Below are 115,343 nucleotides of genomic sequence, written 5' to 3' on the forward strand. Positions count from 1 at the left end.
AGTTCGCCTTCGCCTTTCAGTGTTTTTTCATCGACCCGATACCCCGACAAGCGAGTGGCTCCGGGTTGTTTCTTATCGAGTTGAAGTTGCAGCGAAATCAGGTCGTTCGTCAGGGCCACTTTCGGCGTTATTTTCACCGTGTCGGCCATCACGGCATACTCCGGTTTTCCCGGTTTTCCGGTAATGGTCAGCTTCAGGTTGCTGCGGTCGCCGATGGTCAGGTTGTAGGTGCCACGCAGATCAGCCGCATTTTTATCGCTATAGACGTACTGCTTTCCCCGAATCCAGTTTTCCAGCACCACATTGTCGGCGCTGAACAGGTTGTCGGACGTGATGATGAAGTTGGCCAGCAAACCCGGTTTCAGGCTCCCGACTTCGTTGTCGATTTTCAGGAGTTGGGCGGGGGTCGTCGTCAGGGCCGCCAAGGCCTGCTGCTCGGTCAGGCCGTAGTCGATGGCTTTGCGGAGGTTCGCCCAGAAGTCGGTTTTGTTCCGCAGGTTGGCCGTCGTCAACGCAAACGGCACCCCGGCTTTCGCCAGCATCGCCGGATTGGCCGGGGCCATTTCCCAGTGTTTCAGTTCGGCCAGCGTCACGTTGTCGGCATCCCAGACGTCCTCCACGTCATAGGCTTGCGGAAAGTTCAGCGGAACAATCAGCGAGGCCCCCGTGGCTTTCACCTCGTCGATCCGCTGGTATTCGTCCCCGGCACTTTTGATAATGTACTGAACGCCAAATTCTTCACCAATTTTATCAGCCCGCAACACACCCAGTTTGTCGGGTACTTCAAAAACCGAGGGGATCGTTTGCAACTGGTTGAAGGCGTCGAGCGACAGGTTGGACTCGGTCGTTTTCCCGGCTTTCTTGTACCAGTCGGCGTCGTAATACGTCTGCCGCAACAGCGCCACCGCGCCCATTGGCGAGTTCGGATAGGTTTGGGTCGAAGTGCCTTTGCTGAACGAATAATGGCCCGACACCCGGTCGCGGATCACGACGTTGTTTTCGCGGTCATCGGCGAGGGTTACCAGCACCGAATTGCCCCGGGCAATCCCGTCGTGCGGGTGCGTCACCACCGCCCCGAAGCCCAGCTTCCGGAGTTCGTTGGCCTGGGCGACATTGGCTTTGAAAATCGTACCGGCGTCGGTTTCGGGCTGAATGGCCTGGTTCCAGTTGAAGGCTCCTTTTTTGTTGGAGTCATACTGCGGCACGCCCCGGCCACCGGCTGGCGGAGTTCGCCGGAGTTCGGGCATCCCGTAGTCCGAGTCGATGTCGACCAGGGCCGGATAAATGCGTTTCCCCTTCAAATCGGCTACCACGGTTCCCGCCGGAATGCTGACGGTTTTTCCGACGGCTTCGATGCGCCCGTTGCGGATGAGTAAGGTGGCCCCTTCGAGGGTCGTTTGCGGATCGACAATCAGTGTCGCGTTGGTGAAGGCATACAATCCCGGTCGTTCGTCATAGACGCCATTCCGGGGAAAGGTAACCTGCGACCAGCCGATCTGGGCAAGACCCCAGGTCAGCATACCGGTTAGGAAAATTTTCCTCATGTAGGGAATTAGTTAGGTGATGAGAAAGGAAGTCAATGTTACAAATCTACGAAAGGAGTAACGTCATCGACCTATCAAAATGAACTAAATCCCGGCAATTTCCTGCCAGAATCAACTTTTTTACGCAGAAAATAAACGACTTATGATGAAAACGGGAAGTTTTAGGGACAAAACCGGATTCAGAAAACCGCCATTGAACAAAACGAAGAAAAGCAGTAGCTTGATAATCATTCTAATGTGTTTACAAATCGCCCCTAATTGATTGAAACATAACAACCGCCGAAATGAATGTTTATTAGCCCACTGCTTTAGCTGTGGGTAAATTGAAACGAAACCGAATCATTCCGAAACCGTTTTAACGGTTTACCGGACGATGAAACCGTTAAAACGGTTCTAGTAGTGGGGGGGTACTTGTCGCTTTACCCACAGCTAAAGCAGTGGGCTATAAGCCGAAATAGCAATTCGGTGGTTTTTATGTTTCAATCAATTAGGGGATTTAGGGGCGATTTGCGAAGGTGACTTATCCCTCAGCTTTTTTCTTTTTTCCTACCTATCACCGGGCACCGTTTAAACGGTTTGGTTCGGTCGAACAGGTAGCGATACGTCACATGGGTTTTGACAATGGTCGAGCCTAACTGGCTGACAAATCGCACCATGATGGGGTTGAAATCGCCTACCCAGTTCATTTCCAGCTCGGTATATTGAAAGGCCGGATTGTGATCGGCTTCGTGGGGCATTCGGAGAGCAATGGCCGCTTCGAGGCCTTTGCCCTGGTGGGCGGGCGCTACGCCAAACACGACCCCGAACGCTTTCCGGTTGGTTTTGCGGATCATGTGCCACAAAAACTTCAGCTTGCCGATCAGATCGAGCTTGCCGTTGACGTGCTTGAACACCTGGTTGAGTTCGGGCAGGCAAACGAAAAAGGCAACGGGTTCATCGCCGAAGTAAGCAAAGTAAATGATCTTCTCGTCGATGACCGGTTTCAGTTTCTGCATCAGCACCTGCGCCTGCGCAGCCGTCATTTCTTTCACGCCACTATGCCCCCCCCAGGCCGCGTTGTAGATGTGCCGGAACTGCTCGGCCGCTGCGGGCAGTTGCCGCTTGTCGATCGTTCGAAAGCTGTAGTCGGGGTTTTCGTAAATACGCCGGGCGCGGTCTTTCACGGCCTGCGACATCCCGGTCAGTTTGGACCAGGTAGTGGGAATCCCGAACGTAAACTGTTTGAAGTAATCCTGAAAACCGTACTCCTCGAAGAAAGCAATGTAATACGGTTTGGTATAGGGCATGCAGTAATTCGGCTCCCGGTCGAAGCCATCGACCAGCAAACCCCACCAGCGGTCGCGGTCGCCGAAGTTGATGGGGCCGTCCATCGCTTCCATGCCCCGGTTTTGGAGCCAGCTTCGGGCCGTGTCGAAGAGCAAAAACGCAGCCGCGCGGTCGTCGATGCACTCGAAGAAACCCAGTCCGCCCGTCGGCTGATCGTTACCAAGATTCGCAATGTCCCGGTCTACGAATGCCGCGACCCGCCCGATGGTCTCCTGCTGGTCGTTCAGCAATACATACCGGACACATTCACCGTTTTCGAACCGCTTGTTGCGGGCCGGATCAAAAACTTCCTCGACATCCGTGTCCAGCGGCCGGATCCAATTGGGGTCGTTGCGGTACAGGCGCACCGGAAACCGGATAAATTCTTTCTGGTATGTTGCGTTTTGGCCAACCTCAATTACCTGCATTCAGACGTCGCATAATGGGCTGCAAAGGTAGGTATAAAACGGAGAAATGCCACCAGCCCTGTGTTTCCGGCAAACGGTTTTTGATTGCCGTCAAGCCATTGCGGTTTTTGAATAAAAGCCCCGTTAGGAGTTTTGATGCAATTTACAACTGAACGAACAATGCGATTGGCATCACTCTTCAATACCGTTCTTTCAACAAATTCATCATAAAGACATTGACTTCCCACTGGTTCACGACCGGCATTTGGGTATACGGCAGCGTGGGCAAATACGGCGCGGGGCCAAACTCGGTAGTCACGGTCAGGACGGTTTGGTTTTCGCGGTGTATGGCCACGACCTGATCCCACCAGTTTAGGTGCACCTGAAGCGCGTCGGCCCATTCCGGGGCGCGGGGATCGTTGACCTGTGGCCCTTCGGGATGCCCCACCCGGCTGTGAATGTGGTCGGTATGCCGAATGGCGAGTTTAACGGCGTCCTCCTGATTTTCGAGCAGCGATTCGTGGACGTTGCACCAGTGGGAAATGTCGAGGGCCAGCCGGATGTCCGGCAGTTTTTGCAGGTAATCCCGGGTAATGTGAGCCGCAAACAGGGCTTTTCCCCGGTGCGTTTCGTGCGTGATCCGAACACCGGTTTCCTCCGTAATCCGGTCGGCCAGTTCAAAAAGCCTGCTGTTCTGTTCGAAGGCAAAAAAGTCTTTTCCGGTCTGGCAATTGATGAACAACGGCCGGGCGTCGATCAGGTGACGCAGGTATTTTTCGTAGCTGGTCGCGTGCTCGTCCAGATCGGATTCCAACGATTGCCAGTATTGCCCGATCAAGGCCAAACCGTGTTTCGCCAGACTATCCAAAATGGCGTTTTTCTCGCCGGTTTCGAACGGCAGCGCCATTTCGACGCCGTCGTACCCCGCGGCTTTCACATTCCGGCAAAACTGGTCGAAGGGCAGTGTATTTCCCCAGGCGGGGGCAAAAAACTGGAGGGTCATTTTTTTAGACAAGAGACGTTAGAATTGAGAATAAAGACCGAAGTGGTGAGAATGTGAGGTAAGCGAACCTGAATTGGCTATGCTTTTGTAACCATTGCCATAAAAATAGCCAGTTTAGTCTCTTGTCTCACCGCTCTCCTCTTTTATCTTTTTATCAAAAAATCCGCCGTTTCCGAAATACCGGCTTCGGTTTCGGCCAGCAGATCGCCGTCGAAAGACGCAATGGGTGTGTAGCTGCTTTCGTGAACATCCTTATACGGTTTGTTACTCGCGAGGTTATACGCCGTGATGATCGACCAGCGGGGCTTGTCGGACAAGTTGGCCGCCGACGCGTGCAGCGTGTTGCAGTGAAAAAACGCCGTGTCGCCGGGCTCCATTTCCAGGTATTCCAGCGGCATGATTTTCAATGCTTCGTTCACTTTTTCCATGTCTGCGCCCACTTGTTCCCCCGAAAAACCGTGCTCGACGCGGCCCATTTTGTGTGAGCCTTTGATCATCTGCAAACAGCCGTTTTCCTTCGTCGCAGGCGTCAGCGCCGTCAGCACCGAGAGCATGTCGGGAAACAGAAAACCGTTGTTTTTATACCAGTAGCCATAGTCCTGATGCCACTCCCAGGCCCCGCCGGTTCGCGGTTCTTTCTGCATCAGTTTGGAGTGGTAATGGGCCGCCCGCCCGCCCAGAATTTGCTCCACGCCCTCCACAATCCGCGCCGACCGGGCAAACTTGCTGTATAAACTCTCATCGAGCGCGTACCACAACGCCAGTTTGGTTTTCATGCCCGAGGCATCGACGCGGTCGTAGGTTTTGGTACTCAACACCGTATCGCCCACGGCCAGGCTGTAAAGCCGTTCTACTTCGGCTTTGGAAAACAGGTTTCTGACGACCACGTAGCCGTCGCGCTGGTAGGTCTGGAGGTGTTCGCTGGTAAAGGGCATGGCTGTATGGGTGATGATAGAGATGAGATAAAAGAGGTTAGACTTGAGAACGGAGACGGTTTTAGCGTTTGACCAGACGGGACTGAAACTGATGCCAGGCCGCCATCGTATTCCGCAGGTTGGTGGGTTTATCACCTTTCATGGCGTAACACTGCACCCCGATCGGTCCGCTAAAACCGAGGTCCTGAACCGCATATCGAACCAGTTCGTAGGTATCGAAACTACCCGTTCCGAGCGGCAGAATATACTGATTCCAGATGCCCGTTGGCCCGTTGTCCATCTTGGCGGCATCAACATTATTGGCTCCGCTGATCGTGATCATTTTCAGGTGCGGCTTCAGGGTCGTCAGCAAGCCTTTCCAGTCGCCCCGGTTGGCTTTCGGCGTGGTGGCCAGCCAATGACAGAGGTTGAACGTCAGCCCGACATTCGGCCGGTCGATCTGCTGAACCAGCCGCAGCGCGTGGTCGATTTTTTCGACGTAAAAGCTGACGTGCGGATAAACCGCCACCTGCAAATTGGATGCTTTGGCCCACTCACCCATCTGCCGCAGTTGACTGACCACAATGGAATCTGCTTTGTCGGATGGTGACGTAAACCGCTTGCTGTCACTGACAATAAACGGGGCCAGAATGGTTTTGGAGCCTTTCAGGGCCCGGATATACGGTTCGATGCGCGGGTCCAGCGTCGGCGAATCGAGGTTGATTTTGATGTAGAAATACGAGCCGGTAAACTGGTGTTTGTCCAGAGCGGCTTTCATGCCTTCGAACGAATCCAGGAGATTGATTTCAACCCCATCGTAGCCCAGACTTTTGATGAAAGCCACCTGCTGATCGAAGGTTTTGTAGGTCGAATCGCCCCGGATGGCGTTGTGCAGCACAAAGAAATGGTTCTGAATTTTCGAACCCTTCTGCGCCAGCACAAAACCGCTCAGCAATAACGCAGCGAAAAAGAACGCCAGTTTTTTCATAAGTTCCTTCTGATGAGTTTACATCACCCACTCTTTCCGCGCCAGCGGAGCCGCCAGCAGCGCATTGGCGGCATTGTTTCCGACAAACAGTTCCTTCTCCGGATTCCAGGTCAGTTTTTCGCTGATCTGACAGGCAATCAGGCCAATTTGCGAAATCGAAATCGTGCGGTGGCCCACTTCAATCGGTTCCAGGGTTTTGCGACCGGTTTTAACGGCATCCACAAAATCCACCTTGTCCCAGAGCGTTTTCGACAAATCCAGTTCGCTCCCGGTCGGCTTCGATGTTAGTAAAGCGGGATTGCTGCTGCTGATGATACCCGGATAATTATCGACCAGAATCCAGCCTTCTGACCCGATGTATTTGATGGACGGTTTGCTCGTCGGGCTTTGCACACAGGTCATTTCAACGCCGTTGGCATAGCGGTACGTGACCGTAAAATTGATCATCGAATTCCAGAGGCTTTTCGGAAATTCGCCTTTCCCCTCCACTTCCACCGGCCCCGAATATTCGCTGTTGTTGGCCCATTGCGCCACGTCGAAATAATGCGCACCCCAGTTGGCAATCATGCCCTGTGCGTAGGTATCGACGCGCATCCAGTTCGGTCGTTTCTGAAGATCGGAGGGCGAGTGAACCCGCATTTCGGTATACGGCACAAAGGGCATCGGTCCCAGCCACAATTCATAATCCAGTTCTTTCGGGACGGGCATATCGGCCTGCGCCGGGACGGGGTCGGGGTCCGACGGAAACGAAATCTCGATTTTCAGGAGCTTGCCGATGCGCCCGTTCCGAACCAGTTCGACCGCCTGATTCTGGGGACGAACCGACCGAAATTCGCTATCAGTTCGGTTCACGACACCGTATTTTTTCAACGCATCGACCAGCGAGCGGCCCTGGTGCACACTCATGCTGAGCGGTTTTTCGCAGCTGATGTGTTTTTTGGCCTGGGCGGCCAGAATCCCCATCGGAACGTGCCAGTAGTCGGGCGTCGAAATCATCACCGCGTCGATGTCTTTGCGGGCAATAATCTCCCGAAAATCGCGGTGGGTCGAACAGCCTTTGTAGGTTCCGCTAGCGGTTTTTTGGGCGTAGTGGCTTTCAACGGCCGTTTTGGCTTTGCCCATCCGCCAGCTATCCACGTCGCAAACCGCCACCACCTGCGCGTCAGACACATCGAGCAGGCCCGGAATCCGCGTCCCGATGGTTTTGAGGTCGGAACCCTGAAGATTCTGCCCGTAGCCCTGGCGACCGGTTCCGATCAGGCCGACGGCAATGCGGTTGGAAGGGGCGTTTTTGCCGAACACCGAAGCCGGTACGATCGTTGGAATCCCTACCGCTGACACGGCACTGGCCGCAACGGCACTATTTTTCAGAAAATGACGTCGGTTCATGGCAAGGGTTTGATTTTGATAGTCCGAAACGCGACACTGTGGCCGTGATCCTGGAGCAGAATGTGGCCTTCCGGAATGTCGGCGAAACCCGCATAACTGTTAAATTTGCTGTCGGCCACGCCCTGCCGGAACGCATCGGTGGTTCGGTTGGTGGTCAGGACTTTCACGCCATCGAGCCAGTGTTCGATCTGGTTGTTGCTGACGACAATGCGCGACCGGTGCCAGACATCCATTTTCACGTCCGGTTTGGTCGCGGCCACCACATCGTAGATGGATGCGGTTTTCAGATCCTGAGGCAGCTTTTTTCCGTTATAAATATAATCGGCATCGTCGATAAGCTGGTATTCGTACCCCGCCTGCGAGCCAATGGCGGGTTTGGGCAGTCGTTCCTCGATGAAATACTTCACCCCGCTGTTGCCGCCTTTGCCCAGCTTCCACTCGAACACCAACTCGAAATGGCGGTATTTTTTCAGGGTGACAATGTCCCCGGCGTCGCCGGATTCGGCCCCATCCTGGAGTTCCCCGCGCAACTCACCATCTTTCACGACCCAGCCTTTGGCGGGAAACCGGTCGGCATAGGCTCCCCGCCAGCCGGTGGTGGTTTTGCCGTCGAAGAGCAGTTGCCAACCGGCTTTTTTCTCGGCCGGGCTGAGGGTATTGGCCGGTTGAGCGAGGGCCAGCGACGACAGGCTGATACCAACCGTAATGAGTTTCAGGGTGATTCCATTCATAGCAGCAAAATTCTGCTAATTTATTTCATTTTTTTGACAGCCCATTTGCAAATACTATCACAAAATTTGCATCTTATCCCTTGTTCTGAAAAAAGTTGCAAATCTTACCTCATTCATCACCCGATGCGCCCCGATCGTCTCCTGGTTCCGCAACAACCCCACCGCTCATTCGACTTACGGCACGAGCGGCTGCCGTTTTTTACCAATCCGTGGCATTTTCACCCGGAAATCGAATTAAATTTCGTCGTAAACAGTACCGGCATGCGGTTTATCGGACACACCATCGAGCGGTTTTCCGGCGGTGAAATTGTGTTGCTGGGTTCTAACCTGCCGCACTACTGGAAGAATGATGTAGTGCATCCGGAAGCAGAAAATCCGGCTCCGGCCGAAGCCATTGTGGCCCGGTTTGCGCCCCAGTTTGCGGGCGAACCGTTTTGGGAACTCCCCGAAACCAAACCGATTCAACGGCTCCTCAATCGGGCTGGCATCGGCCTGAAACTGCTGGAACCGCTTCGGACGGACGTTGCCCGCCAGCTCGTGGCCTTGCTGGAGAACGAAGGGCTGACGCAACTGACCGCCCTGCTGCATATCCTTGATCAGATTGCCCACTCCGAAGCCGTGCTGCCCATCGCTCCGGGCTACGTTCCCAATCAGCAGGTTACGCGGCAAAGCGAGCGGCTCAGCCGGGTGATCGGCCACCTGATGCAGCAGGTCGAAGCGCCCGTTTCGCTGGCGGAAATTGCCGAATTAGCCAACATGAATCCGGCCGCGTTCTGCCGGTATTTCAAATCGCAAATGGGGCAAACGCTCACACAGTTTGTCACCGATCTGCGCATCCGCTACGCCTGTGACCTCCTGACCCGAACCGACGAAAGCATTACGTTCATCAGCGAACAGTCGGGTTTTGAGAACATTTCCTATTTTGTCCAGGCGTTTCGAAAAAAACAGGGCGTTACGCCCGCCCGGTTTCGGCAACGGTTACGCGGGGTGTAACCGCTGCTGATCGAACCGACACTGCCGAAGCAGCCTTACAGACTTTTCAGGTAGGCGATACTCTGCGGCACCTGGGTGGCAATGCTGGGGCTCTCATCTTCAATATAATAGTGTTCGACCCCCGCTTTTTTGGCGGCTTTCAAAACCGTCGGCAGGTCAATTTGCCCCGTTCCCAGCGCCACGTCGTTTTCCACCGGCGTGCCGCCCGACAGGTTGCCGACAATCCCTTTGCGCAGGTCTTTCAGGTGCATCAGCTTGAACCGTTTGCCGTATTTATTCAACAGGGCCACTGGGTCATGGCCCGGAAAAACCGTCCACAGAATGTCCATCTCGAAGCCCACATACTTCGGGTCGGTTTGCTGCACGATGTAATCGAAAAGGGTTCCGTTCTCGTGTTTCTGAAACTCAAATCCGTGGTTGTGGTAACAGAACATGATCCCGAAGTCGTCTTTCAGCTTCTTGCCAATCTGGTTGAAATCGGCGACGGTTTTCTTCGCCATGTCGAGCGTAAACGGGCCTTCGTGCGGAATCCAGGCCACGCGGACAAACTTGGCGCCGAGGGTTTTGGCATTCTGGCCCACTTCCTGCGTTTTGTTGAGCGCATCGGGATACCCCACACCAAACGACGAACACTTCATGCCGCGCTCATCGAGGAGTTTGCGCAGTTCGGCGGCTGTTTTCCCAAACAGATTCGAGAACTCCATATCGGTGATTCCCAACGCTTTGATCGTATCGAGCGTGGCGGCCACGTTTTTCTGAAAACTGTGTCGATAGGTATATGACACCATACCGGGGGCCTGCGGAAATAACTTCTTCTGGGCGAAAACCGGCCCCAGGCTAACCAGAAATAACAAAGCGACTACGGTATTTTTCATTCGGTGATTGATTGAGAATGTACGTTTCGATAAAAAGTCTTGATAGGCCCCGATTTACTGTTCATATTGCGACCCTAACCACATCGGCAAGACTTTTATGAATCCTGTGTTTTCCCTGAAACGCGCCCTCCTTATGCCGGCGTTTCTGGTAATGGGCATCTTTTCTAGCGCTCTGGCCCAGATTCCCAACGTGACCCGCGACCTGCTGAATCAGGGGGCTTATTTCAGAGCGTCCAATTATGACATCACGCCTATATATACCATGGCGGGGCCGGAAGGCAAAATCCTGGGTTACCCCTACCTGGACACCGCCTTTGCCAAAACGACGGTTTTGTTTTACCAGAACATCGCCAAACCGGGCGTTCAACCGATTCAGGAACTGGTTAACGTCCCCGTCCGCTACAACATTACGGCCAACGACCTCGAATTTCTAATGGACAACCGAACCGTAAAAGCCGTCAGTGGCGAACGCGTGAAACAGTTTACCATGGAGCAAAAAGGGCAGACAACGACCTTCATCAATGCCACCGAAGCCGGTGCCCCGGCAGCCGTTCGCGGTTTTTTCGAACAGGTGAGCGACGGAAAGCTCAAACTCCTGATTCGCCACCAGATTTACGTCAAGAAACCTACGTATAACGTCGCCTTAAGCACCGGATCGAAGGATACCGAATTGATCAAAGAAGCCATCTGGTATACCAGCGACGGAAAAACGCTCACCAAATTCTCACCCGGCCGCAAAGGGCTGTTGAGCATCATGAAAGACAAGGAAGACCCCATCAATGCTTATTTGAAGGAGAAAAAACCGGATTTGAAAAACCGTACGGCCCTGATGGACGTATTCGCGTACTACAATTCACTGTAAAGGACGGGCCGCCGGTTTTTTGAAACTACTTTGCTGTTAACTTGCAGCCCAGTTTCACCTTCATTGACATTTCTTCATTTCATTATGAAAAGCCGGCGTTCGTTTCTCCGTTTGGGAGCTTTATTTCCACTGTCTCACTTTAGCTTGAAGAACCTGCCAGGTCTAACGGGTAGTCGAATCGCGGGTCAACCCCTGGTGGTTTCTACCTGGGACAGTGGCACCATTGCCAATGGCGGAGCCTGGCCGGTGCTGCAACGTGGCGGCAAAGCCATCGACGCCGTGGAGCAGGCTGGTATTGCCATCGAAAACGACATCAATTGCTGCGTCGGTCTGGGTGGTAATCCCGACCGCGACGGGCGCGTTACCCTCGATTCCTGCATCATGGACGATCAGTTCAACTGTGGCTCCGTGGCCTTTTTGGAACGAATCAAACACCCGGTTTCGGTTGCCCGGAAAGTGATGGACACCACGCCCCACGTGATGCTGGTCGGCGAAGGCGCACAGCAATTTGCGGTGGCCAACGGTTTTGCGCTCGAATCCGGCACCTTATCCGCCGATGCTGATAAGACCTACCGGAAATGGCTCGAAAAATCCGAGTACAAACCCATTATCAACGTCGAAAACCAAAAACCGTCTCCTTCCAAAAGCAAAAAGGCCTTTGCGCCCAACAAACTGGAGGACGGAACGCCCAACCACGACACGATGGGAACCGTGGCCCTCGATGCCGCCGGAAACCTGTCGGGCATGTGTACAACCAGCGGCATGGGCTTCAAAATGCGGGGGCGCGTCGGCGATTCGCCCATCATCGGCGCGGGCTTGTACGTCGACAATGAAGTGGGTGCCGTTACCTGCTCGGGTCAGGGCGAAGAAGTGATCCGGATGTGTGGTTCGCATCTGGTCGTCGAGTTCATGCGCCAGGGAATGACGCCCACGGAAGCCTGTCGGCGGGCCGTCGAACGAATCATCAAACGCGACCCTGTGAAGGCCAAAGACTTTCAGGTTGGTTTCATCGCCCTGAACCGCCAGGGCGAGGTGGGAGCATTTTCGGTACAGAAGGGATTCAGCTATACGGTCACTTCGGCCACCCTTCAGAACAAAGTGTACAAAGCCGAAAGCTATTTTAGCTGATTCCGGTCCAACGTCCGCTCCGGGAAACCGCTTTCGGCAAATCCGCCGATCTTGTGGTAATGGCGGCTATGCGGTGCGTTTTTTTCGTACCTTTGCGCTTTCAAATCCAGACCCGATTCAAAGTGTCTTCTATCCTTCGTATTGCATTACAAAAGTCCGGGCGGCTGAGCGAGGATTCGTACCAGTTGTTCAAAGAGTGTGGCATCCGCTTCGACTACGGCACCGGCAAGCTGAAATCCGTTTCATCGAATTTCCCCGCCGAGTTTCTTTTCCTGCGCGACGATGATATTCCGGGTTACGTCGAAGACGGCGTGGCTGATCTGGGCATCGTTGGTGAAAACGTGGCCGTCGAATCGGCCCGTGCCATCGACACCGTCCATCGACTCGGTTTTTCCAAGTGCCGCCTGTCGCTCGCCATTCCCCGCGGAAACGAGTGGAATGGCATTCAGGACCTGAGTGGTAAAAACATCGCGACGTCGTACCCGCTCATTCTGGGGAATTACCTGCGCGAGCAAAACATTTCGGCAGATATTCACGTCATCAGCGGTTCGGTTGAAATTGCACCGGGCATCGGTCTGGCCGAAGCCATCTGCGACATTGTCAGTTCCGGCAGCACGCTGTTGAGCAACGGATTAAAAGAAGTGGAAGTCATTTTCCGCTCCGAAGCCATTCTGATTGCCCGTTCAACGCTGGAGACCGAAAAACAGAGTCTGCTGGACAAACTGCTGTTCCGCATCAAAGCCGTTCAGGCCGCCAAGAACAACAAATACATTGTGTTGAACGCGCCAAATGCGGCCCTGGATCAGATCAAATCGCTGTTGCCGGGCATGAAAAGCCCTACCGTGACGCCCCTGGCGACCGAAGGCTGGAGTTCGGTGCATTCGGTCATCAACGAAAACGATTTCTGGGAAAACATCGAAGCCATCCGTTCCGCCGGGGCGCAGGGCATTCTGGTCATTCCCATCGAAAAAATGATTTATTGATTGGTAGACAAGAGAGGATAGACAAGAGAGAAAAGACGTTTCTGCGTTTGCTTTTTGTCTTTATTCTCTCTCGTCTATCCTCCCCTGTCTCCTCATGAAAATCCTTTCTTTCCCTCCGCGAACCGACTGGCCCGCGCTGCTGGCCCGGCCCGTGCAGTCTACCGAAACGATTGAAAAAGCGGTTGCCCCTATTCTGGAACAGGTTCGGACACAGGGTGATCAGGCGCTGGCGGAACTGTCGCTAAAATTTGACAAAATCGCCTACACCGGTTTGCCCTTCCAGCCCGGCGACCTCGCAGCCGCCGAAAGCCAGCTTTCCGATGAACTGAAAACCGCCATCCAACAGGCGTACCAGAACATTCGAAAATTCCACGAAGCGCAGCGGCAACCGGTCGAGAAGATCGAAACCATGCCGGGCGTCATCTGCTGGCGTCGGAGCGTGGGCATCGAGAAAGTCGGGCTGTACATTCCGGGCGGAACGGCTCCGCTCTTCAGCACGGTTTTAATGCTGGGCATTCCGGCAAAATTGGCGGGCTGTAAGGAGGTTATCCTCTGTACGCCCAGCGATCACCCGGCGATTCTATATGCCGCTCAACTGGTGGGCGTGACCCAGCTCTTCCGGATTGGCGGGGCGCAGGCCATTGCCGCAATGGCCTATGGAACGGCCTCGATTCCGAAGGTATACAAGATTTTTGGACCGGGGAACCAATACGTGACGGCAGCGAAAATGCTGGTCGCGAAGGAAGGCATGGCCATCGACATGCCCGCCGGGCCGTCGGAAGTGGCGGTTTATGCCGACGACACCGCCTTTCCGGCTTTCGTGGCTGCCGATCTGCTGTCGCAGGCCGAACACGGTGCCGACAGCCAGGTATTGCTGGTTTCTACGAGTAAAAAAATGGTGACGACGGTCAATTTGGCCCTGACGACACAACTGGAACGCCTGCCCCGGCGCGACCTGGCTGCCAGAGCCATCGAAAACAGCAAGGCCATTCTGGTTGAAAACCAGCAAGATGCTATTGATCTGCTGAACGATTATGCCGCTGAACACCTGATTCTGAGCGTTGAAAATGCCGAAGCCGTGGCCGAACGGATTACCAATGCCGGATCGATTTTCCTGGGCAACTACACCCCCGAATCCGCGGGTGATTACGCGTCCGGCACAAATCACACCCTGCCCACCAACGGTTTTGCCCGCGCTTACAGTGGGGTTTCGCTCGATAGTTTCGTCAAGAAAATCACCGTACAGCACATTTCATCGGAAGGCATTCGCAACCTCGGACCCACGATTGAGGCTATGGCGGAAGCCGAATCATTGCTGGCCCACAAGCACGCCGTGAGTCTGCGGCTGGCGAGTCTGGAATGAGGTTGGCAATAGATTTGTTATATTGCTTAAAATACAAAAAGCATGAGCCAGCTACTGATTGAAATCGATTCTCCAGAAGATGAAGCCATTTTACTGTCACTACTTTCTAAACTAAACGGCAGGGTGCTGGAAAAAAAGGAAGACGTAAAGCCCTCACTGAGAGATGTATTAGCAGAACTTTCCAAAAGTGGAATTGCCGAAAACTATGGTGATCCATCAGAATGGCAACGCCAAATCCGTAGTTGAATAACAAAGTATTTTTGATTTTATGTTTGACCTCAATACCATTCTCCGCCCCCACATCATCACGCTGACGCCCTACTCCTCCGCCCGCGACGAATACACCGGAAAAGAGGGAATTTTCCTGGACGCCAACGAAAACGCATTCGGATCGACGATCGACGGGTCGGCTTCGGAGGATCACTATAACCGCTATCCCGACCCGCACCAACAGGCGATCAAGGCCAAACTGGCCCCCATCAAGGGCGTCCGGCCCACGCAGATTTTCATCGGCAACGGCTCCGACGAACCGATCGACCTGCTCGTTCGGGCTACCTGCACACCGGGTTCCGATTCCATCCTGATTCTGCCGCCCACCTACGGGATGTACGAAGTCAGTGCGGCCATCAACGACGTCCAACTGATCAAAGTGCCGCTGACGACAGATTTTCAGATCGATGTCCCGGTGGTTCTGGCAGCCATCCAGCCCCGTACAAAATTGCTGTTCGTCTGTTCGCCCAACAACCCGACCGGTAACCTCATCGACCGGGAAGCAATCATTACACTGCTCACCCATTTCAACGGATTGGTGGTGGTCGATGAAGCCTACATCGACTTTGCGGATACCGAATCGTTTACGGCTTTGCTGGACCAGTACCCCAATCTGGTGGTGCTGCAAACTTTCTCGAAAGCCTGGGGGCTGGCGGCTCTGCGGTCGGGCATGTGCTTCGCGTCCGAAGCCCTGATCGAGGTGCTGAATAAAATAAAACCGCCGTATAACGTCAGCGGCCCGACGCAACAGTTGTTACTGAAAGCCCTCAATCAGGTACCCGCTAAAGACGCGATGGTGTCCCAAATTCTGGCCCAGCGGGAAGAATTAATTGCGAAACTGCTCAATTTACCGTTGGTTCGTCACGTTTATCCTTCAGACGCCAACTTCATTTTAGTGAAATTTGACGATCCCAAAGCGGTTTTCGACTACCTCATCGACCAGCAAATTATTGTTCGCGACCGGCATCGCGTTAAACTGTGCGAAGGCTGTTTGCGCATCACCGTCGGGACACCTTCGGAAAACGAACAGGTGCTGGCCATGCTGAAAACGTACGCAAACCACCTAACGACAACCGTTTAAGTATCCTTTGTATCGTATGAAAAGAAATTTTTCTCTGCTGATCGTATTGTTGGTTGGCTTGGCAATCAGCCAGCGGGCCACGGCACAAACCAACAACTGGGCCCTCGGTTTCCGCATTGGCGAACCGGCGGGGGTCAACATCCGGAAGTATTTCGGTGAAAACCACGCCTTCGACCTGAATGTGGGCACCTACGGCGGTATTTATGGCAACCGGCGCAGTTACCGCAAAGGGATGTACAAGAATGTCGGTTTTACGGTTCAGGGGCATTACCTCTGGCACGGCGGCATTGGCAAGTCGGAAACGCTGCATTATTACTTCGGCTTTGGCGGGCAATTGAACAGCCGACGGTATTATCCGGATCAGTTTAGCCTCGTCAATGCCTACGACAACACGATTTCGATTGGCGGCTCGGGCGTGGCGGGTCTGGAGTATTTCCTGCCCAACAAACCCTTCTCCGTTTTTCTGGAAACCGGGGCTTATGTTGAGGTGATTCCCGCTCCGTTTTTCCTTGGTCTGCAATCCGGGTTGGGGATACGGCTGAATTTATGACGTTTCGGATAGGAACACGGATTGAACAGATATAACGGATTTTAATTTTAATCAGTAAAAATTCGTTCCATCCGTTTAATCCGCGTTCCCATCAATTATCTTTCCTGTATGTTCAAAATTTTCAGTTCATCGGCTGGATCGGGGAAGACCTATACACTGACCAAAGAATACCTCAAACTGGCGCTGGGTGACCGTCCCCAATCCGGCAAAGGCTTTGAATCACACCAGTTTAAGAACATTCTGGCGGTGACCTTCACCAACGCGGCAGCGCGGGATATGAAGGACCGGATTCTGGAGCAGCTCCGCAAAATTACTTCCGGTGACCTGAACTCCCAGCTTTCGGAATTAGCCAAAGAGTTACAGCTTGAACCTGCTGAACTGCAAAGCCGGGCGCGACTGACGTTCCATTCCATCCTCCACGACTACTCTTCCTTCTCCGTTCTGACCATCGACAGCTTCGTGCAGCGCGTGGTGACGGCTTTCACCGACGACCTGGAATTGCCGTACAGTTTCGAGGTCGAAATGGATACCGATGCAGTTTTGCAAACGGCCATCGACCGGCTGCTGGAGAAAGTGGGCCAGGAAGATCACCCGTATTTGTCGGAAGCCCTGGAAGAATTTTACCTCGATAATGCCTCCGACGGAAAAAGCTGGTATGGCCTCGCCGGTACGCTCGCCGATTTCTCCAAAGGCCAATTGGGCGACCGGAACTACGAGTTCGTACAGAAACTCAAGGAACTGAATCCCGAAAACTTCCGGACCATTCGGCGCAACCTGCGGGAGAAAAACCGGGAAATCGAGACGATGATCGAGCAATTGGCTCAGCAAGGATACCAATTGATTCAGGAGGCCGGTATTCCCGAAAAAGCCTTTTATTACGGTGACAAAGGCGTTGGAGCGTATTTCAAAAAGCGAATTTCGCTCTTTTCCTTCCCCGAGAATCCCAACTCGTATGTCCGGAAAGCGATTGACGACGACATCTGGCATTCAGGCAAAAAGAACCTGACACCGGAACAACTTCAGATTGAGGCTATCAAAGACCAACTTCGGGAATACGTTTTGCAAATTGAACAACTTCGGCAGGACAGCCTTCTGCGCTACCGGACATTCGGAGCCATCGAGCAACACTTGCAGAAAGTGGCCTTACTGAAGCAAATCAAACAGGAGTGTGACGATTTGTTACGCGAGCAAAACCGGATTCACATCTCGGAGTTCAACCGCCTGATTGTGAAAGTGGTGACCGAAGAACCAGTTCCCTTCATCTACGAACGGCTCGGCGAAAAATTTCACCACATCCTCATCGACGAGTTTCAGGATACATCAAAACTTCAGTTTGTCAACCTTTTACCGCTAATAGACAACAACTTAGCCTATCAACGGTTTAACCTCGCCGTGGGTGATGCGAAGCAGGCCATCTACCGGTTTCGCGGGGGCGACATGGACCAGATCGTCGCCCTGCACAGCGGAAAGCTGGATTCACTACTGTCGGCGCACGAAACCAGTGACATGACGGTCGAGCGGTTGTCGGGGCTGCAATACCACCTGCAACCCGACCGGCTGGCCACCAACTGGCGCAGTGCGGAATCCATCGTGGAATTCAACAACAGCTTTTTTCGGTTCATGGCGGATTTTTACGCCGATACGGATTTTCAGAAAGTGACGGAGGTATTCGATGAGCAGTTCCGGCAGGCATCGGCCAAGGCCGGGGTGTTGGGGCACGTTCAGCTTGACTTTATTGAAAAACCGGATCGGTTTGCGGCTAAAAACGCGGACGTTGACGAGCCGGATTTCAATGCGCAGATGGTGGAGCGAACCCTGCACCTGATTCGGAAAGCCGTGGACGATGGCTACCAGTATGGCGATGTAGCGGTTTTGTGCCGGTTTAAGAAAAACGCCCGGCGCATTGCCGACTTTCTGGAAGCCAACGACATTCCGCTCACCTCAGAAGATTCGCTGACGCTGCAGTCGTCGGAGCGGGTGCGGTTTCTGGTTTCGCTGCTGCAACTGCTGCACCAGCCCGAAAACCGGATGGTGCGTTACGACATGCTCTTTCTATACCACCGGCTCATCAACCCCAACCTCCCCGATGCCGCCTGGATGGAATACATGGACAGGATGGCCAAAGCGGAAGATGAGGAAGATATTTTCGGGCTGGTTTCAAAAATCGACAAGGCCAAGCTCGACCCAACGGCTTTGCAGCAGCTCAGCATCTATGAATTGTGCGAAAAACTGGCCGACTACTTCGATCTGTACGAAAATGAGCGGGATAGTGCCTATCTGTTCCGGTTTATGGATGAGGTGCTAACCTACAGCAGCCGGTACAGCAGTCACCTGACGGATTTTTTGAAATACTGGGAAACGGCTCAGGAGAAGGTTTCGGTCAGCACCCCGGCCGACCAGAATGCCGTCACGATTCAGACAATCCACAAATCGAAAGGGCTGGAATACCCCGTCGTCATCATTCCGTATGCCGACTGGTCGTATAAACCGCGCAACAACGAGACGATGTGGGCTGACCTGTGGCCACTGGGTGAGGTGGACGAACTGGCGATTCCGGGTTTGGGTCACCAGGAAATCCGGCGGCTGCAAACCGCATCGATCACCATCAAAAAAGACCTGGACGAAACACCCCTGGCAGATCAGTACCAGGACGAACTGTACCGGACGTTTGTCGAGTGCATGAATCTGGTCTATGTGGCCTTCACCCGCCCCACCGACCGGCTGTACATCATTGCGGCCAAGCAGGATTTTTCGCCAACGGCCAAAGACGGGGGCTTTAAAAATGCCAATGGCATCGATTTCTGGCTGTATACCTATCTCACTGATCTTCGGGGCAATGCCTGTTGGGAAGAGGGAAAAATGAGCTACCCGCTGTCTGATTTTGTAACCCAACCGACCAAACATTCGTTAACCCTAAGTGACGCTTTCGCCGTGTCGGTAGGAAACCGGGAAGGGACGCAACCACTCCGGCTCCGGCGGATCGAGCGAACGATCGACACCTCAGCCTTTGAAAAAAGCCGGGCGTGGTGGCAGAAAGTCTGTACGGCCCTGTCCCTGATTCAGAAACCGGAGGATTCGGAACGCGCCATTCGGCGGATGGTGGCCGAGGGAATTTTGCGGGCGTCGGAGCAGGATACGATGTGGTCGGCTTTGCAAACCGTGCTGAACCATCCCGACATCAGTCCGCTATTCGCTCCGGCAAACCGGGCTGATAACAACCGCCGGATTCTGGTCAACACCGGTTTGAACGGAAAAATGCAACGAAACGGCCCCAATCGGGTGGTTCAGTTTCCGGGCAAAGTGGTGTTAGTCAATTATTTGACCGAAGAGTCCGACGAAAACGATCAGGCCAAAATGCGGTCTTTTATGAAACTCTACCATCAAATGGGCCATGCCTCGGTGGAAGGCTGGCTGGTGTCCATTCAGGATGGCACGGTTCTTAAATTGAATTAATCAGCTCAACCTATGAAAAATTCGTTTTGGTTTTTAGCGGTTCTTTTAGCCACGCAGGTTGCTCTTGCGCAGGAGTATCCGATTACCGCCGTTCCGCTTTCGAAGGTCAAAATTCAGCCCGGTTTCTGGTACAACCGCCTGGAAGCGGCCCGCAACGTCACCATTCCGCACGCGTTCCATAAGATTGAAGAAACCGGCAAACTCGACAATTTCGCCGTGGCCGGTGGTCTGAAAAAAGGGACATTCAACGGCATTCGATTCGACGAATCCGACGTGTATAAAGTCGTAGAGGGGGCCGCGTATACGCTCCAGAATAAGTATGATCCCAAACTCGATCGCTACCTCGACAGCCTGATTACGCTCTTCGCGGCTGCTCAGGAACCGGACGGGTATATTTACACGATCCGGACGATTTTCAAAGACAGCACGGGTTTAAAAGACTGGATTGCCGGACCAAGCCGGTATTCGTTCGAAAATGGCAGTCACGAACTCTATAACGTGGGTCACCTTTATGAAGCCGCCATCGCCCATTTTCAGGCCACCGGCAAACGCACCCTGCTGGATGTGGCCATCAAAAATGCCAACCACCTCGTTAAAACCATCGGACCAAAACCGGGGCAGATGATCGTGGTGCCGGGCCATGAAGAGACGGAAATTGCCCTCGTTAAATTGTACCGCTTAACCGGTGAAAAAAGTTACCTCGATCTGGCCCGTTTTTTTGTCGATATGCGCGGCAGGGGCGATAAACGGTCGTTGTACCAGGATGCCCACAACCTGGGGCCAACGTATTTTCAGGACCTGAAACCGGTTGTCCAGCAAACCGAAGCGGCTGGTCACGCTGTCCGGGCGCAATACTTATATGCCGCCATGACCGATCTGGCAGCCATTCAGCACGATCAGCCGATTCTGGATGCGGTCATGAAGATTTGGGAAGATGCCACAACCCGCAAGCAGTACATCACGGGGGGCGTGGGCGCGCGTGAAAACGGCGAAGCTTTTGACGAACCGTATGTGCTACCCAACGACGCGGCTTATGCCGAAACCTGCGCGGCCACGGCCAATCTGCTCTGGAACCACCGCCTGTTTCTGTTGACCGGCGAATCCAAATACATGGACGTTTTCGAGCGGGTGTTGTACAACGGTTTTCTGGGGGGCGTCTCGATTGAAGGCAACTCGTTTTTTTACGTCAATCCGATGTCATCGAACGGTAAAAAAGACTTCAGCAACGGCGAACCGGCCCGGCGCTCGCCCTGGTTCGGCATCAACTGCTGCCCAAGCAATGTCGCCCGGTTTTTGCCGTCGCTGCCGGGTTACATCTATGCGATTCGCAACAACGAGCTGTTTATCAACCTCTTTGCCGATAGCCGGACGGAGATTCCCATGCATGATGTGCCGGTTACCATTCAGCAGCAATCGAATTACCCGTGGGATGGCGCCATCAAGATGACGGTTTCGCCCAAAAAGGCCGTGGCCTTTCCGCTTCTGATCCGTGTTCCGGGCTGGGCTACCAACCAACCCATGCCGGGAGATCTGTACCGGTATGTGACGCAAAACGCGCCTTCGATGAAGCTGACAATTAATGGAAAAGTGACGCCAGTCACAGTTGAAAAAGGCTATCTGAAATTGTACAGAACCTGGAAAACCGGTGATGTACTGACGCTGACGTTTGATATGCCGGTTCGGGAAGTAGTGGCGAATGAGAAAGTGAAAGCCACCAAAGGGAAAGTGGCCATCGAGCGTGGTCCGATTGTGTATTGTGCCGAAGGAGTAGACAACAACGGGCAGGCACTTGGCATTACTACTGCTGTCAATCAGTCTTTTACACCAGAATTTCGAAAAGAGTTGCTGGGTGGCGTAACGGTTTTGAAATCGGCAGGAGCCAAACCGGTTACGCTGATTCCGTATTATGCCTGGAACAACCGGGGCGCTACCGAAATGGCAGTTTGGTTTGGTTCAATAGGAAAATAACGGGATTTGAAAAACTGCCGCGCTATTTTCCATCCGTTAAAATTCGGCCAACTTAGACGTAGCGAATCACGAAAAGTAACGCAGGGAGCGTTACTTTTTTTATTTTATTTTTTTTCGGCATCAAACACGCACCATTTCTTTCCAAAGAAACTTACCGAAAACGGCTGGTGTTGACCGGAGAAGAACCGCCAAAAATTTGCATGAACGTCATTGTCCAGGAACCGCCCGAATCCCTTCGCTTGTTCGTTCACAAGCTCTGGCACATTTCGGCGGATCACATCGATCAACAGGACATTTGCCTGCCGGTTATGCAGTACGAGTTGATGTTCAATTTTTCGGAACACTTTTCGGTCAGCGATCCGAACGACGCTTTGATTATTCAAGACGAAGAAAACTGGGTCAGCGGGTTGTATACGCGTCCGCAACGCACCGTAACGTCGGGTAAGCACGAAACCTTCGGCGTTTTTCTGAAACCCTGGGCCTTGCAATCGCTGACGGGAATTCCAGCCTCGGAACTAACCAATCAAATCGTTTCGGGAAATACCGTTTTTCGCCAGTCGATGGATGAACTCAACGAACGGATGCAGGAAGCACCAACCGCCGGTGAGAAACTGGCCCTGCTCGAACGGTTTTTGACCAAACGCCTGACCGACAAAGACATTCCGGCTTATGTGGTTTATGCGGTCGACTTTTTGCAGCGAAGCCGCTGGCACGATGGAATTATCAAAGCGCTGGCCCAAGACCTGCGAATCAGCCCGAAATCGCTCACCCTGGCGTTTAAAAAGCACATCGGCATCTCTCCGGGGCGGTTTTTGCATCTGCGACTGCTCAACGATCTCACGACCGATTTAGCTCAAAAACCGTATCAGTCGCTCACGGAACTCGCCCATCAGCACGGTTTTTTCGACCAGGCCCACCTGAATCATCTCTTTAAATCCCTGACGAATCTGACTCCGGGCGACTACCGTGACTATGTTCTGTCGGGTGCCATCGACTCTACATCACCCTGTTACATTCGGGCCTCACCAGATCGCGGGTAATTTTTATACAATTCTTCGAAGTGGCTGCTGCGTACTTTTGCCTCAAAAACAAATACAATGAGAAATGTAAAACTGTACATCGCGACGAGTTTAGACAGTTACATTGCCGGACCGAACGGCGAAATCGATTGGTTGTATACCGAAGGAGAGTTTGGATACAACGCGTTTATGGAAACCGTCGATACGACGCTAATGGGGTATGAAACGTACAAACTGATCGAAACCTTTGGTGATTTTCCGTATAAATCCCAGACGAATTACGTCTTTACCCGAAACCCAAACCGACCCGAAGCCGCTTACGTCCAATTTATCGCAAGGGATGTGGTGGCGTTTGTTCAGGATTTGAAACAACAGGCAGGGAAAGACATTTTCCTGGTGGGCGGTGGGCAAATCAACGCCCTTTTACTCGAAGCCGGGCTCATCGATGAGCTTCAGGTGTTTGTCCACCCGATTATTCTGGGAAAAGGCATTCCGATGTTCCAGCCGACGGAAAAACCGCATCCCTGGCAGTTGGTGGAAACCAAAACCTATGAGCGGGGACTCGTGGAGTTGCATTACGTAAAAGGCTAAGACCCGGCTGGATTAGCATTTCAATTCCCCTGAAAACAAATGAATCATAAATGAAAAATGATGAATGCAGAATGTTAAAGTGCTGGGTCAGATAGTACTTTAACATTCTGCATTCATCATTTTTCATTTATGATTTCTAGTAAACCTTATTGTACTGTCCGCTCTGCCTTTTTCTCCAGCACCTTTTCTTCCCGGGCGGCTTCCAGGCGCAATTTGCCGTTCTGGCGTTCAAAAACCTTGAAGAGCACCATGAAATAGGCCAGCAAAAGCGGTCCAATGACCAGACCCAGAATGCCGAAGATGGGTACGCCCAGCACGATACCGGTTAAGGTGACGAACGGGTGAACATCGCCCATGCGCTTGGCCAGCATGACCCGGAGCAGGTTATCGACGTTGATGATCACCACCGCTCCGACCACCAAAATACCGATTCCGTCACCGGTATTGCCCTGTGAAATCATCAGAATACCGGCGGGTCCCCAGACAATGGGCGTTCCGAGAATCGGAATAAAGGCAAAAAAGAAAGCGACCGTACCCCAGAAAACCGCATCGGGTACCCCAAAAATCCAGAGGGTCAACCCGGTCAGAATCGACTGAACCAGCGAAACCAGTGCCTGCCCCAAAATGTTGGCATTCACCATATTTTTCAGATCCTCCCCCAACTCATCGAGCGTGTCATCTTCAAAGGGCAGGTATTTACGCAGGCCCTTCAGAAATTTTTCTTCCTCCATAAAAATGAAGTACAAGCCGACGTAGAGCAACCCCAGCGAAATAATGACATCCAGGGTACCACTCAGAATGGAAGGAAACTGCTGGCTGGCAAAACCGGCGCTCTGCTTCACCAGGTTCTTGATGTTGGCCTGATCGGTCAGTTGAATCCCGGTGGCTTTTTCCAGTTTTTCGATCAATTGCAGAATTTGATCGGTGTGCTGGCTGTAATACTGAATCCGATTGATTAGTAACAGGCTCAGTGCCAGAAACGGCATGATAATCACCACAACCGAAAAAAGGATGAGTAAAATGGTGACCAACAGTCGGTTCCATTTCCGCTTGTGAACCAGATTGGTGAACCAGGGGCGGAAAATGACGTAAATAATCCCGGACCCCAGAAGGGCAATGGTGTATTGACGCAGTCCTATCAAGATAAACCCGGCAATAATAATCAGGCTGACAATTAAAAGAACGCGCTGCTGCTTGGGGGTATAAATGGTGGCCATCGGCGGTTGAAAAATGAAATATACCGTATAAACTCGGTTTGTTACGCCTTTTGTTTAAACGGTCTGATACATGATGCAACTTTTACAACGGCTGATCCCCTCTTCCGCAACGTCCGCTACTTAGCGGGCGGGTAAAAAAACGGCAGATCGGAGCAATCCGATCTGCCGACAATAGGCCCTTCCAAACGAACGTTAGTTTACATCACCTTTCACATCGTCGTTGTTCACGGACTTGCTTTTCTTCCTTTTCTCTTCAAACGTCATTTTTCCAATGCGGTAGGAGAACGTTACCTTCACATTCTGGTTGTACAGATTCATGACACTCGTCTGGGAAAGCAGGGGCGAATCGAGCGTCGTACGCATCGCTACGCCATTCCCCAGGAAGTTTTCAGCCGCCAGCCCAATGCTGCCGCGCTTGTTGGCGAAATCCTTTTTCACACCCAGCGAATACAGATACATCCCGCCCATCGTTCCCTGCAACTGCGGCTGTGGACTGCGGTAAAATCCGAATCCCTGAATCCCCCAGCCTTTGTTGAGCGTCCACTGCGACATCAGCCGTCCACCAATGCTTAGTCCCTGATTACTAATCTGCTGCGAGCGCCCGTCGACTCCGGCCGTCATACCCTGCATGTATACATAATAACCGTCCAAACCGCCGTTGATGCTCCATTTGGAGGTCAGATTGGTGTTAAAAAACAGGTTGGCCCCAAACGTCCGCTGCACACCGATGTTCTGAAACGTCGTGATGATGCTCCCCGCCAGCGTATCCGATGGCAGCCGGATTTGCGTCAGGGCGTTGTTGGTCAGGCGACCAAACAGGGCGGCATTCAGGTACGTTTTCCTGATGGTCGAGCTGATGCTCAGTTCCACGTTGTCCGTCAATTCCGGCCGCAGGGTTGGATTTCCGACGCTGATGTTTTGCGGATTGGCCGCGTTGGGGTTCGGGTTCAACTGCTGCAAACCGGGCCGCTGAATCCGGCGGTTGTAGGCAGCTTTTACCGTTGCTCCCCCCTTCAAACTTTTCGATACGTTGATGCTCGGCACCAGGTTGCTGTAACTCGGAATGGCCAGGGATGTCGTTTCGTTGCTGGTGGCCGTGATGCCGGTGTGTTCGTAGCGCGTCCCGACTTTGAAGGTATATTTTGTGGGCGTCACGTAGGTGTACGACACGTAACCCGCTCCAATGTTTTGCGAATAATTGAGCGAACCGGATGGATTGGTTGGGTCAAAAACCAGGTCGCCGGTGGTACCGCCCACTTGATACTGATAGCGGCTATCCACCTGACGCATAATCGCTTTCGCACCAAATTCCAGCAACTGGTTCTTCCGAATCGGCGTTTGGTAGTCGGTTTGGAGGGTGATTTCCTGGTTGGTGTTGTTATTCAGGTTCCGTTGACGGGCGGTCAATTCTCCGCCGTTGTTCAGCAGGTCAGCGTAAAAATTATTCACCAGACCGGTGCGGCTGTATTGCGTCGAAATGCTCCACTCTTGCTGCGGTTTGAACGTGCGGATGTAATCCAGGTTAATATCCACCGAGTTCGATAAATCTTTCCGGTCGACATCGCGGTTGGTTTTGCCCTGCAACGAATCCCCGAAATAGGTGCTGGTCAACTGGTTTTGCTCCTGAACAAAATTCCGGGTGCCGTACCGAATATTGGCCGTCAAAGACTGGTTTTTAGCCAGATCGTAGTCCAGACCCAGCGTATATTGACCGAAAAGTGGTTTATCGAAAGCCGTAGCCTGCTGGCTGGTTCGCATCGTAACGCCACCGATCAGCGTCGTCTGGTCGAGGCTCGACGACGCCCGGTTGTAGAAAGCCCGGCCAAAACCGCCCAGACTGATGCCCAGTTTCCCCTGCCGAAACGACCCGTTCAGTCCCAGATTTGACCCGCGAATCCCGGCTCCGGCGTCGACGTTCAGCGTCAAACCGTGCAGCGTATTCTTTTTGGTCACAATGTTGATGATCCCGGCGGCTCCCTCGGCATCGTACTTGGCCGACGGGCTGGTGATCACCTCCACGGATTTGATCATGTCGGCGGGTAATTGCTTCAGCGCATCGGCAACGCTGCTGGCAACAATGGTCGACGGTTTGTTGTTGATCAGCACCCGAATATTCTGGCTACCCCGCAGACTCACATTGCCGTCCAGATCTACCGACAGCATCGGAACCCGTTTCAGCACGTCAGTGGCATCACCGCCTTTGGTTGTAACGTCTTTGTCGGCATTGTATACCAGCCGGTCCACTTTCTCTTCAATCATGGGCGCCTGTCCGGTAATGACGACTTCGTTCAACTGGCGGACATCGGGCTGAAGTTGCACCTTTCCAACATTTAACTCCGTGCCTTTGGCGATGGTGATCGTTTTGGAATCTGTGTTTTTGTAGCCGATGAACGAATACTGAAGGCGGTATTGACCGGGGGCCAGTTTGGTCAGCGAGAATTTCCCTTTTTCGTCTGAAGTCGTTCCGTCGATGGGCTTGTTGGTGGCGGGATTGATCAGCGCAATGGTGGCGAACTCAACCGGTTTGCCGGAGGTCGAATCGATCAGCATACCGGATATCTTACCATTTCCTTTGGGTGCCTCCTCGGCTACACCGGTAAATTCTTTCTTCTTCTTTTCATCCTGACCGCCGAAGCCACCACCCGGAGGACCGCCCCCGGGAGGGCCAAACTGGGCCATGGCAGCCGTGAGACCGGCGAAGAGAAATACGGCGAGGAGGGCCGGGCGAATGGTTGAAGGAAATCCTTTGGTTTTCATGATAGACCTGCGTTGTCTTGGCAGGTTACAAAGGTTGCCGCCGGAAATTCCTTGGGAAAAAGAATGTTGCAAAACCGGGATTTTCGGTCGCTGAATCGGCGGTTTTCGGTGCAGAATGCCGACCGATGTCGCTCCGAAAAATCGCCTATTTTCCCAGCCATTCTTTCAAATCCGCAATCCGGTCTCCGCTGACGAACGCTTCCAGCCGGGATTTGGGTTGCAGATCGAGCCGCCACTTTCCGGCCGAATAGGTATGAATCGTCTGAATCGCGGGTAAAGACACCAGAAACTGCCGGCTGATCCGAAAGAATTGTTTGGGGTTGAGCAGCGTCGTTAGCTTGTCCAGGCTGTAATCGACGGGCAGGGTGGCGCCGTCTTTGGTTACCAGAAATGCCATGCGTTCGTCGAGGAAAAAATACGCAATTTCACTCGTTTCTACGCTCCGGATTTTCGACCCGACAGTAATCATAAAGCGGTCTTTGTAGGTTGTTTCCTTGAAAGCCCCCAGCATCCGAACCAAGGCGTCCATGTCCGGTGCTACCATCGGAACTGCCGGTGGTGCCGACGAAGGTTGAGCGAACTGCTCCTTCAGTTTTTTATACTTGGTAATGGCGGCAACCAGTTCGTCGTAACTAATGGGTTTCAGCAAGTAGTCGATGCTATTGACCTTAAAAGCCTGAATCACATACTCATCGAAAGCCGTCGTAAAAATAATCGGCGTCGTCAGCTTCACCTGCTCGATGACCCGAAACGCCAGACCGTCCTGCAGATGGATGTCCATAAACACCAGATCCGGTTTTTCCGGCTGGGGTTGGCTGAACCAGGCCACGGCTTTTTCGACCGATGGCAACGTAGCCAGCACCCGGATTTCGGGATCGTAGCGATGCAGCAGGCTTTCCAGTCGCTGGGCCGTCAGTCTTTCGTCTTCCAGAATAACTACCTTCATGCGATAAGCGGTATTTTAACCACAAAAGCGCCGTCCTGCTCGCCCACCCACACGGGTTGTTCGGTCAGGAGCGCGTAGCGGTTGATGATGTTCTGTAAACCCACCCCCGTCGAGTGTTCCAGTTGCTCGCGCGGCTGAATCCGGTTCGAAACCACGAGGTACTCGCCCTCGGTTTTGATCCAAACGTGCTGCGGCATTTCGGGCGTCATCCGGTTGTGTTTCACCGCATTTTCGACCAGCAGTTGCAAGGTCAACGGCGCGATGCAATACTGATCAACGGTTTTTTCAGGAATGTCGATCAGGACGTCGAAACTGTCTTCAAAGCGGATTTTGAGCAAAAAAGTGTAGGATCGAATGAAATCCAGTTCGGTTTTCAGCCGGACTTTGTCGTTGTCTTTTTGCTCCAGAATATACCGGTAGGCCCGCGAAAGCTGGTCGATAAACTGTTCCGACAAATCGGCATCGACATGGACCAGCGATGAAAGAATGCTCAGGCTGTTGAACAGAAAGTGCGGGCTGATCTGGTTTTTCAAAGCCGCCAACTGGGTCAAAACCGCTTCCTTTTCCAGCCGCTCCGCGCGAATCTGAATGTCTTTTAGTCGTCGGTTGGCCCGGCGATTGGCCGACAAATAGAAGATCGACAGCATGATCACGATGGACAAACCGTTGTTGGATCGCTCGAAAAACTCCCAGCGGTGTGGCCGATTGGGCCGTTCCTCCGTCGGTGGCTGGTCTGAAGCCGGCCGGTGGGTACCCACTTCCGGTCGCGGAATGAACCGGACCAATTGATGCCGGGCCTGATCCCCCGCCAGATTCAGCCCCATGCCGGCGGTAATCGCCAGCAACAACGCCAGCACCTGCATCGGCAATTTGAAATCGACCAGAAACTCCTCGCCAAAGCGGATGGACGTCCGATCCAGAATGATTTCCGTGATGTAAATCCAGACGTAGTAAATCGCAAACGTCACCACACCCTGCCCCAATAGAAACGGCAGGGATTGCACCAGAAACGCCCAGTTTCGTTCCGGCAGGTTGACGTACAACAAAATGGGGTAATAGATCACCAGCACGCTCAAAGCGAGTTGCGCAATCTGGCGGGAGGTTAACCGGTAGGCCGTTTTCGGATTCATGCACCACGAAGGTCCATCATGAGGCTGGTAATGTAAAAAGAAAATTGCAGAGTACGGCTTCTGGCTGTCCGAACCGGCGGTTTAGGGACCGGAATCCAAATTCATCTCCAACCATCCCCGAAGCCTGAAAGGCTTTCATCACTAGCCCCGGCGGTAGGCCGGGGGGACATGGGGCGATATGCCGGGGGATCAGGGCGGTAGGCCGGGGAAAACCGGGGCGGTAGGCCGGGGAAAATCGGGGAAATATGCCAGGGAATTGCGGAGAAACGGAATACCTCATCACACACAACAACCCCTCCCCGAATTCCGATCCTACCCATGACCATGCCCCCCCGGCCTACCGCCGGGGCTAGTGATGGAAGCCTTTCAGGCTTCGGGGACGGTTGGTTTAGCATTCGGTAGCGCTGAGTGCCAGACCGGCTTCCGAGGTTTCCTTGTATTTGGTAGACATGTCGCGTCCGGTGGCTTTCATGACCTTGATGACGGCATCCAGCGAGATTTTCTGGTTGGCGGGCGTTCCGGCGGTGGCCAGCAAAAAGGCATTGTAGGCTTTGACCGCGCCCATCGCGTTGCGCTCGATGCACGGAATCTGGACGTAGCCGCCAATCGGGTCGCAGGTCATGCCGAGGTGGTGCTCGATGCCGATTTCGGCGGCCGCTTCGATGGCTTCGATGGAATGCCCGGCGCATTGGGTCAGAAAAGCCGCTCCCATCGCCGACGCGGTGCCAATTTCGCCCATGCAACCCATTTCCGCCCCCGAAATACTCGCGTTGTGTTTCACCAGAAAACCGACAGCGGCTGCGGCCCACATCCCCGCCCGAAGGGTTTCCTTGCTGTAATGAAAATGGTGTTTGGCCAGATAGGTCAATCCCGGAATCACGCCCGATGCACCGGACGTCGGGGCGGTCACGACAATACCGCCAGCCGCGTTTTCTTCCGAAGCCGCCAGGCAATACGAGTTCAAAAAGATCAGAAAACTATCCGACGACTGTGCCAAACCCCGCGCCTGCTGAAACAAAACCGGCGCTTTCCGTCGCAGTTTGATCGAACCCGGCAAGGTACCGGTATGCCGCAGGCCCCGCCGAACGGCCTTGTGCATGAAGTCCAGAAGCTGATCGATCCGGAGGTTGATCTCTTTGGCCGGACGGCCCGTTACGGCGGTTTCGTTCGCCAGCATCAATTGCTCCAGTGTGAGTTGGTGATCCGCCAGGCGGGTTTTCAATTCCTTCATCGTCTGATACTTATACGGCAACTGGATGGCGGATTGATCGACGGCCTCCTCCCCTTTCCGCAGAATAAAACCGCCCCCAATCGAGTAATATTCCTCCTCATAAAGCCCGTTCCCATTCGCTACCAGTTGAAATACGACGGTATTGGCATACGGCGACTCGTACTTTTTTCGCTCAAAATGGATGTGTTCCGCACCCAGGCCAAACGTCCGGTTTCCCACCACCACCGGATATGTCACCGCTGGCTCTTTCAACATTGCCAGCAAAGCCACCGGGTCGGTCGATTCGGGTTGCCAGCCCAGCAAACCGGCCACAATGGCGCGGTCGGTGCCGTGGCCTTTGCCGGTTGCACTCAGTGAACCATACAAATAAATATGAATCGAATCCGCGGATTCTACCGTGGCCTCGGGAAGGTGCCGCAATCGCTCCAGAAAATCAAAAGCCGCCTTCATCGGACCAATCGTGTGTGAACTCGACGGGCCGGGGCCGACTTTAAACAAATCGAAGATGGAAGTGGTAATGGGCGAATTATTCATGAAATAGCGTCAGGAATGTCGATGAAGTTGTATATTTCCGAACCTTTTTACGGGTAACCGGTGGCTTTTTTGTCATCATATAGAAATCAATAGCACGATTCGTGCTTTCCTAAACCGAATGAAACGTTTTTTATTCCCTGCGGCTGTTCTGCTGGCGGCTTCGTTGACCGCGGCCCGGTTCTTCTCCGACGCCCTCCAACCACCCGCTTCCTCCCGCGAATGGCCCGAATACCTCGGCGGCCCCGACCGGAACCATTACTCGCCACTCGACCAGATTAACGCTTCCAACGTCGGTAAGTTACAAATTGCGTGGGAATATCATTCCAAAGATTCCGGGCAGGTGCAGTGCAATGCCATTATTGTTGACGGAACGTTATACGGCATCACGGCTTCCTGTCAGGTGTTTGCGCTCGATGCGGCAACGGGGCAGGAAAAGTGGCGGTACAAAGAAGCCAACCGGGGCGGAGTCAACACCACCCGGGGTGTCACCTATTGGAGTAACAACGACGACAAGCGCATTCTCTTCGCTTCCGGCTCCAACCTCTGCGCCGTCGATGCCCGAACGGGCGTTCTGATTCCCAGCTTTGGGACGGATGGGAAAGCCAGCCTGAAAGCCGGTTTAGGTCCTACCGCTGCCGATAAGTTTGTCATCTCCAATACGCCCGGAACGATCTTTGGCGATGTGATCATCATGCCGTTGCGGCTCTCCGAAGGCTCGGATGCGGCCCTGGGCTACATTCAGGCTTTCAATGTCAAAACCGGAAAAATCGCCTGGGTTTTCCGGACGATTCCAAACCCCGGCGAATTCGGTTATGAAACCTGGCCGAAGGACGCCTATAAAAATACCAACATCGGTGGAGCCAACAACTGGTCGGGCATGTCGATCGATCGCCAGCGCGGCATCGTGTATGTTCCGACCGGCTCGGCGGCTTTCGACTTTTACGGCGGCAACCGCAAAGGCCAGAACCTGTTCGCCAATTGCCTCCTGGCCCTGGACGCCAAAACCGGGAAACGCATCTGGCATTACCAGTTTGTTCACCACGACATCTGGGACCGCGACCTGCCCGCCCCGCCCAATCTAATCACCATCAAAAGTCAGGGCAAAACCGTCGATGCCGTCGCGCAGATCACCAAAACCGGACACGTTTTTGTTTTTGACCGCGTAACCGGAAAACCGCTTTTCCCAATCAAGGAAACGCCGTATCCGAAATCACCCCTGCCTGATGAGTACACCTGGCCGACGCAGCCCGTTCCGACCAAACCGGCACCTTTTTCCCGGCAGACCATTTCCGAAGCGGATTTAAGCCCACTCGCCGAAAACCGGGATTCGTTGCTGGCGACCTACCGACGTTCTAAAGTCGGCCCGTACCAACCGCTCGGCAAAACCCCGACGCTCGTGTATCCCGGTCTGGACGGCGGGGGTGAATGGGGCGGTGCCGCCGTCGATCCCGATGGCATTATGTACGTGAATGCCAATGAAATGGCGTGGCTGCTGAGTCTGCGCGATACGCCGAAAGACGAAGAACTGGCCCACCTGAGTCCGGGCGAAAAACTGTATACACTCAACTGTGCGGTTTGCCACCGGCCAGACCGCAAAGGCAATCCGACCAGTGGTTATCCCTCGCTGGTCAACATCGGGCAACGCCGGGATCGGGAGTTTGTCAGTAAACTCATCACGACAGGCAAAGGCATGATGCCCGGTTTTACGCGGTTTTCCGAATCCGAGAAACAGGCGCTGACGTTCTTCCTGTTCGGTGATGAAAAGGTAGAAGCGACCTCCGCCAAACCCGGCAAAAAGGAACCGTATGTCCCCTATAAATTCAACGGTTATACCAAATTCCTGGACAGCAAAGGCTACCCCGCTATCCGCCCGCCCTGGGGAACGCTGACCGCCATCGACCTCAATACGGGTGAACACCTCTGGCAAAAACCGTTCGGCGAACTGAAAGAACTGACCGCCAAAGGCATTCCACAAACCGGGGCCGAGAGTTACGGCGGCCCGGTCGTCACGGCCAGCGGTTTGCTGTTCATTGCCGCCAGCAAAGACGGCATGTTCCGGGTCATCGACAAAAAAAACGGGGCGGTTTTGTGGCAAACCGAACTCCCGGCGGCCGGGTATGCGACGCCCAGTACGTACGAAGTGAACGGCAAACAATACATTGTCATCGCCTGTGGCGGCACCAAGTTGGGGACGAAAAAAGGCGACAGTTACGTGGCCTTTGCGTTGCCGTAGGTTCGCGGATCAGGAAAAAACCGTGGCGTAATCCCGCACAAAACTTTTGAAATCGCGGGCCGGTTTACCCGTCACCTCCTGAATGGCCGAAGAAACCGCCGAGGCTTCCCCGCGGGCATAATGGGCGTAGTCTTCCAGTAAACCATCGGCCTGCCATTCGGGAAAACCTACCGACAGCAGAGCCTGCTGCAAATGGGCGGGCGGCACATCAAGGTAGGCAACCGGTCGGCCCAGGACGTCGGAAAAATGAGCCGCCATCTGCTGATGCGTCAAGGCTTCGGGACCGGTCAGGTCATAAATTTTGTTTTCGTGGCCCGGCCTGGTCAAAGCTTCGACGGCCACGGCAGCAATGTCCCGGATGTCAACGATGCTGATTGGGGCCTTACCCGCCGTGGCAAAGAATTTCCCCTGATGCACGATGGAATCGCGAAAACCCAGCAAAGCCTGCATGAACAGGTTCGGTCGCAGAAAGGTAAACGCCAGCCCGGATTCACGGATTTTTTGCTCGACGACGGCATGATACCGCAAAAACCGGACGGGCGAATGAAGGTCGGCAGCAAATTGGGAAAGTTTTACAATATGCTTTACTCCAGTCTGTTGCGCTACTGCCACAAAGTTCATTTGCAGCGTTTCCGCCTGTTCCGACGAGTTGGTGAGCAGAAAAGCCCGTTCGATACCGTCCAATGCGCGCACCAGGCTTTCGGCATCGTTCAAGTCGCCGACCACCAGTTCGGCACCGTCGAGTTGCGCCAGCTTTTTGGCATTTTCCAGAGAACGCACCAGTGCGCGGAACGGGGTGCCTCTGGCGGAAAGGTGGGTGGCAAGTTCGGACCCAATCGTGCCAGTGGCACCCGTAATAAGAATCGAAGGGGAGGTTGACTGTGTCATGGTTGTGTTAATTTGATCGGACAAATTTCACCCTTCTTCCCCGCCCAAAATTGTAAGAAAACGAAAGAGCGAGCCTCCGTCACCCGGACGAACACCCGCTCCTTTTAGCACGGTTCCTTACTGGGTTACCAGCCTGGCCCGGATTTCGCGCAAGGTCTGTTCTTTCAGCAACTGGCCGTCTTTGAAGATGGTTTCCAGCAATCCCGTTCCTTCTTTTTCCCAACTCACCTGGTCTTCCATCACGGTCGTACCGGTTTCGTCGCTCACCAGACGAATCAGCCCTTTCGCGCTTTTCTTCGTTCCGTCATCGGTTTTAGGGTCTTTGAAAATCGCGCGTCCTTCGCCGTTTACTTCACCATACGTAGCTTTCACGGCAAACCCGAAGGTGTCGCGCGTCACGTACTGGTAGGTGTAACTTCCGATGCCCAGCACCACATTCGTGGAGGCAAACCCTTTCTGGTACAAGCCTTCACAAATGGCCTGACAGCGTTCGAGGTTGATGCTGTCGCCGTAAATCAACCCGATGTGGGAGTCCAGCACCTTGAAGCCTTGGGCCGTAACGGTTCCGCCAAAAACCTCCCACAGGCATTCGATGGCCCCTTTGTGTTCCGGGGTTCCCTCCCCGGCTTCCGGATCACCGCAGATGATTTTGATCGGGTCGCCACTGTCGGGGCGAATGACCACCTTGCCGTCGCGGGCCAGAATGAGCGGTTTTAGCTGGGGCAAATACCCGGTAATGACCTGCCAGAAATCCCAGGTATCGGACACGATACTGACCACCCCTTTCGGATACACATCCTGAATGAGCCGCCGGAAAGTTTCAATTTCGCCATCCTGCATCCCCATACACATCACCGAGTGTTCCGTCGCCGGAACGCTCCCGCCGATCAGTTCGGTGTCGGAGTTGGCACCGTAATACTGTTCCAGAAAATCAAGGGCGGGGATGGTGTCCGTTCCCGTAAAGCTCAGTAAATGAGCCGCTCCACTCAACAAAGCCGCTTCGAGACCACCCATACCGCGAAAACTGAAGTCGTGGCCCTGCCAGGGAACAAACGCCGGATCACCACCGGTTTTTTCGGCATAGCTGTTCAGGATTTTCCGGTATTCGAAGGCCGTTGTCGCACTGGTGCAGGGCAGCCACAGGATGCACGACAGGATGGTTTCCAGAAAATTCGTCAGCCAGAATTCCTCGGGGCGGGTGTTTTTGAAGGTAAACATCGGCATCCGCATCGGCACCCGCGTTCCTTCCGGTATGGCTTTGATTTCGAGCGGCAAATAGCCCAGATCATGTAACTTTTCAATGTGATCGTAGGTAATGGCGCCCGGCCCCAGGTAGCTTTCAATCCGGCGTTTGTATTCGGCCACGACGGTTTCTTTCGGGCGGGCGAAGAAATTCCGGTTGTAATCCTCGATCAGGTATTTTTTGATAAAGTACTGTAAGCCAAAGAAAACCACGCGATCGACCTGCTCAAGGCGGCTTTTGCGGGGAGTCCAGTTCGAATAGACCAGTTCAGTTCCGGTGGGGTATTGACGACGGTGGTCTACTTTGTAACCGTCGGAAAGATTGAGGGTTGTCATTGGTTGGAAAGGTGTGGTAAAAAGCTGGAAAAAGGGTGTTGATTCAGAAGAGGGTGGGTGATTTCACGAATGGAATCCGTCGTAAAAACCCGTTTGAAAGAAGTCGCCAGTGGCTCAAGGCCCCGGCTGAATATCCCGTGGCTGACCATCAGGTACAGGTCACCGGCCCCGTGTTTTTTCAGCTCGTCGGCCAGGCCAACGAACGTGCCCCCGCCGTCGCAGATGTCGTCCACGATGACGTAGGACGCGCCTTGCAAATCCGGCCCCGATACGAAAAAGCCCGATAACTCGCCGGTTTTGACATCCCGCCGTTTGCTGCATTCCACCACCTCGATACCGCCCAGGGCTTCGGAGAGTTTATAGATTTTTTTTAACGCCCCCCCATCCGGGGCAATCAGTTTACAGTCACCGATCTGCGTAAGACACTTTTCCACAAACCGATGGTTATCAACCACTTGAACCCTATTCAGTAAAGCGGGCGTTACGTCAGAATGGGGATCAAAAACCGTAATCCGGTGATACTGCTGGGCGTTCAGAAGGTCGGCGTAGACTTTGACCGTCAGCGGTTCGCCCGGCACCATAACCCGGTCCTGGCGGGCTCCGGGGAAATACGGAACGAAGAGGCTGATGCGTTCGGCACCGGCCCGGCGCAGGGCATCCGTTGCCACCAGAAGCAGACCCACATCCTGAAACGTGTTCAGGCGGGTCGTGATCAGTACGCTGGTTTCGGGCAAAGGCCCGGTTAATTTCAGGTGTGGTTCTCCCCCATTGAAGGTGAACGCCTTGAACGGCACGGACGGACCGTAGGGTTCAAAACCGGGAGAAAGGTGTAGATAAATCATTTTGCGTATTTTTTACGCAAATCAACAAAACAAACTACATAGTAACTACATTTTGCGGTTTTTATTTACCAACTGTTGAGCAAACGGTAAACCGTTCGTTCAAAGCTCGAAGTAAAAACCGCGCTCTTTCATCTTAAAGTACTGATTTTCATTGAATTGAAACAGATTCGCCGGACGACCTTTCCCATCGGATCGTTTTTCGTCCAGTTCTGTCAACAGCCCGAAGCTCAGCACCTTTTTTCGGAAATTGCGCCGGTCGATGGGTTTGTCGAGAATCGTTGCGTAGAGTTTTTCGAAGTCCGAGAACAGAAATTTCTCGCTGAGCAACCCAAATCCCACGGGTTCATACCTCAATTTGCTGCGCAGACGCTGCAAGGCGTGTTGAATGATTTCGCCGTGGTCGAACGCCAGATCGGGCAAATCCCGAACGTCGAACCAGCGGACATCATCGGCATCCGTTGAAGCAGCAATGGCAAAGGCTTCCGGTTTCACGAGGGCATAATAGGCAACGGCAACCGTCCGAAAACGGGGATCGCGATTGGGCTGGCCGAAGGTATAAAGTTGTTCTAAGTAATTAATGGTCACATTGGTTTCTTCGCTCAACTCGCGGTGAACGGCGGCTTCCAGGCTCTCGTCATCCAAAACAAAACCGCCCGGCAACGCCCACCCCCCCCGATACGGTTCCAGCTTTCGCTGGATCAACAGAAGGTGCAGGGCCTGGTTTCGATACCCGAAAACCACGGCATCGACGGCTACTTTTATCGTTTGGTGAATGGTCATACCGGGGCAAGTATACGACAAAAATTACGCATCCGGCCCGGCGTCTTAGCGAGTGGTCATCCGGAAAGGCCCGTTCTACTTACAATTTCAGGCTTTTGCGATACAGTCCCGGCGTTTGCCCCGTTCGCTGTTTGAACACCTTGTTAAAGTGCGACAGGTTGTTAAAACCGCTTTCGTAACAGACATCGCCAATGCTGCGGTCGCCGGTCAGGAGCTTGCGGGCCTGGGTGATGCGGAACTCGTTGACAAAATCCGTGAAGGTCATCTGGGTCATTTTTCTGAAATACCGGCAAAAAGCCGGCACCGTCATGTTGACCAACGATGCGATATCCTGAATGTCAATCGGTTGAACATAGTTGGTTTCCACAAATCCATAAATGCGGTTGATCCGCTCCTGCTCCCGGCCGTTCAGATCGAGGCTGATGCTTTCGGCGTTCAGGATCTGGTACTCGGTCGAAACCGCCAGTTGCTGAAAAATGGTCAGCAACGCCAGCATCCGTTCAAAGGGTGGCAGCGTCACCAGCGACGCGACCTGCTGCCCTACCTGCTGCTTGGTTTCCCCGAAAAACGACATGCCCTGGTGCGCCCGTTCAAACAACCGCCGAATGGCTTCCATTTCCGGTTTTTGCAGAAAATCCTTTCCCAGAAAATCTTCGCGCATCTGCACCACAATTTCTTCAAACTCCCCGACGATTCCGTGGCTGAAATTCAGGTGCGGCAGATTCGGTCCCAGAAACACCAGTTCACCATCCGAATAGGTAGAGACGTGGTGACCAATGTGGCGTTTGCCATTGCCGCGCGGAATACACACAATCTCGTATTCGGGGTGATAATGCCAGTAGACCCAGCAACTGTCCGGCTGGGTGTGGTGCATCAGCCGGAACGAACTCCCGAATCCCGGTTCTATTTTTTCAAACTGCGGTTTCATTGTTTAGGACCGAATAGATGCACTGTTAACATTTTGGAAACATGATATCGGTCAAATACATCAATGCAGCACCAAAATAAGGTAATTAAACGAAAATAGAAGTAAAAAAACCGCCTTACTTTTGTAACCGGAATGAATCAGAATACAATGAACATCACAATCGACGAAAAACCGTCCACCACACCAAGCCTCCTCCGCAGTCTTCAAACGTTTTTTACCAATCCGCAGGCGCGGGCCGTCGGACTCGTTTTCACCACCGAAAGCCTGTCACTGGGCGGCTGGGTGGCGCATATCCCTTACGTCAAAGAAAAACTGCACCTGACCGACGCTGGTTTAGGCATGGTTCTCTTTGCCATGCCGGTCGGGCTGCTGCTAATGAACCCACTGACGGGCTGGATCATTGCCCGGCTGGGGGCCGCCCGAACCTGTTTCCTGAGTGCGCTCGTGCTGTGTTTCAGCACGTTGATTCCCATCAATGCCCCCAATGTAGCCCTGATGGCCTTTGGTTTGTTTCTGGTGGGGCTAAGCGCGGCCTTGCTGAATGTGGCGATGAACACCTGCGCAGCCGATGTCGAACGGGAGCATAAGATTCTGATCATGTCCTCCTGCCACGGCATGTGGAGTCTGGGCGGCATGGTCGGTTCGCTGCTGGCCGGTATGTTAATTGCCCTTCACGTTTCGCCGTCCATCCACATGCTTGCCGTCACCATCGCGCTGCTCCTGCTGACCTTTGCATTACGGCCCATTTTGGCGACGATCCCGGCGCAACCACCCACCGAATCGTCGGCGGCTTTCGTGAAACCCAATATGCTGCTGTTGCTCATGATTTTCATTGGTCTGGCCGTTGCCATGGGCGAAGGGGCGGCCCTCGACTGGAGCGCTGTTTACCTCCACGAATCAACCGGTGCCTCCAGCCAGATTGCCGCGCTGGGTTTTGGTTGCTTTTCGCTGGCGATGACGATTGGCCGGTTCATGGGTGACGCCATCATTCCGCGTTTCGGAGCCAAACGCATCCTGAGTGTGGGCAGTCTGGTGGCGGCTTCGGGGCTGTTGCTGGCCATTCTGGTTCCGGTTCCGTTGGTGGTGCTGGCGGGATTTGCCCTGCTGGGCGCGGGTTGCTCGCTGATTGCTCCCATTCTCTATACGGCTTCGATGCGCGTTCCGGGCATTCCGGCAGCCACCGGTCTGGCCACTTTTGCGACCTTCAGCTTTGTCGGTTTTCTGGCGGGTCCGCCGGTCATCGGTTTTGTGGCCGAAGCCTACGGACTGGCCTACGGATTGGGGCTGGTCGTCGTCGTGCTGGTGCTTTCTGCCTTTATTTCACGACAAGTAAACGTTTGATCAATCACTCTTTACGCGGTTTCACGCAACTGCTCCATTCTATATTCACTATGAAAGCTGCCATTTTTGACATGGATGGTGTCATTGTCGACACCAATCCCCACCACCGCCTGGCCTGGCGCCAGTATTTTGAACGCTACGGAAAACCACTGTCCGACGCTGATTTTGTCCAGTACGTTTCGGGTAAACACAACAGCCAGATTCTGACGCACCTCTTTACCGATCGTACACTTTCGGATGCTGAATCCCGTCAGCTGGCCGCCGAAAAAGAAGCCTTGTTTCGGGAATTGTATCAGCCCGACATCAGGCCGGTGGCCGGTTTGACCGACTTTCTTCAATCGCTACAACGTGCCGGTATCCTGACCGCAGTCGGCACCTCGGCACCGCTCGAAAACCTTGATTTTGTGATGGATGCGCTCGATCTGCGTTCGTGGTTTACGGTTTTACTCGACGAAAGCAAGGTCAGCCGACCGAAACCGGACCCGGAAATTTACCAAAAAGCGATGGAACTGCTGGGCGTCGAACCCCACGAGAGCGTTATTTTTGAAGATTCAACCACGGGCATCCGGGCAGCCAAAGCTGCGGGCGCCTACGTGATCGGACTGGCTACCACAGACTCGGCCGAAGAACTGCTGCGGGTGGGAGCCGACGAGGTAATCCGTGACTTCACGGAACTGACGCCCGGCCGGTTTCAGGAATTGCTCAACCGCTCGGTCCCCGTTTGATCGGTTTTTAATACCGTAACCGCATCATTCAAATGAATACTGCCGCCCCGGACGACCCGCGCCGTAAGCCCGCCGTGGCCGCGCATGGCGTTGTAACCGCCCGGCCCCAGGTTGGTTTCCATGCGTGAACAGGGGTGGCATTGTCCGGTAATTTCCAGAATAACCGCATCGCCGATCTGAATCTGATGGTCTTTCAACGCCAGCAGGTTCAGCCCGGCGATCACCAGATTTCTCCGTAACAAAGCCGGATCGAGCGATTCACGCCCGGTCAGGGAGGCCACCACCGGCAGGTGTTCGGCCTGAATCAGCGTCACATGCCGGTTGCCGCTCCGCCCGCTGTAGTGATCGCCCAGCAGTCCCTTCTTCTCCGAAACTTCGACTTCACGAACCACTTCGATAGCGCCGTGTTTCTGCGGCCGAATTCCAATCCACTCTACCTGCCCCGAACGGGGAAAGGTTTCCAGTAAAATCTTCAACTGATTTTCCACAAATTCTGCGCTTAATGGACTGTGAAGATATGGACTTTCCGCGTAGTGACGAAAATTACGTATAGAGGTTCCCCGAGGTCAATACAAACCGCATTCCTACACGCCCGGTTAAATTCTTGTACAAATCAAATATAACAGAACACCTAAGAACCAAATTAATTTTCAATAAATCTCCTAAAACAGGTTTAAATATTTAGTGATTTTATAGTAAAAAACAGAATTATTAAAAAATATTGTCTCATTTGAGACCCAATATTCCAAATATTGTGCTTATTTTGGAATAATCAGTCTAGAACTGTACCTAACCTATTTTTCACTTACTCTATTAAATTCTATGACAAAATGTGTACAACTCACATTTTTCCTACTACTGTATGCTTTCCTGAGCCACGCTCAGCAGAAAGCCATTCGTGGTAAGGTCATTACCGCCGAAGAACGTACGGTTTTGCCGGGCGTGACGGTGTCGGTCAAAGGAAACCAGCAAATTGGAACGGTGACCGGCGCACAGGGCGAGTACCAGATTAACGTCCCGGCGGGTGCCACCACACTCGTTTTCTCCTCCATCGGCTTCCAGACCCAGGAAGTGACCATCGGTTCCCAAACGACCATCGACGTTTCGCTGCCAACAGACACCAAACAGTTGACCGAAGTCGTCGTTACCGCCGTTGGGATTACCCGGGAAAAGAAAGCCCTGGGCTACTCGGTGAGCACCATCAACAGCAGCAAAATTGCCCAGATTTCGGAACCGGACCCGCTTCGTTCGCTGTCGGGAAAAGTGGCCGGGGTCAACGTACAGGGATCGGGCGGGGCCGCCGGTGGTTCGACCAACATCACGATTCGCGGAAACTCGTCGCTTTCCAACAACAACCAGCCGCTGTTCGTCGTCGATGGGGTGCCGTTCGACAACTCCTCCTTCCTGACCGACGGCGGTCAGCAGGGCGGGGCGAGTTTTACCAACCGCGCCTTTGACCTCGACCCCAACAACATCGAGTCGATGACGGTTTTGAAAGGGGCGGCTGCGGCAGCACTCTACGGTTCGCGGGCGGCCAATGGTGCCATCATCGTGACGACTAAAAACAACCGCAAGAAGTCGAAAAAGGGCCTGGAGATCACGTACAACACCTCCTATTCGTACGAGAAACTCGCCAAAGCACCGGAATACCAAACGACCTACGGCCAGGGAACCGAGTGGGATACGCGCTACGGCGTGTTTGGAACCTGGGGAGCGCCGTATTCCCAGATCGACTCCATCCTCCACCCCATCGGCGTTCGTCTGCCAACGGTTTTCCCGGAGCTGGCGAACAAAAAGGTCAAATATGAACCGTTTGGTCAGCAGAACTTTGAAAATTTCTACGAAAACGGCTTTGTCTACGAAAACGCTTTCAGTGTTTCGGGGGGTAACGAAAAAGCCAGCCTGACCGCCGGTTTTTCACGGACGGCGAACAAAGGGATTGTTCCCGAAAATAAAATCAACCGGACCAGTTTCAACATCGGCGGCAATGCGCAGTTGGACAACGGTTTCTACCTCAACGGGTCGCTGACGTACGTGAACATCGACCAGCGCTCTCCGCAGCTTACGTCGAGCATCGGGAACGGCCCCTCGGCCATCGAAATTCTGCCGTGGACGCCCAACAGCTACGACCTGACCAACTACCCCAACACCAACCCGCTGACCGGCGGCAGTGTGTATGACCGGGTCGGCATCGACAACCCGTACTGGTCGGTGAAAAACAGCCCGTTTACGAGCAAAGTAGACCGGTATTATGGCAAATTCACCCTTGGATTCGATCCGTTTTCGTGGCTGAATGTCCAGTATACGGCGGGTTTCAATGCCTACACCGACCGTCGCCGGAGCGTGAACGGGAAGAATGGCGAGATTTATCCAAATGGCAACGTCACCGACGACAACATCTATCGCCAGGAACTCGACGGTAACCTGCTTATTACGGCAACCCGGGATTTCGGGCCGGATTTCAGCTTGCGGGCCATCATCGGCAACAACGTCAACCAACGGCTGACCGACCGCCAGCTCGTGTTTGGCGACGGGATTATCGTGCCGGGCATCAACGACCTCGACAACACCCGGATTCAGCAAACGTTCGGCGGAAACCTGATCAAACAGCGGTTCATGGCGTTTTTCGGGGATTTCCAGTTGTCGTACCGCAACTTTGCCTTCCTGAACGTGGTCGCCCGAAACGACATTTCCTCGACCCTCCCGAAAGGAAACCGGAGTTACTTTTATCCGGGTGTCAACGGTTCCTTTGTTTTCACGGAACTCTTCAAAACCAACCCGGCGATTTTGTCATTCGGTAAAATCCGCCTGGGGTACGCCGTGGTCGGCAACGAAGCCAGCCCGTATCAGACCCAGACGGTTTACAACATCAACCCGTCGTTCACGCATCCCGGCCCGGTCGATATTCTGGCCCCGTTCAACGGCGTCAACGCGATGACCTACAGCAACCGGCTGGGCAGTGCGACGCTGAAACCGGAGTTCATCCGCGAATTTGAAGCCGGTACAGAACTGCGTTTTCTGAAAGACCGCATCGGAATCGACCTGACCTATTACCGGAAGATCAGTACCTCCCAGATTTTCACGGTCGATGTCGCTCCCTCGTCCGGGTATCTGACGCGGGTGGTGAACCTCGGAAAAGTGCGCAACGAAGGCATTGAACTTGGTCTGGACATCACGCCGATCCAGTTGTCCAACGGGTTCAAATGGAACATTTACACGGCATTCACCCGCAACCGAAACCTGGTGCTGGATCTGGGTGGCGCAACCGAACTCTATTACAGTCAGGCGAATGCGACCAACACGATTGGCAGTATGCACATCGTGGGCCAGCCCTACGGTTTGATTCGGGGCAGCTATTACCTGCGCGACGACGAAGGCAACCTGCTGATCAACCCGGCCACCGGCAAGGCGATTCTGGCGGATCGCCAGGGACCGGTCGGCAATCCGAACCCGAAGTTCACCATGGGTATCACCAACACCTTCACGTTCAAAGGCATCACGCTCGGTGCGCTGTTCGACTGGAAACAGGGTGGGGATCTGCTGTCGATTTCGGTAGCCGAAATGCTGAGCCGGGGCATCACGCGCGACAACGAAGACCGCAACAAGGTGCTGGTGCCGGTGGGCGTATTGGGCGATCCGAACACCAAATTGCCCATTTTGACGGCCGACGGCCAGAAACAACCCAACAACATTCCGATTTCGGTCAACGAATATTACTTCGGTACGGGTGCTTTCAGTGGCAGTCAGGGAACCGCCGACGAGTTCCGGGTTTTCGATGCGACGGTTTTCCGCCTGCGCGAAGTGTCGCTGGCCTACCAGATTCCGACGCTCTGGCTGGCGAAAACGCCCTTTGGATCGGCAACGATTTCGCTCAGCGGTCGCAACCTGTGGTACAAAGCCCCCAACTTCCCCAAATACATGAACTTCGATCCGGAAGTAAATTCACTGGGTGCGGGCAATGCCCAGGGCTTCGAACTGGTAGCGGTTCCAACCACCAAACGGTACGGCGTCAACCTGCGGTTTACGTTCTAAGGCTGTGACCATGCTGCGGATTACAACGGGGTCGCCCGGCGATCCTGTACAGAGTGGTTCGCGATTGCAAATCGCAAAGCAAATCATCCAACATTTACCGAAACTTATTTATGAAAACGATATTTAAACTGTTTCTCGGGGCCTTTTTTGCGCTCACGTTCAGCAGTTGCAATGATTTTCTGGACATTAACGTCGATCCGAATACCCCGGCGCAACCGGTGCTGGATCTGCTGCTTCCGGCCACCCAGGTTTCCATTGGCGTCCACATCGGCGGGGGAGCCACCAACCGCGTGGCGACGGTCATCATGCAACATGCCACCCAAAACGGCCCCAGCCGCTTCGACATGAGCGGTTCGACTTTCCAGACGCCCTGGAACGGCATTTACTCGGAAGCCCTGAACGACCTGGAAATCATCATCCGGGAAGGAACCGCCAAAAGCCAGTGGAGCTACGTCGGAATCGCCAAACTCGAAAAAGCGTACGTCTACAGTGTGCTGGTCGATCTCTGGGGCGATGTACCGTTCTCGGAAGCGTCGCAGGGTGACGGCAACCTCAGCCCGAAATTCGACAAAGGGGCCGATATCTACGCAGCCGTTTTCAAGCTGATCGACGAAGCGGTGGCGGATCTGAACAAAACCCCGTACGTGTCGCCGGGTAATGCGGATCTGTTCTACCGGGGTGATCGGCTGGGCTGGATTCGGGCGGCCAACAGCCTGAAACTGAAACTCCTGAATCAGATTCGGCTCGTTCCGAGCGAACAGGCACGGGTGAAGCAGGAAATCAACGCCCTGATTGCCGGTGGGCAGTTGATTCTGACGAATGCGCAGGATTTTACGTTCAAATTTGGCGCGACCGAGACCCCCCAAAACCGCCACCCGATTCACATCAGCGACTACCGCGCCACGAAGGATTTCTGGATGGATCAGGGTTTTATGGAGCGCCTGTATAATACTGATGATCCGCGGCTACGCTATTACGTGTATCGCCAGACGAGCAATGCCGGGGTTAATTTCACCCGCACCAGCAACGGTTACGGGGGCCGCTTTACGGGTGATCCCACCGGTGCTCCCGCCGACAACGCCGTTCGGGCCACGTTCGGCCTGTATCCCTACGGCGGTTTATACGACAACAATCCCATCAGCAATTTGCCGGCCACCAACGTATTTCTGACCAATGCGGGCGTCAATACCCCGGCCAATTTCCGGGTGGTGACCACGGCTGACGGTACCGGTGCCGGTATTTTCCCGATCGTTACCGCTTCAATGGTCAACTTTATTCTGGCCGAAGCCGCGCTGACCCTCGGCACAACGGGAGATGCCAAAGAGTATTTCAGAAACGGCATCACACTGAACCTCAACAGCATCAACAGCTTTGTACAGGCTCCGGGAAATTCCGGCACGCAGCTATCGGCTACGACCATTACCAATTTCGTGAATGACCGACTGGCGAAATTCGACGCGGCTCAGGCGGCTGGAAAACTATCGGTGGTGATGACGGAGAAGTACATTTCGCTGTTTGGCAACGGCATCGAATCATACAATGATTACCGCCGAACCGGCATCCCGACACTGATGGCCCCGATTTCGCCCCTGAATCCGTTCCCGCTGCGGTTTACGTATTCACAGCGTGAATTGAACACCAACACGTCGGCCCCGGCCCAGAACAATTTTGTAACCCCGGTTTTCTGGGATTTGTAAACGGTTTACGGTTTTCAGTATACTGTTTACGGTGGCTGACGCATACTTGCTGACGCGTTTTATTGAGCAGGCATCAGCCACCGTAAACGGTAAACCGTAAACCGAATACTGTGAACGATAAACTAACTTAAAACACGGTTTCCAAAACCGTCCTGACGATATGAAGACCATTGCTTATCTAGTTTTAGTGATGACCGCGCTGGTCATTTCGGACGCCTGCCAGACCAAAGATCCCATTCCGCTGGCTCCCGCCGGAGCGGTGGCGGTGGCGAAGGTCAATGCCGCCAAAGCCTATTTTGACGTCACGAATCTGGCGACCACGGATTTTGAGTTTCAGTTGAGTGGCGAGGATTTTGGTCAGGGCGTTGGCGTCAAAGCCATCGAAGTATGGATTGGCCTGAATAGCCCCAAAATTACGCTGGCGGCTTCCATGACCTCCTGCGGCAACGGTGTCGGCTGTCTGTATCCGAGTGGTTCGCTGGCGCCTTTGCCCAGCCGTCTGGTGGCCAATGACAAGTTATGGAAAACCTTCTCGACCTTCCCGGCAACGGTTTCCATCAAAGCCAGCGAAGCCGCTGCGGCCGTTGGGGTGTCGCCAACGAGTCTGGTGCTGAACGATACGTTTCAGTTGAAATTTGTGGTCCAGACCAATGATGGCCGTCGTTTCGACGCATTCCACGACGGGATTTGTGACGAAACCCGGGGGCAGGTGGGCGATTGCCGCCTGGTGATTCGGGTCGATAACAAGAAAGCGTTGTACCAACCTTTAAAATAAAACAATATCTTCATCAGCGAAACGGTAGCGTCGTGCCGGTTACGACCGGCATGACGCCTACAAAACCATCTTAACCGACTTGTCATGCAAAAAAAACCGCTTTTCCGGCTGCTGGTCTTCGGACTGGGTTGGCTTCCTACGGCCCTGCTCGCCCAATCGACCCTGACCAAAGAGCAACAGGAAGTTCTGGCGGGGCTGGACAGCAAATCGGCCCACTACGGCACACTTTCCAAACAGATTTGGGACTGGGCCGAGGTAGGATATCAGGAACAGAAAAGCTCGGCCTTGTTGCAGGAAGAACTGACCAAAGCAGGTTTTTCGGTGAAAGCGGGCGTTGCCGGTATTCCAACGGCTTTTGTGGCCACCTTCGGAAGCGGCAAACCAGTCATCGGCATTCTGGCGGAATACGACGCCCTGCCGGGGATTACGCAGGATGCCACGCCTGACCGAAAACCGCTCGACACCAAAAAAGCCGGACACGCCTGCGGACACAATCTGTTCGGACCCGGTTCGGTAGCGTCGGCCATCGCGGTGAAAAACTGGTTGCAGAAATCCGGCAAAGGCGGCACCATCCGGCTCTACGGAACCCCGGCGGAAGAAGGCGGTTCGGGAAAAGTATACATGGTGCGGGAAGGCCTCTTCAGTGATGTAGATGTGGTGTTGCACTGGCACCCCGCCGACCGCAACGGTGCCGATCCCTCAACGTCACTCGCCAACATCACCGCCAAATTCCGTTTCCGGGGCATTGCGGCCCACGCAGCCGCGTCTCCCGATCGCGGACGGTCAGCCCTCGACGGCGTGGAATCGATGAATTACATGATCAACATGATGCGGGAACACATTCCGTCGGATACGCGGGTGCATTACGTCATTACCAAAGGTGGTGAAGCTCCGAATGTCGTGCCGGACTTCGCGGAGGTTTATTACTACGTCCGGCACAAAAACCGGACGGTCTTACAGGATGTCTGGAAGCGCATGGTGAAAGCCGCCGAAGGAGCCGGTATGGGTACGGAAACCAAAATGGAATACGAAATTATCGGTGGCGTCTACAACCTGCTGCCTGTGGAGACCCTGGCGAAACAAATGCACAAAAACCTGAGCCTGGTGGGTGGCGTCACCTATACGCCGGAGGAAACCAAATTTGCCGAGAAACTGGGCGAATCGTTCGGAGCATCATTCGGTTCGATTCGGAAACCGGGGGAAGCCGCAGCCGTTTCGCCCTTCTCGAATAACGACCTTCTCAGCAGTGCGTCGACGGACGTGGGCGATGTGAGCTGGGTGGTTCCAACGGTTGGGTTATCAGCTGCCACCTGGGTTCCGGGAACGGCCGCCCATAGCTGGCAGGCGGTGGCATCGAGCGGCACGAGCATTGGCGTTAAAGGCATGATGGTGGCGGCTAAATCCCTGTCGCTCACTGCCATCGACCTCTTCAACGACCCGGCACTGATTCAAAAAGCCCGCACCGACTGGGAAAAAGCCCGCGGTGGTGCTGCTTTCAAATACGAAGCCTTGCTAGGCGACCGGAAACCGGCGCTGGATTACCGGAAGTGATAAAAGAGTTGTATCGCGGAGTTAAGCAGAGAAAATAAATAACTCCGCTTAACTCCGCGAAATAGCTCATTACTTCAAATACCGCTTCGCCGGGCTCAAAACCGCTCGTTTTGGATAAGCGACGCCCCGGTAACTCGTTGGAACATTCGGGTCGCCCCGCTTGTAGGTCGGTAATTTGGGGTACGGGTAAATTGGTCGTTGAAACCGGACGCCGTTGCTGGCTACGCCACCGGTATAAGCCGCAGCGATCAATTGGTCGGGAGCTTTGCCCTGCTCCACCCAGTTCATCAGCGCCGTTAAAATATCATGATCCCGATCCTGCGGAACCGTCAGCGCCAGACTTTGCCCGCAGTCGTTTAGGCCCGGCCCTCCCCCGCAATGCGCCATGCCGGGTATCAGAAAAAACCGAAAAAAGTCCGCCGTTTGCTCTGCGCCCCCCTGCGCTTCCACCACCCGCTCGTAGTAGGTGACGGCATCCTGGTACGGAACGAGCGGATCGGCGGTTCCGGCATACATCAAAATTCTGCCTCCGCGTTTTTTCAGGGACGACAAATCGGGATTGTTCGCGTTCAGGATCGGCGCCAGCACGGAATCCATCCGGTCCTGATCACGGTCGAAATCAAATACTTTGTAATCGAAATTCGGGCCAAATACCCATTTGTATTGATAAAAAAGCGAACCCGGTGCCTGTTTCGGATTCTGCTGGTATTCCAGTCCGGCCGATGAGTTTTCACTCCCGAGCGGCAAAGGCGTATAAATTCGCTCACCCGTTCGCGGATTCGTTGGTCCGGCGTATAGTTGTTTCAGCGCGGTCAGTTGCGTGCTGGTCAGGCAAGTGCCGTCGTCGGTCCCCTCCGGGCATTTGGGAAGTGTTTCGGGATCAAACCGGCACGCCCGGGGGTCGGTCAGAAAATTGTCGCCGGGCGCTCCGCCGTCCTTCCCGGCACAGGCTTTCACCACCGCCTGGGTGATGAGCACAATTTTCTCTTTCGGCAGAAACGCACTTCCTGCCAACTGATTCGTCACCTTGTAGTTCCAGACGAAACCGGTGTGCAAGTGGGTGCGGTTGTTGGCGGGTGCACCGGCTAGAATACCGTCATAATCGTCCGGATACCGTTGCGCTTCCATGAGTGCCTGCTGCCCTCCGGTCGAGCAACCCGCGAAGTAGGCGCGCTGGATCGGCTTTTGGTAGTGGGCCTGGGTGATGGCTTTGGCGGTTTTAGTCATCTCGTGCGTGGCCCGGTGCCCAAAATCCTCCCAGCGTTCGGGGTGATCCACGGCTTCATTCGCATTCGGGGAGGTCCCCATGTCGGTATTGGTGGTCGCAAAACCGCGCTTCAGGCCATTCACCAGGGCTCCGTAGGCAATGTTGCCAGCTCCCCCGCCCGTACCGGTTCCCAGAAACCGGCCATTCCACCCGGTTTGGGGAAGCCACACTTCGATGCGGATATTCGACTCTGGCGTAGGTTTCAGCGTGGCCGCCACCCGGCAGAAAGCGGGCAGATCGGGAACCGCCACACCACTGCCCGGCATTCGGAACGCCCCGGCGGCTACACACTCGGCTGTCGTGATGGTCGCTCCCGGAAACGTCTGTCTGGCAAGCTGTTGGCAGGAACAGGAAGTGCTGTCGGTTTGGGCGTACAGGGTAGGATTGCTGCTGAGAGCAAGAAGGAGTACGGTTATTTTAGAGGGCTTCATGAGTTAGGCAAAGGGCATTTCAAAGGTAAAGAAGATCAGGTTATTACACAGAGTTGATCAGAGAAAATCAGACGGGGCCTCCCGAGCGGTTAATCAAAGTTTTCTCTGTGCTCCTCTGATTCTGTCTGATCAACTCTGTGTAATAACCTTAAAGACGGTTTAGAAAATAAATCGTACTTTGCAGCCTGAATTCGTTGCGGGTTAACCATCTCGAAATCAGCCTATTTTTTCTTTACGCAATCTATTTTATTCCTATTGACTATGAGCGAAGTAGCCAGCCGATTTAAGCCCGGTGTGATAACGGGCGAAGGCGTCACCGAAATTTTCCGTCATGCCAACGAAAATGACTATGCGCTTCCGGCGGTCAATGTTGTCGGGACCAACTCCGTCAATGCTGTGCTGGAAACCGCAAAAGCCGTCAACTCGCCGGTTATCATCCAGTTCTCGAACGGTGGTGGTATTTTCTACGCGGGAAAGACCCTGTCGAACACCAATCAGCAGGCGGCCATTGCCGGTTCGATTTCCGGTGCCCTGCACATTCATAACATCGCGGAATTATACGGTGTCCCCGTGATTCTGCATACCGACCACTGCGCCAAGAAACTGCTGCCCTGGATCGACGGACTGCTGGACGCGGGTGAGAAGCATTTCGACCAGACCGGAAAACCGTTGTACAGCTCACATATGCTCGATTTGTCGGAAGAACCGATCGAAGAGAACATCGAAATCTGCGCCAAATATTTCGAACGGATGGCCAAAATCGGCATGACGCTGGAAATTGAACTGGGCGTAACGGGTGGTGAAGAAGACGGCGTCGATAACTCGGACGTCGATGATTCCAAACTGTATACGCAGCCTTCGGAAGTGGCATATGCCTACGAAGAACTGTCGAAGATTTCTCCGAATTTCACCATTGCCGCAGCTTTCGGCAACGTCCACGGTGTTTATAAACCGGGTAATGTGAAGCTGTCGCCGATCATTCTGAAAAATTCGCAGGATTATATTCAGGAGAAATTCAGTACCGGACCGTTGCCCGTCAACTTCGTTTTCCACGGCGGATCGGGTTCAAGCCGGGAAGAAATCCGGGAAGCCATCCGCTACGGTGCCATTAAGATGAACATCGATACCGATATTCAGTGGGCTACCTGGGAAGGGGTTAAAAACTACTACGAAGCCAACAAGGATTATTTGCAGGGTCAGCTTGGCAACCCGGCGGGTGCCGATTCTCCGAACAAAAAATACTACGATCCGCGCGTCTGGTTGCGCAAGGGCGAAGAAAGTCTGGTGAGCCGTTTGAAAGTGGCTTTCGAAGACCTGAACTGCATCAACCGACTGGCGTAAGAAAGTAAAAGTTAAACGTGAAGAGTTATGAGTCGGAAGACTTGTAACTCTTTTTTTGTGCCTTTGCCGGACGAAACCGACCGTTCGCTCATTCATCTGGTCAGACTTTCTTTTCGGCCGATCATTCCCCCATTTCGTCCTGTCCGGTGCAGAAGGTTGACAAAACACCTCTTTTCGGGTGCAATTTTGACTCGTTAACCACACCGGGGACCGCCGAAAACCGCTTAGAGTAGGCACTCACAACCACACAATAGTATGAAAAAGCAACCATCAAAACTCACGCTGAAAACCGACCAAATTGTCGCTTTGTCAAAATCGAAGGCTGAAAACATCGCCGGTGGCCGCCCGCAACTGATTTCCAAAGATATCTGCGGCAGCAATACCCCAGGCTGTCCGGTACGGGTCTAATCTGCGATTCTGGAACGATCGCCCGAATTATTATTCTGGTATCAATAAGGTCGGCGTGTTCACCCATTTATGGGTAAACACGCCGACTGTTTTGTTTCATAACGCACGGCCCCGTCTTGATGTCCATTGGAAAGCTTTTGAAAACACCCCGATCTTCAGAATAAACAAGTCTGATAGTTGCGCTAAATCACGAAGAGAACGCAATACAGGATTGGCAATTAACATGCTTAAATCCCGGTTTTTCTACGTTTGTATCACTACACAACATATCCCTATGAACCTATTGGTTAGTTACTTACCAATACCTTTTCTACATTAAAGCAGGGACGATTCAATTGGCTCCAACAATTACTTTTCAACCCCATTGAACGGAATAAGGAATTTCTAAAAACTAATCAAGAATTTACTATTTATCTCCGGATAAAGGTAATCGCAATACCTCCGTATTCTGTATCTTGAGGGAACATTACGAAACGTGCCATGAAAACCTTATCTTTTTTATCCATGACGCTGAACGTCATGTCCATCTCCCGTAGGTTTACGACAACGAAAGAATGCCCGCACTGCGGTCGGGATCAGTCGGCAGCCGAACGCATTCCCCGCTCCCTGCTCGTCAAGAGCCTTTTATTTTATGTTCCCACCCGTACTTACCGTTGCCAGGGCTGTCGTAAAAAATTCATTAAAATTGGCACCGATTAAACACCCTGAAAGCTACTTTTAATCTTATTAGGATACGAAAACGCTCCTGCTTCATCAGTCATACCTATGTGGTTTTAAGGAATGATTGCGAGTGAAATTAAAAACTTAACATACTGATCATACTACCGAACATTGCGTTTGATCTTTAATTCCTGTTATTCCGAAAACCATCAGTCTAATGCCAATATCCTGCGCTGCCAATTGTCTTATTTCACATACGATAATTTGCGGGGAATGGTAAAAATCTCGGTCTGGCGACCGTCGATATACCGAAAATTCTGTCCATCGAAAAAACCGTCTTCCTCGAGCATGATCCGAACGGTTTTCTTCCACTCCGGCACATCGACTGCCGCATTGAGTTCAATGGAATAGGCTGTATTGGCATACAACGGATAATCGCCCGAACCGGGAACCCCCTTCTGCTGGTCCCACATTCCGATGGTTGGGCCAGCCGCGTGGCCATGAACGCCAATGGGATGCGTATAAATCGTCCCCCGAATGCCCTCCTTCTTCGCCTGTTCCAGGGCTTCGAGTAGCAATTGATTCCCGGTTTTTCCGGCCTTATACCGTTCCGTCAGGATGTCCTGCAACCGGTTTCCCTGCTGAAAGGCTTTGCGCAGTACTTCCGGCACTTCGGTCTCGCCGGGGCGCAGAATGTAGGCGTGTTGCTGCTGATCCGTATTGAGTCGCAGATAAGTAATGCCAAAATCGACGTGTAGCAGATCGCCCGGCATGATTACCTGACCGGCGGGGCGTTTGGAGAAGGTTTTGAGGTGATCGAAGTCTTTGGGCGACCCACTCCCCTGCACATCCACCGTGGGATGAAACCAGGTTTCCAGGCCCAGTTCGGTAATCCGCTGGCGAAACCACCACACCACATCCTCGGTCGTGGTGACGCCGGGCTGAATGACATGTTCCGAGAAGCCTTCCTGAATAATCTGGTGCGACAACCGGCAAATGAGCGGGTAAATGGCCATTTCCTTCTCCGTCCGCGTTTCCAGCCAGCCAACCGACAGCTTCTCCGCCGACACCAGCTTTTTCTGATCGTCAGCCGGTAATTTTTCCAGAAATTCACCGTGTTCCGTTAAGGTCAGGCCGTCGGCGTGGGCGTAGTTTTTGGAGAAGTTCAGCCCTATTTTCTTCGGCTTGCGGTCCTGAATAATTTTCACCAGGGCCTCCCACTGGTTGGGCCGGACGTCGATGTCCCAGGCCCCTTTGAGCAGATTGCCGACATCATAGCGGGCAATCGCCAGTTTTTCCACGCCTTTATCGCCCCCCTGATCGAAAAAAACCATGATCGTCCGGCGCCGGGCCGACAGCCACGTGCTGGGCAACATGGTTTTCAAAACCGGGTCTTCGTTGTATTCCCGCGAAATGATCACCCACATATCGATTCCCTCCCGGCGCATCAACTGAGGCAGCAGGTTGTTGAAGCGGTCTTCCAGGATTTCATCGACCACCCGCGCCCGTTCGCGCTCGTTCAGGATGGTGGAAGGAGAAAGCGGCTGGGCGGCTAAACCGCAGGCCGAAAAAAGAAGCAGAAAGAGCGAGAGGAGACGGTGGTGCATAGATGAAGTGAAATGTTATTATTCGTTAAAAATACGGATTTTCCGCTCTGGTGAGCAACGGTAGGCTATATTTCGGCATCTTGCAGGAAAATAGATCGCTTCATATACCGCTGTCTGCCGAAAAAACCGTTACAAAGAGGTTGCCTCCGTGGGGCAGAATGGTTATTTTCCACTCCGTTTGCTTACCCTATGCATATGAAATACACCCTTACGATTCTCTTCATCCTTTTTTTTATAAAACTGGTCCCGGCTCAGGGCATCCGGGGAACGATCAAAACGACCAAAGGCGAGGTGTTGCCCTACGCGGCTATCGTGGTCAAGGGAACGTCGAGCGGGGCCATTACCAATTCGGAAGGCCGGTATGAAGTACCGCTAAAACCGGGCAAATACGCCGTGGTTTTCCAGTATTTAGGCTTTCAGGCGCAGGAAAAAGCCGTCGAAATCGGCAGCGACTGGCAAACCGGCGACGTGACCATGGAGGAACAGGCCTTTCGACTGCAGGAAGTGCAGGCCCGCGAAGGCAAGGAAGACCCCGCCTACAGCATCATGCGCCGGGCCATTGCCAAAGCCCGCTACCACGAGTTGCAGGTGATGAGTTACACGGCCAAAGCTTATACCAAAACCACCTTCACGATTACGGATCTGCCGATGCAGTTCATGTACCGGAAACAGTTGAAGGAAGCCGAAAAGGAAGGTTTTAAGATCGGCGTTCCGATGCTATACGAATCGGTTTCGGAAGTGACGTTCAAACAGCCTAATACCTACCGCTACCGCCTGATGGCGACCCGCAATTCGATGGGCGACAACATTTCGGTGAGCGATTATTTCCTGACGAGTTTCTACCGCCCGGAGGTCAACAACGCGGTTTCTCCCCTATCGCCGAAAGCGTTTGCCTACTACAAATTTGAATACCAGGGCACGTTCAGCGAGCGCGGCATCGACGTCAGCAAGATTCAGGTCAACCCGCGGGCCTACGGCGAAGGGGTTTTTCGGGGGTATATTTTCATCATTGAAAACAGTTGGGCCATTCACAGTTTGCAGTTGGAAACCCGCAATCCGCTGGGCTTCGACATCAAAATCCGGCAGGTCTACAGCCCCGTGCAGAATGTCTGGTTGCCGGTCAATCAGCGGTATAACCTGGACGGCAAAATCATGGGAGCGGCCGGTAATGCCCAATTCATTATCAGCCAGACGTTCAACAGTTTGAAAGTCAATCCGGCGTTTGTGGAGGATGTTAAGATTGTGGATGAGAAGTTTGAAAAACCGGCGGTTTCACTCTCCAACAAGGACATTAAAGGCCAGAAACTGGAGGATAAAATTGCCAAACAGAAAGAATATTCGACCAAAGATTTCAAAAAACTGCTGAAAGAATACGAAAAACAGGAATACCAGGCCAAGAAAGAACGCAAGGAAGAAGTGGAAGTGTCCCGCAACGATTCCACGGTTGTCGACTCACTGGCCGGTAAACGCAGCAACGCATTCTGGGATTCTCTGCGAACGGTTCCGCTGACCTCGGCCGAGCGGATCAGTTACGTCAAGCGGGACAGCCTGAAAATTGTCCGGAAGATTGAAGTGCAGAAAGACAGCGCCAAAGCCGTCCGCGATTCGACAAAGAAAAACCGGTCCAGTAAAACCTTTAAACCCGGCCAGTTGATTTCGGGCAACACCTGGAATTTCAGCAAACGAACAGCCCTGACCTGGGACAGCCCGCTCCAGAAAATCTATTACAATACCGTGGAGGGTTACACCTTCGATATGGGGCTCCGACTGCGGTACTTTCTCCGAACCCCGCAACGCGACTCCACCCGCCGACGGGTGGTCAACAAACCGACGCCCGACCTGACGATTGGCGGGGCGGGACGCTACGAATTTGGGATGAAGCGGTTAATCGGTACGGGAAGTATTGGCTACACCTATAAAGGGACCAGCGTCGGCATTATGGGCGGGCGCTGGGTCAACCAGTTCAACCCCAACGAGCCGATTAGTCCGTTCCTCAATTCGGTGACGTCGTTACTTTTCGAAAAAAATTACGCCAAATTGTATCAGCGCGACTTCCTGCGCCTGGGCGTTTCGGCCCGTCCGTTCGAGAACCGGATCACGGTTTCGGGGAGCCTGGAATACGCCGAACGGACGGAACTGGCGAATTATAAGGAGAACCTGAAACCGTGGATCGACTGGAATCAGTTCAGTTACAGCCCCAACCGGCCCACTAATGCGGAGCTTGGCTCGGGCGCATTTCCGGTCAATCAGGCGCTGACGCTCAATCTGGCGGTTTCGGGAAAACTGGCGGCTACCCGCTACCGGATTCGAAACGGTCGGCGGGTGGCGAGTCGTAACAACAGCCCCGAACTGACGCTGAACTACCGGAAAGGGATTCCGTTTACTTCCGGTGCTACCGAAGTCAGTGATGTGGATTATGATTTTGTCCAGGCCGGTCTGAGCCATTCGTTCGAAACCGGTATTCGGAGTCGCCTGAGTTATAATGTGTCGGCGGGTGGTTTTCTGAATGACAAAACCGTCTTCTTCCCGGATTTCAAACATTTTCAGGGCAACGAGTTTTTCCTGCAACAGGGCGACCCGACGTCCATTTTCCGGATGTTACCGTATTATCAGTACAGCACCGGAAAGCGGTTTGTGGAAGGCCACGTGCTGATGGAATACCGCAAATTCCTGATTACCCAACTAACGCTCGTTCGGTTGACCGGTTTGAAAGAAAACCTGTTTGTTCATTACCTCGGCACCCCCAATTCCAAAAATTACACCGAAGTCGGCTACGCCCTCGACGGCCTGATTCCGGGTATTTTTCCCTTTTTCCGGATCGAAGTGATTTCGCAGTGGCAGGATTGGCAGTACCAGAAACTCGGTTTCCGGATCGGCACGACGCTGAAATTCCGGTAACCGCCTGATCCGATTCGTTTAATAACTCCGGCGGAGTTTTCTGTCAATAGAACCACAACGCCGGAAAATTACAAAGCTCTGGCGGAGCGTCCTTTATTTTCAGGACGTTCCGGCGGAGCTTTTTCTATGGCCGGCCTAAATGAACGATGGACAGTATGCCCCGCCGGGGCAAAATACAATCCGCATTTTAAAATTCACCGTTGTCGATCGCTTTTTGCGAGTGATAACGGTGAATGGAGGCAAGTTAAATCCGAATTAAAATGCCCTGAAAACCGCTAAATGCGGTATTTTAACTAAAACCGCCCATTCAAATAGACGTAATACCGCTGTCAGGGCCTTCGACCGTATCGACAGCCCGGCGCTGACTGGGTATTTTAACACCCTTTTAACAAAAATTTCATTTGCTTTAAATCCCGCCGGGCTTAGTTTGTGGCAAGCAAAGCCAGACAATGGGTCTTATCCACCACATAACGCTAACGGTCAGCCTGATTTGGGCGGTACTATTCCGGGTCTACCCGGCGGTAGCCGACTCGGTTTTTACCGCAGCGCCAACCAGCCAGACCACCGTTCTCCGGGATACCCATAAAACCCATCCGATTCCCGACTCAGCCGTTTTTCTGGTTCAGGACGAAAACGAGCAAACCTCGCTGCGCGTCAATTCTGATTTTCTCCCATCGCTTCCGGTTGCTTTGCCGGGTTTGCTGATGGTGCTGGTGCTGCTCCAACCCATTTTGCGGATTACGGTTGCCACACGGGCAGGGCTATCCCAGCCTTATTACCTGTTATTCTGCTCATTACGCATCCCTTCGGTTTAAAATCTCCGGGCTGATTTTGCCCCAGTGCCTCCCTATTCTTTTACCGCCATTCGGCGTAGTACGCTCTTAAAACACACATACAATTCATCATGAAAAGGATTTTTCTTTTCGTGTTTGGGTGCTTGGTCAGTTGTCCAACGGTTTCGTTTGCCCAAAACGATACCCTTCGGCTGACGCTCGCCCAGGCCGAAGCACAGTTCCGTCAGAACAATTTGCAACTGATGGCAACCAAACTGGGCATCAATGAGAACCAGGCCTATGAGTTTCAGGCGAAACTCTGGAACAATCCGAGCCTCTACGTTGAACAGATGCCTTACAACGCCCAAACGAAGGAAGTGATGCCACTGCGGCAGCGAAATTCAGAGCAGGTGGTTCAGGTACAGCAATTGCTGCTGCTGGCTGGCAAACGGAACAAACAACTCGCGATTGCCCGCACCAATACCGAGCTGGCCAACGACCGGTTTTACGATTTACTGCGGACCTTGAATTATCAGCTTCGGACGACGTTCTACGACCTGTATTATACGCAGCAGGCGCTCAATGTTTATGAACAGGAAACCGGCACGCTCCGGCAAACCGTCAACTTGTTTCAGCAGCAATACGACAAAGGCAATGTGCCGCTGAAAGACCTGACCCGGTTGAAAGCCTACCTGTTCAACCTGACCTCCGAGCGCCAGCAACTGCTCCGGAAATTGACCGACGACCAGGCCGATCTGGCTGTCTTACTGAATGCCAGCCCCTCAATCACCCTACAACCCGTGCTGGAAAATACGGAGGCCGTTCAGCCTGCCGTCGGTCAACTCAATCTGAATGAGCTGATTAAAACCGCTGAAGAAAACCGCTACGATTTGAAAGCGTTCCGGGACCAGGCCATTCAGGAAAAACAGAATCTGGCGTTGCAGAAGGCCATGGCAGTTCCGGATTTGTCGGTGCAGGCCACTTATGATCGCAACGCGGGCTACATTCCAAATTATGTGGGAATTGGAGTCGGCATCAATCTGCCGGTTTTCAACAAAAATCAGGGCAACATCAAAGCCGCTGCCATCCGGACGCAGAGCAGCCAGCAGGCCACCGACGCCTACACGGTTCAGGTTGAAAGCGATGTACAGCGGGCCTACAAAAAAGTGCAGCAAACCGATCAGGTATACCGCACCTTCGACCAGAAATTCAACGGCGACTTCAGCCGACTGATCGAGGGCGTCACGACCAATTACCGGAAACAGAACATCGACGTGGTCGAATTTCTGGACTTCTTCGACTCCTTCAAGTCCAGCCAGATTCAATACAACCAACTGCAAAACGACCGGATGCAAAGTCTGGAAGAACTCAATTTTGCCGTCGGCACCACCCTATTCACGAAATAAGCAACGGTTTTAAACCGTACGATCATGCAAACGAATCATCTCTTAAAAACATTGAAATTGTCAACCCATCCGGCTTTGTATTTAACGGCCTTTCTTCTTACGATCGGGTTGGCAGGCTGCCAATCATCCGCCAATCCCGAAGACAACGCCGACGAAGCAACAACGCAGAAAGTCAACTTGTTGGCCACCGCCAAACTGGACACCGCCCGGCTGATGCCCGTCAACAACGAACTGAACCTGACCGGCAAAATCACCTTCAACCAGGATAAAGTGGTGAAAGTGTTTCCGCTCGTGGGTGGGCACATCGAGGAAGTGAAAACCGATCTCGGCGATTACGTCAAACGCGGTCAGGTACTGGCCATCATCCGTTCCGGCGACATGGCAGACCTCGCCCAGCAGGCCATTTCGGCGAAAGGGCAACTGGCCGTGGCCCGGAAAAACCTTCAGGTGACCGAAGACATGTCGAAAGCCGGTTTGACGGCCCAGAAAGACCTGATTGCTGCCCGCGAACAGATGCAAGCCGCTCAGGGTGAGGTCAATCGGGTGGCGGAGCGCAAAAGCATTCTCGGCGGTTCGGGTTCCATTTATGTTGTCAAAGCGCCGGTTGACGGTTTTGTGGTCGAAAAAAATGCCGCTCAGGGTATGGAACTCCGCTCGGATGATCCCGAAAACCTGTTCACGATTTCGAACCTCGATCAGGTCTGGGTGCTGGCCAATGTCTACGAATCGGATCTGGCCAACGTGAAAGAAGGCTTCAACGCCACCATCACGACGCTCTCCTATCCCGACCGGGTTTTCAAAGGAAAAATCGATAAAATCTTCAGCGTACTCGATCCTGAGAGCAAAACCATGAAAGTACGGGTGACATTACTGAATGCAGATTTTACGCTGAAACCGGAAATGTTCGCCAATGTGCGCGTTGAGTATGCTGGTCACGAACAACGGGTTGGCATCCCGGCCAAAGCCATTGTGTTCGACAAAAGCCGCAATTTCGTCGTAGCCGTCAACTCCCGGAATCAGCCAGTGGTGCGCGAAATTGACATCTTCAAAACCATCGGCGACATCACCTACCTCAACAGCGGCCTGAAACCCGGCGACCGGGTCGTGAAACAGAATCAACTGCTGATTTACAATGCCTTAGGTAACTAATTGTGTGATTTGTGATTGAGTGATTGAGCGATTGAGTGAGCTGCTGGTGTTTGGTTTTACCCATGACCTCATCACAGCGAAGCTTATTCACTCATTCGCTCAATCACAAATCACTCATTGAACAATATGAACAAGTTCATCAAAAATATCATCTCGTTCTCGCTGAAGAACCGGTTTTTCATCTTCTTCCTGACGGCATTGGCGGTGGTTGCGGGCTTTGTCAGCTACCAGAACACGCCCATTGAAGCCTTCCCGGACGTCACCAACACGCAGATAACCATTATCACGCAGTGGCCGGGCCGGAGTGCGGAAGAAATTGAGAAGTTTGTGACGATTCCGATTGAAATCGGATTGAATTCGGTCCAGAAAAAAACCGACATCCGCTCGACCACGCTGTTTGGTTTATCCGTCGTCAAAATCATGTTTGAAGACGGCGTCGACGATGCCTTTGCCCGCCAGCAGGTCAACAATCTGTTGGGCAGCATCGACATTCCCGATGGCGTCAAACCGGATGTGCAACCGCCCTACGGCCCAACCGGCGAAATTTTCCGCTACACCCTCAAAAGCAGCACCCGCACCAGCCGTGAACTGAAAACCATGCAGGACTGGGTGATCGAACGCCAGCTCAAAAGCGTGCCGGGTGTGGCCGATGTGGTCAGTTTCGGGGGCGAAGCGAAAACCTACGAAATCTCAGTCGATCCGCGCCGGTTGCTCGATTACGGCATTACGCCCCTGCAATTGTACCAGGCTGTGGCCAATTCCAACGTCAACGTCGGCGGTGATGTGATCGAGAAAAACTCGGAAGCGTACGTCGTTCGCGGCATCGGCTTGTTAAAAAACAGCCAGGACATTGGCAATGTCATCATCAAAAACGCCAACGGAACACCGATCATGGTGCGCAACGTGGCTCAGGTTTCAGAGTCGGCGCTGCCCCGATTGGGACAGGCCGGGCGCGACAACCAGAACGACGTCGTGGAATGCATCGTCGTGATGCGCAAGGGCGAAAACCCCAGCGAGGTGATTGAAAACGTCAAAGCCAAAATCAACGAACTGAACACCAGCATTTTGCCGACAGACGTTCAAATCGACACGTTTTATAACCGCGAAACGCTGATTCATTTTGCGACGCACACCGTGACCCACAACCTGATTGAAGGACTCGTTTTCGTGACGGTGATTGTGTTCCTGTTCATGGCCGACTGGCGGACCACAGTCATTGTCTCCATCGTCATTCCGCTGGCCCTGCTCTTCGCGTTCATCTGTCTGCGGCTGAAAGGCATGTCGGCCAATCTGCTCTCGATGGGGGCCATCGACTTCGGGATTATTGTCGACGGTGCGGTGGTGATGGTGGAGGGGATTTTTGTCACCCTGGACGAAATGGCGTTGCACAACGGGATGCCGAAATTCAATAAACTCGCCAAGCTCAGCGTGTTGCGCAAAACCGGTACGGAAATGGGCAAGGCGATTTTCTTCTCCAAACTGATCATCATCACCTGCCTGATTCCCATCTTTTCCTTCCAGAAAGTGGAAGGCAAAATGTTCTCTCCACTGGCCTGGACACTCGGTTTTGCCTTGCTGGGTGCCTTGATTTTCACCCTGACACTGGTGCCGGTTCTGGCGAGTTTTCTGCTGAAAAAAGATGTTCGGGAAAAACACAACCCGGTGGTCAATGTCATCACGAAATACGCGACCAAAACCTTTGGCTTCACCTTTGCCCACAAAAAACTGAGCTTGTTGTTCGCGCTGGGTCTGGTGGTGGTGGGCTTGTCGGGTTTCAAATTGCTCGGAACGGAGTTTTTGCCGGAACTGGATGAAGGCTCGATTTACGTCCGGGCCAGTATGCCGATGAGCATTTCATTACCCGAATCCGTGAAACTGACCACGCAGATGCGGCACGTTTTCGAACAGTTTCCGGAAGTGAAGGGCGTCATTTCGCAAACCGGCCGACCCAACGACGGCACCGACCCCACCGGTTTTTACAACATCGAATTTCTGGTCAGCATTTTCCCGAAAGAAGAATGGACCGAACGTCGGCCCGGAAGCGCCATCACGAAAGCCCAGTTGATCAGTCAGATGCAGAAAAAGCTGGCGGTTTTTCCGGGCGTCGATTTCGGGTTTTCGCAGCCGATTATGGACAACGTGGCCGAAGCGGTTTCGGGCGTCAAAGGATCGATCGCCGTCAAAGTGTATGGGCCGGATTTGTATACATTGGAACATAAATCCAACGAAATCCAGAAGCAGCTGGCCACCGTCAGTGGCATCACTGACCTCGGTGTGATCCGCAACATTGGCCAGCCGGAACTGCGGATCGAGCTGGACGAACAGAAGCTAGCACTCTACGGCGTCGACAAAGCCAATGCCCAAACCGTGGTAGAAATGGCCATTGGTGGCAAAGCCGCGACGCAGATTTACGAGGGCGAACGGAAGTTTGATCTCCGGATTCGCTACGACCAGCCTTTCCGCTCCAATGAAGCCGAAATTGGCAATCTAATGGTGCCGACCAACAACGGTTCGCAGATTCCGATCAAGGAAATCGCCAAAATCTACACCCAAACCGGTCCGATCCTGATCTACCGCGAAGGCAACCAACGCTACGGCGCGGTGAAGTTTTCGGTTCGCGGCCGCGACATGGGAAGCGCCGTGGCCGAAGCGCAGCAGAAAGTGACGAACAACGTCAAACTGCCGCAGGGGTATTCGATCAAATGGGCGGGGGATTTTGAAAACCAGCAACGGGCCACCGCCCGGCTGGAACAGGTGGTTCCGCTCAGCTTGCTCGGCATTTTCTTCATTCTGTTTGTGCTGTTTGGCAACGTCAAAGATGCCGCGCTGGTCTTGTTCAACGTGCCGTTTGCCATCATCGGCGGTATCGCGGCCCTGCTCATCACCCACGTCAATTTCAGCATTTCGGCCGGGATTGGTTTCATTGCACTGTTCGGGATCTGTATTCAGAATGGGGTGATTCTGATCTCGGTTTTCAAGAAAAACCTGCACAACCGACTCACCCTCAACGATTCCATCAAACAGGGCGTCATTTCGCGGGTGCGACCGGTGGTGATGACGGCCATGATGGCAGCCATTGGACTCATTCCGGCAGCCATCTCCACCGGCATCGGTTCCGAAACTTCCAAACCGCTGGCGATTGTGGTCATCGGCGGTCTGATAACGGCTACCTTTCTGACGCTTTTCATCTTTCCGCTGGTCTTTTATGTGTTCTATCGGCCGAAAAGCCTCGCGCCCGTTTAAAAATATTTTGGCAATGTTTTAAGAGAATCGGTACAGACCCGCCAACTTTGGCGGGTTTTGTCTTGACGACATGAAAGCATTTTTGATTCTTTGCGGACTATTTTGGTGGAAAGGAACCGTCGGTTGCGCCCAAAGCGTTGCAATCCAGGCTCCGGTGGATTCTGTGGTCAAACCAACGCGGCATCCGGTTCGGTGGACGCTCAACCTTGATTTTCGGAATTCGTTTGTCAACCGGCAACCGGTCAATGTCTGGGGTGTCAACACCGGAATCGTGTTTGGCGAGAAACGCCACCAGGTGACGGTTGGCTACTACTGGTTGTCTTACAATTCCTATCTGCGACTGATCAACTGGCACCGCAATGCGGCCAAACGGCTGAATATTGAGTATTACACCAAAACCGATATGGCCTACGGCAGTCTGATGTTCTGGGGGAATCCCATCAACAACCGCCGTTGGCTGTTCAGTATTCCGGTCGAAATTGGCGCGGGAAAAGCATCGATCGTTCGCCAGGACACCCAAACGGATACCCTTCGGGGCAAATCCCGCTGGGACTTTTTTATGCCGGTTCAAATCGGCGTTTACGGACAATGGAAGGCATCGCGCTGGATCGGGCTGAGCGCCCAGGTCGGTTATCGTTACTCGGTTTTTCAGACGAATGTCAGCCAGCATTACAACGGCACTTATTACAGCGTCGGCACCACCCTGTATCCGGAATTTTTCAAAGACATCTGGGGCTTCATCCGCTACCGGAAATGGGAGAACAAACCGTTTTTCAGCGCCCCAGCCACGCTTTAAAATCCGTGATCCGGTCGCCACTGACAAACACCTCCTGCCGCGCTTTCGGCTCCAGTTCCAGCTTCAGTTTGCCCCCGGAGAAAGCGTGAATGGTGCGAATGGCGGCCAAACTGACCAGAAAGGAACGGTTTACACGAAAAAACTGCCGGGGGTCCAGCAGACTTACCAGCTTGTCGAGGCTGTATTCAAGCGCAAAATTCTGGCCGTCGCGGGTGGTCAGAAAAGTGGCTTTGGCTTCAAAAAAGAAGTAGGCAATACCGGCGGTTTCGATGCTCCGGATTTTCGTGCCGACCGTGATCATAAACCGCTCCTTGTAAGCCGTCGGGCGGGCCTGCCCCAGCAGGTTCAGCACCGCCGAAAAGTCGGGCATGGGCGGAGCCGGTTCCGAAAACGCCCACCGGAACGCTTTGTATTTTTCGATGGCGGCTACCAGTTCATCATAATCGATGGGTTTAAGCAGGTAATCGATGCTGTTGGCCTTGAAAGCCTGGAGCGTATATTCATCGTAGGCCGTCGTAAAGACAATCGGCGTGGTGAGCTTCACCTGCTCGATGATGCGAAATCCCAGATCATCTTCCAGGTGAATGTCCATAAAAACCAGGTCCAGATCCGCCATCGGATGGGTTTCGAACCAGCGAACGGTTTCGGCAACCGACGGGATCTGGGCCAGCACCCGAATCGTCGGGTCAATGGTGTGCAGCAGATTCTCCAGCCGCTGAGCGGTCAGCTTTTCGTCTTCGATAATCAGCACGTTCATGGTAACAAGGGAATTTTAACGACAAACAGATTGTCCTGCTCACCCACCCAGACCGGCCGGTCGGTCAGCAAGGCATACCGGTTCATGATATTCTGAAGGCCCACGCCCGTCGAGGTATCGTTCTGCGGACGAAGCTGCAAGGGATTGGCGACGATCAAATAATCACCTTCCGTATAAATCGACACCAGCAGCGGTTTTTGCGCCGACATCTGGTTGTGTTTCACCGCGTTCTCGATCAGCAGTTGCAGGGTCAGGGGCGCGATGGCATACCGGTTTGCGTCGGTTTCCGAAACGCTTATCACCACCTGAAGCTTTTCATCAAAGCGAATTTTGAGCAAAAATGTGTAGGCGTCGATGAAATCCAGCTCCGTTTGTAAACGGGTCCGCTCGTTGTCGCGCTGCTCCAGAATATACCGGTAGGCTTTGGAAAGGCGGTTGATAAACTGCACCGAAAGTTTCGCATCAACTTCGACCAGCGACGACAAAATGCTGAGGCTGTTGAAGAGAAAATGGGGATTTACCTGATTTTTGAGGGCCATAAACTGGGCCTGCGCCGATTCTTTCTCCAGCCGTTCGGTCTGAATTTCCAGTTCGAGCATCCGGGCACCGGAGCGACGGTTGGCCGCCAGGTAGAACGCCGACAGCATTGCCATGACGGTAATGCCATTGTTCATCTTTTGCCGCTGGTTCCGGTTTCCGCCCCCACCACTGCGGAGCCATTGCTCGACGGGCGGGCGGTGGCCAGCGGGCGGAAACTGCAGGTTCAGCGAATCGGCCATCCCCGCCCGAATCTGGTTAAAACCGCCGTTGAACACCACCGCCAGCGCACTGGCAACGAGCAGAATGCCGATCTGAACGGGCAGTTTCATTTCCACCAGCGCCCGGGAGCCAAACCAGTGCAACACCCGCTGTTGAAGCCAGTCGGTGACCAGAACCCAACAGAAGAAAAAGAAAATCGTCAGCGGTATTTCGAGTGCCCAGAAAGGCAGGGAACTTACCAGAAACGCCCCACTGATCTGATCGATGTTCATGTAAAGACGAATCGGCCAGTAGATGACGAAAATGCTCAGGGCGAGTTGCGCCTTCTGCCAGATCGTAAGGTGGTCAGAACCCGGTGCCTTCATGCGAAACAAGATCAGGAACCAAAGGTGATGTATTTTTCGATGGTTTTTTCCTGAATGGCAAAAGGTTTTTCAACGGTCGTTTTACCCGTCACGATGCTCAAACTATAGGCTCCGCTCGCCAGACCCGAGATGTCGAAGTTTTGACGAAGTCCCTTCTGCAAATCCACGGTTTTGCGATACAGCACATGGCCGTTCTGATCGCGCATCAGGATGGTGGCCGCTTCGGATTTGGGCTCAATGAACAACTTGATTTTTTGATCGGTGGCCGTCAGGAAAATGCTTTCGGAAGATGAAGGCAGGGGCGAAACAGACGACGTTTGGGCGAACGATGCGGTTCCGGCTACCAGACCCAGCATCAACAGGATTGTTTTTTTCATGATTGTGTTCCGATTCTTCGGATGTTTCAATGGGATTGATTTCGTTTGCTTGAAACAAAATTGCACCCGGCAGCCGACCCTGGAAAATAAAAGAAGTTGAGTGACGAAAACCGGCGGTTGAATCGGCCTATTCGGGGGAAGAATCCGGCGTCAATCTGGGAAAAGTGAAAATTCGTAACTTCTTAAGGAACAACCTGACTACGACCTTTCAAATCACAAGGCAGGAAATAACACTCCGCTTAATCGATTAAAAAAGACAAATCCCCGGTGAATACCGGGGAATGTGCAAAATAAAACCAATTATTACAAACTATCTAAAGCGCGTAACGCTTTAAAGCGTCCAAGTTAGACCCGTTTTAAATGGCTATCACCTTTTAATCGCCGAATGCCCCAATTTCATAGATGAATGCCCTTTTCGGTCGGTTGAATCTGTGCGATAATTGATATTTTTCCTGTACTGCTTGACATTGTAAAAACATTTTTACTGTTTTGTGGTGTATTAGATACTTAGTACACTAAAACGATGATCGAACTTAAAAACCTGACGTTTGGCTATAAGCCGAAAAAACTGTTGTTTCGGGACCTGAATCTGTCGCTGCAGCCGGGCAGCATTTACGGTTTGCTGGGTAAAAACGGCGCGGGTAAATCGAGCCTGCTGCGGCTGATGGGAGGACTGCTCTACCCCACGGCGGGCAGCGTCGATGTGGCCGGGTTTACACCCTGCAAACGGGAACCGGCGTTTTTCCAGGAACTCTATTTCATCCCGGAAGAAATCTACCTGCCGTCGGTTTCGCTCAGTCGCTACATCGACACGATGGGGCCATTTTATCCGAAATTCGATGAAGGCCAGTTCCGGAAATACCTCTCGGAGTTCGACGTGCCGCCGGATCAGAAGCTCACGGCGATGTCATATGGGCAGAAGAAGAAAGTCATCATCAGTTTTGGGCTGGCCACCAACACCCGGGTGCTGATCATGGACGAACCGACGAACGGACTCGATATTCCATCGAAAAGCCAGTTCCGGAAAATTGTCTCTTCGGCGCTTGCGCCCGACCGGCTCATGCTCATTTCGACCCACCAGGTTCGGGATCTGGATCACCTCATCGACGGCATCATTATCATCGACGAAAACGAAATCCTGCTGAATCATTCCCTGGCCGACATAGGCGACCGACTGTTGTTCAGCTCGTTGAGCAGCGTTACCGAAACCAACCGGGTGTTATACGCCGAACCGTCGTTGCGCGGGTATTCAGTGGTGCTGGAAAACACGGAGCAGGAAGACAGCAAAGTCGATCTGGAGCGGCTTTTCAACGCCGTTGTAACCAACCGGTCGGGCATCAAAAATCTTTTCCAGTAACCGTATGCGCTTCGTCTCCATCCTCCAAATCCTGCTGGCCGCGCTCCTTTCGGGCCTTCCCGCCCCCCTGCTGTCTTTCGTCTCTACGCTCATGTCTCTTTTCTAAACCATGAACCAAACGTTCAATTTCCACCGCTTCGGCCTGGTACTGAAACTGCACCTAACCGAACACATTAAATCGTATTTGCTGGGGGCCGGCCTGCTGTTCGGGCTCCTGATTGCCATGCTGTTGCCGAATGCCGTACGAATCAGGGCCTTCAGTACCAATGTGTATCAAAACCACGGCATTCTGTTTGGCTTGTTTTTTTGTGGTGCCTCAGCCTGGTTTGCCAGTGAATCCTTCCGGGTGGTGAGCACGCCCCTCCGGGGAATTCCGTATCTGTCCCTACCAGCCTCTCAACTGGAAAAATACCTGGTCGCGTTTCTGATGCTGATTTTATTCATACCGGTTTTTCTGGGTGTATTTTACGCCGTCGAAGGCATTTGTTTCTCGATCATTAACCCCCGCCTTCCTGCGTCATCGCCAAAGTATGAGTTGCTCAACCCCATTGGGCCATACATGGACCCGTTTCTGAAATACCTAACCTACATAACACCTTTCTTCTTTTTTGTAGGTTCCATTTTTTTCGTCAGGCTACCCTTCGTAAAAACCGGTGCTCTTGCCATTACGTTGCTTATCGTTACGGTGGCCTTTATCAATGATTTTATCATTCAACTGCTCTTTCCCGAACGGGATCATTACGGTTTCACGCTGTTTCAGGAAGTGAGTTTTACCCAGGATGGGCGGTGGTATTCGGTCGAATTAGCCGGTACATCCAAATGGATCATCAATGCCATTTTACTGCTGATGATTCCTACACTCTGGTATATTGCCTACGTACGTTTTAAAGAGAAAGAACTTTAAGCATGGATTTTCTGGATAAAAAAGCCATTTACCTGCAAATTGTCGATTACGTCTGCGAAAAAATCCTGCTGGGTCAATGGCCGCCGGGCGACCGGATTCCCTCGGTTCGGGACCTGGGTGTCGAACTGGAAGTCAACCCCAATACGGTGATGCGGACGTACGATTTTCTACAGCAGAAAGACATTATTTACAACAAACGGGGCATCGGTTTTTTTGCCGCCGACGAAGCGGAAGAACGCATCAAGTCGTACCGAAAAGGGCAATTTCTGGAAACCGAACTACCGTACTTTTTCCGCAATGTATACCTGCTTAACATCAGCCTGGAAGAGATTGAGGAGCGGTATAAGGCATTCATCGAAACCGAATTCAACGCTGCTAAAATTGACCAATCGGTGAAGGAGAGTTGATCACCGCCTGCGGTATCAGTCTATACGCCAAAAACCATAAACCGCTTATGAAAACAAGCAATAAACTTCTGATCGCGCTGTTCACCGTTGGTCTTCTGACACTGATCGGCACCAATGTGGCACTGAGGGCCGAATACGACAAAATCGACTTCAAAAACCCTTTCCATGGCCTTTCGGCCCTGAAGATCAAACCATTCCGGGTTCTAAAACTGGAAGGCCACAAAACGGGGATTGGGCTCCTGAGGGTGCAAACCGGGACTCAGTTCGGCATTCATTTACCGGACAAAAACAAAGCAGATATTACGTTTCAGTCGAAGGGTGACACCCTCATCATCCGTTACCAGCCTCCCGCCGATTCCTGGCAATCCCGCGTGCACTATAATTTCGATTCGAGTCCCGTAGCGATTATTATGACCCCAGCCTTTCAGGCTTTGTACACCACGCGAATCAGCTGTATCCTGAAGGATATCAAAACTGAAAAGCTGTCTATTGTTCAGGAAAACGCAGGCACCATGCTTACGAACTCAGCCATCGAAAATTTGACGGTAACCAACGGGCAGGGCAGCGAACTGCACACCAAACCGACCAACCACGTCGGCACCGCCCTCATCATCTCCCGCGACAGTTCTGTTTTCAAAGCCGAGCGCGATATTTTTGGGACACTCACGCTGCAATCCGACAGTCTGGCAACGGTGAATGTGCCGGGCGGTTTGCTGAAAAAGCTTCAATAGCCTATGGCTCCAGAACCGTTCGCTTTTCGGTGACTGACTTTACTTTTTCGGAAGAGAAATAAACCGGGAAATAGTCGTCTTTAGCCCAGATCGGAAACAAGTCCCGGTAATGCGGACTGGCCGGATCGCCCGACTGACCGGGGTTGTTGATGCCCAGCGTTTTGTCCCAATCCTGCGTATCGACCAGAATCCGAAACGACGCGCCGTATTCCTGATTCATCTGGTGGCCCGTGCTGTTGACGGTCTCGGCGTAACCACCGCGCGGTGCCGGACCAATACCGTACTCCGATGCCTGTTGTGGGGTCATGAGATTCGACAGTGGATGCCGCAGGTAACTGTGCTTATTCCCGGTCTGTCCATACCACCAATGGGTGCGGTCGTGCCCCAGTCGCTTGGTCAGATCGGCAATCGCGTTGTCGAGGCAGGCGAGTAACACCTCATTCCGGTCACTATTTTTCAGGGGACCTGGCTGATCAGACCGGAGCCACTGCACCACTTTCTCCGTTGCAATGGCAGGCATGTATTTCCAGGCTTTTTCCGGTACGGCCAATTCGTAAACCGCCCAGCGCAATTGCGTTTCCCAGGCTACGTAAACAGCCGCCGGGATGGAACCGGCTTCCAGTTTGAAATCCCAGTTGAGCAACTGCTGCCGCGCCCATTCGATGGGTTCGTCATCGGCTTTCAGACTTTCCAGCAACGGCACCAGTTTCCGGGCGGTCATCGACAGATAATCCGACTGCAAGGTTTTGAAATCGGCCAGCGAATGCTTCGGTTTTGCCTGGATCAACTCCGTGATCCGATCCGACCGCACCGGTGACGCCCACTCCCACCCGACCGCATTCCGGTGCGGAAAACTTTTGGGGATCAGATTGTTATTGGCGGTTACGACAAATCCTTCGGGCGGGTTCACCTTGCCGGGCAGTTGCTGAATGGGTAGAAAACCGCCCCACTCAAACCGCCCGTCGCCCGGCACCGGCACGAGGCCCGTCCAGGTTTTAGATGGGCGGATGGGCGAAATGCCGGTGGCCTGCCAGCCAATGGCTCCTTTTTGAGTGGCGGCTGGTCGGCCCGCGGAATGCCGCCCAGCCCAAACCATGTTTTCGCCCGGAACGCGGCTGTAGGTGCAGGCCTGCCGAAATTCGGTCCAGTTTTTCGACTGGTTCATCCGCAAACTCGCCAGATAAGGCGCACAACCGGTTTCGAGCCAGGCCGCCCGAACGGCATACAATTTATGATTTTTCGCGTCCTCAAACACGACCGGACCATGCCGCGTATACTTCAACGGCACGACGACCGGTTTTTGATCTTTGACGGCAATCGTATCGAAAATCACCCGCACGGTCTCCCAGGCTCCTTTGTATGTGTATTGATTCGGATTGGCAGGATTGGCTTCGTAGACGTACAAATCTTCTACATCGGTCTCAAAAATGGTCAGTCCCCAGGCACCAGAGTCGTTATGACCGACCGAAACACCCGGCAGCGCGGGTTCCCCGGCGCCAACCACATTCCAGCCCGGCGCGCGCAGGTGAACCCAGTAGCGCAGCGACGGAACCGCCTGCGCCCGGTGCGGATCGTTCGCCAGCATCGGAAAACCGCTCACCGACCGCTGGCTGCTGACGACCCAGTTGTTGGAACCATCGCGCGGTTTTTCATCCAAAGGCCGGTTTTTTTCCGGCGTCAGCAAAGCTTCTTCCTCCGTTGCGCCCAAACCGGTATCCCGGTCCGTAAACCGGATCGGCAATCGAAACGCTTCATACAATTCCAGAATGGGCTGAAACAGCTCCGCGCCATTGACATGCAGGGTCAAATCGGGTTCTCCCGCTTTGTTTACTGGGTGAAACCAGGACAATTCCCGGACTTTGTCCGGCCCCAGCAAATGGACCAGTCGCCCCAAATCCAGTTCCGTCCGCACGTTTTCCAGCAAACCCTGGTGGCGGCTGATGACCACTTCGGGCGTCCAGAAACCGGGTTGCGTTTTCAGCAGTTTGAACTCGACCGGCAGTTTCTCCGGTGTCTGGTTAATTTGTCGGATGTAGGCATTGATTCCCTCGACAAAAGCGCCGACGATCTGCGGGCCGTTGGGATGATAGTGTTTCAGTTCCTGCTCCAGATTGCCCCGAAACCGGAACAAGCGCGTCCCCTGATCCCGTTTAATCTCCTTCGCTCCGAGTAGTTCGGCGACGGTTCCGGTGGCCTGCCGACGCCAGATTTCGAGCTGAAACAGCCGGTCGCTGGCGGCATTGTAGCCCTGGGCAAAAAACAGATCGTGCTCATTCCGAGCATAAATATGGGCGACGCCCCAGCGGTCGCGGAGGATTTCGACGGGTTGTTTCAATCCCGGAATCCTGAGTTTCTCCGTCGATTGGGTACAGGCAACCGGACTGCTGAACAGGAGCCAGAATGCCGGGAGCAAAACCGTTAATCGCATCATTCAGGTTGGGGTTGGCTTCTCAAAGTACTCTTTTTTTTATTTGAAAAGAACAGAAAATAAACTTTCATTTTTTATTGAAAATTCAAAAACACGCACTACTTTTACGCCATGACGTTAGACGAAGCAAGAAACCGGTTTATTCAGTCGTGGGGAACGCTGGCGACGCAATGGGGCATTAACCGAACCATGGCGCAGATTCACGCACTGCTCATGATTTCGCCGGAACCGATCGACACCGACGCCATCATGGAAACCCTTCAGATTTCGCGCGGAAACGCCAACATGAACCTACGCGATCTGCTGGACTGGGGCCTGATTTACAAACAGCTTAAACTGGGCGAACGGCGGGAGTTTTTTTATGCCGAGAAAGACGTCTGGAAAATAGCCCGGCAGGTAGCTAAAGAACGCCGTCGCCGGGAAATCACACCGGTCATTGAGGTTCTGGAAGAGCTGAAAGTCATCGACACCGACTCCCCCGAAGCGCGTGAATTTCAAAAAGTGATCACCGACATCAGCAAAGTGGTGGGGTTTGCCGATAATACCCTGAATGCCGTCATCAAAGCCGAGGAAAATTGGTTGATGAGCCAGTTTCTAAAAGTGTTCCGATAATTTTTTTATTTCAAACTTTCATTTTTTATTGAAAATACAATATGAAAAAGAAATTAAAATTATTTCTGCTGCATGAGCCATGGTATCAGATATGGATCTTTTTACCAATCGCAGCATACGGCATAGGCATGATGGAAGAGATGATCTACTATTTCCCACTTTTGCTAGTTGCCTCTCAATACCTGGCCATTCGCGCCCACCCGGCTTCCGAGCATCCTGCCTGGTGGTGGACGTGGCTTTTAGGTTCAATCTTCTCGTACGGAGTAAGTTATGAAATATTGGAAAGTGTTTTTATCCGTCTAGGGCTTCCTACGGATTACTCGTATGTACAAAATGTTACGCACTTTATTTTGTCTTATTACATCAGCCAAATGCCTGCCGAACTGTTGATGGCGTTGATATTTCCGCAATGGCGGATTGGGCAGTGGGCATACGGAAATGGACTCGCGGCCATTGGCTGGATGGGACTCTTTTTGGTCCTTTATCATTGTACGTCCTTTCCGTACTCCCCTGGTAACCGCTTTTCGTTCTTTTGGGGTTTTGTAGGCCCCAGCTTTGTCGGCAATTGCATTACCGGTTATTTTCTCCACGCAGGTACTAAAAACTGATCGCTATTTTGCGGACTTCAAAAACGCCAGCACCTCCCGCGCGAAGCCTTCCGAACCGGACGTGTTGCCGTGATTGCCCGGCACGGTTTTCAGCGTGGCCTTCGGCAACAGTTTCGCCAGATCACCCGCCCGGCCGTTGTCTTCGTCCTGATCCCCGGAAATGACCAGAACCGGGATTTTGACCTTGCTCAATTCTGCCGGACTGGTCGAAGGTTGTGTTTGCTGCTGAAACCCGAGCGCCAGCGTGTCGAGCCCCCTGGTTTTGGCGGCATTCAATGCGCCCTGAAACTCCGGATGTAAATGCGCTTTTCCGCTGAACAGTTCGGCAAAAGCCATGCGACGCGCCCAGTTCGGATCGGTAAAATCCGCGCCCATACCGCCCAAAACCGCCGAACGAAGGTTTTTATCCAATACCAAAAGCCGCGCCGTAATGATAGAACCACGCGAATAACCGACAGCATCGTAGTTTTTTAGCTTCAGGAAATTCATCAATGCCATGATGTCGCGCGCTTCGGCGTCGTTTCGATAGGCATCGACGGTGTGCGGTTTGTCGGACAGGCCGTTGCCGCGTAAATCCAGTTGAACGACTTTGTACCCGGCATCCAGCAGCGATTGTCTCAGCACAGCTTTTTGCCAGGACGTAGCGCTGCCCATAAAACCGTGTACCAGCACGACCGGTTTCCCTTCACCAGCCACTTCATAATGAATTTTCGTGCCGTCAAAAGATGTAAACAGCGGTTCGCGGGACGCTTGCGCCCAGGAAAGCAATGGCAAAGCCAGCAGAAGAATTGCGAGACGGTTTATCACACGATACAGAGTTCAGGTCAGTAAGATACGAATAAAACCTTTCTCAATTCGCCTGGTTATATACGCAAACGGAGACGGAAATTATGGAACTCATGAGCTCGCGGCTGGCCCGCATCAACCCCCATCTTTTCACCAACCAAAGCGGTGCTTCCATCGAAGATGGTGATGAAGATGAACTGAACGAAATCGAGGAAGAAACCGACCTTTACGATGAACCGGTCGATGAAGATGGCGACCCGACCGGCGAACACGACCATCATCAGGACGATAACTACGCTCTCGGCGGGAAAGTCACCCGCAGTGGCACATAAACCAGAAACCGTATGGATACTTACAATCCGGCCGAAGACGAAAATCAGGGCGTGGCCTCAACAATGGCGCGCAACAACCCGAATGCAGGCGAAGAACTGGAACCGGACATTAGCCCGTCCGGAAACCTCCCCAGCCCCGACCCCGATCTGGAACAGACGACATTATATGAAGAAGAAGGTGAAGGAAACGGTGTTTCCAGTGAAGACTAAGAGTTAAGAATTAAGAGTTAAGAATTAAGAGTGAAGAGTTAAAGAGAGTTCGCACGTATTTGAGTGCGTCAGCCCATTTTAACTCTTCACTCTTAATTCTTAACTCTCAACTCCCTATTCCCACTCAATGGTGGCCGGTGGTTTGGAAGAAATATCGTAGACGACGCGGTTGACACCTTTGACGCGGTTGATGATTTCGTTTGAAATGTCGGCCAGGAACTCGTAAGGCAAGTGCGCCCAGTCGGCCGTCATGCCATCGACGCTCGTGACGGCGCGGAGGGCAACCACGCGTTCGTAGGTTCGCTCGTCCCCCATTACGCCGACGGACTGGATTGGCAGGAGAATGGCACCGGCCTGCCAGACCTGGTCGTAAAGACCGTATTTTTTCAATCCATTGATGTAGAGCGCATCCACTTCCTGCAAAATATGCACTTTTTCCGGGGTGATATCGCCCAGAATCCGAATGGCCAAACCGGGGCCGGGGAACGGATGGCGTTTCAGAATGGCATCGGGTAATCCCAGCGCCTTTCCAACCGTCCGGACCTCGTCTTTAAACAGCGTGTTCAGCGGTTCCACAATTTTCAGCTTCATGAAAGCGGGTAAACCACCGACGTTGTGGTGCGATTTGATGGTAGCCGACGGCCCTTTCACCGAAACCGACTCAATCACATCGGGATAAATCGTTCCCTGACCCAGCCAGTCCACGTCTTCGATCAGATGCGATTCCTGATCGAACACCTCGATGAACGTCCGGCCAATGGCTTTGCGCTTGGCTTCGGGATCGGTCAGACCGGCGAGGGCCGAATAAAACTGGTCTTTGGAATCGACGCCTTTGATATTTAATCCCAGATGCTGGTAGGATTCAAGCACCTGCTCAAATTCGTCTTTCCGCAACAAACCGTTATCGACAAAAATACAGAACAGATTCTGGCCAATGGCGCGGTGGACGAGCGTGGCCGCCACCGACGAATCGACGCCCCCCGAAAGAGCCATCACCACCTTGTCGTTGCCGATTTTTGCTTTGAGATCGGCGATGGTCGATTCCACGAACGACTCGGCGGTCCAGTCCTGCGAGCAGCCGCAGATATCGACTACGAAATTTTTCAAGACGGTTTTTCCCTGCGTGGAGTGTGTCACTTCCGGGTGGAACTGAATGCCGTAGGTCGGTTCATTGTGAATCTGGAAGGCGGCCACGCGAACGGTTTCGGTCGAGGCAATGATCTCGAAACTAGCCGGCACGGAGGTGATGGTATCGGCGTGCGACATCCATACCTGGGTGTTCACTTCCAGCCCTTTCAGCAACGGATTTTCGGTATTCAGCGTGCTCAGTTTGGCCCGGCCGTATTCCCGGATGGTCGACGGTTTGACCTCTCCCCCGCTCGTATGGGCCATGAGCTGAGCGCCATAACATACACCCAGAATGGGCAATTTGTGCCGAAAAGCGGCCAGATGAACCATGGGCGCGTCGGCGTCCCGAACAGAACACGGGCTACCGGACAGGATAACACCCTTAACATCAGGGCTGATCGTGGGGAGGTGATTGTAGGGATGGATTTCGCAGTAAACGTTGAGTTCGCGCACCCGGCGGGCGATAAGTTGGGTGTATTGCGAACCGAAATCGAGAATCAGTATTTGTTCGGTTGTCATGATACGTTTCTAAAAACCAAAATTAGGGTGTTTTTAGGAAACTGACAACTTTAACGTTTGAATCCCGCATTTTGTACATCAGTCGAGGGCCGCAACCGCCCGAAAACCGTTGCGGCCCCTTCCTGCTTTACCGGTTTAGCAAGACCTTTTTCACGGCTTTCCGGTTCCCCACCTGTGCGGAAACCACCACCGCCTGAACCACCGCTTCCGGCACATCGACGACTTCTTCGCGGTAATTTCCATCCCCGGTTACCGCCTGTTGCCAGACCAGACGGCCCGACAGATCGGTCATCCGCAAGGTCGCCACCTGTTTTTCCGGAACGAACAGCCGGATGTGCAGCCGCCCCGCCGATGGATTCGGATACACCATAACGGCCAGCGATTCGTCAACGGTTTCGGCACTCAAACGCGCGGAGTTCGTACAGGTCATATTTTTGGGGCCACCCGGCAGGAAATAATTTGTCCCCACCACCCGCACTTTGATCGATTGGTTTTGCCCATTCAAAAGGCTATTGGGGGGTAAAAAATTAAAACCGTGTTCGCCGTTGCCCTTCTTGGCATTCTTCAGATCCTGCCGGAAATGTGCAGCCGTAACCGTACCGACGACGACATTATTGGCCAGAAACTCCACCGTGATCGGTGCATTGGGGTAATCCTTGTGAAAAACCCAACCCCAGATGTTGTCGCATCGGACTCCATCCAGATTCCCGCCGTAATTGGTTCCCGGCGGGTTGGTGGTCGTAACCGTCTGGGCTGGGGGTGGCGTTACCACAACAGGATCGGTCGGGGGCGGATTTTCAACCGGCGGATTGGGCGGAGGAGTACCCGTATTGGCGCAGGTCAGGTTTTTGGGGCCACCCGGCAGGAAATAATTCGTCCCCACCACCCGAGCCTTGATGGCCTGATTCTGTCCGGTTTTGAGGCTGGCAGGAGGGAGAAAATTAAAACCGTGCTCTCCGTTGCCCTTGTTGGCGTTCTTCAGATCCTGCCGGAAATGAGCAGCCGTAACCGTACCGACGACGGTCGTATNGCCTTGATGGCCTGATTCTGTCCGGTTTTGAGGCTGGCAGGAGGGAGAAAATTAAAACCGTGCTCTCCGTTGCCCTTGTTGGCGTTCTTCAGATCCTGCCGGAAATGAGCAGCCGTAACCGTACCGACGACGGTCGTATTGACCAGGAACTCCACCGTAATCGGCGCATTGGGGTAGTCTTTGTTGTAGACCCACCCCCAGATGTTGTCGCAACTGGCGCCGTCCAGGCTCCCGCCATAGTTGGTTCCCGGCGGATTGGTCGCCGTCGCCGACTGGGCTGGGGGTGGCGTTACCACCACCGGATCGGTCGGGGGCGGATTTTCAACCGGCGGGGTAATGCCCGAAGCAGCCTCGATCGTTACTTTGTGGAAGGTGAAAGCCCGCATTCCCCGGCTGTTTTTTAGGAAAGGTCCCCCAAACGGCGTTTTAAAATGATTCGGAAGGTAGGTGATACCCGTGGCCGAAATCGGTTTGGTAAGCTTCAGTGTAATCCGGTTTCCTTCCGCCGTTCCACTTTCAATCACGCGTTCCTGCTGAACGTTGGCGTAATCGAAATAGATAAAATCCCGAATGTCCTGCGTAACGCCGTTCACCACGGTGTCCTGCTTCCACACCATGTTTTGCCCGGCTTCAAACTCCAGGACAACCTCTTTCTTCTCGGCGGTTTTGTAATACGCTTTCCGAATGGACGGCGACGCAATGCCGTTGAGATCGGACGAATTATACACATCGCGGGCAATCAGGCGAAAGACTTCACTGGCAAACTGGTACTGGCCTTCCGGACCGTAGTGAACACCGCCGTAGGCCGGTAATCCCACCGTGGCAATGGCTTCCGTGCGCGGAAAGAGCTGGGGCGTTCTCCGCTGGAAATCCCGCAATTGGGAAGCGCCTTTGTTGGCATCGGGCAGCAGGTTATTCTGAACCACGTAGAATTTCCCGACGTTCGGATAATCCGTTTGCCAGTAGCCGAACAAGGTCTGAATGTCCTGCTCATAGCCAATGGCCGAACCGCCCCCGGCTTCGTTTTCGCCCTGCCGCCAGATGAACGCCTTCACCTTGTTGGCAACGCCCGCCTTTCGGGCCCAGTAGAGCAGCCGACCGTACAGCGTCTGCGGATCAGCCGGGTTAGCCGCGTTGCGGGCAATGTGGCTTTTGATCGAGGTGCCGCCCACCGATCCGTTGATCAGGCAGGTTGGCATCCCGTGTTTTTCCAGAATAAGCCGCTGGATTTCGGTGGCAATCAGCCCCACCTGGCCTTCCTGAATATTGGATAACCGCCAGACGGTGTCGGGTACCGCACCCGCGCTATTTCCGAAAGCCCGGACGAAATTGTTGCGGTAACTGTAGTTGTTGGGATAAAAACCAGTGAGATTCGACTGGCCCATGCACAGAATCACATCACCACAAACGATGTTGTCGCGGGTGTCGACCAATACGGAATCGCCCCCCGCAACCGCATACACCACAAATTTATACTGATGCAAACCTGCTTCAATCGTCGGCGTAAACTGGAACCGGGATTCTCCCCCGTTTTTGGAAACCGCCGTCCGCAGGTATTTCCATTTGGTGTTGTTTTTGTAAACCCAGACCGATGCGTGGGAGTAGCTGACAGATTGCAGGCGTCCGGCAATGGGGACCTCCGCTTTGTTCTGATCGTCACGCGGATACAGTTGCAAGGCTGCGGGCCACTTCTGCCAGACGATACCGATTTGAGCAATTGAAAAAAAAGGAGAAAAAATGAGTAATAAACAAGAACAAACAATAGAGTATTTTTTCATAGACACACGTTTACAAGTTACGTGCGTAAGATTTCAATTATCTCTATGTCAGTCAATTCATTACACTTAAAATCTTACTTAATTTATTATTCGGTAACATCATATAGAAGCCTTCGAATCTGGTAATTCCCTACGGATAGAGTAAGTATTTTTTACGCATTTCCTTGTACTGACTCAAACCCGGTTCCCAGGTTTTCCGGATGGCCTGTTCCGACAACCCCATTTTCAGTTGCAGGGGCAACTGGTCGTTTCCGTACAGCTTGTGGATGTAATTCGTTGCCAGGAAAAACTTGTCTTTGTCGACGGCTTTTTTGTAGAAGTCGATCAGGTAGTTGAGCGTTAGCCCCTGCCGGGTCGCATCGATCCCCGACAGATCCATGCCGTAACAAAGCTGGCCTTCCTGGGGCGGATTCATGGCCCCCGGTTTGTCGACGGGGGTAAACTGGTAGGCCCCGAACTTCGGGTTTTTAGGGCCCCCAATGACCTGAAACTGTTTGTCGGTTCCGCGCCCCACGCTGACGACCGTTCCTTCAAACAGGCAGAGCGTCGGATACAGCAGAATGGCTTGCTGATTCGGCAAGTTCGGCGAAGGAGCCACCGGCAACGTATACGGAAGCTGGTGCGTGTAGTTTTTTACGGGAACCACCGTCAGCGGACACAGCAGATCGGCCGAGGCAGTATCCGGCCGTTTCAGCCACTTTTCCCCGTTGATCATCCGGGCCAATTCGCCCACTGTCAGACCGTGGAGGATGGGAACCGGGTGCATACCCACAAACGACCGAAACCGGGGATCGAGAATGGGGCCGTCGACATAGCTGCCATTCGGATTCGGGCGGTCCAGCACAATGAACGATTTTTTGTTTTCTGCACAGGCTTCCATCGCGTAGTGCATCGTGCTGATGTAGGTGTAAAACCGCGTTCCCACATCCTGAATATCGAAAAGGAGCACGTCCAGCGAATCGAGTTGGGCGGGCGTCGGTTTGCGGTTGGCTCCGTATAATGAGATGATGGGAACACCACTGCGCGGATCGCGGCCATTGGCGACATGTTCGCCGTCGGTCGCCTGTCCGCGAAAACCGTGTTCGGGCGCAAAAATGGTTTTAATGGTAACGCCTTTTGCCAAGAGGCTATCGACGAGGTGCGTTTTGCCAATGACGGAAGTATGGTTGACGATCAGCCCTACCCGTTTGCCAAGCAACGACGGCAGGTAAAGGTTCATTTGTTCGGCACCGGTGCGGATGGGTTCCACCGTTGCAACGGTGGTCGGCTTCTTGCCGGATTGGGCCGTGCAGCCCCCCGGCGTTCCCAAAAAACCGGCCAAACAGGCGATGAAGAGTAATTTTACGGATGAAGTCATGAATCGTCGGATCATTTGTATTGCAAATCTCTTACCAATAGGTGTATATCCTATTAGCAACTAATAACCAAGGCGTTGGACATAATTTCAGAAAACAATACTGTAATATTTCTGAAATAATATTCCCCGAAAGGGGCATTTCACAAAGGTAATGGCATATTTTCAATGCCACGCGAAGTTTTTACGGGAGCGGAAAAAAAACAAAAAAATCGGCCTTTCTTCCTGGGTTGACTACCTCCCTTACACACCGGTTCAAAAATGTGCTTCCGAAACGCAGTGGAATTCGGATGAATTTTCAATCTTTGAATCCCTCTTTCTTTGACCATGAAAACCATCAAATAACTCCTCCGCCGGTTGCCCGAAGGGTATATCGTTGTTCCGATTGCGCTGACCGCCCTGGTCTCGTTTGTTCTCCTCATCAGGCTGCTGCACCGGTAGTTCCTGCCCCGGACTACTCTGCCGCCCGTTCAGGCTCACATGGCACTCCGCCCGACAGCGACACGCCTGAATGGGGGTATACAGATACAATAAACCACCTATAACTTTTCATATTACGACATTTGTTTTGATATAACTGTTTGTTATAATTGCTAAAAATATCCACTGTGACGTGCTATGGAGTCTACGCTGGTTACCCACCTGTCCGGCTGGGGCAACTACACCCGTATTCATTACGCTGACGGAAAAGAAAAGGTCGTTTGCCTGACGTTGAAAAGAGCGCTGGACAAAACGCCCTTTTCCCATTTTATTCGCATCCATCGAAAGACGGCGGTCAATCCTTTCTACGTGACCCGTATCCGATGGCCCGCCAATGTCCAGGCCGGAAGTGCAAGATGTTTTATCAAAGGGAGTGCGTTGCCGGGGGGCCAGTATTTGACGGTTTCACGCCGACGGATCGCCGTGGTCCGCCGTCAGTTCGACCAGTACCAACACATTACCGATGGCCATTCGTAGAACCCTGCCCCGACTGTTTCGCCGGGATACTACGTCCCCAAAACCGCAACAGGGCCGCTCCCGCAACAACCGGGACATCTATGGATTATTGCGCTGGACTAAATGTTCCCGGATGCACCGGTCCAAGTATTCAGCCAGAGAAAAAGCACCATTACGCCACCAGCTAATTGATAATAACCTAAAACTTTGAGTCTTTCCATTGTTTTTTTTGAAGTGGATAGCTGATCATTGCTGGTTTATTTTCCCTTTTTTGCTTTTTGGGTATACCTACGACTGTCCTAAAGAGGCCGTTGAATTGTACAAGACCCCGCAAGCCAATTATGAAATCTTTACTAGATTAAAACTTCCAACCGAAACCAGATATGGGATTTTGCTGTCTCTACGTATAGTCAATACAATGCCTAGCAAGTAGGCAAAAGCCAGCTCAATAATATTGATTATCTATAGATTACTTAGAATTGGGTTCCCGGAAAGATGTTACTGGGAATGCAAAGAAAATAAAACGCCCCATTATTAAGATTGCCCGCGATCACTACGATGGCTCTTTCTATAAAGGAACCAAAGCTCAGCAATGAATGCTGCAAGAAGAATGAATTGAGAAACTTCCATATGCGAACTGGGTTTATGAAGAATTACAACGAAGATATCAGAAATGCAACAACAAGCAATTATGAAGGGGCAATTGATATTAACTCCGTATTATTTACTTGCGTTTGTGATACAGAAAGGCCATTGCAAGCACTCTTGTTACACATTGAGGCTATTGGTTTAGCCCCTCTTTTACCTTTTCTCTCACCCGCGTAGAGTCCCCCTCCTGGCGTTGGGGCGCGTTGCGCGTGTTTTGAGTCTTGGGCTCGAAGCTGAGTTCCACCAACATAGGAAAGTGATCGGAGCCAATGTCGGGCAAACGCTTTATCTGCACTAAACCAAAATCATCTGAGTAAAAAATGTGATCCAGCGGATACCGAAATAAAGGAACATTTGTGCTGTAGGTATTGTAGAGTCCCCGACCCCGGCGCGGGTCAACTAACCCACTGTACCGCTGAAACAGGCGTGAGGTACGCGACCAGCCCACGTCATTCAGGCCGCCGGTCACCAGAGCCGGGCGTCCCTGCTTGCGAATATGCTTCCCAACCAGCAGCAGTTCAGCGTCCCTTTCGTAGGAGCGGGTGCCCGGTTTAGGCGGGGGCGGATGCAAACAGTACAGGTCGAAGGTATTGCCGGAGGGTAAACGAATGGTCGTCCAGATCGAGGGAATATCTGGTTCGACCAGGGAACGTACCTGCGCTCCTTCAAGCGGTAGCTTTGAAAACAGCATCATACCGTAGGTATTGGCCAGGGGAAGCCCTTCCTGGTGGGGATAATGCTTTTTTAACGGCTGGAGTTGCTGCTCCCACCAGCCATCCGGCTCGTTGATCAACAACAGATCGGGCTTCATTTTATTCACCAACGCCAGAAACGGCTCCGCTTCACGATTTTCCATGCGAATATTACAAACCAGTATTTGAAATCGGCCAGCGGACTGAACCTGATTGGCTGTTCGGGCCTGAGTGGGTCTAAGGGGGGTATAGTCGCTGATGTAGTCGGCCTGGTAGACAAAGGCAATCAGCAATAAAACAGCCAATAACCACCGGTAGCGTGGCCGGTAGACGAGCGTCAGACCAATCGCTAGCAGACAGAGAATGCTTACCTGAAGCCGCGTAAAATCGAAAATACGAATCCACCAGTATGGGGAGGGTATCAGGTTGCCAACAAACAAAAGCCGGTCAGCAAAACCGCAATGGTTCGCATGGATGGGATTAAACGGTTTTTCATGATTATATTTTCACGGAATCGTCTTCCAGTACATCCTGCACGTAAAGCATTTTGACCAGGACCATTCCGATCACCAGCAAGGGAGCGGCCATGGCTAAACCCATCGTGCCTGCGAACGCCCCAACCACGATCTGGATCACCAACAGCAGGGCGGGCGGTATGTCGTTGAGTCGCTTTTGAATGACGGGCGTAATGACATTGCTTTCAACGGCCTGTATGCCGCTGTAGAGCAAAAATACGTATAGTGCCTGCTGGGGACCATCGAGCAAGGCGAACAGCAAGGCCGGAATCAGAGCCAAAATAGGTCCCAGGTTCGGAATAAAGGTGATCAGTCCCGCAAATAGCGCGAGAATACCTGCCAACCGAACACCAAGCAGCCAAAGACCCAGTCCACTCAAAATGCCCACAATGAGCATCGAGAGGAAAGTGCCTTTGAGCCAGCCCAGCAGCGACTCACTCAATTTGTCCAGGACATGCCGGGCGCGCTGCCGCCCGGACTTGGGTACCAGCATAACTATACCGTCGACGTACAAACCGGGTTGGGAGGCCAAAAACAGGGACAGAAAAAACAGCACGTAAATATCCGCAAACGTATTAAGGGTAGTTGATACGGCACCGAATGCCTGACGGGCTAGTTTTCTACTGGTCCCGTTTTCTTCAAAGAGTTTTTCCGGCGACTGGGGTACCTGATCGAGCAATCGACTTCCCAAACTAGTTTTCTCAAGTTGTTTTCGGGCATTATCAAGTACCTTGGGCATTTCCTGCTGGAGTTGCTCAGCCTGTTTGGCTACCAGTGGAGATAGCAGCAGGCCCAGACCAACTAGCCCGCCGACCAACACCACACCAACTATAGCCAATGAGACGCCTTCGGGCCAGCGTGTCCGGTTGCTGACCCATCGCGCACCGGCTCGCAGGGGCAGGGCAACCAGGGTGGCTGCCAGTATCAGCAGCAGTACATCGAAAGCGGCTCCCAGCAGGCTAAGCAACAACAGAGCGAAGATCGTCAACCCCAGTACAATCCCGACGCGTCGGACAAATACGGAGTTGGAAACAGGTAGGGTTTCTTTAGGAGTCATCTTTGAAACAGTGAGTTAATTAGTATAACTCGCCCTTAGCTTTTTTGTCTCAGGGTCACTGAAGCATACTGAGCCAATGGCTTACTACGATGTAAGTGGATGATGGCTCCACAGGTTGTATTTTAATTTTTAATAAAGTTAAAAAGCTACAAAAGTCTCAATTTAGATAAGAGACCAATAGTTTCCAGGTGGCTCGGACAGCCCTCCTTTCACAAGACACGTATGTCATATATAAAACGTGTGATTAATGGCTTGTGAATGGGAGGTATATTTAACTATTTTTAGTACATTGATATCTCTTCAAAGATGTATTGTATGAAAGACTTTAAGGTTGTTATCCTTGATGGGGATTCTGATCAAGAAATAACTCTGTGCTGGTTAGATGTCACTAAAGCAGAATTTCTAATTCTAGAAGAGAAGGCTAAGAGTGAATCCCTACAGACTATGGTATTTCCTTATGGATTGACTTGGGGTAGTGAAAATTTTGCTATTTCAACAAACTTCTTTCTCACCATCTCAGCACAAAATGAAATACCCTCTGATCTAATTAACAGTATTCTAGATTTCGTTAAGCGCAATCTAGAAGGTGCGTCTCAGGAGTTAAATACTCCTATGAATGCACCGCTATATGGCCGATTTAATACCATCCAAGAAGCCGTCGATTTTATTAACACCACTGATTCCGCCGGTCTGGGACAATACTCCATCCTTTGATCACAGCACTGAAATAAATTAGTATAAAAAGGTCTCTGAGATTCGTCCATAAATCGAACGATTGTTAAATTTTCAAGTACCGATTTGTTTCCGACATCAGTACCAGATTCATGTTTCTGTCGTAACCGGACAGTCCACTATTAATCTAAGCGAACTTCTCTTTCAGAATTGCTGATCGTTTCTCGTTGGTCTGCTTCAACTTTTTCGTTTTCATTTCGAAGTAAATTTTTCAGTTTCTTATTACCACAGTTGAAAAATTTTCCTGATTATAGTTAGGGGGAATTGCTATTAACTTGTCTTTGTGATATTGATGGCCGGTGTAATTCAGTTTTGTTTGAAATGTCTCCCAGACTGGGACAAAAAAACCTTACGCTATGATAACGACGATTCGTTTACTAAAAGGAATATTCTGGTTTCTTCTGATTTCTTCCATTGCCATAATAAGTTGTGACGGAAAGAAACATCCATCAATGGCTGATAAAATGTCAACGAAAAAAACGCTTAAAATATCGAGTCATGATACGATCCAGGCGGTTGATTTGTTCGATTTTCACCTTCAGAGTTTATCTCTAGATCGGGAGATGGAGGCCCAGAGCTCCCTCTGCCAGGTAGATGTCCCTTTACTTACTAACCGATTCCGCTCCTCCCACCAGGCCTACTGATTATCCGCCTGGGAAGCCAGCCAAAATTGAACGGGTTGGAGGGGGGCTTCCAGCACTGTTTCCCCATAATTGAAACAGTTGCCCGATGGCGCTCGCATATGCAGTCCATAACTAGCCGTTTTTAGAAAGCCCGGCTGATCCAGCAAACCAAAGTCGGTTTTAAATCCGGTTTGTAACGCACTGATTAATAAAGCCGTGAAACTGGTAGCGTAGCTCCAGGCCGAATAGCCATAGGGATAGGCCCCATCCGGCTCATAGAGGGACAACAATTGTCTGGTGGAGCGAATCGAACGGTTTAAGATCGAGCGAGCTAAATCCGGTTGAGTCTCGTAGATGGCTAACGTCCCGAAAACCAAGCCCGTGTTGATGACTTGTTTTTGATAATCCGTGGGAACACTCCAACTGCTGTCACGAGGAGCTAAGGCCGCTTCGATCCCCTTTTGGAGAATGGTTTTTTGCGCAAAATCACGTTCGCGGGTCGATAAATTAACATACAGCCAATCGTAAGCCAGGGAGGCCGCTGTGGTGATTTCAGCCAGGTGTTCTACCTGCTCCGGATTGCTAAATACAATGAGTACCATCCAGAGTTCCTGTTTCGCCCGGTCAAAATAGTCCGGCCGGCCCGTCAATCGCCAGCCATAGGCAAGTGCAAAAAGCCGCCGTAGGGCTTCCCGGACGTCGCTATGTTGCATACGCCCCACCCGCATGGAACTCAGGGCGGTGCGCTTTATCAGTAAAAGGCTATCACATTGTGATAAAAGAAGGTTATGAACAAGCCGTAGGCTGGAATCGGATTGAATGACCTGTAGAAGGGCTTGTTCCTCGCCTTGACAAAGCAGGATTCTTGGATGCTCAGAAATTGTCACAGCTGCACTGATGGAATCCATTGGTGCAGACGCTGAGGTTTGGTGAGTACCAATCCAAAGCAGTAAGAAAATTACCAGAATTCTCATGATTTCTTCCCGGCATGTTAAGTTCATAGATCATTAATAAGATTTTTCTAGGCTCGATTTACTCGCATTTATCCATTGATTATGTTGCCGGTTTAAAATACCGAGGTTTATAAATCTGTTAAAATCTCTTAAATGTTCGATTTGATGGGAGTACTTCTTTATTGCTCAATAACTTTGACACTTGGTGGTGCACTGCACCTTCATTTTATAATAATTAGTTTTATTTGAACAGTTCCCAGAAATTGCCGGGGATTTGTCTTATGATTCCATATCTGAGATTTATTAAAGTAACTATATTTTTAGTAGTAAGAATAATTTGCTTAGGATTATCGCGTTATGGATATAAAAAGAATAACATGAGGGTAATTTTGTTCGCTTTTCTTTTTTCTATAACTACTTCTGTAGCTGTAAGTGCTCAGAATAAGCAGATCTATACAAATCAGCAGGCTAGGAACCAAATAGACTCCCTTTATGCCAGATTGCAAAATGGTGCTGATTTTGAAGAACTTGCCCGTCGGTATTCTCAAGATGTCGGATCCAGCCAAAGAGGTGGAGACGTAGGGTGGGCCAAACCTGGTACATTCGTTGAACCCTATGAGCTGGCAGCCAGAAGTCTCCAGATTAATCAGTTCACCAAACCTTTTCAATCTGAATTTGGGTATCATATTGTGCAATTAACTGATAGAAAAGGTGAGCTAATTAAGACTCGCCATATTATAATTCGAGTATCTAGGTGAAGCCAATAAATTTTAGGTGTTAATTGAGGCCACTTTACAGTTAAATTTTAGATTTTTACGTATTCTGTGATTTCTTGACTAGGCCTATTTAGTTATTCATCAAAATAAAATTCCATTTCAGTCAATCGAAGTTGTGATTGATAGCTTTATTAATCATAATTTATGGAATAAGCCCAGTAAGTTCATCTATGCAAAAACAAGAGCCATTCCTATACCAAGCAGGATTCGGCTAAACATCCATGTAGATTTATGAACGCTAAAATGAGCAGTTTAAGTTTTGTAGATAACCTCAACATTCCTTCTTACATCACACTTGATCTCATTAACAAATACCTTGCTAATGAATGCACAAAGGAAGAAAAAGAAGTAATCGACCAGTGGTATAATTCCTATGATACAAATCCTGAAGGTGCACCTGAGGCAGATAAAAATAATAAAGCTCTCAGATTGAAACTGTTTTCGAATATAACGAAAAGGTTGGGTAAAAACTTCTCTGAGAATAGTACAGAGTACGAGTGAAAAGTAGTCAATATGGATCAATCATCACCTGAACTAACGTAAAGTGGAAAGTTGTGTACGGAATTGGGAATCTATAAAACTTGGAATTTGAAAATGGCACTTATGTTTGCTTTTGCATCCCTTGAAAGAATTAATTGCAAAGTGCAGGATTGTAAAAGCTGGATTGTAATTTTGCCATTAATCCCAGATTTATCGAAGTTAGCAATGTATAGGCTTATGTATTCCATTTTCTTTATTGGGGTGACCATCATAGGCCACATTCTCACGGATTATTTGTTTAAAAAAATCGGATTACTGGTTATCCTTTCACCCGGCCCTATAATGATTGGTTATGGATTAATGAAAGTTGCTAGGTTTAATAAATACTGATATTTAGTTAATACCAATTGCCCTTTTTGTAATCGTTTGGTTTTGTTTTTCTGATAGTTTCGTGGTAATTTTTCACATACCCTGTTCTCACGTGGATGCATCTCGATTCATTATTCTCGCTGTTTTGATTGCTGAACTTTGGTTCCTTTATAGAAAAAGCCGTCGTAGTGATCGCGGGCAATCTTAATAATGGAAGGATTTTCTGATTCAAAATAGTTTATCTCATAGTCTCGCCCTTCCTCCCGGGTGAATCCGTTTTTTTTCTGATTCCTTTGGGTATGGTCTTGCTTTTCGTGTCCTTAGCCTTGGCAATTATCTTAAATCCCGAATGCAACGAACCGAGACACCGTTAGCAACATCTGCATCGAAACGAAACGCTTTTTTTTAATTTTGTTTATTGCTGCTGGGAGGACCACCATAGTGAAAGTTCCATCCCCAGGCCTTACCTTCCGCGCCTGCAGATGAGGATGTCCACCAGAAACCGAGAGAACCCAAGACTTCATAACTACTTTTTCTGCGGATACCTGCTGGAAGGGCGTTAAAGCCGCTGCTATTCGTGCCGTTACCGTCTTCATTCCAGCCTTTGACGCTTTTTAGAGTTTCACCGGCCTGGTCCGTACCGCCAAATTGCCTTACCAGCAGAGACCATTCGCTATCTGTTGGTAAATGCCAACCGCTGGGACAGGCTTTGTTCGCTGCCTCCCATGTATAAAGCAAGCCCAGCTCTCTTCGATTATTCTCATTGTCATCATAAGCATAGCTACCTTCAACTTTGTAGTTCAGGTTTTGTGCCATCCAGGTAACGGTTTTGCCAGTCAAAGCTTCTTTAAAGCTGATCGTTTTATACGTTTGGCCATCACGCAAGTCAGTGAAGGTACCGGTAAATTGGGCAATTCCCACTTGAGTAAAAATCAAGGTAGCAAGTACGGTTAAGATGAGTTGTTTCATCATTGTTATTTCAGATTTAGTGTTGTTATCATAAGGCTTATCTAAAAATATCAAGTCGTAGGAGGTCTTTCCAAAAAAGGAGGTTATGTAAATGAGGGAGCTATTTGGGAAATCTTTTTTTGAATGAGTTCTACCCGTTCTTCGATCTGTATATCCCCTTCAATACGAAGAATAGGACAATGTAATTGACCCATCCAAACTTCATGCCTCGCTCGGCTACGGCCCGGTAAATCACCTTCGTCATAATGAGCTGCCCAATCTAAGAAAAACTTGGACTGTTCAGCCGCTACACCGACTAGTGGCCCTCTTTCCAATTCTCGTAAGTATAATCTTTCTAGACGAATTGCCTTAGGCACCCATAGATAAACGGCTAGATCGAAGGCTGATCGCCAATACTCACCCCAATTGTAGACAGTTCCGCCCAAGATCCAGCTTTCTTGCTTGGTTAAATCGCTCACTAACCAGGTGTGTCGCTCATGAGGGGGTCGCTTACTTGTAAATGGAGGATAAGTTGGGACCCAATGATAAGAGTCCGTATCAAAGTAAGGACTCGTTAAATTCATGCTAAGTTTGTGTCCCAATGTGGTTACTCCAGAGCCTGAAGCCCCAAACAAGTGAAGTCTCATTCTTTTTCCTGTATAATCAAATGTTAGGTTACCCAAATTACCAAATAAGTTAGTGGGTTTTGTGATTGGGAGGTTAATTAGAAATGAATAGTACTGCTTAAGATTTAACATTCTGATTAGGTTCCGTTCCTTAGATTTGTCCGGCCCGTAAGACCCAATTCTGATTCAGACCCCCTTAGCGGTCGGTGAGATGGACGAAGGCAGGGCCACTATTTTTCTGTAGGCTATCATTACTGTATTCCAGAAGGTTAGTAAAACGAGAATGGTCAGCGGGACTGAATGGTATCAAATTTTTCCATATAATTTTGAGAATGAATACACGTATAGATTAACTACAGCCCGGTAGATTCTACCGGGTTTCGTTTTATGGAAGGTTTTTCTTGCCTCTGGTTTATGAGCACGGATCCAACAATTTGTATTCTTTCCAAAGTATTTTTATAATTATTGTGGGTGTTGCTAAAGTAGATGCTGTTTCATATCACATTTCTGAACCTGTCATTTACCCACAGATGAAATTGACTCAACCAAACGACAAGTGACTCTCCAGGGTTGATTTCACTGAGTGAGTTGGTATTGATTTGAAAAGCAGGACTTTATCCAATAGTATTTATAAACCGTGTGATTGAAAAGTGGACGATACTGTAAACAGCAAGCTTACCAGCCATGAACACTTTTACAAAGACGCTCATGATGACCATCTGCCTCTCAGGCCTTTTTCAATTCGTGAAAGGGCAGGCACCTGCCGATTTGGTTACCGATAAGGACGGCAATCGCTACAAGATGAAAATAATGGCTGATCATAACCAATGGCTAATCCAGAATCTAAATAGCAATGTTGGCGAGTCGTATTGCCATTCCGAAAAGCCAGCGCGTTGCACCGACTATGGCCGTTTATATACCTTTCAAGCGGCTGTGAAAGCCTGTGCCATGTTGGGTGAAGGCTGGCGGTTGCCGACCAATGCTGAGTGGGCCACCATGGCGACCCACTATGGTGGAGTCCGAGATCAGTCAGTCGATGGTGGCAAAACGGCATACAAAACGTTACTCATGAATGGTAAGTCCGGCTTTAATGCACAGTTAGGTGGTAACCGTGAATCGGATGGTAAAGCCTACGCACGTTTTCAAGCGCATGGTTTATACTGGACAGCGACGGATAACGGACACAGCCAGGCCTGGTTTTATAACTTTGGGGCCGGATCCGAAATTTTGAATCGCCATGAGGATGGAAACAAACAGTTGGCTCTATCCGTGCGCTGTATTCGGGCTGTACCAAAATAGCGATCGTGATGGAAACGATACCCCGATGCACTTTTGCGGTCAATCGACTTGCCGCATAAATGGGAGATTTGTTTTAGGTAAGCAAAGTGTATGTGAGGTATATCCCCCAAAACTTGTCTATTGCATGAGGTACATCTTGCCTCGAAATAGAGATGGTAGACAAACAGAGCCCTGCTGATTAGCGGGGCTCTGTTTTTGGATAGGTGTCTCTGGAGTTTTCATTTTCTGCCTCCACTAGAAATATCTTTCTAATGAGCAGGTACGGAGAATTGCGCTTTTGACTTGTCTTTATGGAATTGATAGTCTCTCAAATTGGAGATTTAATGGGCTAAATTTTGGCAGCTGTGAGAGTGTTCAGTAAAGTGTGTCAAGTTGGAATTTGCTAAATTGACACACTTTACTGAACACTCTCTCGGATTGCCCAAAATGCATTTGACGAAGACAAAGGCTGATTTCCCATCTTCTATTATACAAAGATTCCAAAGCACCTTTACTCCACCTGTTTTACCTCCTTTACCGCATCCTCCCAGATCGACACCATCGCTTCCCCCTGAATCTCCTGGTCCACCTCGACAGCATACCGCTCCGTTGGGTAGTCAGAATAGAACGTAGCTGAACCAGTTCTGTATATTCCGAAATCGATTGGCTTCCCCACTCCCGGCGAACGAGCAAAATTCCTCAATAAGCTGATTAGGTAGTCCCGCTCGTATCCATTACATTTATTATTTTATAGAAAACCGTCTCCAGGTTCGCCGTTTTTCGGTTAATAGGTAAACCAATTTGCCGAAACAGGCCCTGATCCTTAAAATCTTTTCGCTTGAACGTTCCGTTTTTTATTGCCCGGCGCATTCGCCATACGCCCACAACGAGTTTTTCCGCAACCGTTACCAAAGTTGGTATTGCCAGCATTGCCATCGGACTGGCCAGCATCATCGTGGCCTTTGCGGTTTTATTTGGCTACAAGTACGGGATTCAGCAGAAGATTTTTGTGTTCGGTTCGCACATAACCGTCTCGAAATTTTCCCTGAATAATTCGTACGAAGAAACACCCCTGCCACTCAAGACGCCCCTCTACCAGCAGGCAAAAAACATCGACGGCATCCTTCATATCCAGGGTGTAGCCACGAAAGCCGGCATGTTGAAAACCGCCGACGAACTTTCGGGGGCGATTTTGAAAGGCGTTGGCCGGGAATACGACTGGAGTTTGTTTCAAAGCTCACTGGTGGCCGGCCACTTGCCCCGGTTTTTCAACGACAGCGCGCAGTGTAATCCGAATTATTCCTGCCAGATCCTGATCAGCAAGCGGATTTCGGACCGGCTTCAACTCGGCGTCGGTAAGGATGTTATCATGTATTTTATCGGAAATACCCTGCGCCCCCGCAAACTGCAGGTGACAGGCATTTACGATACGGGGCTGGAGGAAGGTGATAATGTGATGATCGTCGGCGACTTGCGACTAATCCAGCAGCTCAACAACTGGGGGGCGGATTCGGTGGGCGGGTACGAAATTTTCGTCAAGGATTTCAAACACATCGATGAAACCTACCGGCGGGTTCGCGATGCGGCCTCGCCCGACATGCGCCCGATGCGCGTCACAGATACCTACAAACCGTTGTTCGACTGGATGATGCTGCTCGATCAGAATACCAGCATTTTTCTGGTGTTGATTCTCTTCGTAGCCGGGTTCAACATGGTCGCCATTCTGCTGGTGCTGATGATGGAACGCACGCCCATGATCGGCCTGTTGAAAGCCTTCGGCAGTCAGAACGCCCTGATTCGGCGGGTCTTTTTTTACGTGGGCCTGAATATGGTCATCAAAGGCCTGGTCATTGGCAACCTGCTGGGCATTGGCATCTGCGCCCTTCAGTATTATTTCAAACTGATCCCGCTCGACCCCAAAAACTACTACATGGACACGGTGCCGATTGCCTGGAATTTTTCGGTGATCGCCCTGGTGAACCTCGCCACCATTACCCTTATTGCGCTTGTGATGTGGCTTCCCACGCTGGTAGCCACGCGAATTCAACCGATCAAGGCGTTGGTATTCAAAAAATAGAATCTAAGGGTTACATCCCTCCGTTACAAGATGATACATCCCTACGGGATTTTCATTCGATACTCCCGTAGGGATGATCATCTTGTAGCCCCTCATTTCTCGATCACCATCTTTTTGGTTTGCAGCGTCGCCCCCTGGCGCAACTGAACAAAGAAAATACCCTGCGCACCGATCAGTGACACCTTTTGCCGCTGGGGACCAACCCCCTCGACGGACTTGCGGTACCAGCCCCGGCCGGAGGCATCGACCACCGACAGTTCACCCGGCTTTCCGGCTTCCAGCGTATATCGAATCTCAAAGTTACCGTCAGACGGATTCGGCCAGACCGTCAGCAAATCGCCCGATTCAGCCCCCGAATCCTCCACCACACTCAGGCGGCTTCCCTCCGGACAATTCAGGGATTTCGGCGACCATTTCAACACAAAACTGCTGTTTTGTACTTTGGCACTAATCTGAAAGGACGCTCCCGTTTTGACGCTGGCAGGCGTAGGGAAGCTGTAGGCATGGGCCCCGTTTCCTTTGCCGGAGTCTTTCAGATCCTGCCGGAAAATATCGGCTTTAACCGTACCGATCGAGTTAGCATTGGCAAAAAACTCCACCATCAGGGGCGTGTTCGGCTGGTTCCGGTCCCAGACCCACCCCCGCATACTGCCACATTCTACTTTGTCGAGATAACCCTCGAAATTACCCGTTACCGTCGCAGAAACCGGAGCCGACGCATGCACGACCAGCAGGAATGAAGTCCGGGTTGTCAATTGGCCGTCAGTAGCCGCATAGGTCAGGCTAAAGCTACCACTCACCTGCGGGGTGCCGGTCAACTGACGGCTCTCCCCGGCAAAGTTCAGCCCGCCCGGCAAACCCGTCAGGCTATACGTCAACGGGTCGGCATCGGTGAAGGGTGGCAGGGTGGCGGAAAAAGCAGTATTCAGGGTGGCCGACAAAGGAACCGTCGCGGGAGCCTGCGGGGGCTGATTACCGGTTTCAGTCGGCGGAATCCCTGTGCCAGATCCCGGACATGTAAGATTTTTGGGTGAGCCTTTCAGGGCGTAGTCCGAGTCTTTTACTTTCGCCCGAATGGCATACAGTTGGCCATCTTTCAGGTATTCAGGCGTTGTAAAACTGTAGGCGTGTGCCCCATTGCCTTTCCCGGCATCCTTCAAATCCTGCCGAAAAATGTCCGCGTTGACCGTACCGATGGAAATGTTATTGGCAAAAAATTCAATCGTCAGGGCGGTATTGGGCTTGTTGCGGTCCCAGACCCACCCCCGAATGCTGCCGCATTCCACCTTGTCGAGATAGCCTTCAAAATTTCCCGTCACCGTTGTCGATGGCGGTACGGAAACCGCCGGGCTTACCGTTAAAGAAATCACCAAAAAACTGCTGGCCAACTGGTTGTCTGTCGCGGTGTAGGTCAGACTAAAGGCACCGCTAACCGTCGGTATGCCGGTAATAACCCGGGTACCGGGCGTAAATTCCAGGCCGTTGGGCAAGCCGTTCAGTGCATACGTCAGCGGGTCAGTGTCCGTAAAGGGAGCTAAGGTGATGGTATAAGCCGCATTGACCGTGGCCGACAGCGGAGATATTGCCGGGGGTTGCGGTTGCTGGTTAACCGGTTCCGGCACACTACCGGTCGTGCTGACCACGAGTGAAATCAAAACCGGCGTGTTGGCTATGCCATCCGACGCCGAATAGGTCAGGTTGAACGTTCCGGGTGCTGTGGGCACACCGGTAATATCCCGTGAAATCGGATCGAAGGACAAGCCCCCGGGCAAACCGCTCAGGCTGTAGTAGACCGCACCATAGTCGGCGTCAAAAAACATCGGCAAGGTCCACGAGAAACCCGTGTTGACCGTCGCCGACAAGGGGGCGATGGTGGGCGCTAGTGGAGCATTGTTGGTCAGCGGACAGGTAACGGTTTTAGGCCCCTGCTTGAGTGTGAACGAGCTGCCCTTGATCCGGGCCGACAGCACGTGCGGTTTGTTATCATACAGAATTTTAGGCGGTTCAAACGCATAGGCGTGTAATCCGTTTCCTTTCCCGGCGGTTTTCAGTTCCGACCGGTAAATATCGGCCACCGCAAAGGCAATCACAGTCTGCCCTTCCAGAATTTCCACCACCACCGGCGCATTGGGTTGCTTGCCATCCCAGGCCCAGCCCGAAATAACCGTGCAACTGGCCGTGCTCAGATAGCCGTCGTAAGCGGTTACGGGGTTAACTTTGACGGTCAGGGCTTCGGAAAAGACGCTTTCACAACCGGAGCTTTGTCGGCACCGGGCCTGGTAGGTGGTCGTTGTAGCAGGACTTACCGTTAGCTGGCTCCCGCTTTGCCCGGTGTTCCACAACACCGTCTGGGCGCACCCGGCGGCTGTCAATACTGTACTCTGTCCGGCATTGATCGCGGTCGCGCTGGCGGTTAGCGTCGGCACGGCAGGCGGACTGGGGCAGGCGCCGATCAACAGTGGGTCACTGTATTTAAAAAGTCCGTTGGTATTAAAAATTTTCAGACGGTAATATGCCACGGCGGACGCATCCGAATGGGTAAACGAATAGGCTTTTTCAACGGCACTATTGCCTGATGCCGCCACCTCTCCCACCTTGCCATACGTCAGCCCATCGGCACTGAATTCGACTTCAAACCGGCTGGCCTCTTTTTCGGAACTGGTGGTCCATTGAAGCGCTTTTTCAGCTCCGGAAACCTGTCCCGTAAAATTGAGCAGGGTGACGTTCACCGCAGAAGGATCCTGATCCGGAAAATCCGCAAAATACTGATCCAGAACCGTGAGCCGTTTGTCAACCCAGTTCAGAATGGCCGTTTGTTCCGACAGGCGCAACGAAGCGGGCCACCGCAATTCTTCGCGTTTGTAGGCCCCTTCATTGGTCAGCAGGGTGGTATTATCGGTCAGGTTCTTTTTATAATTGGCATTGGTCAGGTCACCCTGCCGCAAGGCCAGCCACCGCTTCTTCATGCGACTTTTAAAACCGTTCGGATTTAGCGTTAACAGACGGTAATAAAAGCCATTGAATCGCACGTTTTCGCCAACCGGGTCCACCGACCCGTAATAGTTCCCCAGGGTTATATCGAAATCCCAGGGCAGAAAGATGTAGGGTTCGTTTTCTTTGTAGCGGGCAATGAACTGGTTGTTTCCAAAATTATCGTCCGACGCCCCCACCGCATTTAAAAACAGGAAATTATCGATCAGATTGTCCAGTTTAAATTTCCCGGCCACCTGGTTTTTAAAATCTTCGTCGGTCGACTTGTTGATAAAGGTTGCAATGCCAAACAAATTATTCCAGAAAGGGGTTTTGGGATAATCCATCTCGTAGCCCGACCAGGTTGCCGAATTGTTGTCGTAAGGCGGTAAGGGGTTATTATTGAAAACACTGGTAAACCCGGTCGCATCGGTTTTTGCCCCCGTTTTATAAAGCTCCCCCCGGATTTCGCCATTGTCGCGCGTCTTTTTCAGCTTGAGCTGCTTGCGGTCGAGATCTTCCGTGATGACATAAACGCCATTGTAAGAATTGTTGATAAACACGTCACAATACCGCGTTCTGATGCCGGGAAGCGCACCGGCCTCCTGACCGGCATAATAGAGTTGATGCATTTTTAGCCAAATCGCCCACGAGGCCACGTTGTTGACGCGCAGGGGCTCGTTGTAGAGGGCCAGAAAAAGCCATTTGCTATCTTCCCGCATGCCAAACAGCGACGTTTCGAATTCTTCGTTTCCAGCAGGATCTTTCCAGAGTTCCATATTATAGGACTTTTTGGGATTCAGCCGCGAGGTGTTGCCTCTGACCCGAACGCCCATGCTGGACGAAAAGGGCGATCCACCTGGGTTGGCAATCGAAACCGTGCCTTTAGTGCGGTTATCGTCTTCACTGATGGCCACCCCATTGGTGTTGAACGCAATGATGGGGAAGTTCGTAAAGAAAAGTTTATAGTTTCCGTCACTGCTGCCGAGGGTGTATTCTTTCCCGATCTGAAAGGCTTCTCCTGCTGCGGAATACGTATAATTTTTGTCGAAAACCAACGTCAGGGATTGTGGAGAAGACGGGATAACCGGTATCCGGTTACAAACAATTAATTTCAGACCCGTGTCAACCTTGTAATCTTCCGACGCAATCGTTACCGGTTGGGCATTTCCGTATAAAATACCCAAAAAGAACAGACAAATCAAGTAACCAGGCAATAGCCTGCGAAGCGTAAATGTGGGTTTCATGAAACAATATTTTTTGAAGTTTGTACTACAAAATCCATCATATCTCATTTTTTCTTCAAGCGTAATTTGCTTGCACACCCATTTAACACAGGAAAACCGGCAGTACTTTTACCGCTTCCCTGATACTACTTACCTATACTCAATGCTTATACCAGTTCTCGCCGATCGGATACTGCATTTACAAACATAAAATAATTATAGGTATTTATTTGTATATACACTTCATTTTTTTACCCATAACTGCCTGATAAAAGTAATTATTTAACGATTTTATAATATTATTTCAATAGACACAAGGAATGATTAGTCCAATTTATCAAACGGCCGCATAAATATTTTACGTATTTGACGATCAGTATATACGTTATACCGAATAGTACAATTTGACTATGCCATTTATCAGACATTAATCAGCCCTAAAACAACAATTTCATCGCCTGTGAAAACTTTTTATAGCAATTACCAGTTGCATGTTTCAAAACCGGCATTGTTTTTATACTAGTTATAATTACTCACTCATGCGTGCTTTTAAAATTAGAGTCGACAACCGTATCGAACGAAATGTTCAGAAAATAAAAAAGGTCGTTAGGTAAAAGTGGTGGCTTTTACCTAACGACCAGTTGAATTGCGGGATGAAAATTACGAACCCACGCTTCCCGTATCAATACCGTTCGACTTCGAAGCGAGATACCCCCCCTTCGTAGTGAATGTTTATTTTTTTAGCCGTACCGGCATAACCCGGTGTCTGGTAGACGCCCCCGCCGATTTCGACAAAACCTTCGAGCTTTTTAACGGTCAAAGCCCCCTGTGTTTCGACCTGACAACCGGCGGTTTTCGGGATCTTCAGGGTAACCGATGTCACACCCGACTCGATCCGGACGTCGGATTGGGGAGCGCGATCGCCCAGCTTTATCTCAATGTCGGCGGCACCGGCTCCCAGTTTAACCGACCGTACGGCGTAGGCACTCAGGTCAAAGTCGGCCTGCCCGGCGCCAATACCAAAATCGAACGTCCAGGTGGGTTTCGGATTCAGCCGCAGATCCACCAGATTAACCAGTTCGCCGGATTTCAACTTGATTTCATCGTCGTCCAGTTTCAGTTCAATCTCCGCCGAGCGCGATTCGTCGCTGCGGTTGACCGACATGCTGTATTTGCTGACGCTCATTTTGGTGTCGGCTTCGACCAGGCTGTCGGACGGTGCGCCGATGTAAAACCGCCCCGCTCCGCTTTCAAACTTCAGCGAAGCCTGCTGAATGATGGAATCCATCGGTTCGGCAATGTGACTGGTTTGCACCCGGGGTCGGCGATCGTTGCGATCACCGTCGTCGTCATCCTCATCATTGCGATTGTGATCGGAATCATCGTCGTCATCATCATTGTTGTACCGGTATTCGTAGCGGTCATTATCCCAGCGGTTTCCGTGGAACATGCCCACAATCGCCAGGGGTACCGAAACCGCCAGCAGAACGGTGGTTACCAGGGCGGCTGCCGAATTCGACTTCGCAAAGATCAGATTCAACCCGGCCAGAATAATCAGCACCGGCCAGAACCGCGAGAAGAAACTCCAATCAATGTAGAACCAGCCGTAATTATGGGCCATAAACACCACGCCGAGCGTGATCAGGGCGATGCCCCAGAATAATCCTGTTCGCTTCATGATGGATCAGAGCGGTTGTTGTGGCGGGTTGTTGGACGCATACGGATCGGCGTACGGATCTGAGCCGCTGGTGTAGCGGTCGCTGGACGGTGGGCCGTCGTTGTGCGATCCGTTATTCTTGTTCCGATCCTTAACGATCAGCCAGGCGCCAATACCGATCAGGATCAGCGGCCACATATCGCCGAAGTTGATATCGAACCAGCGATCGAGCAGAAACAGAAAGCCGATTCCGACCAGAATTGACCCTCCTACGAGGTTGCCATTGCGTTCATTCGTATTCATAGTGGTGTACTGATTAGTTAAAGGTTCTGTTTTAAACGACGCATAATAGCCGGAAACCCGTTCCGGTAATACAATCCACAAGATAACATAAATTATCAGGGACGGGACGTGGGGCAGGAAAAAGCCAGCCACGAAGAGAACCCGGATCAAGGTCCGGTCGATGTTGAAATACTGGGCCAGTCCGGCGGCTACCCCGCCTAACATAGCTTCGTCGCGAAGACGTTCTAAGCGTTTAGTCATGAGCGTATTAGTTAAAATACGCTGTAAACGTATCGCGGTTTTCAGTAGCTTAAAAGCAAGAAAGGAAGAATGGACGCCGATTGGGATGAAAGTACGCCAGGACTGATAATAGGTAATACATACTACCGGGTTTAACCTAATAATTCAGTCGTCGGTCTCCAGAGCCTCCAGAATATCCATCAATTCGCCAAATTCGCGCGAACCGGGGCGGTCTTCGTCGCCCCCCGTGAGCGCAATGCCCTGAATCGGCAGGTCGGCCAGCAGGTTTTCGATCGAATCCGGTGCAAATCCGATGCCGAGCAAAACCGGGTACCGGGTCGCCAGTGGTTTAAGCGTTGCTTTCAACTCTTCATCCAGGTTCACGGCACCCTTGCTTTCGAGGAGAAAGTAATCGACCTGATCGGATTCAACGGACGAAAAGAAAGTTTCCAGTTGATCGAGCGTCAGCAGCGACAGGTCGGCTTTCAAAATGATCCGGCTATCGAAGGTCGACAGATAGGGCAGCAGGGCCGCTTCTTCAATCTGGAGGACGTCAGGCTGGTATACTTCCAGCAACCGCTCGATTTCCACGACATCGATCGAAGCCGTCTCCCCGACGATGTGTACCCCGGCCACCCACGAACGAATTTCCTTGAACGTAGCCGGGGCCACGTACTGCTCCGCGTTTTCGTCCATGGAAAATCCCAGCAAATCGACACCCATGCCGGCGCAGTACCGGGCATCACTCAAATTGGTTACATTACTGATTTTAACAACTGTTTTTAAAGCCATGGGCGGGGACGTGGTTCTCGGTTTACAGTTTATAGTTTACGGTTTATGAAAGCCGGATGGAGAACATCGAAACGACTGAGGAGCGAAAACCGGTTTTGGTTGAAGCTGCAAAGGTAAATCCGGTTTTGGCATTGCCCACCCGTTACGCGCTAAATATTGTTACCGAACCCCCACCTGCTCACACCATTCCAGCACCGGGCAGGTCGGGCAATGCGGCCTTGGGCCGGTGCAGATGTGCTTGCCAAACGGCATCAGCAGCCGGTTGATGTCGATCCATTGGTCAACGGGCACTTTTTCTTCGAGGGCTTTCAGGGTCTCCTCCGGCTGGCGAGTCCGCACAAATCCCCAGCGGTTGGTGACCCGGTGGACGTGAACATCGACGCTGATGGCGGCCTGTCCGGTGGCCACGCCCAGCGTCAGATTGGCGCATTTCGGCCCAACACCCTTGAACGAAATCAGGGTTTCAAAATCGGCGGGAATCTGTCCGTTAAAATCATCCACTGCCCGCCGGGCAATGCCCAGCATGGTGTACGCTTTCTGTTCGGGATACTGTGTTCCGTTCAGGAGCGTGGCGAGTTCAGCCGGGTTGAGTTTCAGGAGTTGGTCGGGCGTTCGGGCGACGGCAAACAGTCGCAAGGAAACCGGAATGGTGGTTTCGTCCAGCGTGCGAATGGAGATGATACACGCGATCAGTTGTTCAAACACCGAGTTATACCCCCGCTCGAACAAATCGAATAGGGCGGCTTTCGGATACGGCCGAATGGCGTCCTCAATGCGATTGAGAACCAGTGATAAATCAAAGTTGGGCTTCACGCTCTCTTTAACTCAAAAAAAGCCGGGTGGTTTATGGTTTCCACCGAGAGTTCACAGAGATTTGCAGCGGTTTTGCGGATAAACGATCCCGAACGCTCAAAACCGCCTTCAACGCTCTAGAAATACGACCATGCGCACTGTAGTTTTATTGGTGATTTCCAATCTGTTCATGACCACCGCCTGGTACTGGCACCTCCGCTACAAGGGCGAGGCTTTGTGGAAAGTGATTCTCATTAGCTGGCTGATTGCGCTGGTGGAGTACTGTTTTGCGGTGCCAGCCAACCGCATCGGCTCCTATCAATTCTCGGCCTTCGAGCTCAAAACGATTCAGGAAGTCGTCAGTTTGCTGGTGTTCGTCGCCTTTGCGGTTTTATACCTGAAAGAAGAAATCAAGTGGAATTACATCGTCGGTTTCGCGCTGATTGTGCTGGCGGTCTTTTTTGTGTTTAAGAAGTGGTAGTTGCGGGAGAATGGGACACAGCTAGTAGACTTTACAGCTCCACTCCTTTGTCCTGTTGATCAAGCTGTATTCTATAAAACCGATGACAACACGACGCGATTTTCTAAAAACAACCGGTAGCCTAGCCGCTGGGGCCTTGCTGTATTCCCCTTTTGCGGAAGCCGCCAAAGTCAAAAATGTGGGTATTCAATTGTATACTGTCCGGAAGGAAATGCTGGCCGACGCCGTGGGTACGCTGAAACAACTGGCGAAAATTGGCTACAAAGAACTGGAATCGGCCCGCAGCGACAAAGGGAATTACTACGGGTTGAAACCAAAAGAAATCAAAAAAATTGCCCACGACCTCGGCATGAACGTCCGCAGCGGTCACGTTCACATTGACAAGGACTGGAAAAAATCGGTCGACATGGCCGCCGAAGCCGGGCAAAGCTACCTGGTGTGTTCTTCGCTGCCGACGGAGGGACAAACCGTTGCCAATTACCAGCGTTGTGCCGACACGTTTTCCAAATCCGCCGAGGACTGTAAGAAAGCCGGTCTGGTATTCGCCTACCACAACCACGATTACGAATTTGAAAAGAAAGGCGGCAAACCGCTCTACGACATTCTGGTCGAGAAAAGCGACCCCAATCTGGTCAAAATGGAAATGGACCTGGGTTGGGCCATCCTGACCGGCAACGACCCGCTAAAGTATTTTGCCAAGTATCCGGGCCGTTTTCCACTCTGGCACCTGAAAGACATGGACAAAGTGAAAAAGGAAAGCACCGAGTTTGGCAAAGGGCAGATCGACATTGTGAAGATGCTGAAAAACAGCGACAAATCCGGGATGAAGTACTTCTTTGTCGAACAGGAAGAATACCCGAAAACCGCCATGGAAAGCGCCAAATATGACTTCGATTATCTGGCGAAGCTGACGTATTGATTTAGCGGGCGGGGAACGGTTCTACGATTTTTAACAAGCTGTTTGAGTTAACCGGGAGAGCCCTGGAAGGGCGGTCTGTCAATAGGTAATCGCCTACATCGGCTAGTGGTAGCTCCTCCGGAGGAGCTACCACTAGCCGATGTAGGCGATTACCTATTGACAGGACAGGCCTCCGGCCTTAATTTAAACTACTTCTAAGCATTATTTATTTAAAAAGAGGCTGACCGGCTATTTAGAGATAGTCGATCAGCCTCTTTTCGATTTTTCACCAGATCTCCCATTCAAGATACATTTAATACCCTCTTTCACTCCCAACGAAAACCTGTTGTTCCCAAAGCTATCACAGTGTTTACAAATTATAATGTTACCAATATTTTATATAACAAAACATAAAAATATATTTTAATAAATGCTTGGATGGATGTGGTTTGATGTCTTATAATTGCTTGCACATACCATAAAATCTCTACGATGATCCATTTTTTACGAAGCAAATTGCTGGCCCGATTCGCGGTTCTTACCGTCGTCTTGATGACTCTATTCGGGGCTACGGCCTTAAAGAAAGGAGAACCCACTGACAAAGAACGAGACAAGACTCCTCGTTTCGAGAAGATCCTACCTCCGTTACGGCCCCACCAAACAACCCGGATACAAAACCGGATGTTCGATAATGACCCCATCCGTTTCAGCATGAAGTCCAATCGAACCGAGATCGTTCTGGGGCAACCCATTGAGCTGACCATCACGGCTCAGTATCTCAATCTCTCGCCAGCACTGCTCTACACCCTTGCGGGTTCCGGCGGTTTCCGATTGAAACTACTCCTGCCTGAAGGCTTTATCCGCACCGGTGGCGACTATGCGGATTTAGTGAGCACCGAGCTTCCCCCCTCGAACGCATTCGTCCGGTATACCGTAACCGGCTACTTCACTCAGGTCGGAGCCGAAAACACGTTCCGACTCTTACGCAGCCACTCGAATGCCGACCAGACCAGTCTTTTCGTTGAAAAAGCCCGCGTTTCCCTAACGCTTGTCAACTCGGCCGAACCCGTGCGCAACCGACAGGCCCGGGAAAGTGCCGACAATCCGGCCAACGGGAATTACGAAGGGCATTTTGACGGTGCCAACTGCGACAATTTCTGGGGTTGGGTGTATGATCGCAACAACCCGAATGCGCCAATTACGGTCGAAGTGGTGGCCAACGGCCAGGTGGTCGGTAGTTTTTCAGCCTCCAATTTCCGGCAAGATTTGTTGAATGCGGGGAAAGGAAATGGCCAACACGGTTTCAACTATGCCCCTCCGGCTTCGATCAAAAATGGACAGAACCAGTCGATCAGTTTGCGGGTACAGGGAAGTTCCTTCACGCTGGAGCAGGGTCCCCGAACGGTTCAGTGTGCGGGGAGTGGCAGTTCCGGTGGAACAACCACCCCACCGACTAATCCAGGTACACCTCCCACAGCCAACAATCCTTCGAATGGGAATTATGAAGGACATTTTGAGGGAGCCGACTGCGGTAACCTGGGGGGTTGGGTATACGACCGCAACAATCCGAATGCCCCAATAACCGTCGAAGTAGTGGCCATCGGTCAGGTGGTGGGCAGCTTTACAGCGGCCAATTTCCGGCAGGATCTGTTGAATGCGGGGAAAGGGAATGGCCAACACGGTTTCAACTATGCCCCTCCTGCTTCGATCAAAAACGGACAGAATCAATTGATCAGTTTGCGCGTACAGGGCAGTTCCTTTACGCTGGAGCAGGGACCCAGAACCATTCAATGTGCAGGGAGTGGCAGTTCAGGTGGAACAACCACCCCGCCCACTAATCCGGGTACCACAACGCCCCCACCGTCCACTAATCCGTCGAACGGCAATTATGAAGGCAACTTTGAAGGAGCCGACTGCGGTAACCTGGGGGGGTGGGTCTACGACCGCAACAATCCGAATGCCCCAATAACCGTTGAAGTGGTGGCAAATGGACAGGTTGTGTCTACTTTTCCGGCTGCAAATTTCCGGCAGGATTTGTTGAATGCGGGCAAGGGGAATGGGCAACATGGTTTTAACTTTGCTCCTCCGGAATCTATCAAAAATGGACAGAACCAGTCGATCAGTTTGCGCGTACAGGGCAGTAGTTATACATTGAATAATAGCCCTAAAACGATCCAATGCGCGGGGAGCGGCAGTAGTGGCGGAACGGGGAGCAATCCCGGAACGAGTACTCCTGAAACGGGTAATTGCTCGGTAGAAAATCCAAAGGGCCATCTTGACAATGCGACTATGTATTCTGTAGGTGGCTGGGCGTTGGATGAGAATAACCTGAATAAGACAGTCTTGGTCGATATTTTTGTTAATGGGATCAAATTAGCCACTGTAGAAGCTAATGAAGACCGGCCCGATTTAGTTGGGGCCTTTGGAAACAATCCGGCGGCTCGGTACCATGGATTCAGTGCGGAGTTTGGTCTTTCAGGGGTTGGAAATGGTATAGGTACTGTAACGACTCGAATTTGCGGTTCTACTACGGATTTGCCTACGAGTATTAATCGTCAGGTTAATTTTAGAAGCGATTTCATTATTAATCCATACCTCTTCCCTTTAACAATCGATGGAGGAACACTAAAAGTTTTTGTTTTGATAAAGGCAAAAAGGCCTAGCGATGGTGACGCTGGTGGACCTACTGGACCAGCAGGACCAGCAGTAGGTGTAGGAGGACCAGCTACTGCTGGAGGTAGTGGCAGTGGCAGTGGCAGTGGTAACGGTTCTAATGAACCTTTGATTAAATACCCATATAAATTAAAAGCTTCTTACGAGAAAAAATACCCTAAGTTTACTAATGTTTTGCGAAATCTTAGATCGAAAGCGTTAAGTAACGCTAGAATAAAGAATGCCATTAAAAAATTTACAGGATTAACCGATGCTCAAATTCAAGAAAAATTAACCTACGGACAAGGTCCTGAATTAGTAATTAGCACACGCCCTCAAAATACAGATTGGGGACACGGTGGTTACAAATATGGAGAATATGATTCTGATCCATATCCAAAACAAATATGGATTGATGAGTTTTCGGTTGAAATGTTGGAACGAGGGCAGGGTTTAACTAATTTGGAAGAAGCTTATGAAATTTTTTTAAGTATGCTAGTAGTGCATGAATTTGCTCATTTTGGTCAGACAGAAACGAATATCATTGATACTGTTCATGGACCAAATGGACAAAATGATACGCCAGGTTCATTCAATATTGAAGCTTTCGGTGTACCCGCCACTCCTGCAGGGGGAATACTGCTTTATTATAATAATAAAGTCCGTATAAAAGGTAATTAAGTAATTTAAAGCGTTGGTAATCTTCAGTGTTACCAACGCTTTAAATTTAGCAATTGCAATTATGAAAACTATTTGTATCATAGCTATTCTATTGTCAGCTGAATTATGTATATGCTGCCACACTAATCAGAAAGATTATTTTAATCAGCAATCCTATAATCCAGCATTGATCAAAGAAGAAATCAATGTTATTAATCAGACATTGCGTTACCTTAACCCCGCAGAGTCTAAGCCAAATTGGGAAACAAATGCTAATGAGGCTGAGATCGTTAATGGTAATATGTATGGAGAGCCCGTCTTAATCGGATTTATGTCCGGGATATTTATGCCAATTGACACACTGTTTGACCAGCGGATTCGAGAAGCTCAGAAAGACTGGAGAAAACGGTTTCCAAAAATCGATTCTATTTATTTAGATGTATACAAAAATTTATTGACAGTTCGAGGCCCAGAATTACCGCTGGAAGCAAAAGACCGTTCAGAGCCGCTGCCTATAGCGAAAAGACTACTGCCATCAGGAGCTGATGATATAATTTGGCTGGATCGAGACCAAGTAAAAGATCAAGATAAGTATGATATAGGTAGTTTGACACACCCTTCATGGATCAAACTTTATTATTCTTTCCAGAAAAAAGATCTTAATGTTCCATACAAGTGGATGGGGACGCTAAGTATTTCGCATGTTTCCATTTCAAAAGATAAACATCGTGCCTGTTACCTATATGTGATGTGGGGTCACAACTATCGATTTGGTGTTGTGTTCGCTCGAAAAATCAATGGAAGATGGAAACAAGAAGGGGATCAGTGGCTTTCAATCAGCTAGTTTGACTTTTTAAGCGGTTAATCAAAAAAATACTGATCATCATTCGAGGGAAATGGTGCACTCCATTTTTAGAACCACTTGCTAATTTGGATAAAGGATTAGATTTAGACCCGAATGAAAGACAAGACCAAGCGAAACCGATCAAACACAGTCCTTTATTTGATGGAAAATGACAATTCAAATGCTGAATGGAATGGTCTAAGACCAATTTTTCTTATCGGTATTGGGTTGATGATCATTTCCTGTAATTCGTCACAAAAAGAAACCTACCAACTAAGCAATCAGGATACAACAAGGGTTCTGCAAACCGTCTTCGATACATTCAAGACCGATTGGGAAAGAACTTTTGAAGGACAACCGATGCGGATTTTACCTAATAAATCCATCAAACCCGGTACAGTCATCACCATCAATGGGCGCGCTGTTCGTTATTCAGAAGTGGATTCATCGAAAATGGACTCGGTTTTCGCCCTCCCCAAGTTCTTTGCCACCATTGAAGAATTTCGTTTTCCGACCGATAGTACCGCCTTTGTCGACATTAGTTTCCGTGACATTGGGGATGGAGGGGAGTTTTGGCTTGTACGGCAGCGTCGCAAACAATGGGTTATTCGTTCCACCCGATTTTTCAAAATATAGATTGCATTTGAATGCTTCAGTTTCTCAAAATGGCGGTACTTTATTGCCTTGTAATCTCCTGCGGCTGGTGCCATAAAAAGGCAAAAAAGCGGAACAGCCTTCATAAATTAAAGTACTCTGCTGTTGGTCAAACCGTTTTTTGCAGACCTAAAACTTGATCAATAGGAAGAAACTATGAATATACCGGAGAAAATTGACGAAATAAACATAAAATACAACAAGTGGGTGATTGCCATCCACCTAAACAACGTCACTTATCATACAATCTGGGGGTACGACTCTCTAACCAAGAATGGTGATACAAAACTATTGCTCGATTCGAAAAAAAACATACTATTATTCAAAACGAGACATGATTCGATAACAGCGGTTTTGACCACCGAAATTCCTGTTTTTGATACAGAAAAGACAACAAACTGGGCGAAAGAAATCCAAAAGATAGTAAATCTCTATGAAGATGAATCCGTAAACAATCTCGATCATCTTCAATCCATTATCGAAAGATTTAACTTTGAAAATATCGACAACATAGCGCCAGAAGACGCTCAGAATATTGTCAATTTCGTCAATTTGTTTACCGATTATGCCGATCAAATCGGTGACTCCTCCTTACTGATTCTATGGAATAATCCTGCCATAAAATCTTTTTGGGAATACCTGTACAATCAATTTTTTTGGACTATTCCTGCGGATGAGTTGAAAGAAAAACAAGCAGAGGTATTAGAAAATTACAAAGCTGATGCTTGTAAAAAAGGGTTGATGGATATGTTAGCTGTTTTTAAGTCGCGTTTGGTCGTATATTCAGAGACTGCTCGCTAAACTGTGTCAAGGGTGAATAAAAAGGAAAAAACCTTATTTTCACTATCATGAACAACGACTTCGATTTCGAGGCCTTCAAACAGGCCGCTATCAAAGGCCTTTACGAAGGCAAACCCTTAACAGGCGAAGGTGGGCTGTTTGCCCCTTTACTTAAACACTTCCTCGAATCAGCTTTAGAAGGCGAAATGAGCCACCATCTGGTTCAAACTCGTCTGCCTGAGCAAAATCGACGCAATGGTAAAACCAGCAAAAAAGTAAAAAGCAGTGCTGGTTTGCTGGACTTGCAAACGCCCCGAGACCGCACCGGTAGTTATCAGCCCCAATTAGTCCCTAAACGGCAAGTTGTACTGACTCCACAACTGGAACAGAAAATTCTCTCGCTCTACGGAATGGGTAGCAGCTACGCGGATATCAGCCAACATCTTTCAGAGATGTATGGCTACTCGCTATCCGACAGCGAGTTAACAGCCATTACCGACAAAGTAATCCCGGCCATGCGGGAGTGGCAAAATCGACCTTTGGAGAGCTTGTATGTATTGGTCTGGTTGGATGGTATCTACTACAAAGTTCGTCATGAAGGCCGGGTCGTGACCCGCGTCCTATACAGCGTCATTGGACTGAGTTTAGCGGGTCGTAAGCAGGTACTAGGGATTTACACAGCGGAGAGTGAATCGGCCAAGTTTTGGCTCTCAGTGCTAACTGACCTTAAGCAGCGCGGGGTCGAAGACATGCTGATCACCTGTGTGGATGGGCTCAAAGGGTTTGATACGGCTATTGCAACCGTTTTTCCAGCCGCCACCGTTCAACTCTGCATTGTCCATCAACTCCGTAATTCCTTTCGGTTTATCCCTGACAAATACCTCAAGAGCTTTGTTAAAGATATTAAGGGGGTATACCAGGCATCGGATCGTGAGCAAGCTATGGAGCAATTATTGCTGGTACAGGAAACCTGGGGGCAGCGTTATCCACAAGCCATTCAGCCTTGGTTGGACAAGTGGGAGTTACTTTCGCCTTACTTTGACTATCCGGCGGCTATCCGCAAGGTCATGTATACGACCAATACAGTTGAAGGCTACCATCGTCAATTGCGTAACGTAACCAAAACGAAAGGGGCTTTTCCCTCCGATATCGCTTTACAAAAACTGGTGTATTTGGTGATTCAAAATCTGCAAATCAAGTGGGAAACCACCACGTATAATTGGAAGGAGATCTTAGCCCAAGTTTCTATTATATTTACTGAACGAATTCAGCCACATCGCTTTGATTAAACCCACTGACACAGTTCAGCGAGCACTCCCTATATTCAAATGAATTTCGATCAACAACCCTGTCAGGGTCTTCGACCGCTGACAGGGTTCATTAACTTCTAATATTTCACCACCTTCTTCCGCACCACCTGCTCCCCAACCCTGATTTCAATGATGTATAAACCACCCGGCATCGTTCGAAGGTCGAGCGTCTGTTCAAAACCGTCGTCGGTTTTCTGGTACTGCTGTTTCAGCACCTCCACCCCGGCCACGTTCCGGACCGACAGCGTCAGGATGCCCCGGGACGTGTTCCGGAAAGAAACCGCCGTTAAACCGTCGCTGGGGTTGGGAGAAACCGTCAAGGCTTCATCCGGCAGGGCAGTTGGTACGCCGGTGATCGTGCCGGGCTGCACGTAAATCCGGGCCGTTGCCGTCGCATTACACAGATCCAGACCGGAACCCGTGACGGTATACGAGGTCGTTTGCGTGGGCCGGGCAATGACCTGCCCACCCAGCGTACTGCTCAGATTCTGACCCGCCCAACTGAAAATACTGGCTCCACGGGCATTGAGCGTTACCAGTTCGCCCGGCAGAATAAACTGTTTAGATGCCGTCAACTGAACGGACGGTTTCATGCCGACCCGGGCCGTGATTTCGTGGGCGACGTTGAGTCCCTGACGAACCCGGTACCGCTCCCATTCGCCGTTGGCATTCTGCTCCCAGGAAGTTCCCAACAGCGATTCGCCGTCGCGGGTTGTGGTCAGGGCCACCGTATCACCAGCCACGTAGGTAAGCTCAATGCCGATGTGGAACGGCAAACCGCTCAGCGGAACGTTCCGGTCGAAGACGATGCTGGTGGCTCGGTTGTTGGCCACATCCTCCAGAATGGTCCGGAGGGGCACCTCTTTCGTTTCCAATACCGCACCGGGTCCGTTCTGGAAGCCCCGGGCGTTCCAGACGGTTACGGTTACGATGGATTCCGTCTCGGCACCTTTGGCGGCTTTTGCAACCCCAAACCGGAGCGAGGCCCCGTGCATGTTATTATAACTCAGTGAATTGTCGAAGAATTCGGAAACCGCTCTGGTTTTACGACTGTTTTGGCCCGCAACATACCCGGTTCCGCCCGGTTGGCGCAATACGGTTCGGGTGCCGCTGAAATTGGTCTGGTCGGCACACAGGCCGACGTTCAGGACTTCAATGTATTGTTCTCTGACAAATGGGACCGACGAACCGGCGGCATTGGAAGCTACCAGGGTCACCCGGAATTTGCCCGGCTGGTTGTAGGTCACCACCGGATTTTGTTCGGTCGAAGTCGAGGGTGTTCCACCTTCAAACGTCCAGGTCCAGCTCGTCGGGAAGTTGGTCGACAGATCGGTGAAACGCACCTGACCACCCAGCAGAACCCGGAGGTTTTCGGCCCGGAAATTTGCCGACGGACGCGCAACGACGGACGTACCGCAGACGTTGGCATTCACCAGGTTGGCCCGACGAACCGCCACCTGCATCACCGCCCTCATGCGGGTTTTCTGGCCGCGCGTGAAGATGTTGAAACAGGCGTCGTCGGAATAGTCCATGTAATTTTCGACCATGTTGGTACCTCCGCAACTCACGCGTCCTTTCTGACAGCCCCGGCTTTCGGATGCCTGCGTCGGCGTGTCGTCCACAAAGTCATTTCCGCAGTTGGCATCGCCCCAGATGTGAATCAAGCCCAGCCAGTGGCCCACTTCGTGCGTCAGCGTCCGGCCCAGGTTGTAGGGAGCCTGCATCACCGGAAAGTTGCCTTTCTCCGCATTGCCAAACGACTGATACCGGATCACCACGCCGTCGGTGCTGCCCGCTCCCGAATTGGGCGACAAACCCGGCAGGGTCGACTGGCTCGGAAACTGCGCGTATCCCAGCAGACGGTCGTCGGAGGCCGCAAAATCAACGACCCAGATGTTGAAGTATTTTTCGGGGTCCCAGAAGGTATTCGGTTTCAAAACGCCGTCGATGTCGGCTTTGCTCCAGGTCGATTTGCCGAAATTAGACGCCCCGTTTACCCGGTCGATCCCGCGTTCCGTAATCGTTCCACCCGTGGGGTTGATGGCGGCCAGGCAAAATTCGATCTCGATGTCGGCCCCGTTGGCATTGTCGTTAAACCCCCGGGTACCCGGTTTCCGGCGAAAGTCTTCGTTGAGCGTTTCCAACTGGGCTTTTACCTGTGCTTCGCTGATGTTGCGGCCCGTTCCGACGGCTTCGCCCGCGTGTACGACGTGAACCACCACCGGAATGGTGAGCACCACATCGGCCAGCCGACCCGTCCGTTCCAGTTTTTTGATCTGTTCAATCCGCTCCTGCAGGGTCTTTTCAAAAGCCGCCCGGCTACCCATTTCGGGGTATTTAGCCCGTAAAGCACTGTCCATCTGCATGGTAGCACATTGTTCCCGCGCTGGCTGGCTGGCCAGTTGCTGCCAGGCCGGAATTTGCTGAGCCGATCCGGAATAGAATCCGCAAGCCAGTAGGGCAACCGAAAAAAGTATACGTTTAAGCATAAAAAGCAATCCAGTTAGGTCGGTGATCGATCCAGCGGTGTACGCCGAAATTTACTACCGCATTTCTCCTTTATTTTGTGGTCGAGTTGAACGTAAACCGATAACTGGCGTCAATCGGTTCGACGTAGATTTTGTCGTAGTAGATTTCCACCGTCATGGACGTTTCCGTTAGATTCTTAATGGTAAACGGCAAGACGCTGCCACTAAAAACCGGAATCACAAATTCCAGGGTAGCGTTGGAATTAATCATCGTCCAGCTATCTTCAAAAAGCGTATCGGCTTCGGTCGTGCTGCATTTGGTAGTCCCGTTGAGGTATTCGAGTTTGTGAGACTCGTCGGCATAAAAAACGTACCGGTCATCACTCCGACAGGGATCTAGCGCGTTTTGAATCGGTATTACCCCCGACTTTTTGCCTTCATCCACTACTTCGAAAGATACCAGCCGCCAGATTTTCTTTTCAGTTCCGGTCAGCAACTGGCTGTAGGTAATGGGTTTCGGTTCCAGCTTTTCGGAACACCCGGCGAAAAGCCCCATCAGGCCTGTCGACAAAACCAGAAATCGGATAGCGGTTTTCATACGGTTCATTATTGTGGCGTATACGTGAGCGGAAACGTGATCGTCCCAACCGAGTCCTTGCCGGAAGGGGTCGTGAAGGTTGCTCTCCAGCGCAGACTCAAGGTGATCTGACGGTTTTGCGGATTCCACGAACCGGTTCCCGAGAGCGTATCTCCGCCCAGATCCGCATTGGACTGAACCGGAATCGTCAGGGAATTGTCTCCGTTATCCACAAAGGTGAAGGTGGGTTTGATGGCGTTAAATCCAAAAAAATCAGCCATCCCAATGTTCCAGTTGCCGATGGTGTAGGTTTTGCAATCGAGACTGGAAATGGCAATATCGGGTAAGGTAGCGGTATTGGTCGACAGTTGCAGGATGTTCACATACGCGCCATTTTGCCGGGCACCCGAATAGGTGCCACTGAAAAGGCAATCATCCTCGATGGTGAACGTAAGGCTTTTGCCCAACAGCCCTTCTTTGCCAAAACCCACCCGCAGCGACGAGGGCTGCACGTCGGTCAGCGTCAACACCACCGTCTGGGATTCCAGAATGTTGTTGGCGTTGTTGATCAGTTTCAGATTGATGGTACCCGAACTCTGCTTGGCTGGAATCGTCACGGTGCCTCTGGTGCCTTCAATGGCGTAATCCTTACCCTCACGGGCGGTTCCGCTGATGACGTAATTGATTTTAATGGCCTCGTCCAACTGCGGTCCGGCGTTGTGAACCTTGATGCCGATGGTCTTGCTGTAACTTTCCTTATAGGTCAGCGACGAGTCAGTAAACCGCACAAAATACGGCCCTTCAAACGTGCGGTCAATGTCCTGCTCCTCACAGGCCACCACCAGCCAGCCCGTTGCCAGCGCAATAAGGCAAGTCAATAGGTATTTATAGTGTCTCATTTGTCGTCAGAATTCAAACCACAGCAGCAGCTCTCTTAACTATTCATTCTTAACTCTTAACTCTCAATCAGTACCCCGGATTCTGCGCGTCCTTCAGCGCCGGATTGCGCTGCACTTCCCCATTCGGGATCGGCCAGCGGTCGTAGGTGGCTTTCCAGTTGGGCGAAAAAGCCGTCATAACCGCCTGCAACCGGCCCGTCCGGATGAGGTCGAACCAGCGGTGGCCTTCAAAAGCCAGTTCATACACCCGCTCCCGCTCAATCGCCGAAATCGCTTCGGCCTGGTTGGCGGCCGACACATTTGGTGCCTTCGCCCGCGCCCGCAACACATTCAGGTCGGCAATGGCTCCGGCGGTTCCGGTCAGCTTGTTCTGCTGCGCCCGGGCTTCGGCCCGAATCAGGTACATTTCGGCCAGGCGGATCAGCACGATGTTGTTGTTATCATTATCGGCGGTGCCATATTTCTGCACCGTCCAGCCATTGTCGTCGCCCTGTAAATTTTGGGAATTAAACGCTACCGTGGCCCGGCGCGTCCCCGACTCGGTCGACAGCAGGGAAACCACCACCTGATCCGAGGGGATCACTTCCCGACGTCCCACAAAAAGGTTGGTCAACCCAAAATTACTGGTTCCGGGGTCGTCGGACAGCCCGTAGCCGACCTCCAGAATGGACTCTTTCGTAAAATCTTTGCTCACAATGTCTTCAAAGTTGGTTTCCAGCGAATACACTTTGGCATCGATCACCCGGGTCGCATACACCTCTGCCTGGGCCCAGTTTTTCTGGTAGAGGTAATACCGGGCCAGCATGGCCTGGGCGGTTATTTTGTTGGCGTAGGTGCCGTTTACAACCTGTGCCGTCGAACCGGCTTCGATGGTGGCCAGATCGGTTTCGGCTGCTCTAAAATCTTCCAGCACCGACGCCAGAATATCGGCTTTGGCAGTCCTCGGAATGTTCCGGTTGGTGCCCTGATCGGTGGTGGTTACTTTGGGAATATCGCCAAAGGTATTGGCCCCGATGAAGTTGGCATAGCCGCGTAAAAACCGCATTTCGGCCAGCACCTGCTTTTTGGTGGCGGCAGAAACCCCACTGATGGGTGGCAGCCTTTCGAGCACAAAGTTGGCCACGTAAATGGTCCGGTACAGGTTACTCCAGAGAGAGGCCGGTGCGCCGTTCGAGGAGGTAATCTGCTTGGTACCCAGTTCGCGGTAATCATTGAAGGTTCCGTTGTGCCGGATGTAATCGGCCGTAAAATCCCCCGCCATCATGTTGGTGGCGGCCATGCCCCGGAGCGCACTGTAGGCACCGATCCGGGCCGGTTCCACATCGTTGGGTTCGTTCAGAACCAGGTTATCGACCAGCAAATCGACCGGTTTGGGTTCCAGCACGGCCGTACAGGAAGCCAGCCAAGCCGTGGCCAGTATGGCAGTAT

At 51.8% G+C, this 115,343-nt stretch carries 92 protein-coding genes (2 of these 92 running past the window's edge); 49 read left to right on the top strand and 43 right to left on the bottom strand.

The features are described 5' to 3' along the window. The 7 genes from FH871_RS06615 to FH871_RS06645 all read right to left on the bottom strand — a co-directional run. Positions 1–1,544, bottom strand: the 5' portion of a protein-coding gene (locus FH871_RS06615; RefSeq protein ID WP_138990553.1) for an amidohydrolase family protein. It extends 1,513 nt beyond the left edge of the window; the window shows 1,544 of its 3,057 coding nt (coding positions 1–1,544); the start codon lies at positions 1,542–1,544; its stop codon lies off the left edge, out of view. 527 nt (positions 1,545–2,071) lie between these two features. Then, positions 2,072–3,277 (bottom strand): hypothetical protein, encoded by a 1,206-nt coding sequence (locus FH871_RS06620; RefSeq protein WP_138990555.1) that lies wholly within the window; start codon positions 3,275–3,277, stop codon positions 2,072–2,074. Positions 3,278–3,455: 178 nt separating this feature from the next. Next, the gene (locus tag FH871_RS06625) at positions 3,456–4,259 is read right to left on the bottom strand and encodes a sugar phosphate isomerase/epimerase (RefSeq protein ID WP_138990557.1); all 804 of its coding nucleotides are present in this window, start codon (positions 4,257–4,259) and stop codon (positions 3,456–3,458) included. A 143-nt stretch (positions 4,260–4,402) separates the two neighbouring features. Further along, positions 4,403–5,194, bottom strand: coding sequence for a phytanoyl-CoA dioxygenase family protein (locus FH871_RS06630; RefSeq protein ID WP_138990558.1), 792 nt, complete (start codon positions 5,192–5,194; stop codon positions 4,403–4,405). Positions 5,195–5,255: 61 nt separating this feature from the next. After that, positions 5,256–6,161 carry a sugar phosphate isomerase/epimerase gene (locus FH871_RS06635; RefSeq protein ID WP_138990560.1) on the bottom strand — a complete coding sequence of 302 codons (906 nt, stop codon included), beginning with the start codon at positions 6,159–6,161 and terminating at the stop codon, positions 5,256–5,258. A gap of 18 nt (positions 6,162–6,179) precedes the next feature. Beyond that, a complete protein-coding gene (locus FH871_RS06640) occupies positions 6,180–7,550 on the bottom strand; it encodes a Gfo/Idh/MocA family protein (protein ID WP_138990562.1) in 1,371 nt (456 codons plus the stop codon). Further along, complete coding sequence (locus tag FH871_RS06645) at positions 7,547–8,281, bottom strand: DUF1080 domain-containing protein (protein ID WP_138990564.1); 735 nt, start codon at positions 8,279–8,281, stop codon at positions 7,547–7,549. Before FH871_RS06645 ends, FH871_RS06640 begins: the two co-directional genes overlap by 4 nt. Positions 8,282–8,404: 123 nt before the next feature. Between FH871_RS06645 and FH871_RS06650 the strand changes: the two genes are divergently transcribed. Next, positions 8,405–9,274 carry an AraC family transcriptional regulator gene (locus tag FH871_RS06650; protein ID WP_138990566.1) on the top strand — a complete coding sequence of 290 codons (870 nt, stop codon included), beginning with the start codon at positions 8,405–8,407 and terminating at the stop codon, positions 9,272–9,274. A gap of 35 nt (positions 9,275–9,309) precedes the next feature. Here FH871_RS06650 and FH871_RS06655 read toward each other — a convergent pair whose 3' ends face one another. Beyond that, on the bottom strand, positions 9,310–10,149 hold the full coding sequence (locus tag FH871_RS06655) for a sugar phosphate isomerase/epimerase (protein ID WP_138990568.1): 840 nt from the start codon (positions 10,147–10,149) through the stop codon (positions 9,310–9,312). 97 nt (positions 10,150–10,246) lie between these two features. Here FH871_RS06655 and FH871_RS06660 point away from each other — a divergent pair, with 97 nt between their 5' ends. The 11 genes from FH871_RS06660 to FH871_RS06710 all read left to right on the top strand — a co-directional run bounded on the left by FH871_RS06660 (position 10,247) and on the right by FH871_RS06710 (position 23,417). Beyond that, positions 10,247–11,011: a hypothetical protein gene (locus tag FH871_RS06660; protein ID WP_138990570.1), complete on the top strand. Its 765-nt coding sequence runs from the start codon at positions 10,247–10,249 to the stop codon at positions 11,009–11,011. A gap of 84 nt (positions 11,012–11,095) precedes the next feature. Then, complete coding sequence (locus FH871_RS06665; RefSeq protein WP_171062779.1) at positions 11,096–12,139, top strand: N(4)-(beta-N-acetylglucosaminyl)-L-asparaginase; 1,044 nt, start codon at positions 11,096–11,098, stop codon at positions 12,137–12,139. Positions 12,140–12,261: 122 nt separating this feature from the next. Continuing rightward, positions 12,262–13,122: an ATP phosphoribosyltransferase gene (gene hisG / locus FH871_RS06670; RefSeq protein ID WP_138990571.1), complete on the top strand. Its 861-nt coding sequence runs from the start codon at positions 12,262–12,264 to the stop codon at positions 13,120–13,122. Positions 13,123–13,216: 94 nt separating this feature from the next. Next, the gene (hisD, locus tag FH871_RS06675; RefSeq protein ID WP_138990573.1) at positions 13,217–14,485 is read left to right on the top strand and encodes a histidinol dehydrogenase; all 1,269 of its coding nucleotides are present in this window, start codon (positions 13,217–13,219) and stop codon (positions 14,483–14,485) included. A gap of 42 nt (positions 14,486–14,527) precedes the next feature. After that, positions 14,528–14,731: a hypothetical protein gene (locus FH871_RS06680; RefSeq protein ID WP_138990575.1), complete on the top strand. Its 204-nt coding sequence runs from the start codon at positions 14,528–14,530 to the stop codon at positions 14,729–14,731. 22 nt (positions 14,732–14,753) lie between these two features. Further along, a complete protein-coding gene (hisC, locus tag FH871_RS06685) occupies positions 14,754–15,836 on the top strand; it encodes a histidinol-phosphate transaminase (RefSeq protein ID WP_138990577.1) in 1,083 nt (360 codons plus the stop codon). Positions 15,837–15,852: 16 nt separating this feature from the next. Further along, positions 15,853–16,386, top strand: coding sequence for a hypothetical protein (locus tag FH871_RS06690; protein WP_138990579.1), 534 nt, complete (start codon positions 15,853–15,855; stop codon positions 16,384–16,386). 108 nt (positions 16,387–16,494) lie between these two features. Then, positions 16,495–19,839, top strand: coding sequence for a UvrD-helicase domain-containing protein (locus FH871_RS06695; RefSeq protein WP_138990581.1), 3,345 nt, complete (start codon positions 16,495–16,497; stop codon positions 19,837–19,839). A gap of 12 nt (positions 19,840–19,851) precedes the next feature. Further along, positions 19,852–21,807 (top strand): glycoside hydrolase family 127 protein, encoded by a 1,956-nt coding sequence (locus FH871_RS06700; RefSeq protein WP_138990583.1) that lies wholly within the window; start codon positions 19,852–19,854, stop codon positions 21,805–21,807. A 200-nt stretch (positions 21,808–22,007) separates the two neighbouring features. After that, positions 22,008–22,847 carry a helix-turn-helix domain-containing protein gene (locus FH871_RS06705; protein WP_138990585.1) on the top strand — a complete coding sequence of 280 codons (840 nt, stop codon included), beginning with the start codon at positions 22,008–22,010 and terminating at the stop codon, positions 22,845–22,847. A gap of 57 nt (positions 22,848–22,904) precedes the next feature. Continuing rightward, complete coding sequence (locus tag FH871_RS06710) at positions 22,905–23,417, top strand: dihydrofolate reductase family protein (RefSeq protein WP_138990587.1); 513 nt, start codon at positions 22,905–22,907, stop codon at positions 23,415–23,417. A gap of 146 nt (positions 23,418–23,563) precedes the next feature. Here FH871_RS06710 and FH871_RS06715 read toward each other — a convergent pair whose 3' ends face one another. The 5 genes from FH871_RS06715 to FH871_RS06735 all read right to left on the bottom strand — a co-directional run bounded on the left by FH871_RS06715 (position 23,564) and on the right by FH871_RS06735 (position 31,232). Beyond that, a complete protein-coding gene (locus tag FH871_RS06715) occupies positions 23,564–24,634 on the bottom strand; it encodes an AI-2E family transporter (protein WP_138990589.1) in 1,071 nt (356 codons plus the stop codon). Positions 24,635–24,826: 192 nt separating this feature from the next. Next, positions 24,827–27,313, bottom strand: coding sequence for a TonB-dependent receptor (locus tag FH871_RS06720; RefSeq protein WP_138990981.1), 2,487 nt, complete (start codon positions 27,311–27,313; stop codon positions 24,827–24,829). Positions 27,314–27,536: 223 nt separating this feature from the next. Next, a complete protein-coding gene (locus FH871_RS06725) occupies positions 27,537–28,337 on the bottom strand; it encodes a LytTR family DNA-binding domain-containing protein (protein WP_138990599.1) in 801 nt (266 codons plus the stop codon). After that, positions 28,334–29,467 carry a sensor histidine kinase gene (locus tag FH871_RS06730; RefSeq protein ID WP_138990601.1) on the bottom strand — a complete coding sequence of 378 codons (1,134 nt, stop codon included), beginning with the start codon at positions 29,465–29,467 and terminating at the stop codon, positions 28,334–28,336. The genes FH871_RS06725 and FH871_RS06730 overlap by 4 nt, the downstream gene beginning before the upstream one ends. Positions 29,468–29,855: 388 nt before the next feature. Continuing rightward, complete coding sequence (locus tag FH871_RS06735; RefSeq protein WP_138990602.1) at positions 29,856–31,232, bottom strand: L-serine ammonia-lyase; 1,377 nt, start codon at positions 31,230–31,232, stop codon at positions 29,856–29,858. A 118-nt stretch (positions 31,233–31,350) separates the two neighbouring features. Between FH871_RS06735 and FH871_RS06740 the strand changes: the two genes are divergently transcribed. After that, the gene (locus FH871_RS06740) at positions 31,351–33,465 is read left to right on the top strand and encodes a PQQ-binding-like beta-propeller repeat protein (protein WP_138990604.1); all 2,115 of its coding nucleotides are present in this window, start codon (positions 31,351–31,353) and stop codon (positions 33,463–33,465) included. Positions 33,466–33,474: 9 nt separating this feature from the next. Here the strand turns inward: FH871_RS06740 and FH871_RS06745 are convergent, their stop codons facing one another. The 5 genes from FH871_RS06745 to FH871_RS06765 all read right to left on the bottom strand — a co-directional run bounded on the left by FH871_RS06745 (position 33,475) and on the right by FH871_RS06765 (position 38,481). Next, on the bottom strand, positions 33,475–34,353 hold the full coding sequence (locus FH871_RS06745) for an SDR family oxidoreductase (protein ID WP_138990606.1): 879 nt from the start codon (positions 34,351–34,353) through the stop codon (positions 33,475–33,477). 117 nt (positions 34,354–34,470) lie between these two features. Then, positions 34,471–35,931, bottom strand: a complete 1,461-nt coding sequence (locus tag FH871_RS06750; RefSeq protein WP_138990608.1) for a nicotinate phosphoribosyltransferase — start codon at positions 35,929–35,931, stop codon at positions 34,471–34,473. After that, complete coding sequence (gene prs / locus FH871_RS06755; protein WP_138990610.1) at positions 35,928–36,773, bottom strand: ribose-phosphate diphosphokinase; 846 nt, start codon at positions 36,771–36,773, stop codon at positions 35,928–35,930. The genes FH871_RS06750 and prs overlap by 4 nt, the downstream gene beginning before the upstream one ends. A gap of 99 nt (positions 36,774–36,872) precedes the next feature. Then, positions 36,873–37,553 (bottom strand): NUDIX domain-containing protein, encoded by a 681-nt coding sequence (locus FH871_RS06760; RefSeq protein WP_138990612.1) that lies wholly within the window; start codon positions 37,551–37,553, stop codon positions 36,873–36,875. A gap of 79 nt (positions 37,554–37,632) precedes the next feature. After that, positions 37,633–38,481, bottom strand: a complete 849-nt coding sequence (locus FH871_RS06765; RefSeq protein ID WP_138990613.1) for an AraC family transcriptional regulator — start codon at positions 38,479–38,481, stop codon at positions 37,633–37,635. 132 nt (positions 38,482–38,613) lie between these two features. On the opposite strand from FH871_RS06765, the gene FH871_RS06770 reads away from it, so the two are divergent. Beyond that, positions 38,614–39,822, top strand: a complete 1,209-nt coding sequence (locus FH871_RS06770; RefSeq protein WP_229317102.1) for an MFS transporter — start codon at positions 38,614–38,616, stop codon at positions 39,820–39,822. 50 nt (positions 39,823–39,872) lie between these two features. Then, entirely contained in the window at positions 39,873–40,547 is a 675-nt protein-coding gene (locus FH871_RS06775; protein WP_138990615.1) for an HAD family phosphatase, read from the top strand. Here the strand turns inward: FH871_RS06775 and FH871_RS06780 are convergent. After that, on the bottom strand, positions 40,514–41,023 hold the full coding sequence (locus FH871_RS06780; RefSeq protein ID WP_229317104.1) for an MOSC domain-containing protein: 510 nt from the start codon (positions 41,021–41,023) through the stop codon (positions 40,514–40,516). The genes FH871_RS06775 and FH871_RS06780 overlap by 34 nt on opposite strands. Positions 41,024–41,369: 346 nt before the next feature. Between FH871_RS06780 and FH871_RS06785 the strand changes: the two genes are divergently transcribed. The 4 genes from FH871_RS06785 (at position 41,370) to FH871_RS06800 (ending at position 48,602) form a co-directional block, all read left to right on the top strand. After that, on the top strand, positions 41,370–44,579 hold the full coding sequence (locus FH871_RS06785) for a SusC/RagA family TonB-linked outer membrane protein (protein WP_138990619.1): 3,210 nt from the start codon (positions 41,370–41,372) through the stop codon (positions 44,577–44,579). A 110-nt stretch (positions 44,580–44,689) separates the two neighbouring features. After that, on the top strand, positions 44,690–46,276 hold the full coding sequence (locus tag FH871_RS06790) for a SusD/RagB family nutrient-binding outer membrane lipoprotein (protein ID WP_138990620.1): 1,587 nt from the start codon (positions 44,690–44,692) through the stop codon (positions 46,274–46,276). Between the two features lie 160 nt (positions 46,277–46,436). Then, positions 46,437–47,051, top strand: coding sequence for a hypothetical protein (locus FH871_RS06795; protein ID WP_138990622.1), 615 nt, complete (start codon positions 46,437–46,439; stop codon positions 47,049–47,051). A gap of 84 nt (positions 47,052–47,135) precedes the next feature. Next, a complete protein-coding gene (locus FH871_RS06800) occupies positions 47,136–48,602 on the top strand; it encodes an amidohydrolase (RefSeq protein ID WP_138990624.1) in 1,467 nt (488 codons plus the stop codon). A 69-nt stretch (positions 48,603–48,671) separates the two neighbouring features. On the opposite strand, the gene FH871_RS06805 is transcribed toward FH871_RS06800, so the two are convergent. Next, complete coding sequence (locus FH871_RS06805) at positions 48,672–50,300, bottom strand: tannase/feruloyl esterase family alpha/beta hydrolase (RefSeq protein ID WP_138990626.1); 1,629 nt, start codon at positions 50,298–50,300, stop codon at positions 48,672–48,674. Between the two features lie 261 nt (positions 50,301–50,561). Between FH871_RS06805 and fbaA the strand changes: the two genes are divergently transcribed. The 3 genes from fbaA (at position 50,562) to FH871_RS06815 (ending at position 52,748) form a co-directional block, all read left to right on the top strand. Beyond that, entirely contained in the window at positions 50,562–51,641 is a 1,080-nt protein-coding gene (fbaA, locus tag FH871_RS06810) for a class II fructose-bisphosphate aldolase (RefSeq protein ID WP_138990628.1), read from the top strand. A 255-nt stretch (positions 51,642–51,896) separates the two neighbouring features. Further along, positions 51,897–52,049, top strand: a complete 153-nt coding sequence (locus FH871_RS33065) for a class I lanthipeptide (protein WP_171062781.1) — start codon at positions 51,897–51,899, stop codon at positions 52,047–52,049. A gap of 480 nt (positions 52,050–52,529) precedes the next feature. Continuing rightward, positions 52,530–52,748, top strand: a complete 219-nt coding sequence (locus FH871_RS06815; RefSeq protein ID WP_138990630.1) for a hypothetical protein — start codon at positions 52,530–52,532, stop codon at positions 52,746–52,748. A gap of 206 nt (positions 52,749–52,954) precedes the next feature. Here the strand turns inward: FH871_RS06815 and FH871_RS06820 are convergent, their stop codons facing one another. Continuing rightward, complete coding sequence (locus FH871_RS06820) at positions 52,955–54,316, bottom strand: M24 family metallopeptidase (protein WP_138990632.1); 1,362 nt, start codon at positions 54,314–54,316, stop codon at positions 52,955–52,957. Positions 54,317–54,511: 195 nt separating this feature from the next. Between FH871_RS06820 and FH871_RS06825 the strand changes: the two genes are divergently transcribed. From FH871_RS06825 to FH871_RS06850, 6 genes are all read left to right on the top strand, one after another. Beyond that, positions 54,512–57,214 (top strand): DUF5686 and carboxypeptidase regulatory-like domain-containing protein, encoded by a 2,703-nt coding sequence (locus tag FH871_RS06825; protein WP_138990633.1) that lies wholly within the window; start codon positions 54,512–54,514, stop codon positions 57,212–57,214. A 449-nt stretch (positions 57,215–57,663) separates the two neighbouring features. Next, positions 57,664–58,029 (top strand): hypothetical protein, encoded by a 366-nt coding sequence (locus FH871_RS06830; RefSeq protein ID WP_138990635.1) that lies wholly within the window; start codon positions 57,664–57,666, stop codon positions 58,027–58,029. An 89-nt stretch (positions 58,030–58,118) separates the two neighbouring features. Further along, positions 58,119–59,393, top strand: coding sequence for a TolC family protein (locus FH871_RS06835; protein WP_138990636.1), 1,275 nt, complete (start codon positions 58,119–58,121; stop codon positions 59,391–59,393). A 24-nt stretch (positions 59,394–59,417) separates the two neighbouring features. Next, positions 59,418–60,542 (top strand): efflux RND transporter periplasmic adaptor subunit, encoded by a 1,125-nt coding sequence (locus tag FH871_RS06840; RefSeq protein ID WP_138990638.1) that lies wholly within the window; start codon positions 59,418–59,420, stop codon positions 60,540–60,542. Positions 60,543–60,668: 126 nt separating this feature from the next. Then, positions 60,669–63,785: an efflux RND transporter permease subunit gene (locus FH871_RS06845; protein ID WP_138990640.1), complete on the top strand. Its 3,117-nt coding sequence runs from the start codon at positions 60,669–60,671 to the stop codon at positions 63,783–63,785. 70 nt (positions 63,786–63,855) lie between these two features. Continuing rightward, positions 63,856–64,581, top strand: coding sequence for a hypothetical protein (locus tag FH871_RS06850; protein WP_138990642.1), 726 nt, complete (start codon positions 63,856–63,858; stop codon positions 64,579–64,581). Here the strand turns inward: FH871_RS06850 and FH871_RS06855 are convergent. Genes FH871_RS06855 through FH871_RS06865 form a run of 3 tightly spaced genes read right to left on the bottom strand, consistent with a single transcriptional unit; the run spans position 64,559 to position 66,839 of the window. Beyond that, a complete protein-coding gene (locus FH871_RS06855) occupies positions 64,559–65,338 on the bottom strand; it encodes a LytTR family DNA-binding domain-containing protein (RefSeq protein ID WP_138990644.1) in 780 nt (259 codons plus the stop codon). The genes FH871_RS06850 and FH871_RS06855 overlap by 23 nt on opposite strands. Further along, positions 65,335–66,462 (bottom strand): sensor histidine kinase, encoded by a 1,128-nt coding sequence (locus FH871_RS06860; RefSeq protein WP_138990645.1) that lies wholly within the window; start codon positions 66,460–66,462, stop codon positions 65,335–65,337. Before FH871_RS06860 ends, FH871_RS06855 begins: the two co-directional genes overlap by 4 nt. A gap of 11 nt (positions 66,463–66,473) precedes the next feature. Next, positions 66,474–66,839, bottom strand: a complete 366-nt coding sequence (locus FH871_RS06865) for a DUF3244 domain-containing protein (protein WP_138990647.1) — start codon at positions 66,837–66,839, stop codon at positions 66,474–66,476. A gap of 523 nt (positions 66,840–67,362) precedes the next feature. On the opposite strand from FH871_RS06865, the gene FH871_RS06870 reads away from it, so the two are divergent. From FH871_RS06870 to FH871_RS06885, 4 genes are all read left to right on the top strand, one after another. Continuing rightward, positions 67,363–68,196 carry an ATP-binding cassette domain-containing protein gene (locus FH871_RS06870; RefSeq protein ID WP_138990649.1) on the top strand — a complete coding sequence of 278 codons (834 nt, stop codon included), beginning with the start codon at positions 67,363–67,365 and terminating at the stop codon, positions 68,194–68,196. Between the two features lie 109 nt (positions 68,197–68,305). Continuing rightward, on the top strand, positions 68,306–69,100 hold the full coding sequence (locus tag FH871_RS06875; protein WP_138990650.1) for a hypothetical protein: 795 nt from the start codon (positions 68,306–68,308) through the stop codon (positions 69,098–69,100). A 2-nt stretch (positions 69,101–69,102) separates the two neighbouring features. Then, entirely contained in the window at positions 69,103–69,507 is a 405-nt protein-coding gene (locus FH871_RS06880) for a GntR family transcriptional regulator (protein ID WP_138990652.1), read from the top strand. 47 nt (positions 69,508–69,554) lie between these two features. Then, positions 69,555–70,238, top strand: coding sequence for a hypothetical protein (locus FH871_RS06885; protein ID WP_138990654.1), 684 nt, complete (start codon positions 69,555–69,557; stop codon positions 70,236–70,238). Between the two features lies 1 nt (position 70,239). Here FH871_RS06885 and FH871_RS06890 read toward each other — a convergent pair whose 3' ends face one another. Then, the gene (locus FH871_RS06890) at positions 70,240–72,666 is read right to left on the bottom strand and encodes a penicillin acylase family protein (protein ID WP_138990983.1); all 2,427 of its coding nucleotides are present in this window, start codon (positions 72,664–72,666) and stop codon (positions 70,240–70,242) included. Between the two features lie 111 nt (positions 72,667–72,777). On the opposite strand from FH871_RS06890, the gene FH871_RS06895 reads away from it, so the two are divergent. Together FH871_RS06895 and FH871_RS06900 are read left to right on the top strand one after the other, a co-directional pair. Next, the gene (locus FH871_RS06895; RefSeq protein ID WP_138990656.1) at positions 72,778–73,278 is read left to right on the top strand and encodes a GbsR/MarR family transcriptional regulator; all 501 of its coding nucleotides are present in this window, start codon (positions 72,778–72,780) and stop codon (positions 73,276–73,278) included. A gap of 41 nt (positions 73,279–73,319) precedes the next feature. Continuing rightward, on the top strand, positions 73,320–73,886 hold the full coding sequence (locus FH871_RS06900) for a hypothetical protein (RefSeq protein ID WP_138990658.1): 567 nt from the start codon (positions 73,320–73,322) through the stop codon (positions 73,884–73,886). A 3-nt stretch (positions 73,887–73,889) separates the two neighbouring features. On the opposite strand, the gene FH871_RS06905 is transcribed toward FH871_RS06900, so the two are convergent. Then, on the bottom strand, positions 73,890–74,693 hold the full coding sequence (locus FH871_RS06905; RefSeq protein ID WP_229317106.1) for an alpha/beta fold hydrolase: 804 nt from the start codon (positions 74,691–74,693) through the stop codon (positions 73,890–73,892). A gap of 83 nt (positions 74,694–74,776) precedes the next feature. On the opposite strand from FH871_RS06905, the gene FH871_RS06910 reads away from it, so the two are divergent. Further along, the gene (locus FH871_RS06910) at positions 74,777–75,004 is read left to right on the top strand and encodes a hypothetical protein (RefSeq protein WP_138990659.1); all 228 of its coding nucleotides are present in this window, start codon (positions 74,777–74,779) and stop codon (positions 75,002–75,004) included. Between the two features lie 12 nt (positions 75,005–75,016). Further along, positions 75,017–75,214 (top strand): hypothetical protein, encoded by a 198-nt coding sequence (locus FH871_RS06915; protein ID WP_138990661.1) that lies wholly within the window; start codon positions 75,017–75,019, stop codon positions 75,212–75,214. 114 nt (positions 75,215–75,328) lie between these two features. On the opposite strand, the gene guaA is transcribed toward FH871_RS06915, so the two are convergent. The 4 genes from guaA to FH871_RS06935 all read right to left on the bottom strand — a co-directional run bounded on the left by guaA (position 75,329) and on the right by FH871_RS06935 (position 81,026). Next, on the bottom strand, positions 75,329–76,861 hold the full coding sequence (gene guaA, locus FH871_RS06920; RefSeq protein ID WP_138990662.1) for a glutamine-hydrolyzing GMP synthase: 1,533 nt from the start codon (positions 76,859–76,861) through the stop codon (positions 75,329–75,331). Positions 76,862–76,988: 127 nt separating this feature from the next. Continuing rightward, entirely contained in the window at positions 76,989–77,744 is a 756-nt protein-coding gene (locus FH871_RS06925; protein ID WP_138990664.1) for a T9SS type A sorting domain-containing protein, read from the bottom strand. A 95-nt stretch (positions 77,745–77,839) separates the two neighbouring features. Beyond that, on the bottom strand, positions 77,840–79,669 hold the full coding sequence (locus FH871_RS06930; RefSeq protein WP_138990666.1) for a sialate O-acetylesterase: 1,830 nt from the start codon (positions 79,667–79,669) through the stop codon (positions 77,840–77,842). Positions 79,670–79,799: 130 nt separating this feature from the next. Then, on the bottom strand, positions 79,800–81,026 hold the full coding sequence (locus FH871_RS06935) for an exo-beta-N-acetylmuramidase NamZ domain-containing protein (protein WP_138990668.1): 1,227 nt from the start codon (positions 81,024–81,026) through the stop codon (positions 79,800–79,802). A 615-nt stretch (positions 81,027–81,641) separates the two neighbouring features. Between FH871_RS06935 and FH871_RS06940 the strand changes: the two genes are divergently transcribed. Continuing rightward, on the top strand, positions 81,642–81,980 hold the full coding sequence (locus FH871_RS06940) for a LytTR family DNA-binding domain-containing protein (protein WP_138990670.1): 339 nt from the start codon (positions 81,642–81,644) through the stop codon (positions 81,978–81,980). A gap of 760 nt (positions 81,981–82,740) precedes the next feature. Here FH871_RS06940 and FH871_RS06945 read toward each other — a convergent pair. Further along, on the bottom strand, positions 82,741–83,463 hold the full coding sequence (locus FH871_RS06945) for an endonuclease/exonuclease/phosphatase family protein (protein WP_138990672.1): 723 nt from the start codon (positions 83,461–83,463) through the stop codon (positions 82,741–82,743). Between the two features lie 334 nt (positions 83,464–83,797). Continuing rightward, positions 83,798–84,871 (bottom strand): AI-2E family transporter, encoded by a 1,074-nt coding sequence (locus tag FH871_RS06950; protein WP_138990673.1) that lies wholly within the window; start codon positions 84,869–84,871, stop codon positions 83,798–83,800. 315 nt (positions 84,872–85,186) lie between these two features. On the opposite strand from FH871_RS06950, the gene FH871_RS06955 reads away from it, so the two are divergent. After that, positions 85,187–85,585: a hypothetical protein gene (locus FH871_RS06955; RefSeq protein ID WP_138990675.1), complete on the top strand. Its 399-nt coding sequence runs from the start codon at positions 85,187–85,189 to the stop codon at positions 85,583–85,585. Between the two features lie 655 nt (positions 85,586–86,240). On the opposite strand, the gene FH871_RS06960 is transcribed toward FH871_RS06955, so the two are convergent. After that, entirely contained in the window at positions 86,241–87,134 is an 894-nt protein-coding gene (locus tag FH871_RS06960) for a hypothetical protein (protein ID WP_138990677.1), read from the bottom strand. Between the two features lie 326 nt (positions 87,135–87,460). On the opposite strand from FH871_RS06960, the gene FH871_RS06965 reads away from it, so the two are divergent. Further along, positions 87,461–87,937 carry a peptidylprolyl isomerase gene (locus FH871_RS06965; protein WP_138990678.1) on the top strand — a complete coding sequence of 159 codons (477 nt, stop codon included), beginning with the start codon at positions 87,461–87,463 and terminating at the stop codon, positions 87,935–87,937. A gap of 249 nt (positions 87,938–88,186) precedes the next feature. Next, positions 88,187–88,456 (top strand): hypothetical protein, encoded by a 270-nt coding sequence (locus FH871_RS06970; RefSeq protein ID WP_138990680.1) that lies wholly within the window; start codon positions 88,187–88,189, stop codon positions 88,454–88,456. 753 nt (positions 88,457–89,209) lie between these two features. On the opposite strand, the gene FH871_RS06975 is transcribed toward FH871_RS06970, so the two are convergent. Beyond that, a complete protein-coding gene (locus FH871_RS06975) occupies positions 89,210–89,776 on the bottom strand; it encodes an FISUMP domain-containing protein (RefSeq protein ID WP_138990681.1) in 567 nt (188 codons plus the stop codon). Between the two features lie 1,286 nt (positions 89,777–91,062). Here FH871_RS06975 and FH871_RS06985 point away from each other — a divergent pair. Beyond that, positions 91,063–91,677: an FISUMP domain-containing protein gene (locus tag FH871_RS06985; RefSeq protein WP_138990683.1), complete on the top strand. Its 615-nt coding sequence runs from the start codon at positions 91,063–91,065 to the stop codon at positions 91,675–91,677. A gap of 817 nt (positions 91,678–92,494) precedes the next feature. Then, positions 92,495–93,733, top strand: coding sequence for an FtsX-like permease family protein (locus FH871_RS06990; RefSeq protein ID WP_138990685.1), 1,239 nt, complete (start codon positions 92,495–92,497; stop codon positions 93,731–93,733). Positions 93,734–93,825: 92 nt separating this feature from the next. Here the strand turns inward: FH871_RS06990 and FH871_RS06995 are convergent, their stop codons facing one another. From FH871_RS06995 to nth, 5 genes are all read right to left on the bottom strand, one after another. Next, positions 93,826–97,950 (bottom strand): CotH kinase family protein, encoded by a 4,125-nt coding sequence (locus FH871_RS06995; protein ID WP_171062782.1) that lies wholly within the window; start codon positions 97,948–97,950, stop codon positions 93,826–93,828. Between the two features lie 661 nt (positions 97,951–98,611). Further along, the gene (locus FH871_RS07000; protein WP_138990689.1) at positions 98,612–99,607 is read right to left on the bottom strand and encodes a DUF5668 domain-containing protein; all 996 of its coding nucleotides are present in this window, start codon (positions 99,605–99,607) and stop codon (positions 98,612–98,614) included. Positions 99,608–99,613: 6 nt separating this feature from the next. After that, positions 99,614–100,129, bottom strand: coding sequence for a PspC domain-containing protein (locus FH871_RS07005; RefSeq protein WP_138990691.1), 516 nt, complete (start codon positions 100,127–100,129; stop codon positions 99,614–99,616). Positions 100,130–100,273: 144 nt separating this feature from the next. After that, the gene (locus FH871_RS07010) at positions 100,274–100,900 is read right to left on the bottom strand and encodes an N-(5'-phosphoribosyl)anthranilate isomerase (protein ID WP_138990693.1); all 627 of its coding nucleotides are present in this window, start codon (positions 100,898–100,900) and stop codon (positions 100,274–100,276) included. Between the two features lie 159 nt (positions 100,901–101,059). Beyond that, positions 101,060–101,713 (bottom strand): endonuclease III, encoded by a 654-nt coding sequence (gene nth / locus FH871_RS07015; protein WP_138990695.1) that lies wholly within the window; start codon positions 101,711–101,713, stop codon positions 101,060–101,062. A gap of 130 nt (positions 101,714–101,843) precedes the next feature. Here nth and FH871_RS07020 point away from each other — a divergent pair, with 130 nt between their 5' ends. The 7 genes from FH871_RS07020 to FH871_RS07050 all read left to right on the top strand — a co-directional run bounded on the left by FH871_RS07020 (position 101,844) and on the right by FH871_RS07050 (position 109,950). Continuing rightward, complete coding sequence (locus FH871_RS07020) at positions 101,844–102,173, top strand: DMT family protein (RefSeq protein ID WP_138990697.1); 330 nt, start codon at positions 101,844–101,846, stop codon at positions 102,171–102,173. Between the two features lie 82 nt (positions 102,174–102,255). Then, positions 102,256–103,092 (top strand): TIM barrel protein, encoded by an 837-nt coding sequence (locus FH871_RS07025; protein WP_138990699.1) that lies wholly within the window; start codon positions 102,256–102,258, stop codon positions 103,090–103,092. A gap of 690 nt (positions 103,093–103,782) precedes the next feature. Beyond that, positions 103,783–106,404, top strand: coding sequence for a hypothetical protein (locus FH871_RS07030; protein WP_171062783.1), 2,622 nt, complete (start codon positions 103,783–103,785; stop codon positions 106,402–106,404). Between the two features lie 61 nt (positions 106,405–106,465). Then, positions 106,466–107,227 (top strand): hypothetical protein, encoded by a 762-nt coding sequence (locus tag FH871_RS07035; RefSeq protein ID WP_138990702.1) that lies wholly within the window; start codon positions 106,466–106,468, stop codon positions 107,225–107,227. 114 nt (positions 107,228–107,341) lie between these two features. Further along, complete coding sequence (locus tag FH871_RS07040; protein ID WP_138990704.1) at positions 107,342–107,863, top strand: hypothetical protein; 522 nt, start codon at positions 107,342–107,344, stop codon at positions 107,861–107,863. A 174-nt stretch (positions 107,864–108,037) separates the two neighbouring features. Beyond that, positions 108,038–108,682: a hypothetical protein gene (locus FH871_RS07045; RefSeq protein ID WP_138990705.1), complete on the top strand. Its 645-nt coding sequence runs from the start codon at positions 108,038–108,040 to the stop codon at positions 108,680–108,682. A 47-nt stretch (positions 108,683–108,729) separates the two neighbouring features. Next, the gene (locus FH871_RS07050) at positions 108,730–109,950 is read left to right on the top strand and encodes an IS256 family transposase (protein WP_114410211.1); all 1,221 of its coding nucleotides are present in this window, start codon (positions 108,730–108,732) and stop codon (positions 109,948–109,950) included. A 98-nt stretch (positions 109,951–110,048) separates the two neighbouring features. On the opposite strand, the gene FH871_RS07055 is transcribed toward FH871_RS07050, so the two are convergent. The 4 genes from FH871_RS07055 to FH871_RS07070 all read right to left on the bottom strand — a co-directional run. Further along, positions 110,049–112,460 (bottom strand): M43 family zinc metalloprotease, encoded by a 2,412-nt coding sequence (locus FH871_RS07055; RefSeq protein WP_138990707.1) that lies wholly within the window; start codon positions 112,458–112,460, stop codon positions 110,049–110,051. A gap of 70 nt (positions 112,461–112,530) precedes the next feature. Further along, a complete protein-coding gene (locus FH871_RS07060; RefSeq protein WP_138990708.1) occupies positions 112,531–113,037 on the bottom strand; it encodes a hypothetical protein in 507 nt (168 codons plus the stop codon). A gap of 8 nt (positions 113,038–113,045) precedes the next feature. Continuing rightward, positions 113,046–113,915 (bottom strand): DUF4843 domain-containing protein, encoded by an 870-nt coding sequence (locus FH871_RS07065; protein WP_138990710.1) that lies wholly within the window; start codon positions 113,913–113,915, stop codon positions 113,046–113,048. A gap of 67 nt (positions 113,916–113,982) precedes the next feature. Next, on the bottom strand, positions 113,983–115,343 hold the 3' portion of the coding sequence (locus FH871_RS07070) for a RagB/SusD family nutrient uptake outer membrane protein (protein WP_138990712.1). It continues 19 nt past the right edge of the window; only the last 1,361 of its 1,380 coding nucleotides appear in the window; its start codon lies off the right edge, out of view; the stop codon is at positions 113,983–113,985.

The sequence above is a fragment of the Larkinella sp. C7 genome (assembly GCF_006149005.1).
Classification (GTDB): domain Bacteria; phylum Bacteroidota; class Bacteroidia; order Cytophagales; family Spirosomataceae; genus Larkinella.

Coding starts and splice junctions, on each gene's coding strand:
- FH871_RS06620 (WP_138990555.1), bottom strand. CDS start 3,277: ATGCAGGTAATTGAGGTTGGCCAAAACGCAACATACCAGAAAGAATTT.
- FH871_RS06625 (WP_138990557.1), bottom strand. CDS start 4,259: ATGACCCTCCAGTTTTTTGCCCCCGCCTGGGGAAATACACTGCCCTTC.
- FH871_RS06630 (WP_138990558.1), bottom strand. CDS start 5,194: ATGCCCTTTACCAGCGAACACCTCCAGACCTACCAGCGCGACGGCTAC.
- FH871_RS06635 (WP_138990560.1), bottom strand. CDS start 6,161: ATGAAAAAACTGGCGTTCTTTTTCGCTGCGTTATTGCTGAGCGGTTTT.
- FH871_RS06640 (WP_138990562.1), bottom strand. CDS start 7,550: ATGAACCGACGTCATTTTCTGAAAAATAGTGCCGTTGCGGCCAGTGCC.
- FH871_RS06645 (WP_138990564.1), bottom strand. CDS start 8,281: ATGAATGGAATCACCCTGAAACTCATTACGGTTGGTATCAGCCTGTCG.
- FH871_RS06650 (WP_138990566.1), top strand. CDS start 8,405: ATGCGCCCCGATCGTCTCCTGGTTCCGCAACAACCCCACCGCTCATTC.
- FH871_RS06655 (WP_138990568.1), bottom strand. CDS start 10,149: ATGAAAAATACCGTAGTCGCTTTGTTATTTCTGGTTAGCCTGGGGCCG.
- FH871_RS06660 (WP_138990570.1), top strand. CDS start 10,247: ATGAATCCTGTGTTTTCCCTGAAACGCGCCCTCCTTATGCCGGCGTTT.
- FH871_RS06665 (WP_171062779.1), top strand. CDS start 11,096: ATGAAAAGCCGGCGTTCGTTTCTCCGTTTGGGAGCTTTATTTCCACTG.
- hisD (WP_138990573.1), top strand. CDS start 13,217: ATGAAAATCCTTTCTTTCCCTCCGCGAACCGACTGGCCCGCGCTGCTG.
- FH871_RS06680 (WP_138990575.1), top strand. CDS start 14,528: ATGAGCCAGCTACTGATTGAAATCGATTCTCCAGAAGATGAAGCCATT.
- hisC (WP_138990577.1), top strand. CDS start 14,754: ATGTTTGACCTCAATACCATTCTCCGCCCCCACATCATCACGCTGACG.
- FH871_RS06690 (WP_138990579.1), top strand. CDS start 15,853: ATGAAAAGAAATTTTTCTCTGCTGATCGTATTGTTGGTTGGCTTGGCA.
- FH871_RS06695 (WP_138990581.1), top strand. CDS start 16,495: ATGTTCAAAATTTTCAGTTCATCGGCTGGATCGGGGAAGACCTATACA.
- FH871_RS06700 (WP_138990583.1), top strand. CDS start 19,852: ATGAAAAATTCGTTTTGGTTTTTAGCGGTTCTTTTAGCCACGCAGGTT.
- FH871_RS06705 (WP_138990585.1), top strand. CDS start 22,008: ATGAACGTCATTGTCCAGGAACCGCCCGAATCCCTTCGCTTGTTCGTT.
- FH871_RS06710 (WP_138990587.1), top strand. CDS start 22,905: ATGAGAAATGTAAAACTGTACATCGCGACGAGTTTAGACAGTTACATT.
- FH871_RS06715 (WP_138990589.1), bottom strand. CDS start 24,634: ATGGCCACCATTTATACCCCCAAGCAGCAGCGCGTTCTTTTAATTGTC.
- FH871_RS06720 (WP_138990981.1), bottom strand. CDS start 27,313: ATGGCCCAGTTTGGCCCTCCCGGGGGCGGTCCTCCGGGTGGTGGCTTC.
- FH871_RS06725 (WP_138990599.1), bottom strand. CDS start 28,337: ATGAAGGTAGTTATTCTGGAAGACGAAAGACTGACGGCCCAGCGACTG.
- FH871_RS06730 (WP_138990601.1), bottom strand. CDS start 29,467: ATGAATCCGAAAACGGCCTACCGGTTAACCTCCCGCCAGATTGCGCAA.
- FH871_RS06735 (WP_138990602.1), bottom strand. CDS start 31,232: ATGAATAATTCGCCCATTACCACTTCCATCTTCGATTTGTTTAAAGTC.
- FH871_RS06740 (WP_138990604.1), top strand. CDS start 31,351: ATGAAACGTTTTTTATTCCCTGCGGCTGTTCTGCTGGCGGCTTCGTTG.
- FH871_RS06745 (WP_138990606.1), bottom strand. CDS start 34,353: ATGACACAGTCAACCTCCCCTTCGATTCTTATTACGGGTGCCACTGGC.
- FH871_RS06750 (WP_138990608.1), bottom strand. CDS start 35,931: ATGACAACCCTCAATCTTTCCGACGGTTACAAAGTAGACCACCGTCGT.
- prs (WP_138990610.1), bottom strand. CDS start 36,773: ATGATTTATCTACACCTTTCTCCCGGTTTTGAACCCTACGGTCCGTCC.
- FH871_RS06760 (WP_138990612.1), bottom strand. CDS start 37,553: ATGACCATTCACCAAACGATAAAAGTAGCCGTCGATGCCGTGGTTTTC.
- FH871_RS06765 (WP_138990613.1), bottom strand. CDS start 38,481: ATGAAACCGCAGTTTGAAAAAATAGAACCGGGATTCGGGAGTTCGTTC.
- FH871_RS06770 (WP_229317102.1), top strand. CDS start 38,614: ATGAATCAGAATACAATGAACATCACAATCGACGAAAAACCGTCCACC.
- FH871_RS06775 (WP_138990615.1), top strand. CDS start 39,873: ATGAAAGCTGCCATTTTTGACATGGATGGTGTCATTGTCGACACCAAT.
- FH871_RS06785 (WP_138990619.1), top strand. CDS start 41,370: ATGACAAAATGTGTACAACTCACATTTTTCCTACTACTGTATGCTTTC.
- FH871_RS06790 (WP_138990620.1), top strand. CDS start 44,690: ATGAAAACGATATTTAAACTGTTTCTCGGGGCCTTTTTTGCGCTCACG.
- FH871_RS06795 (WP_138990622.1), top strand. CDS start 46,437: ATGAAGACCATTGCTTATCTAGTTTTAGTGATGACCGCGCTGGTCATT.
- FH871_RS06800 (WP_138990624.1), top strand. CDS start 47,136: ATGCAAAAAAAACCGCTTTTCCGGCTGCTGGTCTTCGGACTGGGTTGG.
- FH871_RS06805 (WP_138990626.1), bottom strand. CDS start 50,300: ATGAAGCCCTCTAAAATAACCGTACTCCTTCTTGCTCTCAGCAGCAAT.
- fbaA (WP_138990628.1), top strand. CDS start 50,562: ATGAGCGAAGTAGCCAGCCGATTTAAGCCCGGTGTGATAACGGGCGAA.
- FH871_RS33065 (WP_171062781.1), top strand. CDS start 51,897: ATGAAAAAGCAACCATCAAAACTCACGCTGAAAACCGACCAAATTGTC.
- FH871_RS06815 (WP_138990630.1), top strand. CDS start 52,530: ATGAAAACCTTATCTTTTTTATCCATGACGCTGAACGTCATGTCCATC.
- FH871_RS06820 (WP_138990632.1), bottom strand. CDS start 54,316: ATGCACCACCGTCTCCTCTCGCTCTTTCTGCTTCTTTTTTCGGCCTGC.
- FH871_RS06825 (WP_138990633.1), top strand. CDS start 54,512: ATGAAATACACCCTTACGATTCTCTTCATCCTTTTTTTTATAAAACTG.
- FH871_RS06830 (WP_138990635.1), top strand. CDS start 57,664: ATGGGTCTTATCCACCACATAACGCTAACGGTCAGCCTGATTTGGGCG.
- FH871_RS06835 (WP_138990636.1), top strand. CDS start 58,119: ATGAAAAGGATTTTTCTTTTCGTGTTTGGGTGCTTGGTCAGTTGTCCA.
- FH871_RS06840 (WP_138990638.1), top strand. CDS start 59,418: ATGCAAACGAATCATCTCTTAAAAACATTGAAATTGTCAACCCATCCG.
- FH871_RS06845 (WP_138990640.1), top strand. CDS start 60,669: ATGAACAAGTTCATCAAAAATATCATCTCGTTCTCGCTGAAGAACCGG.
- FH871_RS06850 (WP_138990642.1), top strand. CDS start 63,856: ATGAAAGCATTTTTGATTCTTTGCGGACTATTTTGGTGGAAAGGAACC.
- FH871_RS06855 (WP_138990644.1), bottom strand. CDS start 65,338: ATGAACGTGCTGATTATCGAAGACGAAAAGCTGACCGCTCAGCGGCTG.
- FH871_RS06860 (WP_138990645.1), bottom strand. CDS start 66,462: ATGAAGGCACCGGGTTCTGACCACCTTACGATCTGGCAGAAGGCGCAA.
- FH871_RS06865 (WP_138990647.1), bottom strand. CDS start 66,839: ATGAAAAAAACAATCCTGTTGATGCTGGGTCTGGTAGCCGGAACCGCA.
- FH871_RS06870 (WP_138990649.1), top strand. CDS start 67,363: ATGATCGAACTTAAAAACCTGACGTTTGGCTATAAGCCGAAAAAACTG.
- FH871_RS06875 (WP_138990650.1), top strand. CDS start 68,306: ATGAACCAAACGTTCAATTTCCACCGCTTCGGCCTGGTACTGAAACTG.
- FH871_RS06880 (WP_138990652.1), top strand. CDS start 69,103: ATGGATTTTCTGGATAAAAAAGCCATTTACCTGCAAATTGTCGATTAC.
- FH871_RS06885 (WP_138990654.1), top strand. CDS start 69,555: ATGAAAACAAGCAATAAACTTCTGATCGCGCTGTTCACCGTTGGTCTT.
- FH871_RS06890 (WP_138990983.1), bottom strand. CDS start 72,666: ATGCGATTAACGGTTTTGCTCCCGGCATTCTGGCTCCTGTTCAGCAGT.
- FH871_RS06895 (WP_138990656.1), top strand. CDS start 72,778: ATGACGTTAGACGAAGCAAGAAACCGGTTTATTCAGTCGTGGGGAACG.
- FH871_RS06900 (WP_138990658.1), top strand. CDS start 73,320: ATGAAAAAGAAATTAAAATTATTTCTGCTGCATGAGCCATGGTATCAG.
- FH871_RS06910 (WP_138990659.1), top strand. CDS start 74,777: ATGGAACTCATGAGCTCGCGGCTGGCCCGCATCAACCCCCATCTTTTC.
- FH871_RS06915 (WP_138990661.1), top strand. CDS start 75,017: ATGGATACTTACAATCCGGCCGAAGACGAAAATCAGGGCGTGGCCTCA.
- guaA (WP_138990662.1), bottom strand. CDS start 76,861: ATGACAACCGAACAAATACTGATTCTCGATTTCGGTTCGCAATACACC.
- FH871_RS06935 (WP_138990668.1), bottom strand. CDS start 81,026: ATGACTTCATCCGTAAAATTACTCTTCATCGCCTGTTTGGCCGGTTTT.
- FH871_RS06940 (WP_138990670.1), top strand. CDS start 81,642: ATGGAGTCTACGCTGGTTACCCACCTGTCCGGCTGGGGCAACTACACC.
- FH871_RS06945 (WP_138990672.1), bottom strand. CDS start 83,463: ATGGAAAATCGTGAAGCGGAGCCGTTTCTGGCGTTGGTGAATAAAATG.
- FH871_RS06950 (WP_138990673.1), bottom strand. CDS start 84,871: ATGACTCCTAAAGAAACCCTACCTGTTTCCAACTCCGTATTTGTCCGA.
- FH871_RS06955 (WP_138990675.1), top strand. CDS start 85,187: ATGAAAGACTTTAAGGTTGTTATCCTTGATGGGGATTCTGATCAAGAA.
- FH871_RS06960 (WP_138990677.1), bottom strand. CDS start 87,134: ATGGATTCCATCAGTGCAGCTGTGACAATTTCTGAGCATCCAAGAATC.
- FH871_RS06965 (WP_138990678.1), top strand. CDS start 87,461: ATGATTCCATATCTGAGATTTATTAAAGTAACTATATTTTTAGTAGTA.
- FH871_RS06970 (WP_138990680.1), top strand. CDS start 88,187: ATGAACGCTAAAATGAGCAGTTTAAGTTTTGTAGATAACCTCAACATT.
- FH871_RS06975 (WP_138990681.1), bottom strand. CDS start 89,776: ATGATGAAACAACTCATCTTAACCGTACTTGCTACCTTGATTTTTACT.
- FH871_RS06985 (WP_138990683.1), top strand. CDS start 91,063: ATGAACACTTTTACAAAGACGCTCATGATGACCATCTGCCTCTCAGGC.
- FH871_RS06995 (WP_171062782.1), bottom strand. CDS start 97,950: ATGAAACCCACATTTACGCTTCGCAGGCTATTGCCTGGTTACTTGATT.
- FH871_RS07000 (WP_138990689.1), bottom strand. CDS start 99,607: ATGAAGCGAACAGGATTATTCTGGGGCATCGCCCTGATCACGCTCGGC.
- FH871_RS07005 (WP_138990691.1), bottom strand. CDS start 100,129: ATGACTAAACGCTTAGAACGTCTTCGCGACGAAGCTATGTTAGGCGGG.
- FH871_RS07010 (WP_138990693.1), bottom strand. CDS start 100,900: ATGGCTTTAAAAACAGTTGTTAAAATCAGTAATGTAACCAATTTGAGT.
- FH871_RS07020 (WP_138990697.1), top strand. CDS start 101,844: ATGCGCACTGTAGTTTTATTGGTGATTTCCAATCTGTTCATGACCACC.
- FH871_RS07025 (WP_138990699.1), top strand. CDS start 102,256: ATGACAACACGACGCGATTTTCTAAAAACAACCGGTAGCCTAGCCGCT.
- FH871_RS07030 (WP_171062783.1), top strand. CDS start 103,783: ATGAAGTCCAATCGAACCGAGATCGTTCTGGGGCAACCCATTGAGCTG.
- FH871_RS07035 (WP_138990702.1), top strand. CDS start 106,466: ATGAAAACTATTTGTATCATAGCTATTCTATTGTCAGCTGAATTATGT.
- FH871_RS07040 (WP_138990704.1), top strand. CDS start 107,342: ATGAAAGACAAGACCAAGCGAAACCGATCAAACACAGTCCTTTATTTG.
- FH871_RS07045 (WP_138990705.1), top strand. CDS start 108,038: ATGAATATACCGGAGAAAATTGACGAAATAAACATAAAATACAACAAG.
- FH871_RS07050 (WP_114410211.1), top strand. CDS start 108,730: ATGAACAACGACTTCGATTTCGAGGCCTTCAAACAGGCCGCTATCAAA.
- FH871_RS07055 (WP_138990707.1), bottom strand. CDS start 112,460: ATGCTTAAACGTATACTTTTTTCGGTTGCCCTACTGGCTTGCGGATTC.
- FH871_RS07060 (WP_138990708.1), bottom strand. CDS start 113,037: ATGAAAACCGCTATCCGATTTCTGGTTTTGTCGACAGGCCTGATGGGG.
- FH871_RS07065 (WP_138990710.1), bottom strand. CDS start 113,915: ATGAGACACTATAAATACCTATTGACTTGCCTTATTGCGCTGGCAACG.